Here is a 114,381-nt window from a genome sequence, read left to right as displayed (position 1 = left end):
CCGATCTCCCAGAGCTGGTCCATGATCTGCTGGTGGCCCTTGCGCGGGACCATCGCCCGGACGGCGACCCAGCCCTCGCGGTGCAGCGGGGAGACCGTGGGCCCCTCCATGCCGGGGGTGATCGCGATGGCCTCGTCGATGCGCTCGGCCCGGATGTCGTAGTCGATCATGACGTAGTCGCGGGCGACCAGCACGCCCTGCAGGCGCCGGACGAGCTGCTTGACCGCGGGGGTCTCCTCGGCGCCGACCTGCTTGATCAGGGCCGCCTGCGACTGCGCGATCGGCTCGCCGAAGACCTCGAGGCCGACATTGCGCAATGTGGTGCCGGTCTCGACCACGTCGGCGACGGCGTCGGCGACGCCGAGCCTGATCGCGGTCTCCACCGCGCCGTCCAGCTTGATCACGCGGGCGTCGACGCCCACCTCGGCGAGATACTTGCCGAGCAGCCCCGCGTAAGAGGTGGCGATGCGCATGCCCTGGAGGTCGTGGATCGAGGTGAACGCGCCGGGCTTGGCGGCCAGGCGGAAGGTGGAGACCCCGAAGCCGAGCGGAATGATCTGTTCGGCCGGTGCCCCGGAGTCGGCCAGCATGTCCATGCCGGTGATGCCGACGTCCAAGGTGCCCTCGCCGACGTAGACGGCGATGTCGCGCGGGCGCAGGAAGAACAGCTCGCAGGAGTTCTCGGGGTCGACGACCACGAGCTCCTTGGAGTCTTTGCGCGAGCGGTAGCCCGCTTCTTTCAGGATGGTCTGGGCGGCCTCGTTGAGCACGCCCTTGTTCGGTACGGCGAGACGGAGCATGGCTTGCCGTGGTCCCTTTCGGATCGGAGAGGCATCGGGTCGAGGAACGAGGTCGGTCGGCTGCGGCCGGATGCTCCGGCCTAGAGATGCTTGTAGACCTCGTCGAGCCCGATGCCCCGGGCGATCATGAGGACCTGGACGTGGTAGAGCAGCTGGGAGATCTCTTCGGCCGCCCGGTCGGTGGACTCGTGCTCGGCCGCCATCCAGCTCTCGGCGGCCTCCTCCACGACCTTCTTACCGATGGCATGGACACCGGCGTCCAGGGCCGCGACGGTGCCCGACCCGGCGGGACGGGTGCGCGCCTTGTCCGAAAGCTCGGCGAACAGCTCTTCGAAGGTCTTCATGGTCTCTCTCACGTCGGTGTGCCTGCTCGTCAAGAGTAGTCGGCGGCGGGCGCGAGGCGTGCTAGGCACCCGCCCGAGAGCCGCCCGGCGCGTCAAACGGACCAGGACGGGACCGGGCCGTGCGGCGGGCAGGCCATCGGGTGGCCATCCCCCAGCGGCGCCGATGAAGGTGACGGCCGCCGGTCCCGCGTGTTCCCGCCTTTGATGGGGAGGTAGGTGCTGAACCGGATAAGAGACGTGAGGCCATGGCCCCCGCGTATGCGGTCGCAACGGAAGCGCCACCGTGCCCGCCCCCTGATTCCCCGCGCCGATCGGGTGAGCGCCCCGTACACCGGGCGGCCGCCCGGCCGGTGGAGAGCCCGTTCCACCTGCAAGGAGCGTAGTAAGGTACTGGGCAGACACGGTTGGTCTAGACCGGTTCAGCAAAGGGGCCGCTGTGAAACGTCCGACGATCGCCGACATCGCGCGGCAGGCCGGGGTGTCCAAAGGGGCGGTGTCCTACGCGCTCAACGGGCAGCCGGGGGTGTCGGCGTCCACCCGGGCACGCATCCTGGCGATCGCCGACGAGATCGGCTGGCGGCCCAACAGCGCGGCCCGCGCCCTGAACGGGGCCAGGGCCAACACCGTCGGCCTGGCGCTGTGCCGCCCGGCGCGCTTCCTCGGCGTCGAGCCGTTCTTCATGGAGCTCATCAGCGGCATCGAGGGCGAGCTGTCGGCCCGTTCGTACGCGCTCATGCTCCAGGTGGTCGCCGACCACGACGAGGAGATGGCGGTCTACCGCCGATGGTGGGGCGAGGGCCGCGTCGACGGCGCCATCCTGGTCGACCTGCACTCCGACGACTCCCGCGTGAGCGAGATGGAGTCGATGGGCATGCCGGTCGTGGTGTTCGGGCAACCCTCGGGGTCGGGGTCGCTGCTGCCGGTCTGGTCCGACGAGGGCACGGCCGTCCGCGAGACCGTCGAATACCTCGCCGCGCTCGGCCACCGCCGCATCGCCCGGGTCGCCGGTCTGCCCCGGCTCCTGCACACCGCGCTGCGCGACGAGGCGTTCACCGCCGTCTGCGCGAGCCTCGGCGTGAGCGAGGCCGTCACCGTGCACACCGACTACACCGGCGAGCAGGGCGCCCGCGCCACCCGCAGGCTGCTCAGCTCGCCCGCGCGGCCGACCGCCGTCGTCTACGACAACGACATCATGGCCGTGGCCGGGCTGTCGGTCGCCCAGGAGATGCGCCTGGACGTCCCCGGCGACCTGTCCATCGTCGCCTGGGACGACTCCCCGCTCTCGCAGGTGGTCCGGCCACCGCTCACCGCGCTCACCCGCGACATCCCTGCCTACGGCGCGCACGGCGCCCGCCGCCTGCTCTCGCTCATCGCCGGCGACCACGTCACCGCCTACGAGGACCAGGCCGCCCGCCTCACCCCCCGAGGCAGCACCGCTCCCCCACCGGCCTAGATCATCTCTTGTCCTGACATACGGTCACCCGCGAACACTCCTGGCCATACGCGCCTTCGACCACGACGTCAGGTCCATGCGGCTTCATGCGGCGTGGCCACCATGCTTGCGCATGTACTGAGCGAAAGCCTCCCGGGCCAACTGGGACACCGTCTTCCCCTCCCGCTCGGCCAGCGCCTTGGCGGCCGCCTTCTCTTCAGCGCTCAGGCGGAACGTCACCTGAGGAGAGCGATCGCCGCTCGCGCCGAGTGAAGGACGGCCCACCGTCCTGTGCACGTGTTCCACCGCCGCGTCCACATACGCCTGATCGATGCGATTGCCGCGCCGGTCATAGATCTCCTCAGCCTCCAGATCGACGTCCGAAGCGTCGTCCAAGGCGAGTTCGACGTCATCAGGGGGCCATTGGCCACGGTATTCCGTCACGGCGTGTTCCTCCTGAGCGCGGTCGGCATCACATGGATCACCAGCAGGCATTTCTCCGTCATGACCGCGATGATCTCCAGCTCCAGGCCGCGATCGTCCAGTCCGATCCAGTGCCACTGTTCATCCATGTGAGGGCCAGGTGGTGGCACCACGGTGGGCGGGCCACCTCTGATCACCGCCAGCGCTCGCCCTCTCCCAATACGAATGCCTGCGCGCCGACCGAGTGAACCTGATCCTCCGCACCAGCGGATTGTGCCATGCACAATTAGGGAAGCGCATACTTTCAGCGACACACGAGTAACTGTGCGTGCGCGATGGATCGTTAGCTCGTGGAGCATGGCAAAGGCGCACCTGCGGGGAGCGGGTGCGCCTTTGTGTTCGGGTCGTCGGTGGGTCAGCGGACGGCGCGGCCGGGGGTGTGGTCGCGGCGGTCGGAGGCGGGGCGGCGGGGGCCGCCGCGGGCGTCGCGCGCCGGGCGCTCGCCCTGGTAGCCGCGCGAGGGACGCTCGCCCTGGTAGCCGCGGGCGGGACGGTCGGCCGGGGCCGGGCGCTCGCCGCGGGGGGCGCCGTCGCGGCGGTCGCCGTCCTCGCGGGGACGGTCGTGGAAGCGGCGCGGACGGCGGTCGCCGCCGCCGTGGCCGCCCTCGCGGCGCGGGCGCTTGGCGGCGACCGGGGCCGCCGGCTCCCACACCGGGACCTCCACACCGCTCGGCCGCTGCGCGCCCGCCACCTCGGCCAGGCGGGGGTGCCCCGGCGTGGCCTTCAGGCGGAACGGCTGGACGCCCGCCCGGCGGGTCATCGTCTCGGTGGAGCGGCGCTCGTTGGGCAGCACGAGGGTCAGGACCGTGCCGCGCTCGCCGGCGCGGGCCGTGCGGCCGCCGCGGTGCAGGTAGCTCTTGTGGTCCATCGGCGGGTCCACGTGCAGGACGAGGCTGACGTCGTCCACGTGGATGCCGCGCGCGGCCACGTCGGTGCAGACCAGCACGCCGACGGCGCCCTCGCGGAACTCCGAAAGGATGCGCGTGCGCTGGTTCTGCCGCTTGCCGCCGTGCAGGCCGCCGGAGCGGACGCCGACCCGGGCGAGCTGCTTGACCAGCCGGTCGACGCCGTGCTGGGTGCGCACGAACATGATCGTGCGGCCTTCGCGGGCGGCGATCTCGGCGGTGACGGCGAACTTGTCGTCCCGGGTGACCTGGAGCACGTGGTGCTCCATCGTCTCCACCGGCGAGGTGGCCGGGGCCAGCGAGTGCGTCACCGGGTCGTGGAGGAAGCGGCGGACCAGCTTGTCGACGTCCCCGTCGAGCGTGGCGGAGAACAGCAGGCGCTGGCCGTCGGAGGGGGTGCGCTCGAGCAGCGCGCTGACCACCGGGAAGAAGCCGAGGTCGCACATGTGGTCGGCCTCGTCGATCACCGTCACGCGCACGTCCTGCAGCGAGCACTCGCCCTGCTGGATGAGGTCGGTGAGCCGGCCGGGGGTGGCGACGACGATCTCGACGCCGCGCCGCAGCGCCTCGATCTGCCGGCCCATGGACATGCCGCCGACGACGGTCTTGATGCGCAGGGACAGGCCACGGCCGAGCGGCTCGAGGGCGTCGGTCACCTGCATCGCCAGCTCACGCGTGGGGACCAGGATGACGGCGAGCGGCCGGCGCGGAGCCGCCTTGACGCCGCCGAGCAGCGCCATGGTGGGCAGGCCGAAGGCCAGGGTCTTGCCCGAGCCGGTCTGGCCGCGGCCAAGGACGTGGCGGCCGGACAGGATGTCGGGGATGGTGGCCCGCTGGATGGGGAACGGGCTGGTGATGCCCTGCCGGGCCAGCGCGGTGATGAGCGGCTTGGGCAGGCCGAGCAGGGAGAACTCCGCCGGCGCGTCGGCGGCGGACTCGGGGAGGGTCTCGCCGTCGGCGGGGACGGCCTGCGGCCGGGTCTCGGCGGGGGCCGTGGACGCGGAGCCCTTCGGACTGGACACCGCCCGCGCGGACCGCGCGGTCGGCGCGTCCTGGTCGTGCCCCGCGCCGGTCATGGCGTCGGCGGGCATGGCGGTGTTGATGATGGTCACGATTGGTCGTGCCTTTCGATCGAAGAGAGATGGCGCGTCACTTCTGCGAAAGGACGAGCCGGGGGCGTGCGGCCTGCGCCGCACTCGAACACGGGCACCCGGAAGGATGCGAAGCGGTGCGCTCATGGCACACGCGAGCACCACTCGAAAAAGTGGGCGAACTGAAGTCTAGCCTATCCTCGCCCGGAGGCGATCAAGCGGGTCGCGGCCGAGGCTCCGAGACGGGCCGTACCAGGCGCGAAAGGCGCGGATCGCCGTACCGAGGTCTCGCAGACAGGGACAACGGCGTCCAAGGGGACGCCCCGCACCGATCCCGGCGACGGGATGGCGGCCCGGCAGGGCCGGGCGCCGCGGGCCGGTCTCGTGGGGGCGTCGGGAACCGCGGTGCTCAGACGTTGAATCCGAGCATGCGAAGCTGGTCGCGGCCGTCGTCGGTGATCTTGTCGGGGCCCCACGGGGGAAGCCAGACCCAGTTGATCTTCACGTCGGACACCATGCCGTCGAGGGCCGAGTGCGCCTGCTCCTCGATGACGTCGGTGAGCGGGCAGGCGGCGCTGGTGAGGGTCATGTCGATGGTGGCGACCGGCGGCGCGCCGGGCTCGCCCTCGTCGAGGTTCACGCCGTAGACCAGGCCGAGGTCCACCACGTTGACCCCGAGCTCGGGGTCGACGACGTCCCTCAGGGCTTCGAGCACCTCCTCCAGGTTCGCCTCACCGTCGAACCCGGTGACGGGCCCTGTCGGGGTCTCCACGGGCTTGCTCACGCCGCCTCCTCGCCTTGCCTCGCACATGCCGCCCCGCGCGCGGGGCCGTCCAATCCAACCGGCCGCGGGACGCTCATGCCGAGCTCCTCGCCACGGCGTCCTTGTAGGCCATCCATGCCAGCAGGGCGCACTTCACCCTGGCCGGGAACTTCGCCACACCCGCGAAGGCGACGGCGTCACCCAGCACGTCCTCGTCGGGTTCGATCTGACCCCGGCCCTGCATGAGCCGGGTGAACTCGTCCACCACCGCCAGAGAATGGTCAACGGTGGAACCGGTGGCCAGTTCGTGCAGGACGGAGGCGGCGGCCTGGCTGATCGAGCACCCCTGGCCGTCGTAGGACACGTCCTCGACCTGGCCGCCGTCGCCCAGCTTGACCCGCATCGTCACCTCGTCGCCACACGTGGGGTTCACGTGGTGCACCTCGGCGTCGAACGGATCGCGCAGGCCACGGCCCTGCGGGTGCTTGTAGTGCTCGAGGATCAGCTCCTGGTACAGCGACTCGGCGATCATCTGTTATCCGAACACCTTCTGGACGTAATGGATGCCCCGGACCAGTGCGTCGATCTCGTCCGTGGTGTTGTACAGATAGAAAGACGCCCGCGTCGTCGCCGGTATTCCGAAGCGCAAATGCAGCGGCCGGGCGCAATGGTGCCCGACGCGCACGGCGACGCCGAATTGGTCATCCAATATCTGCCCCACATCGTGGGGATGAATGTCCGGAATGGTGAACGACAGAAGGCCGCCGCGGTCCTCGGCCGTGGTGGGCCCGATGATGCGCAGGCCCGGGACCTCGGACAACGCCTTCAAACCGTACACGGTAAGCTCGTGCTCGTGCCGGCGGATGTCGTCCATGCCCACCGCGGTGAGATAGTCGACGGCCGCGCCGAGCCCGATCGCCTCGACGATAGGTGGGGTGCCGGCCTCGAATTTGTGGGGTACCGGAGCGAAGGTCGAGTGGTCCATCCAGACCGCCTCGATCATCTCGCCGCCGCCCAGGAACGGCGGCATGGCCTCCAGCAGCTCCCGCCGGCCCCACAGCACGCCGATGCCGGACGGGCCGGCCATCTTGTGCCCGGTGAAGGCCACGAAGTCGACGCCGAGCGCCGCCACGTCGACCGCGCGGTGCGGCACCGACTGGGAGGCGTCGAGCATCATCAGCGCGCCGACCTCGCGGACCCTGGCCAGGATGCCGTCCACCGGGTTGACCGTGCCGAGGACGTTCGACTGGTGCACGACCGACACGATCTTGGTGCGCTCGTTGACCAGCTCGTCCAGGCTCGACAGGTCCAGGCGGCCCTCGTCGGTCACCGGGAACCAGCGCAGGGTCGCGCCGGTGCGCTGGGCGAGCAACTGCCAGGGCACGATGTTGGAGTGGTGCTCCATCTCGGAGATGACGATCTCGTCGCCGGGCCCCATGCGGAACCGCTCGTCGGCGCTGGCCGGGTTGCCGAAGGAGTAGGCCACCAGGTTGAGCGCCTCGGAGGCGTTCTTGGTGAAGATCACCCCGTCGCGGTCCGGCGCGCCGATGAAGGCGGCCACCTTGTCGCGCGCGCCCTCGTAGGCCTCGGTCGACTCGCCGCCGAGCGTGTGCAGGGCGCGGCCGACGTTGCTGTAGTGCTGTTCCATGTGCTCGCGCATGGTCGCGATGACCTGCGTGGGCTTCTGGGAGGAGTTGCCCGAGTCGAGGTAGACCAGCGGCCTCCCCCCGGGCAGCTCGCGCGACAGGATCGGGAAGTCCTTCCGGATCCTGTCCACGTCGAACATGCCGTTTGTCATGCGGTCGCCTTCGTGTAGCGCTCGTAACCCTCGGACTCGAGCCGGTCGGCCAGTTCGGGGCCGCCCTCCTCGACGACCCTGCCGCCCGCGAAGACGTGGACGAAGTCCGGCTTCACATAACGCAGGATGCGCGTGTAGTGCGTGATCAGCAGCACGCCGGTCTCGCCGGACGCGCCGAAGCGGTTGATGCCCTCGGAGACGACGCGCAGGGCGTCGACGTCCAGCCCGGAGTCGGTCTCGTCGAGGATGGCGATCTTCGGCTTGAGCAGTTCGAGCTGCAGGATCTCGTGACGCTTCTTCTCGCCGCCGGAGAAGCCCTCGTTGAGGTTGCGCTGGGCGAAGGCGGGGTCGATCGACAGGGCGTCCATGCCCTGCTTGAGCTCCTTGGTGAACACCCGCAGCTTGGGCGCCTCACCGCGCACGGAGGTGACCGCGCTGCGCAGGAAGTTCGACACCGAGACGCCGGGCACCTCGACGGGGTACTGCATGGCGAGGAACAGCCCGGCGCGGGCGCGCTCGTCCACCGTCAGCGATAGCACGTCCTCACCGTCGAGGGTGACCGTGCCGGAGGTGATGGTGTACTTCGGGTGGCCGGCGACGGCGTAGGCGAGCGTCGACTTGCCCGACCCGTTGGGGCCCATGAGGGCGTGGGTCTCCCCCGCGCGGACGGTCAGGTTGACGCCGCGCAGGATCTCCTTGTCCTCCACGGCGACATGCAGGTCACGAATTTCCAGCGTGGACACTTAAGACTCCCCATTTTCAGCATGGTCTGCGCCGTCGAGCGAGACGAGCACGTCGTCGCCTTCGAGCTTCACTCGGTAGACAGGGACCGGCCGCACCGCGGGCGGCCCGGTGGGCTTGCCGCTGCGCACGTCGAAACACGACCCGTGCAGCCAGCACTCCAGGGTGTCGTCGTAGACGTCGCCCTCGCTGAGGCGCACCTCGGCGTGCGAGCACACGTCGTGCAGGGCGAACACCTCGCCGTCCTTGCGGACCAGCGCGACCGGAGTGCCCTCGACCTCGACGCCGACGACCCCGCCGTCGGGGATGTCGGAGATCGTGCAGGCCTTGATGAACGTCATGAGCCGAGCTCCGCCTCCACCGCGGCCAGCACCCGCTCGCGGATCTCCTCGACCTCGATCTTCTGGATGAGCTGGGCGAAGAACCCGCGGATGGCCAGGCGGCGCGCCTCGTCGAAGGGGATGCCCCGCGCCTGCAGGTAGAACAGGTGCTCGTCGTCCAGGCGGCCGGACGCCGAGGCGTGGCCGGCGCCGGCGACCTCGCCGGTGAGGATCTCCAGGTTCGGCACCGAGTCGGCGCGGGCGCCGTCGGTGAGGATGAGGTTGCGGTTGAGCTCGTAGGTGTCGGTACCGGTCGCCTCGACGCGGATGATCACATCGCCGATCCAGACGGCGTGCGCGTCGTCGCCCTGCAGGGCGCCGCGGTAGTCGACGTTGCTGCGGCAGTCGGGGACGCTGTGGTCGACCAGCAGGCGGTGCTCGATGTGCTGGCCGGCGTCCACGAAGTACAGCCCGCTCAAGTCGGCGTCGCCGCCGCGGCCGGTGTAGGTCACCGACGGCGACAGCCGCACCAGGTCTCCGCCGAGGGTGACGACGAAGCTCCGGAAGGTGGCGTCCCTGCCCAGGTGGGCGTGGTGCTGGGAGACGTGCACGGCGTCGTCGGCCCAGTCTTGCAGGCTGACGACCTTGAGCTTGGCGCCGTCGCCGACGACGAACTCGACGTTGTCGGCGTACACCGCGCTGCCCTGGTGGTCGAGCACGACCACGGCCTCGGCGAGCGGCTCGACGGCGACCACGATGTGGCCGTACACCGCGCCGCCGCCCTCGCCGCGCAGGCTGATGACGGTCGGCGTGGAGGTGACGGCCTCCTTCGGCACCGTGATCACGGTGGCCTTCTCGAAGGAGGTGAACGCCTGGGCGCTGACCCGGTCGGTCGGCGCGAACGCCTTGCCGATGCGGGGGTCGTCGCGGCCGACGGTCTCGACCGAGACCTCGGGCGCGGCGTCCACGTTGACGACGACCGTGCCCGAGCCCGCGGCGGTGCCGTCGTGCAGGCCGCGCAGCCGCGACAGCGGCGTGAAGCGCCAGGACTCCTCGCGGCCGGTGGGGACCGGGAAGTCCTCCAGCTTGTAGGAAGCCTTGCCGTGCAGGGTCGACAGTGGCTTGGAATCGAGCCCCATGGTCAGCCCACCGCTCCTTCCATCTGCAGCTCGATGAGCCGGTTCAGCTCGAGCGCGTACTCCATGGGCAGCTCGCGGGCGATCGGCTCGACGAAGCCGCGCACGATCATCGCCATGGCCTCGTCCTCGTTCAGGCCGCGGCTCATGAGGTAGAACAGCTGGTCGTCCGACACCTTGGAGACGGTCGCCTCGTGCCCCATGGAGACGTCGTCCTCGCGGACGTCGACGTAGGGGTAGGTGTCGGAGCGGCTGATCTGGTCGATGAGCAGGGCGTCGCACTTGACCGTGGAGGCCGAGCCCGCCGCGCCCTCCTCGATCTGGACCAGGCCGCGGTAGGAGGTGCGTCCGCCGCCGCGCGCGACCGACTTGGAGACGATCGTCGAGGAGGTCTTGGGCGCCAGGTGCACCATCTTGGCGCCGGCGTCCTGGTGCTGGCCCTCGCCGGCGAAGGCGACGCTCAGCGTCTCGCCCTTGGCGTGCTCTCCCATGAGGTACACGGCGGGGTACTTCATCGTGACCTTGGAGCCGATGTTGCCGTCGATCCACTCCATGGTGGCGCCCTCGTAGGCGACGGCGCGCTTGGTCACCAGGTTGTAGACGTTGTTCGACCAGTTCTGGATGGTCGTGTAACGGCAGCGGGCGTTCTTCTTCACGATGATCTCGACGACCGCGCTGTGCAGCGAGTCGGAGGAGTAGATCGGCGCCGTGCAGCCCTCGACGTAGTGGACGTAGGAGCCCTCGTCGACGATGATCAGCGTGCGCTCGAACTGGCCCATGTTCTCGGTGTTGATCCGGAAGTAGGCCTGCAGCGGGATCTCGACGTTCACGTTCGGCGGCACGTAGATGAACGAGCCGCCCGACCACACCGCGGTGTTCAGCGAGGCGAACTTGTTGTCGCCGACCGGGATGACCGACCCGAAGTACTCCTTGAAGATCTCGGGGTGCTCCTTGAGGCCGGTGTCGGTGTCGAGGAAGATGACGCCCTTCTCCTCGAGGTCCTCACGGATCTTGTGGTAAACGACCTCGGACTCGTACTGCGCGGCGACGCCGGCGACCAGGCGCTGCTTCTCGGCCTCGGGGATGCCGAGCTTGTCGTAGGTGTTCTTGATGTCCGCCGGCAGCTCGTCCCAGGAGGCGGCCTGCTTCTCGGTGGAGCGGACGAAGTACTTGATGTTGTCGAAGTCGATGCCCGACAGGTCGGACCCCCACGTGGGCATGGGCTTCTTGCCGAACAGGCGAAGGCCCTTCAGCCGCAGGTCGAGCATCCACTCGGGCTCGTTCTTCAACGCGGAGATGTTTCGCACGACCTCTTCGGACAGGCCGCGGCGCGCGGTCGCGCCGGCCACGTCGGCGTCGGCCCAGCCGAACTTGTAATTCCCGAGGCCTTCAAGCTCCGGGCGGTCGGTGAGAGTCACCTTCCGGTCTCCTTGCTCTCGATCGCGTTCCGCGATGTGCTTATGGTCACATCGCCGGAGTCGTCTGAGGTGTCCACGGTCGCGGTGCGCCGGGGGGTCACAGGTTGGTTCCGCTGTGCGGCCAGCGCCCTCGGGCTCACGTGGGTGGTGCACACCCCGTCGCCGTGGGCGATGGTCGCCAGGCGCTGGACGGGGGTGCCGAGAAGCTGCCCGAAGGCCTCGGTCTCGGCCTCGCACAACTGCGGGAACTCCGCCGCCACGTGCGCCACGGGGCAGTGGTGCTGGCACAACTGCTCGCCGCCCGACTTCGCCTGGCTGGCCGAGGCGGCATAGCCGTCGGCGGTCAGCGCCTCGGCGAGCACGCGCACCCGCTGGTCGGCGGGCACCTCGCTCATCGCCGGGGCCAGCCGCCGCACCAGGCCGCTCACCTGGGACCGGGCGAACTCCGCGACGGCCTCCTCGCCCGCGCGCTCGGCGAGGAAGCGCAGGGCGCCCCCGGCCAGGCCGTCGTAGGCGTGCACGAAGGCGCTGCGGCCCGCGTCGGTGATCACGAACAGCTTGGCGGGCCGTCCGCGCCCGCGCTGACCGCGGGGACGCACCGTGCGGGGCTCTATCATGCCTTCGGCGAGCAGCGCGTCGAGGTGCCTGCGCACCGCCGCCGGTGTCAGCCCGAGCCGCTCGCCCAGGGCGGCGGCGTTGATCGGGCCGTGCTCCAGGATGAGCCGTGCGACGCGCGCGCGCGTACCGCGCTCGGCGCCCTTCTCGGCGTTCGTCATCCCGGTCACGTTTTTCACAACATCAGTGTGCCGTAATTCCTTCCCGGCACACAACTCGACGTTCATGGGGTACGTCACGCAGGTAAGGCTTACCTAAGCTGGGGAAACGCCGGTCGCGGGCGTGCGGCGGCGCAGCCCGAGGAAGGTCATCAGGGCCGCCATGGTGAGCACCACCATGACCAGCGCCATCGGCAGCGCCGTCCCGGTGCCGCCAAGGCCCGCGAGCGGCGCGGACAGCCCGCCGAAGGCGAACTGCAGCAGGCCGAGCAGCGCGGAGGCGCTGCCGGCCACCTGGGGCGCCTGGCCGGCCAGCGCGAGCGCCCCCGACCCGGGCAGCGAGAGCCCGGCCCCGCACATCAGCGTGAACAGCGAGGCGATCACCACGGGCAGGCCGAGGCCGGCGAGCACGGCTCCGGCCAGACCGGCGGCGCCGACCACGCCCAGCAGCAGGCCGATCAGCACGAGCCGCGCCGGGGGGACCCGGCCCGCGGCCCGGCCGCCCACCTGGGCCATCAGGGTCAGGCCGAGCGCGTTGGTCGCGAAGATCACCGAGAAGCCGGTCGGGGACACCCCGTAGATCTCCTGGAGCACGAACGGCGACCCCGAGATGTAGGCGAACATGCCGGCGAAGCCGAGCCCGCCCGCCATCGCCGCCGCCATGAACGACCGGTCGCGCAGCAGCACTCCGAAGATCGCCAGAGTGTGCCGCAACCCGCCGCCGCCCCGCTCCCCGGCCGGCAGCGTCTCGCGCACCCCGGCCAGCACGGCCAGCAGCAGGACCAGCCCGGCGGCGCCGAGGGCGACGAACACCCCGCGCCAGGAGGTGACCCGCAGCAACTGGGCCCCGGCGATCGGGGCCAGGATGGGCGCCAGCCCGCTCACCAGCATCAGCGTCGCGAAGATGCGCGCGATCGCCGGTCCGTCGTAGAGGTCGCGCACGATCGCCCGGACGATCACCAGCGCCGCGCCGCCGGCCAGGCCCTGCACCAGGCGCAGCCCGACCAGGGCCCAGACCGTGGGGGCGAACGCGCACAGCAGCGAGGCGAGCGCGTAGGCGCCGACCCCGAAGATCAGCGGGCCGCGCCGTCCCCGCACGTCGCTCAGCGGCCCGGCGACGAGCTGGCCCACCGAGACCCCGACCAGGCAGGCGGTCAGCGTGAGCTGGATCTGGGCGGCCCCGGTCATCATCTCCCCGCTGATGGCCGGCAGCGCGGGCAGGTACATGTCGATGGACAGCGGCCCGATCGCCGACAGCGCGCCCAGGATGAGCACGAGCACTCCCCGCCGGCGCCTCTGGCCGGCGGACCGATCCGCCGGGGCGTCTTGCTGCACAGCGGTCGCGCGCATGCGATCCCTTTCGTGAGCTGAGGTACCAAACAGCCCACAGGGGGGCGAGGAACCCCTAACCTCTACAAAGCCCACCTAATTCCCGGTTCGCCATAACTTTCCGGTCCCCGTCTTCGCGGACGCCCTTATAACGGACACCCTCAAAACGGACGCCCTCGAACCGGCCATGGACGGTCCGCGGGAGCGGGCGCGGGATCCGCCGCCGGTGACGCCACGCTCACACGACTTCCGGGAACGCTTCGCGTGCCCCGTCGCTCGGCACGGACGCCGGCAGGGCCTGTTCGCACCAGATCGTCTTGCCAGAGGTGGTCTGCCTGGTCCCCCAGCCCTGGGTCAGCTGTGCCACCAGCAGCAACCCGCGGCCCCCCTCGTCGAAGACGCGGGCTCGGCGCAAGTGGGGCGCGGTGCTGCTGCCGTCCGAGACCTCGCAGATCAGCGTGTTGCCGCGGATCAGCCGCAGCTGGATCGGGGGAGCCGCGTGGCGGATGGCGTTGGTCACCAGTTCGCTGACCACGAGTTCGGTGACGAACTCCATCTCCTCCAGGCCCCAGGCGTGGAGCTGGTCCATGGCCAGCCGGCGGGCGTGCGAGACCCAGGCCGGGTCGGCAGGGACCTCCCACGTGGCGAACCGGTCCGTGGAGAGGGCTCCGGTGCGGGCGAGGAGAAGGGCCGCGTCATCGGCCGCGCGACGCCCGTCGAGCAGCGCGCCGGTCACGAGGTCGCAGGCGTCTTCGAGCGACGCCGCCGGCATCGCCAGGGCACGGCGCAACTCGGCGAGCCCCTGCTCGATGTCGCGGTCGCGGACTTCGACCAGGCCGTCGGTGAACAGGGCGATCACGCTGCCGGGGGCCAGGAACAGCTCGGTGGTCTCGAAGGGCAGGCCGCCGATGCCGAGGGGAGGGCCGACAGGCCCGTTCACGACCTCCGTGGTGCCGTCGGGCATGACCAGGACGGGCAGGAAGTGACCGGCGGTCGCCATGGTGCAACACCGTGAGACCGGATCGTAGACGGCGTACACGCACGTGGCTCCCAGCTCCCCGAAGATCCCCGCCTCGCCTTCGGCCGCGCCGGGTTGCTGCTCGTTGAGCAGGTGGATGACCAGGTCGTCCAGATGGGTGAGAAGCTCGTCGGGCGGCAGGTCGACGTCGGCCAGCGTGCGCACGGCGGTGCGCAGCCGCCCCATGGTGGCGGAGGCGTGGATGCCGTGGCCGACGACGTCCCCGATGACCAGGGCGACCCGGCAGCCGGACAGGGGGATCACGTCGAACCAGTCGCCCCCCACACCCGCCTGCACACCCGCGGGCAGGTAACGGGAGGCGATCTCCACCTCCGGCCGGTCGCACAGCCGCTGGGGCAGCAGGCTGCGCTGCAGGGTCAGCGCCGTGTCGCGCTCCTGGGTGTAGCGGCGGGCGTTGTCGATGGCGACGCCGGCCTTGGCGACCAGCTCCGCCGCGTAGGACAGATCCTCATCGTCGAAAGCCTCATGCGGATGGGAGCGCCAGAAGCTGACCACGCCCATCCGCATTCCATGAGCGGACAGCGGGGTCGTGATCAGCGAATGGCAGCCGCGATCGAGGATCCGCGCGGCCTCCTCGCCGTCCTGGGACCGCCATGCGATGGCCCGCCGCAGATCGGGCTCGACCATGGTGATCCCGTGGCGGAGACTGCTCGCCTGCGGGGTGGACGGCCGCCAGGTGATCAGGCTGCCCGCCGGCTGGAAGGGGACGACCTCTTCGATGCCTCCCCTGGCCACCCGGCACAGTTCCTCCCACTCGGCTGGAGGATGCTCCTCACCTCGCTGGACGGACACCGCCAGGTCGATGGTGACGAAGTCGGCGAACTCGGGGACCACCACCTGCACCAGTTCTTCCGCCGTCCGGCCCACGTCCAGCGTGGTGCCCACCGCCGTGCCGGCCTCGTACAGCAGCTTGAGGCGCATGTGCGCCTCGTCCGCCAGTCTGCGGCTCTCCTCCAGGGAACTCCCCATGCCGTTGAACGCGGCTTCGAGCTCCCCGATCTCGCCGGTGCCGGTCTCGGGCATGCGCGCCGAGAGGTCACCGCCGGCGAGCCTGGTGGCGACGGCGGCCGCCCGGCGCACCGGCCGGACGATCGCCCGTGTCAGATACCCGTTGTAACCGGCGATGAGCAGGACCGATGCCACCAGCCCGCCGGCCGCCGCCGCGGTCGCCCAGCGAACCTTGGCCTCGGCGGCCTGCTCCTGCGCCGCCAATATGGACCGCGCCTCGCGGTCGAACCGGTCGAACTGAGCCCTGAAGTGGTCGACGCGTCGTTTCCCTTCCACCGTCGTCGCCACGCTCCAGGCGGAAGGATCCCCCCGCTTCGCCGCCTCGACCAGCGGGACCGAATAGTCGCGGAGGAAGGAATCCCCGTCACCGGCGATCTCGAGGGCTTGGCGCCGCAGCTCGGTCGTGCGGGCGAGGCCGATCACCTTCCGCGCCTCCCCGGGGAAGGCCTCCCTGGCGGCGTCCCACGGCTGGAGGAAACGCTGCTGCCGGGTGATGAGGTAGCCGCGTGCTCCCGTCTCAAGGTCGAGGACGAGCTTTTGGAGGCCGTTCATCTCGACGAGCGTGACGCGGGTGTGCTCTCGAGCGTCCGTCGCGCGGAGCAGGTCGGTGATCGCCCAGAACGGCGCTCCGAAGACGAGCCCCACTAGCATCGCGAGCACGCTGCTCGCGATGAGCATGAGGGGTGTCAGCCCTCTTCCGACACTCCGTCCCGATCGGGTTGCGCTCATGGTGGACCTTGCCGGTAGCACCGCCGCTACCAGGCGATTCTACCCTCGGGGCGCGACCTGGCCCTTCAGAGGAGGTCCGCTCTCCCCGGACGAGGAGAGCGTCGGCTTGGCCCCGCCGGGAGGGCTCGGAGCCATGACGGCGAAGACGGCGCCGCACGGATCGGCGAGCACCGCGTGCCGTCCGGCGGGCAGATCCCGCGGCGGGCTCACGACCGCGCCGCCGCACCGTTCGGCGAGGACGGCGGTGGCCTCGCAGTCGGCCACGGCGAAGACCGCCAGCCAGTGCGGCGCGTCCGGCGAGGACGGCGCCCCGCGGTCCGGCCCGGACGGCGTACCTGCCTCCGGCACGGATGGCGTACCTGCCTCGAGCACGGACGGCGTACCTCCCGGAGACGGCGCCACCCGCTCCCCCAGGGACGGCGTCCCGCGGCCGGGCGAGGGCACTCCGTTCATGGTCCGCAGGCCGGCCACGGGCCTGCCGTCCAGCAGCCACTCGGCGCGGTCGCCGCCCCCAGGGCCAGTCAGGCTCCGGGAGCTCCAGCCGAAGACCTCGCCGTAGAAGGCCCTCGCCCCCTCCGGATCGCGGCAGGCCAGCTCGCTCCAGCAGAGCGCGACCGGCTCGTCCACGAGCTGTGCGCCCTGGTGCCGCACCGGCTCCCAGACCAGGAACGAGGCGCCCTCCGTGTCCTGGAGGACCGCCATGGTGCCCTCGTCGAAGACCTGGACCGGCCCGACGGCGACCCGTCCCCCCGCCTCCTTGACCCGCTCGGTGGCCGACTCGGCGTCCCCGGTGGCGAAGTAGGTGTTCCAGGCCGAGGGACGGTCCGGGGAGAACGTCGGGCCGATGCCCGCCACCAGCCTGCCGCCCTGGGAGAAACGGCCGTACACCCCCGCTTCCCCGCAGGTGTCGAACGCGGCCCGCCAGCCGAACAGCGCCTCGTAGAAGGCGACCGACGCGGTGAGGTCGGTGCTGGCGAGGTCCACCCAGCAGGGCACGCCGGGCTTGTAACCGGTACGCGTGGGCATGCCGGACCTCCTTGACGGCGGATGTTCACGCCCGAGCCGCCGCCCGCGTCCGCGCGGGCGCGGCAGGGGACGAGCGTCAGCCTCACACGGCGACACGGCCGACATGTCCCGCGACCGCCCGCCTTGATGGGAAGTGCTGCGAAGCTTTACCGTCACGCGGCACGCGAAGCTTTACCGTCGCGCGGCACCGGACGCCCCGGTCGCCGCCGGGACCGCGGCGCGCGGTCCCTAGACTCGTCCTCATGAACGCCCCAGCCGTCGCGCTCACCGACCTGGTCAAGCGATACGGCCGCACGCTCGCGATCAACGGTCTGAGCCTCGTCGCCGAACGCGGCGCGGTCACCGCGATCCTCGGCCCCAACGGCGCGGGCAAGACCTCCACCGTGGAGATCTGCGAGGGGTTCCGGCGCGCCGACGGCGGCACCGTGCGCGTGCTCGGCCTGGATCCCGCGCGCGACGGGGCCGCGCTCAAACCCCGCGTCGGGGTGATGCCGCAGTCCGGCGGCGTGCCCCCGGCCGCCCGCGCCGGGGAGTGGCTGCGGCTGGTGGCCCGCTTCCACGCCGCCCCTCTCGACCCCGGCGCCCTGCTCGACCGGCTCGGCCTGACCGAGCACGCCCGCACCCCCTATCGCCGCCTGTCCGGCGGCCAGCAGCAGCGCCTGTCGCTGGCGGCCGCGATCATCGGCCGGCCCGAGCTGGTCTTCCTCGACGAGCCGACCGCCGGGCTCGACCCGCAGGCGCGGCACGCCTGCTGGGACGTCATCGCCGAGCTGCGCGCCCGCGGGGTCTCCACGGTGCTGACCACCCACCACATGGACGAGGCCGAGAAGCTCGCCGACAAGGTCGTCATCATCGACCGCGGCCGGGTCGTGGCCGAGGGCAGCCCCCGGTCGCTCACCGGGGCCGAGCGCCAGCTGCGCTTCCGGGCGCGCCCCGGGCTCGACCTGGACGAACTGCTGAACGCGCTGCCCACGGGGAGCACGGCCAAGGAGTCCCCGAGCGGCCACTATGTCATCGAGGGCCACGTGGGTCCCGAACTGCTGGGCACGGTGACCGCCTGGTGCGCCTCCGAGGGGGTCACCACCGACGACCTGAGCGTTGAGCGCCGCACCCTGGAGGACGTCTTCCTCGAACTCACCGGACGGGAACTGCGATGACCCCGCCGCGCTCGCGCGCCCTCGCCCGCACCGCCACCGCTCGCGTCCCGGCCCCCGCGGGCACCGCGGCGCCGACCGCCCACCGCCTGACCCCGATGCTCCCGAGGAGATCCCGGTGACCGCGCCCGTGCTCGACTTCACGCCGGCTCCGGGAGCGGCGCCGCTGCGCCGCATGGTGCTCGCGCAGGCCGGCGCGGAGATCCGGGCCGTGCTGCGCAACGGCGAGCAGCTCCTGCTCACGCTGATCATCCCGATCCTGGTGCTGGTGGGCTTCTCCGCGATCCCGTTGCTGGAGGTGCCCGGCAGGCGGGTCGACTTCGTCACCCCCGGCGTGCTCGCGCTCGCGATCATGTCCACGGCCTTCACCGGGCAGGCGATCGGCACCGGCTTCGAACGGCGGTACGGGGTGCTCAAGCGCCTGGGCGCCACTCCCCTGTCCCGGCCCGGCCTGCTGCTGGCCAAGACGCTCGCGGTGATCACCGTGGAGGCGCTGCAGGTCGTGGTCGTGGCGGCCGTCGCCCTGGCCATGGGCTGGCACCCCCGGGGCAACCCGCTGTGGGCCGCGGTGCTGCTCCTGCTCGGCACGGCCGCCTTCAGCGGCCTGGCCCTGCTGATGGCGGGCACTTTGCGCGCCGAGGCCACACTGGCGGCCGCCAACCTCGTCTACCTGGTGCTGCTCGGCCTCGGCGGCGTGGTGGTGCCGGTGTCGGCCTTCCCGCACCCGCTGCGCGCCGTCGTCGAGCTGCTGCCGATCACGGCGCTGACCGAGGGGGTGCGCGCGGTGCTGTCCGGGGCGAGCGGCTTCCCGGCGCGCGACGTGCTCGTCCTGCTGGCGTGGGCCGTCGTCTCCCTGGCCCTGGCGTCCCGCTTCTTCCGCTGGGAGTGAGGCGCCGGACTACGCCGACCGGGTTCTGATGGGCGCCCGGTGCGGTGCCCGGCGGGCAGCGGGAGCCGGAGTGTGGTGAATGGTGAAGGCGTCGGCGAGCCCGGTGACCTCCAGGACGCGCCGCAGGACGCCGTGAACGCCTGTGAGCGCCATGGTGCCCTGGACCTGCGCCAGAGCGCGCTGGGCCCGCAGCAACGCCCACAGTCCCGAGGAGTCGCAGAAGGTCAGTTCGGAGGTGTCCACGGTGAGGTGCCGATGACCGTCGTACAGTGCCGCCTCGACGGCGTCGTCCAGGTGGACGGCGGAGGTCCTGTCGAGGTCACCGATCAGGGCGAGGGTGGTGTGATCTTGGTCGTGCGCCATCTGGATCGACAAGGCTGTCACGATCGGATCCGATCCCACGGTGCGAGAGAAATCGCCTGCGCGCTCGAACCGGGCGCGAGCAAGTCACCGCTTCCCTCAGCCTACGCGCGTCGCCGAGCTTGTCATAGGAGTCAGGGCGCCCGCGCGTGGGCCGCGTCGGCCGGCGCGCGTCGCCGGCGGAACACCGCGGTGGCGGCACGTCGGTCATCCGTGACGCCGGTCCGGCGACCACACCGGCGCCGGCGGCCCGCGCGGCCCCCGTGGCCGATCTGAAGAGTCCGGCGGCCTATGCTCTAACGCGCCGGAGTGCCGCCGGTGAGCGGCCGGCCGCCCCGCCTCCCCGACCGCACGCCCCGTGCCAGGAATCCGAGGACCGACGCCCATGACCGTGCACTCCCTGTCCTCCTCCGCCGGCCCCTTCCCCCGGGGCCGGGCGCGGCCGGGCGCCATGGCGCGCGCCGCGATCGGCGCCGTGCCCCCGTCCGGGCTGGTGATCCTGGCGATCCTGTCGGTGCAGATCGGCGCCGGCCTGGCGAAGAACCTGTTCGCCGCGCTGCCGCCCAGCGCGGTGGTGTTCCTGCGCATCGCGGCGGGCGCGGCAATTCTGACCGTGGTCGCCCGGCCCCGCCTGCGCGGGCTGAGCCGGCGCGACCTGGCCGCGGGGGCGGCCTTCGGCGTGACGCTGGGCGTGATGAACCTCTCGTTCTACGAGGCCCTGGCCCGGTTGCCGATGGGCATCTGCGTGACCATCGAGTTCCTCGGACCGCTCGGAGTCGCGGTCGCCGCCTCACACCGGCGCAAGGACCTGCTGTGGGTGGCGCTGGCCGCCACCGGCATCCTGCTGCTCGCGCCGTGGGGCCAGACGAGCGGGCTGAACTGGGCCGGCATCGCGTTCGCCGCCGTGGCGGGCGGGTGCTGGGCCGCTTACATCCTGCTCTCGGCCGCCGTGGGCGGCCGGTTCCCGGGGACCTCGGGCCTGTCGTTCGCCATGCTGGTCGCGGTGGTCGTGATCGCGCCGATCGGGGTGACCAGCGGCGGCACGGCGCTGCTCTCCCCCGAGCTCCTGCTGCTCGGCGCGGGCGTCGGCCTGCTGTCGTCGGTCATCCCCTACAGCGTGGAGCTGGAGGCGCTGCGGCGGATGCCCAAGCGGGTCTTCGGCATCCTGATGAGCCTGGAACCCGCCATGGCCGCCCTGGTCGGGCTCGTGGTGCTCGGCGAGGTCCTCCACCTGCGCGAATGGGCGGCCATCATCTGCGTCGTCATCGCCTCCGCCGGGGCGACCCGCAGCACGTGACCGCCCGCAGCACGTGACCGCCCGGACCACCTGACCGCCGCCCGCCCGCCGCGCGCCCGCGTCCCCCGACGCCGGCGGCCTCGCCGGCCGCCCGTCAGGCCTTCACCTCGCGGAGCCGGCCGGTCTCCACCTCGTAGACGAAGCCGCGGACCGAGTCCTTGACGGGGATGAACGGGTCGGCGTGGATGCGGGCGATGGACTGGCGGACGTCCTCGTCCAGGTCGGCGAACGCCTCGGCGGCCCAGTCGGGCTTGAGGCCGGTCTCGCCGGCGATGGCGTCCTTGAAGGCGTCGTCGGTGAAGGTCAGCATGCCGCAGTCGGTGTGGTGGATGAGGATGATCTCGCGGGTGCCGAGCAGGCGCTGGCTGATGGCGAGGCTGCGGCGCTCGTCGGCGGTGACCACTCCGCCGGCGTTGCGGATGACGTGCGCGTCGCCCTCGCTGAGCCCGAGCAGCCCGTACACATTGAGGCGGGCGTCCATGCAGGCAAGGACGGCGACCTGCCGGGCGGGCGGCAGCGGCAGGTGACCCTTGCCGAAGTCCGCCGCGTAGCGCTCGGCGTTGACGAGCAGTTCGTCGGTGACGCTCATGGAGCCTCCACGGTCGTTCGGGAGCGGCCGGTCTCCGTCCCAGCTTTCCCTGTATTACCTACTCAGTCAACAGCCTTTGACGTTCGGTCACCGGACCCGGCGGGACTCTTGCGTCCTAGTTTGTGTACGACGTAAGCTTACGTCGTACACAAACTACATGGAGGCATCATGACCACGTTCGCGATCATCGTCCCGCTCGTCTGGCTGGCCTGGCTGGCCGTGACCGAGTGGGTGCCCATGTTCCCGCTCAACGACCTGGCCCCCGGCAACGTCGGCCGGCGGCTGGCCGCGGCGGCGATCAACTACCCCTTCCCCCTGCTGATCGCCGCGGGGGTCGCCCTGCACCAGACCTGGTCGCTCGTCACGGCGACCCTGCTGTGCTACGTGATCATGGTCGGCCACCTGTGGAACTGGTGGGTGCCCTACTTCTGCGCCGCCACCCCCGCCCAGCTGGAGACCTACCAGCGCGACTACACCCGCACGCTGAAGCTCCTGCGCACCGACGGCCACGACGTCGTGATCGACGTCCAGCACATGGTCGTGGGCGCGCTCTCCTTACTGATGCTGGCGACCACCCTCGCCGCTACCCTGACCGCATGAACCCACCAGCGGGGAGCCGGCCCCGCGCGGCCGGGCGCGGCGGGCGGCCCGCCGTGCTCAGCCGCGAGCGCATCGTGGCCGCGGCCGTGGAGATCCTCGACGCCGAAGGGCTGGAGGCGCTGACCATGCGCCGCCTGGGCACCCGGCTCGATGTGGCGGCCATGTCCCTGTACCGGCACCTGCCCAACCGCGACGCCCTGCTCACCGCCCTGGTCGGCCACCTGTTCGCCGAGGCGGTCGCCGAGCCCGTCCCGGCCGTCCCGTGGACCGAGGCCCTGCGTCTGTTCGCCGTCGCCTACCGGCGGACGCTGCTCGCCCACCCCGACGCCGTGCCCCTGCTGGCCACCCATCCCGTCGACGTCGACACCGGCCTCGCCCTGCTGGCCGGCCTGCTGGAGCGCTTCGCCGCCTCGGACGTCGCCCGGCAGGACGCCCTGACCGCCGTGCAGTCGGTGGGCGTCTACGTCCTCGGCCACGCCCTGGCCCAGGTCGGCCGCCCGCCGGGTACGCGGCCGGCCGGCCCGGTCGCCGACCCCGCCGTGGCGGCGTTCTACGACGAGTGGTTCGAGGCCGGCCTGCTCGCCATGGTCACCGGCTTCGAGCGGCGCCTCACCGCGTAGACGGGCGGGACGGCCGCGGTTCCGGCGTATCGGCCTTGGGGCCCTTTCGTCACTCCGGGCGGTCGGCCCAGATGCCGCGCACGTGCTGGATGTGGTGGTCCATGAGGGTGCGGGTGGCCTCGGCGTCGCCGCGGGCGAGGGCGTCCAGGATGTCCAGGTGCTCGCGGGCGGAGTCGGCCAGCGTGCCCCGCTCGGACATGGTCTTCAGGCCGTACAACCGGGCGCGGTAGCGCAGGTCGCGGGCGATCTCCACCAGGTGGGCGTTGCCGGCCAGGGCCAGCAGGTCCATGTGGAAGCGCAGGTCGGCGTTGACGTAGGCCAGCAGGTCGCCGCGCTCGGCCGCCGAGACGATCTCCTCGGCCACCGGCCGCAGCCGCTCGGCGTCCCCGGCGGCGGGGGCGCCGGCCAGCCGGGCGACCGTGGGGACCTCCAGCAGCCTGCGGATCTCGGTGAGCTCGTCCAGGTCGCGCTCGGACAGCTCGGTGACCCGGAACCCCTTGTTGCGCACCGCCTCGACCAGGCCCTCCTTGGCCAGGTCGAGCATCGCCTCGCGCACCGGGGTGGCCGACACGCCGAACTGCGCGGCCAGCACCGGGGCGGAGTACACCACGCCGGGGCGCATCTCGGCGGCCACCAGTGCGTCGCGCAGCGCCTGGGCGACCTGCTCGCGCAGGCTCTGGCGTCCGCCCATGACGGGCAGATCCAGCCTCCCCTCCTCGCTCACGCCCGACCACCCCGCCCGGAGCGCCCCGCCCGGACACTCCCCTCGAAGCCGCTCACGCGGTCACGCCGCCCGGAGCCGCTCACGCGGTCATGCGGCGCGGGCGCGCACGCCCGGCCACCTCGCTCGGCCCTCGCCATGCCGGCACCCCTCCCCAGGCTCATCGGCCCGCCCACGCCTCGTGGACGGCGGCCGCCACGACCAGATCCTCCCAGGCCATGCCCACGCTCTTGAACACGCGAGGGCCGGGGCCCGGCTCGACGCCGCCCCGCACGAGCTCGGCGAGGTCGCCCGCGATGTGACCGGCTCCGATCAGGCCCGTCCTGACGGGGATGACCAGGTCGCCGGCCTCCGCGAGCGCGGCGGCCCGGGACTCGACGACCACGGTCGCCCGCGCGACCAGCTCACCGTCGATCTCGCGGGCGTCCGGCTCGTGCGAGCCGACCGCGACGACGGTGGCGCCGTCGGCGACGAGCGCGCCCGGGAACAGCGGCTCTCTGGCGCTCGTGCAGCAGGCGATCAGGTCGGCGGACGCCACGGCCGCCGCCACCTCGCCGGACACCGTCACCCCGACGGTCCCGCCGGCCGCCTCCGCCGACGCCGCCGGCCTCTCCACGGGCGCGACCGCCCCGGCGGGCCGGGCGGGTCCGGCGGGTCCGGCGGTGGTGAGCGCGGTCGCGCGGAGGCCGAGGCCGTCGCACCGCTCGGCGAGCGCGCGGGCGCGGGCGGCGTCGCGGCCGACGACGGTGACCCGCTCGACGGGGCGGACGGCGCACAGCGCCTCGACGTGCCCCCACGCCTGGGGCCCGGTGCCGAAGACCACCAGCGAGCGCGCGTCCGGGCGCGCCAGGTGGGCCGCGGCCAGAGCCGAGACGGCGGGGGTGCGCAGCGCGGTGAGCGCGGCGCCGTCCATCACCGCCAGGGGCGTCAGCGTGTCCCCGTCCAGCAGCAGGTAGGTGCCCTGGATGCGCGGCAGCCCTCTGGCCGGGTTGCCGGGGACCACGGTCGCGACCTTGATCCCCGCGTGGCGTCCGTGCGCGGCGGGCATCAGCAGGAACTGGCCGGCCGGGACCTCGACGACCGGGCGGGGCGGGCCGGCGCCGGGATCGAGCCCGGCCGACAGGGCGTCGCCCAGCACACGCACGGCCCGCCCCATGGGCAGCAGCGCCCGCAGGGTGTCCCCGTCGATGGAGGGCAGCGCGCTCATCGCAGCGTGAACCCCAGGCCGATGGGATCGCGCGGGTCGAGGGTGAACCGGTGGACACCCGTGCGGTAGGCCATGCCGGTGATCTCGGGGATGACGGCGTCCCCGCGCTCCTCGGCCACCCTCCCGGTGAACACGCTCCCGACGATGCTCTCGTGGACGAGCTCCCCGGTGAACCCGTCGGCGTGCAGCAGGGCGAGCCGGGCGGCGGTACCGGACCCGCAGGGCGAGCGGTCCACCTCGCCGTCGGCGAAGACGGTGACGTTGCGCTGGCGGCCCGGCGCGAGCTCGTCGTAGAAGATCACCCCGTAGATGCCCGACAGCCGGTCGTCGGCGGGATGCCGCGCGGCGGGGTGGTCGGTGAGGAACGCCTTGATCGAGCGGCCGAGGACGATCAGCTCGGTGAGGTGGCGCGGCTCCACGGCCAGCCCGAACGCGCCGGCGGGCACCGAGACGTACAGGGCTCCGCCGTAGGCGATGTCGACCTCGGCCTGCGCCGCGACGCCGCCGGCGGTGACGGCGATCACCGGCACCTTCCGGGCGGCGACGTGGGAGGCCACGTTGCGGAAGGTCACCGACTCGATCAGCCCGCCGGAGCGGCGGACGCGCGCGGTGACCCGTCCTGAGGGCACGTCGACGACCACGTCGGTGTCGCCGTCGGGGCCGGCCTCGACCAGCCCGGACTCCACGGCGTGGACGCCCAGGGCGATCGTGCCGTGGCCGCAGGCGGTGGAGTAGCCGTCCTTGTGCCAGAACAGCGCGCCCAGGTGGGCGCCGGGGTCATCGGGCGGGACCAGGAAGCAGCCGTACATGTCGGCGTGGCCGCGCGGCTCGTGGCACAGCAGCCGCCGCACCCGGTCGATCTCGCCGAACCCGGGCGCCGAGGCGTTGTCCCTGCGATCCAGGACCGTGGCGCCGGGGATGTCCGGGACTCCGGCCGTGACGACGCGGAACGGCTCTCCGCCCGTGTGGTAGTCGACCGCGCTGATCTCCGCGAGGGCGGACGCCGCGCCTGTGGTGCGGGTCTCTCCGTGGCCGGGCATCAGGCCGGTGCCTCCGGTGGCCGCGCCGGGCGGTCTGCGGGCTTCCACGGTCAGGCACCTCCCAGGTAGGCCTCGACGACGCGGGAGTCGCCGGCCAGCTCCGCCGCCGACCCGGCCAGCACGCACCGGCCGTTCTCGATCACGTAGCCGCGGTGGGCGATCTTGAGCGCGGCCTTGGCGTTCTGCTCGACCAGCAGCACCGAGACCCCTTCGGCGTTGACCTCGCGCACCAGTTCCATGACCGAGGCGACGACGAGCGGGGCCAGGCCCATCGACGGCTCGTCCAGCAGCAGCATGCGCGGCCCGGTGACCATCGCGCGTCCGATGGCGAGCATCTGCTGCTCACCGCCGGACAGCGTGCCGCCCTGCTGGGCGCGGCGCTCGGCCAGGCGCGGCAGCAGCGCGTACACCCGCTCGATGCGCCGGCGGATCTCCGCCTGGTCGCGCACCAGGTAGCCGCCGACCTGGAGGTTCTCGTGCACGGTGAGGGTGCTGAAGACCCTGCGCCCCTCGGGCACGTGCACCAGGCCGGCGCCGACGATGGCCTCGGGCCTGGCGCGGGTCACGTTCTGGCCCCGGAAGGTGATCGTGCCGGCGGTCGGGCGCACCAGGCCGGAGGCGGCCGACAGGGTGGTGGTCTTGCCGGCCCCGTTGTTGCCGAGCAGGGCGACGACCTCGCCCTCCCCGACGGTGAGCGACATCCCGCGCAGGGCGTGGACGCCGCCGTAGTGGACGTCCAGCCCTTCGATCTCCAGCGCCGTCATCGCGGCCTCCCTTCGCCGGTCCCGCCGCCCGCGTCGTCGGCGTCGGCGTCGGCGTCGGCGTCGGCGTCGTCGGTGCCGAGGTAGGCCTCGATGACGGCCGGGTCGCGGCGCACGTCCTCGGGACGGCCGTCGGCGATCTCGCGGCCGAAGTTCAGCACGACCACCCGCTCGGACACCTCCATGACCAGGCCCATGTCGTGCTCGATCAGCACGATGGCGATGCCGAGGCCGCGGATCCTGCGGATCAGGTCCAGCATCTCGGCCTTCTCGCCGTGGTTGAGCCCGGCCGCCGGCTCGTCCAGCAGCAGCAGGCCGGGCCTGCGCGCCAGGGCGCGGGCGATCTCGACCCTGCGCTGCTCGCCGTAGGGCAGGTGGCGGGCCTCGCCGTACCGGTCGCCGCGCAGGCCCACGAAGTCGAGCCAGTGGTGGGCCTGCTCGGTGGCCTCCCGCTCGCCCCGACGGTAGCGCGGGGTGTGCAGCAGCGCGTCCAGGAAGTTCTGCCGCAGCCACAGGTGGGCCCCGGCGCGGACGTTGTCCAGCACCGACATCTCGCCGAACAGCCGCAGGTTCTGGAAGGTCCGCGCCACCCCGAGTCCGGCGATGCGGGAGGGCCGCAGGCCGGTGATCTCCCGGCCTGACAGCACGACGCGCCCGGCCGTGGGCTTGTAGAACCCGGTCACGCAGTTGAAAGCGGAGGTCTTCCCCGCGCCGTTGGGGCCGATCACCGAGACGATCTCGGCCTCGCCGACCGTGAACGACAGCCCGTCGATGGCGAGCAGGCCGCCGAAGGACAGCCGCAGATCCTCCACCGCCAGCAGGGTCATGAGCTCGCCTCCCTGGACCGGTGCGGCCACAGCCCCTGCGGGCGGAGCAGCATGACGACGATGAGCAGCACGCCGAAGGCGAAGAACCGGTAGTCGGCGAAGTCGCGCAGCACCTCGGGCAGCAGGCTGATGACGATGGCGCCGATGACGACGCCGGGCGTCGAGCCCATGCCGCCCAGCACCACGGCCATGAGCACCAGGGCCGACTGCAGGAAGGTGAAGCTGCCCGGCGAGATGGCCGACAGCTGCGCGGCGAACAGCACGCCGGCCAGCCCGCCCCAGATGGCGCCCGCGATGTAGGCGGCCAGCTTGACCCGGTAGGTGTGCACGCCCATGGCCTCGGCGGCGTCCTCGTCCTCGCGGACGAACCGCCACGCCCGCCCGAGGCGCGAGCGGCCGAGCCGGGAGGCGCCGATGACCGCGAGCGCCACGATCGCCACGGTGAGGTAGTAGAAGACGACCGGGCCGCCGCCGAGGCCGGGGATGCCGTAGATCCCCGAGGGGCCGCCGGTGACCTCCAGGTTGTTGGCGGTGATGCGGATGATCTCGCCGAAGCCGAGGGTGACGATGGCCAGGTAGTCGCTGCGCAGCCGCAGGGTAGGGGCGCCGATCACGACGCCGGCGACCACGGTCACCGCGATGACGGCGGGGACGGTGACCAGCAGGGGAAGGTCGAACCGCGTGCTCAGCACGCCGCTGGTGTAGGCGCCGACGGCGAAGAAGGCGACGTATCCGAGGTCGAGCAGGCCGCAGAAGCCGACGACGATGTTCAGGCCGGAGGCCAGCATGACGAAGATGGCCGCGCTGGTCATCACCGACAGCGCGTACGGGGTGGCGATCACGAACGGGGCCAGGGCGGCGACGGCCAGGCCGGCCAGGCCCGCCCACTTGCTGTCCAGCAGCCGCGACACGGCCCGGCCGACGGGCGTCCCCCGCCCGCGCGCCTTGGCGCCGGTCGTCATACCCGCTCCGTCACGCGCTCGCCGAGCAGGCCGGTCGGCCGCACGGACAGGAACAGGATGAGCACCCCGAAGGCGAACACGTCGCGCCACTCGCCGCCGAGCCAGTAGGTGCCGAAGGACTCCAGCAGGCCGAGCAGCAGGCCGCCGAGCATGGTGCCGGGGATGTTGCCGATGCCGCCGATCACCGCCGAGGTGAACGCCTTGAGCCCGATGAGGAACCCCATCAGGAAGTCGATCTTGCCGTAGTAGGCCCCGGCCATCACCCCGGCCGCGCCGGCCAGCGCCGAGCCGAGGAAGAAGGTGCGGGAGATGACGGCGTTGACGTTGATGCCCATCAGCGCGCTCGTGCGCGGGTCCAGGGCGATGGCGCGCATGGCGCGTCCCTCGCGGGTGCGGGTGACCAGCAGGTTCAGCCCGGCCATCAGGGCGACGGCGACGATGATGAGCGCGATCTGCTGCAGGGTGACACGGGCGCCCAGCACCTGGACCGCCGTGCCGCCGAGCCGCAGCGGGTAGACCTGCGGGTCGGCGCCCGCGGCGGCCCGCATGCCGTACTCCAGGGCGAAGGAGGCGCCGACGGCGGTGATGAGCAGCGAGAGCCTGGGCGCGTTCCGCAGGGGGCGGTAGGCGACGCGTTCGAGGACCACGCCGGACAGGCCCGTCACGGCCATCGTGACGACGAGCACGCCGAGCAGCACGGGAAGCGCCATGCCGGGCGAGACGCCGCCGACCGCGCCGAGGAAGGCGAAGCCGGTGAAGGCGCCGAGCATGTAGATGTCGCCGTGCGCGAAGTTGAGCAGCTTCATGATCCCGTAGACCATGCTGTAGCCCAGCGCCACCAGCGCGTAGAACGAGCCGACGAACAGGCCGTTCCAGATCAGCTGTGACATGTGAGGTTTCCTCCGGGGCCGGCGACGGCCGGCGCGGTGCCGCCGGCCGTCCCTGGTCGTTGCTCGCGCACGGTCACTTGAGCGCGTCCTGGAGGGCGAACTTGCCGGACTTCACGACCAGGATCTGGAAGCCGCCGGTGGACAGGGTGTGGTCGGGGGTGAACTTCAGCGGGCCGGAGAACATCGCGAACCCGTTGACGGCCTCCAGCGCGGAGATGACCTTGGCGCCGTCGGTGGACCCGGCGTTCTTGACGGCCTCGGCGGCCAGGCGCACGGCGTCGTAGGCCTGGTTGGAGTACGGGCCGGGGGGCGAGCCGAACTTCTTGGTGTAGTCGGCGATCCAGGTCTCGGCGCCCTGGAGGGTCTCGGGGGTCTGGGTCATCGTGGCGTAGACGCCCTCGGCCGCCTCGGCCCCGGCGATCTGGGCGATCTTCTCCGACACCGAGCCGTCGCCGACCATGATGGCGCCCTTGTACCCGGCCTGCCGGAGCTGGCGGATGATCAGGCCGCCCTCCTGGAAGTAGCCGGTCCAGTACACGAAGTCGGGGTCCTTGGCCATGATGTTGTGGATGTTGGCGCTGTAGTCGCTCTCCTTGGGCGTGACCGCCTCGAGGATCGCCGTCTCGGGGCCGCCCTGCTCGTCCAGGAGCTTCTGGGTGCGGACGGCGATGTCCTTGGAGTAGCTGGTGTTGTCGTGCACCAGCGCGACGTTCTTGGCGCCCTGCTTGGTGATCCACGCCATGGCGGCCGTCGCCTGCTGGGTGCCGGTGCCGTTGATCAGGAAGACGTGCTTGAGGTGCTGGTCGACCAGCTCCTGCGAGTTGGCCGCGGGGATGATCATCGGGATGTTCGCCTTGCCGAAGACCGGCAGCGTGGGCAGCGTGGCCCCCGAGCAGTAACCGCCGACCGAGACCTTGACGCCCTCGGTGACGAGCTTGTTGGCGCCGGCCACGGCGGTCTGGGCGTCGCAGGCGTCGTCGGCGACCTTGAGCTCCAGCTTGCGGCCGAGGACGCCGCCCTTGCCGTTGATCTCGTCCACGGCGAGCTGGGCGGCGTTCTTCATGTACGGGCCGATGGCCGCCTCGCTGCCCGACTGCGGGATGAGCATGCCGAGGGCGATGGGACCCTTGTCCCCGCCCTCCTCCGAGCCGCCGCCGAGCAGGCCCTGGCCGCATCCGGCCGTCAGCATGCCCACGGCCGCCGCCAGCGACCAGACCAGCGCTATGCGCGATTTGCCCATCGTGTATCTCCTCGCGGGTGCTGCACGGCTCAGATGATGTGTGACATTGCACACGTGCCGATAGCGCCCGTCAAGGCCCCGAGACCAGACCGTTGCAACCCTGCTGAACGCCGGTGTCCCCCCGAGAGAACGGGTATCTCCGCGAGGGGCCTCCTCGGCCCGGAGCCCCCGCCGCCCCGAGGCGGGGCGGGGGAACTCGGAGAGCCGGAGCGGGTACGCCAGGAGGCGGGGGCCTCCCGGCCGGAGCTCGGGGAGGGCGGTCAGGCGCCGGCGGGGCCCAGGGCGATGGTGTGGGTGGAGGTGTAGAACTCCTGCGCCGCCTTGCCCTGCTCGCGCGGGCCGTAGCTGGAGTCCTTCTCGCCGCCGAAGGGCAGGTAGAAGTCCACGCCGCTGGTCGGGTTGTTCACCTTGACCAGGCCGCTCTCCAGCCGGGAGGAGACCTCCAGCGCCCGGTCCAGGTCGCGGGTGTAGACCGCGGAGGCCAGCCCGTAGGGCACCCCGTTGGCCAGCGCCACCGCCTCCTCCACCGACCCGGCGTCCTGCACCAGGCAGATCGGCCCGAACACCTCGTCACGGGCGAGCACGTGGTCGGCGGCCACCCCGTCGACCAGGGTCGGGGCGGCGAACCACCCGTCGCGGTCGAGGGCCTGCCCGCCGGTGAGCACCCGGCCGCCCTGCGCGGAGGCCACCACCCGGTCGCGGGCGGACTCCTCGATCACCGGCCCGACGGCGGTGCCGGGGTCGGCGGGGTCGCCCACGCCGAGCTTGGCGACGGCGGCGACCAGCGCCTCGCGCACCTGCTCGGCGTTGCCCACCGTGATCACCCGCTTGGTGGCGGTGCACTTCTGCCCGGCGTACCCGAACGCCGCCGCGGCGATCTGCGCGGCGGCGGCCTCCAGGTTGGCGTCGTCCAGCACGATGCTGGGGTTCTGCCCGCCCATCTCGGCCTGCACGGGGACGCCCCGGGTCGCCGCGGCGACGCTCACCTTGCGGCCCACGGCGGCCGACCCGGTGAAGGACACGACGTCCGCCGCCTCGATGAGCGCCACGCCCTCCTCGGCGTCCCCGGGGACCACCTGGAACAGCTCCTCGGGCAGGCCGAGGATCTCGGCCAGGCGCAACGCGGTGCCGAGCGCCTGCGGGGCGGGCTTGAGCACCACGGCGTTGCCGAAGGCAAGAGCGGGCGCGGCCTTCCACAGGGGGATGGCCAGCGGGAAGTTCCACGGCGTGATCAGCCCGGCGACGCCGCGCGGGCGCCTGCGGGTGTAGGACAGCCCCGCGCCGGACGGCTCGTACAGGGCGCCCACCGGGTCGAAGACCTGCTGGGAGTAGTAGCGCAGGATGGCCACCGCGCGCGCCACCTCGCCCTTGGCCTCGGTGACCGGCTTGCCGACCTCCCGGACGGCGAGCGCGGCCAGTTCGTCGGCGGCGGCGGCGACGTTCGCGGCGGCGGCGGCCAGGACGCCGGCCCGCTCGGCGGCGCCCGCCCCCGCCCACCGCCGCTGCGCGGCGCGCGCGCGGCGCACCGCCTCGGCGACGCCCTCGCTCCCGGCGGACGCGGCGCTCGCGACCACGTCGGCCGGGTTCTGGGGGGACCGGCTCTCGACAACACCCATCGTGAATCCCTCTCCAACCTCAGGGGTGAAATCCCGCTTCATGGAAACCTAGTCCACGTCATCGACCGGCTCAGAGCAGGAAGCCCTCGGGGAAGGGGTCGGACGGGTCCAGGAAGTGCTGGGCGGTGCCGGTCACCCACGCCCGGCCGGTGATGGCGGGGACGACCGCCGGCAGGCCGGCCACCTCGGTCTCCTCGACCAGGCGCCCGGTGAAGCGGGTGCCGATGAACGACTCGTTGAGGAAGTCCTCCCCGACCGCCAGCTCGCCGCGCGCGTGGAGCTGCGCCATGCGGGCGCTGGTGCCCGTCCCGCACGGCGAGCGGTCGAACCAGCCCGGGTAGATGGCCATCGCGTGCCGCGACAGCCGGGCGTCGGAGCCGGGAGCCACGAACTGCACGTGGTGGCAGCCCCGGATGCCCGGGTCGAGGGGGTGGACCGGCTCGGCCGCCTCGTTGATCGCCGCGGAGACCGCGAGGCCAGCGTCCAGGATGCGCTGCCCGTAGGCGCGCTCGAACGGCAGGCCCACCGACTCGATGGGCAGGATGGCGTAGAAGTTGCCGCCGTAGGCCAGGTCATAGGTGATCTCACCGATGCCGGGGACCTTCACCACGGCGTCCAGGGCGACGTTGAAGGAGGGCACGTTCTGGATGGTGACCGCCGTGGCGGCTCCGTCCTCCACGCGCACCGAGGCGACGACCAGCCCGGCCGGGGTGTCCAGCCGCACGGTCGTCACCGGCTCGGCCACCTCCACCATGCCGGTCTCCACCAGCACCGTCGCGACGCCGATGGTGCCGTGCCCGCACATCGGCAGGCAGCCGGAGACCTCGATGAACAGCACGCCGTAGTCGGCGTCCGGCCGGGTGGGCGGCTGCAGGATCGCGCCGCTCATCGCCGCGTGCCCGTGCGGCTCGTACATCAGCAGCTTGCGGACGTGGTCCAGGTTCGCCATGAAGTACTCGCGCCGCTCGGCCATGCTCGCGCCGGGGATGACGCCCACTCCCCCGGTGACAACGCGGGTCGGCATGCCCTCGGTGTGCGAGTCGACCACGTGGAAGATCTTCTTGGAGCGCACGACGTCACCGCAGCCCTTCGGCCAGCGCCTTCTCGGTGGCCGCGCGGACCACGGCGTCCTGCTCGGCCGTCAGCGGCACGCGCGGCTGCCGGCACGGGCCTCCGTGCAGGCCGGCCAGGTCCATCGACAGCTTGATCGCCTGGACGAACTCGGTCCTGGCGTCCCAGCGCAGCAGCGGGTGCAGCGTGCGGTACAGCGGCAGCGCGGTGGCCAGATCGCCCGCGACGGCGGCCCGGTACAGCGCCGCGCACGAGGCCGGGAGCGCGTTCGGATACCCGGCCACCCAGCCGGTAGCCCCGGCGAGCGCCAGTTCCAGCACCACGTCGTCGGAGCCGATCAGCACCTCCAGGCCCGGGGCCAGCTCGGCGATCTCGTAGGCCCGCCGCACGTCGCCGGTGAACTCCTTGACCCCGACGATGAGCCCCTCGGCGTGCAGTTCCGCCAGCAGCGAGGGGATCAGGTCCACCTTGGTGTCGTAGGGGTTGTTGTAGGCCACGATCGGCAGGCCGGCCTTGGCGACCTCGCGGTAGTGCGCGAGGACGGCCCGCTCGTCGGCCCGGTAGGCGTTCGGGGGCAGGAGCATCACGACCTGGCAGCCGGCGTCCCTGGCCTGCTCGGCCCAGCGGCGCGCCTCGGCCGCGCCGTAGGCGGCCACGCCCGGCATCACGCGGTCGCCGCCGATCGCCGCGACCGCCGTCTCGACGACGCGGGCGCGCTCCTCGGGGGTGAGCGTCTGGTACTCCCCGAGGGAGCCGTTGGGCACCACGCCGTCGCATCCCTGCTCGACCAGCCGGCGGCAGTGCACGGCGTAGCCGTCGAAGTCGACGCTCAGGTCCTCGCGCAGCGGCAGCGCGGTCGCCACCATCACGCCGTGCCAGGGCTTCTCACGGGTCGTCATCGAGGGTCCTCTCCTCCGGGGTCTCCTGCTGGTTCTTCTCCGAGGTCTTCCGCCGGGTCTCCCGCGAGGTAGCCGAGCCTGACCGGCTGGGCGACCGGCCGCCGCGGCGGCCCGGGGTCCTCGCCGGCCAGGCGGGCCACGGCATAGCCGCAGACGCGCCCTTGGCACCAGCCCATCCCGGGGCGGGCCAGCAGTTTCATCGAGCGGGCGTCGGTGGCTCCGAGCCGCGCCGCCTGCTTGATCCGCGCGTAGGGGACCTCCTCGCAGCGGCAGATCAGCGTGTCGTCCGTCAGCCAGCCCTTCCACCCGTCGCGGACGGGGTAGGCGGCCTGCAGGGCCCTGGCGAAGGTCGCCAGCCGGTCCCTGCGCGCGGGCAGGCCCGGGTCGGGCGGCACCCGGCGGCCGAGGTCGGCGGCGGCGGCGCGCCCGGCGATCCGGCCCTCCACCTCGGCCAGTTCGGCCCCGCCGACGCCGGTGGGCTCCCCCGCCGCGTACACGCCCGGCACGCTGGTGCGCATCCCGGCGTCCACGGCGACGACCGGGGTGCCGTCGGTCCCGGCGCGGGTGGCGCAGCCGAGCTGGACGGCCAGTTCGATCTGCGGGACGAAGCCGTAGCCGACGGCGAGCGCGTCGCAGGCGATCGTGCGGCGGCGGCGCGGCGCCCAGTCGCGGTCGAGGTCGGCGACGGTGACGTGGGTCAGTTCACGGTCCCCGTGGGCGGCGATGACGGCGTGCCGGCCGAGATAGGGGATGCGGTGCCTGGCCAGGCCGTAGCCGTAGCCGGCGGCCTCGGCGAGCCTGCCCGGGTGGCCCGCCATGGCGGAGGCCGGCCCGAAGCGGCCGTTGGCCTCCAGGACCGCGGCGACGCGGGCGCCGGCGGCGGCCAGCGCGGTCGCCACCGGCAGCAGGAACGGGCCGGTGCCGGCCACGACGACCCTGCGCCCGGCGGTCACCAGGTCACCCTTGAGCAGGGCCTGCGCGCCTCCGGCCGTGAACACTCCGGGCAGGTCCCAGCCGGGGAAGGGCAACGGCCGGTCGTGGGCCCCGGTGGCGATCAGCAGCCGGCGGGCCGCGACGCTCTCCCGCCGCTCCTCCCGGTCACCCGCCAGGCAGTGCAGCACCACGCCGCCGTCGCCGGCGGCATCCGTCGCGGGTGGTGTGACCGGCGGGCCCGAGCCCGTCGCGGGTGGTGTGACCGGCCGGCCCGAGTCCGTCGTCCGCTCGACGGCCCAGACGCGGCGGCGCAGGCGGACCTCGACGCCGTGCCGCCCCAGCTCGGCGGCCAGTGCGGCGAAGCGCCCGAACCCGTGGTGCAGCGCCCCGGGCCGCCGCGCGCGAAACCCCGCGGGCGCGTGGCGGAAGTACTGCCCGCCCAGGCGCGCCCCGGAGTCGACGAGCACGACGCTCAGCCCGGCCTGCGCCGCCGCGACGGCCGCGGCCATCCCGGCCGGGCCGGCTCCCACGATCGCCAGGTCCCTCATCCGGTCCGCACCTCGTCGCCGGGACGCGCCTCGGTCTGGCAGGCCCGCAGGGACGGCTCGCCGTTGACGGTGACCAGGCAGTCGAAGCACACGCCGATGCCGCAGAACAGGCCGCGGGAACGCCCGCCCAGGCGGGTGGTGCGCCACGACCGGACGCCGTTGGCGTACAGCACCGCCCCGACCGTCTGGCCCGGCACGGCCATCACCGGCCGCCCATCTACGGTGATCGCGAACCCCGGCTCCGGCCGGGCCCTCACCAGGCGACCGGCATGCGGCGGCTCCGGGACGGACGGGACGGGCCCGTGGGGATCGTGTGATGAGGTCACGCCGCGAACCTTTCCGGTCGGAAGGGCGCCGGGTCGAGGCCGGGGGCGGCGCCGGTGAGCTGCCCCGCGATCAGGTGGCCGGTGGCGGGGGCCAGGCCGATGCCCGCGCCCTCGTGTCCGCAGGCGTGGTACAGCCCGGGCGCGCGCGGGTCGGCGCCGATCACCGGCAGATGGTCGGGGCAGTAGGGGCGAAAGCCGCAGTAGGCCCTGATGACCCGGCGCGCGGCCAGAGCCGGGAACAGGGCGATGGCCTGGCGGGCAAGCGTCTCCAGCACCGGGATGGAGACGGTGCGGTCGAAGCCGACCCGCTCGCGGCTGGCGCCGATGAGCACCGTGCCGGCGGGCGTGCCCTCGATGACGGCGCTGGTCTCGAGGGCGGCCGAGTCGCTGGCCACGCCGGTGACGTACGCGGCGGTGTAGACCTTGTGCCGGATCAGCGGGGCGGCGAGCGGCTCGGTGACCAGGATGAAGCCCCGGCGCGGCAGCACCGGCAGGTCGAGGCCGGCCAGCGCGGCCACCTCGCCGCTCCAGGTGCCGGCCGCGTTGACCACCGCGCCCGCCGGGATGTCCCCTTTGTCGGTGCGGACGCCGGTGACCCGGTCGCCGTCGCGCAGCAGGCCGGTGACGGTCGTCCCGGTCCGCAGGCGCGCGCCGGGAGCGTGCCGCAACAGCACCGCGGCGGCGAGCATGGGCTGGACCTGCGCGTCCTGCGGGTAGAAGACGCCGCCTGCGAAGCCGGGGGAAAGGTGGGGCTCATAGTCGCGCAGTTCGCCGGCGCCGACCGGCCGGCGCTGGACGCCGCACCCGTCCTGGGCCACGGCGAGCGCGGTGAGCGCGTCGAGCACCTCGCCGGTCTCGGCGACGACCAGGCCGCCCTTGGGCTCGAACTCGAACCCGCCGAGGGCCGCCAGCTCGCGCCAGAGGCGGTTGGACAGCAGGGCGAGGTCGAGCTCGGGGCCGGGTTCCTTGTCGGATACCAGGATGTTGCCCTCGCCGGCCCCGGTGGTGCCCGAGGCGACCGCGCCGCGCTCGACGACGGTGACGCTCAGCCCGGCCCGCGCGGCGTAATAAGCGCAGGCCGCCCCGACGACCCCCGCCCCGATCACCACGACGTCGGCCATCCCACCCCCAGCCCTTTCACAAACAAGTCAGTAATATGTCACATATCCACCACGGTAATCAATGCTCGCCCCACCAAAGGAGCGCAACGACGCCAACCAGCCACCCTCGGACCACCACCTCAAGGCCCCCCGAACCCGCCAAGCGATTCCAGCGGATCGGCCACAAGACCCCGCTCGGGGCGCGGCGGTGTCCTGAGGAGGAGAGCGAGTGCGAGGGACGAGCGCTCGTGAACGACGACGAAGGACGCCGCCTCAAGGGCGCCCCGAGCCGCCGAGCGGAGCGAGGCAAAGCGACACAGCCATGAGCGCAATTCGGGACCGGCTGGGTGGACGCCTACGATGTGTGCCGTGACCGCAGCAGACCAGCCCCGCGACGGTGCGGGGGGCGCCGGGACCGGCGCCCTCCTCGACCGGGCGCGTGGCCGGGCCCTCGACCTGTTCCACTCCGCGTGGTCGGCCACGCCCGCCACCGTCAGGCGGTGGGCGCTGGCCGCCGTGATCGTCAACGCGGGCATCGCGGTGACCGGCGCGGCCGTCCGGCTCACCGGCTCCGGCCTCGGGTGCCCCACCTGGCCGCGCTGCACGCCCGACAGCTTCGTCCCCGCCGCGCACGACGCGCACTCGCCGTTGAACATGGCCATCGAGTTCGGCAACCGCCTGCTGACCTTCCTGGTGCTGGCCGTGGCCGTCGGCTGCGTGGTCGCCGTCATGCGGGTGGCGCCCCGCCGCTCCAGCCTGGTGTACCTGGCGTGGATCCAGCCGCTGGGCGTCGCCGTGCAGGCGCTGTGGGGCGGCGTGGTCGTGCGCACGCTGCTCAACCCGGTCACGGTCAGCGTGCACTTCCTGCTGTCCATCGGCATGATCGCGGCGGCGTTCGCGCTGTACGCGCGGTCGGGTGAGGGCGACCAGCCGCCGCGGCGGCTGGTCCACCGCGACATCCGCACGCTCGGCTTCGTCCTGGTCGCCGCCGTGCTGACGCTGCTCATCGCCGGCGTCGTGGTCACCGGCACCGGGCCGCACTCGGGGGACGAGGCCGCCTCGCGGTTCGGCTTCGACATCCAGTCGGTGGCCCGGCTGCACGCCGACGCCGTGTGGGTCGTGCTCGGCCTGACCTTCGCCCTGCTGTTCGCGCTGCACGTGACCGACTCTCCCGGCCGGGCACGCCGGGGCGCGCTCATCCTGCTCGGCGTCGAGCTGGCCCAGGGCGTGATCGGCTACGTGCAGTACTTCCTGGCCGTGCCGGCGCTGCTGGTGGGCCTGCACGTGCTCGGCTCGACCCTGGTCTGGATCGCCACGTTGCGCGTGGTGTACCTCATGCGCTCGCGCGGCCCGGCCGGCGCGCCCGCCGCCGGGGAGAACCTACTGGACGCCGCCGGCGTCTGAACGATCGTGATCCCTCCTGCCGTCGCGCGGTGGACCCGCGCCGCCCGGGTGTCGCTGCGCTCGCGCGCCGTCCGGCGCCGCGCGTTCCACGGCGCCGTGGCGCTCAGCCTGCTCGGCCTGGCGCCCATGACCTGGGCCTGGCTGTCCACCACGCGCTACCGGCTCACGGCCGGAGCCGCATCGGGGTGGACGCGGCAGGTCCCGGCCGCCCCGGTGGGGCTGGTGCTCGGCGCCGGACTGTACGGCCACTCCCCCACGCCGATGCTGGCGACCCGGCTGGACATCGCCGCCCGGTTGCTGCGAGCGGGCAAGGTTCGGGCCCTTCTGCTGTCGGGCGACAACAGCCGGCCCGGCTACGACGAGCCCTCCGTCATGCGCGACTACCTGGTCGCGCGCGGGGTGCCGGCCGGGGTGCTGGTGCTGGACTACGCCGGGTTCGACACCTGGGACTCCTGCGTGCGGGCCCGCCGGGTGTTCGGGGTCCGTGCCCTCACCGTCGTCACGCAGGATTTCCACCTGCCGCGCGCCGTCGCCCTGTGCCGGGCCGCGGGCCTTGACGCCTTCGGCGTCGGCGACGACTCCGCCGCCCGGTTCCCCGCCCAGACCTACGTCTACGCCGTGCGCGAGTTCGGCGCGACCGCGAAGGGGTTCCTGGACGCGGTGGTGCTGAGGTCCCCGCCGGTCTTCCCCGGGCCGCGCGAGACCTCGCTCGACCGCGTCCTCGGCGCCCGCCGCTGAACGCCCCCGCGACCAGGGTTTCGGTTCCGGCGCGAAAGTTTCATCGGTCTCGCCGGTGCCGGAGGTCGTAAGCTGCGGCTTCTCGGCCGCCCGCCCTTGCCGTGAAGTGAGGGCTTCGTCACCGGCGGGCCTGCGGGGTATGGTCCCTTCGCGCGCATGGGAGCGCTCCCATAATCATCTGTCCCTCGCCCGCCCGGCAAGGAAGGGGTGACGCCCCTCGGCAGTGCCACGACAACCGCGTATCCCGTCCTGAACTCGGACGCTGCAACCGTGAGGCGGACGTGCCTCTCCGCCTCACGGTCCGGCGCCCGGGTTTATGCGTGCCCGGACGCGCCTCCCCTCACCGCCGCCCCCGGCCTCTTGTCCAGCCGCCTCGTGCCCAGCCGGCCTCTTGCCCACCTCTTGCCCAACCGGCCGCTCCCAGCCGCCTCGCCAGCGGGCCTCCCCAGCCGCCTCTGCCAGTCGGCCTCTTCCGATGGTCGTACACGCCCAAGGCCCCTCTTCCGAGGAGCGGGCGCGGGCACGCCGGCCGGCGCCGAAGGCCGGCGTGCCCGCGCCCGCGGACTATCCGCAGTTCACATCGGTGAACGTCGGAGTCCCCGCCCCTGTCATGGTGGCCAGGAACCCGGCGGTCGCCGAGGCCCCGGGGTCGAGCTTGAGAGCCCATGCCGGCGCGTGGATCATGCCGCTCGGGCCGCTCTGCATCATCGTCCCGTTCCACGCCTGCGTCATGGTGATGCCCAGCGGCATCATCCATGAGACGTACCACTCGTTGATCGGCGTGGACCCGGTGTTCTTGATCGTCACCGTGGCCTGGAACCCGCCCTGCCAGCTGCTGGCGAGCGTCACCGTCGCCTGGCAGGCGATCGCGCCGGGCGAGGACGGCGTCGGGGTGGGCGTGACCGGCGGTGGCGAGCTCGGCGGCGGGGAACTGGGCGGCGGGGAGCTCGGCGGGGGCGTCGAGGTGCCTCCGAAGATCACGTCCGAGCAGCCGTAGAAGGTCTCCTTGCTGTCGGAGCGGTACCACACCGAGTAGATGACGTGCCGGCCGCTCTTGTTGGGCAGCCGCCCGGAGAACCGGTAGGCGCCGTTGCTCACCCCCGGCTCGGGATCGGCCGTCAAGAACGGCTGCTCCTCCATGTCGGCCCAGGTCAGCGGCGCGGTGGGGTTGTAGCCGTCCTTGGTGACGTACAGCTTGAACCCGCCGGGGTGGGGCACCCAGGCGCCGTAGACGAAGTTGAACATCGCGCCGGGCTGCACCACCGTGGCCGGCCAGTCGGCCCTGGGCGCGTCGTAGGCGGCGTACTTGTCGAACCCGCCGCTGCAGAGCTTGCCGTCGGGGATGAAGCCCTTCGTGCGACCGGCGCCGTCCGAGCGCAGCACCCCGTACCAGTCGTACAGCGGCTGGGTGCCGCCCGCGGCGACGGCCTGGGCGCAGGCGGGGTTCTTCGGCTTGATCTCGTTGCTGGAGGTCAGCCCGTCGGTGTAGCAGGCGTAGGTCCTGCTGGCGGGCGCCTGGAGCGCGCCGTGCGCCAGGGCCGAGCGCTGGAGGCCCAGCGTCGTCAACCCGGCGGCCACGACCGCCACAGCGGTCAGAATCGCCACCTTTACCTTGGTTTTCACGCTTCCTCTTCACATCGCGGATGCCACCGCGCGGGGGCGGCGGTCGGACGAGCGGGCGCGGGACGCGCGCCGCTCCGGTCTGTCTCAGGGCGCGCGCGGCGGCGGCGCCGGCCGCGCGCCCACTCTGGCCCGGCCACCCGGAAAAGAGCATCGGAAGTGGCCACAGACATCCGCGTAACGCGATTGAAACACGGGGCCACGCGCGCGGCAAGAGCGCGCGGGCGACCTGGGACGATCAGCAGGACGGCGGGAGGACTGCGCGCGGGCTAGTGCGCTGTCCACGAACGTTCACCGGCTCGGGCGCCGTGGCAGGCGCCGGCATCGCCGTACCACGACCCGCCGCCCCGGCGCCGATCACTGCAGCACCTGGCCGTGGCTATGAGCGGGGGGCGTGGGCTGGCCGAGGGCCGCTTGCGACTCGTCGACGAGTCCGGTCAGGCGCGCGACCTCGGTGTCGGTCAACTGTTCGGCAACCTCGGAAGCTGCGATGTTGGACCGCAGGTGGTCGGTACTGCTCGTGCCGGGGATGACGACCATGGAGGGCGAACGGCGCAGCAGCCAGGCCAGTGCGATCTGGGCCGGTGTGGCACCCAGGCGCTCTGCCGGGCCGGTCAGCTCCTGGTGGCCGCTGAGCCGTCCGGCGGCCAGCGGGAAGTAGGGGATGAAGAGGATGCCCTGGGTCTCACAGTCGGCGAGAACCTGGACGCCGCTGCGGTCAAGCAGGTTGAAGCGGTTCTGCACCGCCGCGATGGGGGTCATCTGCTGGGCACGGGCCAGCATCTGCGGGGACGCGCCGGACAGGCCGATGCGGCGGATCAGTCCCTGGTCTCGCAGCTCGACGAGTGCGCCGAGCGACTCCTCCAGCGGTACGTCCTGGTGCGCGCCGGGGGTGTCGCCGACGAGTCGGAGGTAGGTCAGCTCGCTCGCGTCCGTTCCCATGTCGGTAAGGGCCTCGTGCACCTGCCGCCGGACCGTCTCCGGGCGACCGTCGACGACCCAGGACTTGTCCGGGCCGCGCTCTGCGCCGACCTTGTTGCCCACGATCACGCCCTCGGGGATCGGTCCCAGCGCCTGACCGATCAGCTGGTTCACCGTTCGCGGCCCGTAGGCGTTCGCGGTGTCGAAGAAGGTCACGCCCAGCTCGACGGCCAGGCGCAACACCCGCCGCGCCGCCTCCGGGTCGTCCGGGAATCCCCAGACCTTAGGGCCCGCAAGCTGCATGGCGCCGTATCCCACACGATTCATCGACCTCTCCCGCCGTATCACTGCAACGCAAATTTCCGTATCACTGAACGCATCAGTGATACGCCCTATGTCGTAGCATTGCAACTGTGGATGACGCGAAGACCCGCAGTCGCCGGCAGATCTTGGAAGTGGCAGCCGAGCTCTTGGAGCGGGAGGGCGCCCAGGCGCTCTCCACCCGCGCCGTCGCAGCGGCGGCAGGCATCCGGGCCGCCTCCTTGTACCAGTTCTTCGGTGACAAGGACGGGCTCCTTTCGGCGCTGGCCATCCACGCCTTCGACCTTTACTTGGCGCAGAAGCACACTTTGTCGTCGAGCGGCGACCCGGTCGACGACATGCGCCGCGGATGGGACATGCATGTCGATTTCGGCCTGAATCACCCCGCCTTCTACCTGCTGATGTACGGCACCGACCGCCCCGGCCGCCGCCCACCTGCCGCGCGGGAGGCTCAGGAACTCCTTATGACGTTCCTCGGCCGCGCCGCCTCCGACGGCCGCCTACGGGTACCGCCCGTCCTTGCCGCCCACCTCACGCTGGCGGCGGTGACCGGCGTCACACTCTCCCTGATCGGCATCCCCGAGAGCGAACGTGACCCGGAGGTCTCACCGCGCATGCGGGAAGCACTCATCGACGCCCTGACCACCGACACGAGCCCAGCCCCAGACTCCACTCTCGCCGCTCGCGCCCTCGCGCTCGATGCCACCCTCAGCGGGGCGGATCCAGCTACCGTCCCGCTCCGCCCCGTCGAGACCGCACTCCTGCAGGACTGGCTCCAGCATCTCGCCCACTAGGACGAGCCGGGCCCTCGAAGGCCATTTGTCAGACACGGCCTAGCGCGCTCCGCCCGAACCGGGGCCGGGCATCCCGGGCGGCCCGGGCCGGTACTCGGAGCCGGGCGTGCCGGGCCGGTACTCGGGGCCGGACGGCCCCGGGCGGTGCTCCGGGCCGGGAGCGCCCGGCGGGGCGGGCCGGTATCCGGAAGGCGGCCGGCCCGGGCGGTGCTCGGGGCCGGGCGCGCCGTCGGCCGGGTACGGGTCGCCGGGCAGGCCGTCGCGCGGCGGATAGGGGGAGACCGAGTGCCAGGTGTCGTGCCCGGGGGCGTAGCCGGGCGGGGCCATGCCCTTGGCGATCGTGGCCTGGTGCCGCTCGGGGACGGGGAAGGCCGCCTTGGCGACGCTCATGCAGGCCAGCAGCGCCTCCCGCCGGGTCTCGAACGTCTCACGGTCGATCACCCCGCGCACGCCGCGCTCGTGGAGCAGGCCCAGCTCGGTGGCGGCCACCTGGTAGTCGCGCATGGCGTGCAGCCCCGCCTGACCGCCGTAGGCCTTGGCCCACTGGCGGGCCTGCCGCCGCCCCTGCAGCGACGACAGCATGAACACGTCGAAGTCGGTGACCAGCCCGAGCCCCCCGTACGGCGGCAGGTAGAGCTGGATGAGGCCGACGATGCGCTTGCGGTCCTTGACGACCACGCTCAGCTCGACGAAGAACAGGATCATCAGCAGCAGGTAGGCCAGCGACAGCCCCTGGAACCCGCCGTAGGAGGTGAAGCCGTTCCAGATGCCGTGCAGCATGATGGCGCCGGCCCAGCCGAGCAGGACCACTCCACCGCGCACGGGCCCCTGGCGCTGCGCCGCGTAGGCGACCGCGATGCCGATCATCGAGGTGAACAGCGGATGGGCGAACGGCGACAGGATGCCGCGCAGCACCACGGTCACCGCCAGCCCCTGGAAGCCGTGCTGGTCCTGCGCCATGATGTAGTAGCTGACGTTCTCGCTCATCGCGAAGCCGAGGCCCACCATGCCGGCGTAGATGATGCCGTCGGTGGGGCCGTCGAGCTCCTGGCGGCGCCAGCGCAGCAGGCCCAGCAGCACCAGGCCCTTCATCGTCTCCTCGACCACCGGGGCCACGAAGGTCGCCACCAGGTTGCGCGCGTCGGTCGGGTCGTGCAGGGCGTTGGTGACGTACCTGAGGTTGAGGCTGTTGAGGATGCCGGCCACCAGCACCGCGATGCCCGCGCCCCACATGAACGCGAAGGCCAGGTCCTTGCCCGGCTCGGGCTCCATCCGGTCCAGGCCGAGCAGTGCGGCCAGCAGCAGCGGCACCGGCGCCAGCGCCAGGACGAGCGCGATGAAGAACTGCACCGGCTCGCCGTTGAAGATGTCGAAGGAGAACGACACCAGCGCGCAGATGCCGGCCACGACGAGGCCGATGATGAGCCCGAGAGAGGGACGCTCCCTCAGCACCCAGCGGGGATCACGGTTCGTCATGGGCGCGAGCGTAATCGACCGGCCACGACCTGTCCGCTCGGCGTCCCCGGCCCGCGCCCGGCCCGCGCCCGCACGGCGCGCGACCTCCGCGTCCGTACGGCTCGCCCCTCGTGATCACCGCACCACCCCGTACACGACCCGGCTCCGAACCCTCTGGTCTTCCCCCGTCGACCGGCCCCCACACCTGCGCCAAATGGTACATCTTCCGACTTGCCCGCCCGGTGAGCCCGGTCAGGCGGCACCGGGGTGGTGGCAGGCGACGACGTGCCCGGCGCCATGGGCCACCGGTTCTGGGTCGGCCGTCTCGCAGGGGACCCGCCGCTCCGCCGGGAGGCTCGCGTAGACCGGGCACCGGCCGCGGAAGCGGCACCCGGCCGGCCGCGCGGTGGCGCCCGGAGGGTCGCCGGCCAGCAGGATACGACGCCGGCGGCGCTCCAGGGACGGGTCGGGGATCGGGACCGCCGAGATCAGCGCCCGCGTGTAGGGATGCAGGGGCGCCTCGAAGACCGTGGCGGTGTCGCCGCTCTCGACGGTCCTGCCGAGGTACATCACGCTGACCCGGTCGGCGATGTGCCGGGTCACGGCCAGGTCGTGCGAGACGAACAGGTAGGCGAGGCCCAGCTCGTCGCGCAGACGGGCGAGCAGCGCGAGGATCCCGGCCTGCACGGTGACGTCCAGTGCCGACACCGGCTCGTCCAGGACGACGAGCTTGGGTTCCACCGACAGCGCCCGCGCGATGGCGACGCGCTGGCGCTGCCCGCCGGAGAACTGGTGGGGGTACCGCTCGGCGTGGGCCGCGGGCAGGCCCACCTGCTCCAGCAGCGCGGGCACCCGCGCCAGGGCCTCCCTGCGGGGGACGCCGAGCGTGAGCAGCGGCTCGGCGATGATGTGGCCGGTCGTCATCCGCGGGTCGAGGCTGGCCATGGGGTCCTGGAAGACGATCTGGACCTCGCCGCGCAGCCGCGCCGCCTGTCCGCGGGTGAGCGCGGCCGTGTCGGATCCGAGCACCTCGATCGTGCCCTCGGCGGGGCGGGCGAGCGACATGATCTCGAACAGGGTCGTGCTCTTGCCCGAGCCCGACTCGCCGACCAGGCCGAGCGTCTCGCCGCGGCGTACGAGCAGGTCCGCGCCGTCGACCGCGCGGACCGATCCGACCTCGCGCCGGAACACCGTGCCCTTGAACAGCGGAAAGGTCCTGGTCAGGCCGGAGACCCGCAGTACCGGCGGCCGGCCGGACAGGTCGCGCGGGGGCGGCGCCTGGTCCAGCCGGGGCACGGCGGCCAGCAGCTCACGCGTGTAGTCCTCCTTGGGCCGGGCGAAGACGTCTTCGACCGTCCCGTGCTCGACCACCAGCCCGTCGCGCATGACCACGACGCGGTCGGCCAGCCCGGCGATGACGCCGAGGTCGTGGCTGACGAACACCAGGGCCGCCCCGGTCCGGCGGCGGGCCTCGCGCAGCAGGTCCAGAATCTGCGCCTGGACGGTCACGTCGAGGGCCGTGGTGGGCTCGTCGGCCACGATGACCTCGGGGTCGTTGGCCATCGCCATCGCGATCATGGCCCGCTGCCGCATGCCGCCGGAGAACTCGTGCGGGTAGGAGCCCGCGCGCAGGGCCGGGTCGGGGATGCCGACCATGCGCAGCAGCTCGACCGCGCGCCGCCCGGCCTCGCCCCTGGACACCCGCTGGTGGACGCGGACCGCTTCGGCGAGCTGGTCGCCGACGCGCATCACGGGGGTGAAGGCCGACAGCGGGTCCTGGAACACCATGGCGACCCGCCTGCCGCGCAGTGCCATGAGCGTGCGCACCGGCGCGCCGATGATCTCCGTTCCGGCCAGCCGGACCGAGCCGCTCACCGAGGCGGAAGGGGGAAGCAGGCCCATCGCGGCCAGCGCCGTGACCGACTTGCCCGATCCGGACTCGCCGACGATGCCGAGCACCTCTCCGCGTCGCAGGTCCCAGCTCACTCCCTTGACCGCCTCCTGTCCGCCGAAGGCGACGCGCAGGTCCCGGACCGACACAACGACGTCGTCCGGCACCGGCTCGGCGGGGGTGCGCGCCGCCGGCGGCGCGGCGGGACGCGGACGGCGGGCACGGCGGGCGGGCCGGGGGGTGGGGTCCACCGCGTCGCGCAGCCCGTCGCCGACCATGCTGACGGCAAGGACGAACACGATGAGCAGGCCCGCCGGGAAGAAGAACATCCACGGGTAGGTGGTGGCGCCGCCGGTCGCGTCGGCGATGAGCGTGCCGAGGGAGACGTCGGGCGGCTGCACCCCGAACCCGAAGTACGACAGCGTCGTCTCGCTCATGACCGCGCCGCCCACCGCGATCGTGGTGTCGACGATCAGGAACGAGGCCACGTTGGGCAGGACGTGCCGCGCGATCACCCGCGCCCCGCCGACGCCCATGAACTCCGCGGCCCGGACGAACTCGCGTTCCTTGAGCGACAGCGTCATCGAGCGGACGATCCTGGCGCTGACCATCCAGCCGAGGACGCCGAGCAGCAGCGCGAACACCGGCCACCCCGACCCGCGCAGGACCGGCGAGATCATCGAGATCACCAGGAAGCCGGGGAAGACGAGGAACAGGTCGATCAGGAAGCGGACGGCCCGATCGGCCCAGCCGCCGAAGTAGCCCGCCGCGGCCCCGGCGAGGGTCGCCAGGACGGTGGAGAAGACCGCGACCACCAGGCCGATGACGAGCGACTTCTGCAGCCCGTGGGTCACCTGGGCGAAGACGTCCTGCCCGATGCCGTTGGTGCCCCACCAGTGCTCGGCCGACGGAGGCTCCCGGATGGCGGTGAAGTCGATGTCCCCGAAGTGCCACGTGGTCAGCAGCGGGCCGGCGAAGGCGAGGGCGAACAGCAGGAGGATGACGGTGAAGCCGGCCGCGGCGCCCTTGGCCGCGGCGAGCCTTCGCAAGGTGATACGGATCACGGAGGTGTTTCCCGGCCTAGGCGTCGCGGACGCGGGGGTCCAGTACGGCGTGCAGCAGGTCGGCGACCAGGCCCGAGGCCAGGACCACGACCGCGGCGAAGAGGTTGACGGCGACGACCGCATTGACGTCGTTCTTGTTGACCGCGTCGACGAACCACTCCCCCATGCCGTGCCAGCCGAAGATCGTTTCGGTGAGGGTGGCGCCGGTGAAGATGGCGAGGAAGCCGTAGGCGAAGAAGGTCGACAGGGGGATCAGCGCGACGCGCAGCCCGTGCTTGAGCAGGGCCGTCCGCGGCGCGAGCCCCTTGGCGACCGCGGTGCGCAGGTAGTCGGAGCCGAGGACGTCGAGGGTGCTCGCGCGCTGGTAGCGGCTGTAGGTGGCGATGGCGCCGAGGGCGATGGACAGGGTCGGCAGCAGCAGGTGCACGGCGCGGTCGCCCGCCTGGGCGAGCAGGCCGCCGGTGAGGCCGGGCGTCTTCTCCCCGGTGTAGCTGATGATCTGGCCGAAGGTCTCGTTGATCCACCGCGCGCCGGTCTTGAGCAGCACGGCGAGCAGGAAGACCGGGGTGGACAGCAGGACGAAGGAGGTGAGCGTGACCAGGCGGTCCGAGAGCCGGTACTGCCGTACCGCGCTCCACACGCCGGCCAGGATGCCGATCACGGTGCCGAGCAGGGTGCCGACGAGCAGCAGCCGCAGGCTCACCCCGACGCGCCGGCCGAACTCCTCGTCCACCGAGGTGTCGAAGATCGTCCGTCCGAGGTCGCCGGTGAGCGCGTGCCCGGCCCAGGTGCCGAACCGCACGAGGATCGGGTCGTGGTCGTTGACGCCGAGGTGGGTGAGCTGCGCCTCCACGGCGACGGCCGGGGGTCTCGGCTGGCGGCCCTCGAAGTAGGCGCGGGGTTTCAGGGCGGTGGCGGCCACGGCGTAGGAGAGGAAGACCGCGACGGTGAGCAGCACCAGGTAGTACCCGGCCCGTCTGACGAGGAAGCCTGTCACGCCGCGCCCCTCCCTTCTTCCCGCCTGACCCGGTGGCTAATGTTGGGTAATCCTACCGTTAAAGTCTGTTTTGTTCGCAAACAGGACCTTAGGGGAGAGCACGTGACGACAGGTACCCGGCTATGGGCGGTGGCCGCCGCGGCGACGCTGGCACTCGCGGGATGCGGAGGGAACACCCCCTCCCCCGGTTCCGGCGCGCCGGCGGCGGCGGGTTCGCCGGGCGCCGCGAACGGCGGCCCGGCCGTCGACGCGGCCGATATCAACCCCCAGCCCCTGGACCGGCTCAAGGACGGCGGCACGCTGCGGATGAGCATCCAGCAGTGGATCACGCAGTACAACAGCCAGCAGGTGGACGGCACGCAGGGCGACGGCTCCGCGATCGTGGCCCTCGTCGAGCCCGACCTGTTCTCCTACGACGCCAAGGGCGTCCCCCACCCGGTGCCGGACTACCTGGAGTCGGCCGAGGTGACCTCCACCTCGCCCCAGGTGGTCACCTACAAGCTCAACCCCAAGGCCAGGTGGTCGGACGGCGCCCCGCTGAGCTACAAGGACTTCCAGGCGCAGTGGAAGGCCCTGAACGGCAGGGACAAGTCCTACCTGTCCGCCGGGTGGCCCGGGTACGACCTGATCGGCAAGGTCGAGCAGGGCGCCGGCCCGCAGGAGGTCAAGGTGACCTACGACAAGCCGTTCGCCGACTGGCAGCAGACGTTCGACCCGTTGTTCCCCGCCGCCGCCTACGACACCCCGGAGAAGTTCAACAAGGGCTGGCTGGAGAAGGTGCCGATCACCGCCTCGGCGTGGAAGATCGGCTCCTACGACAAGACGGCGCAGACCATCACCGCCGTCCGCGACCCGAACTGGTGGGGCGCCAAGCCCAAGCTCGACTCCGTCGTCTTCCGCGCGCTGGACCCGGCCGCGGCCCTCGACGCCTACCTGAACAAGGAGATCGACTACGTCGCGGCCATCCGCCCGGAGGCCTACGGCCGCGTCAAGGACGACCCGGACACCGCCATCCGCGTCGGCGCGCGCTGGGACGAGGTGCACATCACCCTCAACGGCGGACGGGGCCCGCTGCAGGACCTCAAGGTGCGCAACGCCGTGGAGAAGGCGGTCGACCGCGGCGCCCTCACCGAGGTGGCCTTCAAGGACCTGCCGTTCAAGGGACGGCCGCTCGGCAACCACTTCTTCATGCCGAACCAGGAGGGCTACCAGGACAACTCCGGCGAGTACGGCAAGTACGACCTGGAGGGCGCGAAGAGGCTGCTGGACGAGGCGGGCTGGGAGGACAACGGCGCCGGGCAGCCCCGCACCAAGGACGGCGCGCCGCTGAAGCTGTCGTTCGTGATCAGCGCCGACTCCACCTCCCAGCAGGCCGACCAGGCCACGCTGCTGCAGAACATGCTCGCCCAGGCGGGCATCCAGATCACGATCGACAAGGTCCCCGGCAACGACTACTTCGAGAAGTACGTCTACCGCGGCGACTTCGACCTGGTCTCCTTCCGCAACGTCGACCAGCTCTTCCTGTCGCAGGCGTTCCCCCAGTACCAGAAGCCCGAAGGCGAGAACGTCTACCAGAACTACGGCCGGATCAGCTCGCCGGAACTGGTCGACCTGCTGACCAAGGCGCAGACCACCACCGACCGGACCGAGGCCGTCAAGCTGTACAACCAGGCGGACGCGCTGGTCTGGCAGCTCGGCCACACCATCGAGCTCTACCAGCGGCCCCAGGTGCTGGCCGTGCGCAAGGGGCTGGCCAACTTCGGCGCGGGCGGCCTGTCCTCCGACGACTTCACCAAGGCGGGGTGGGAGAAGTGAGCCTCTGAGGTACTCCCGCGCCACGGATGACACGATCGGACCGCCTGGGCCCTAATATCCGTCTTTGGGCTGTATGTCCGCGCATACAAGGCGGTAAGGAACGAGTATGACCCGCTTGAACGGCACGCCGTTGACCGACGACTTCGCCAACGGCGGGGTCTCGTTCTGGTACCGGCAGATCGGCGTCCCGCAACGCCGGCCCGCGCTGCCGGGGCCGCGCGACTACGACGTCGCGATCGTCGGCGGCGGCTACACCGGCATGTGGACGGCCTACTACCTGAAGAAGGCGCAGCCGGACCTGCGCGTGGCGATCCTGGAGCGGGAGTTCGCCGGGTTCGGTGCCTCCGGCCGCAACGGCGGCTGGCTGTCGGCGGAGTTCGCCGGCTCCCGCGAACGGCACGCCGCCGCCCGCGGCAGGCAGGCGATGATCGACCTGCAGCACGCGATGTTCGCCGCCGTGGAGGAGGTCATCGAGGTCACCCGCGCCGAGGGCATCGACGCCGACGTCCACAAGGGCGGCCTGGTCCACGTGGCCACCAACCCGGCCCAGGACCGCCGCCTGCGCGCCGAGGTCGCCGACCTGCGCCGGTGGGGGTTCGACGAGCAGGACATGCGGCCGCTCACCGCCCAGGAGCGCGAGGAGCGCATCCACGTGGCGGGGGCGCTGTCGGCCGCCTACAGCCCGCACTGCGCCCGCATCCAGCCCGCCAAGCTCGCCGTGGGGCTGGCCCGCACGGTGGCCGCCCTCGGCGTCGACGTCTTCGAGGGCACCACGGTCACCGAGATCCGGCCGCGGAGCGGGGACGGCCCGGGCAAGGCGGGCAGGGCGGCCGCGGTGACCGACCGCGGCACGGTCACCGCCGAGTACGTCATCCGCGCCACCGAGGGCTTCACCGCGACCATTCGCGGGCAGCGCCGCCAGTGGCTGCCGATGAACAGCTCGATGATCGTCACCGAGCCGCTCGGCGAGCGGGTGTGGGAGCGCATCGGCTGGCAGGGCCGGGAACTGCTCGGCGACCAGGCGCACGCCTACATCTACGCCCAGCGGACCGCCGACGGCCGCATCGCCATCGGCGGGCGGGGCGTGCCCTACCGCTTCGGCTCGCGCACCGACGTGCGCGGCGCCACCCAGCCGCAGACGGTGGCGGCGCTGTACCGGATCCTCACCACGCTGTTCCCGGCGACCGCCGGCGCGCGGATCCAGCACTCCTGGTGCGGGGTGCTGGGCGTGCCCCGCGACTGGTGCTCGACCGTCCACCTCGACCACGCCACCGGCCTCGGCTGGGCGGGCGGCTACGTCGGCAGCGGGGTCACCACGACCAACCTGGCCGGGCGCACCCTGCGCGACCTGGTGCTGCGCCGGCGGACCGAGCTCACCGGGCTTCCGTGGGTGGGCCGTCAGGTGCGCCAGTGGGAGCCCGAGCCGCTGCGCTGGCTCGGCGTACAGGCCATCTACGCGCTCTTCCGCACCGCCGACCGCCACGAGAACGCCCAGATGTCGCGTACATCCGCCTATGCCCGCCTGGCGGGCCTGATCTCCGGCCGCTGAGGTCCGCTGAGGGTCGCTGACGACCGCTGACGACCGAGGGCGGCCGCGCTTGGCGCGCGGCCGCCGTGGCGGCGCTCAGCCGCAGTTACCCCAGGAGTTGCGTCCGCCGGTGGCGATCGCCGCGTCCCGCCGGGTGTCCCAGATCGTGCCGGAGTACTTGACGCAGAAGCCCTTTGCGTACAGCTTCACCGGGCCCGCGTAGTACTTGTACTTGCGCCCGTCGGTCTTGCTGTTGGTCCTGACGGGCTCGTCCTTGATGCGCTTGGTCTGCGTGGTCAGCGTCGCCGAGGTGTAGGTCGGCGTGCCGACGTACACCGTCTTGATGGTGGTGACGCAGTTGTAGCCGGTCTTGCCGTTGTAGAGCAGGTAGACGTAGCCGAACACGTCCCCCTCGCGGGTCTTCACCACCCGCTTGCTGTCGGCGACGCGGTGGAACCCCGCGCCGCAGACCCCCTCGGGGGTTCGGGCCGAGGCCACCGCGTACGCGGGGTTGGCGACGACGCCTCCGATCGACAGAGCCGCGGCCAGGAGAACCGTCTTGGTGGTCCTTCGCATCCAATGATCCCTTCCGGGCCCCCACCCGCCTGCCGGGCGGCGGCCGGCAGATCATTCTGCCGGACGATCACACATCGGATGACCGTAATAGTCAGATTCGGAAGGTACGACAGACGGGGAACGGCAGCTCGGCGGCCACAGAAGACCGCCAAAGAGGACCGCCTCGGAGAGGAAGCCGCCTCAGAGGAGGGAGTCGACGGCCACGGCGAGGAACAGCAGGGCCAGGTAGGCGTTGGACCAGTGGAAGAAGCGCATCGGGCGCAGCGCCACGCCGGTCTTGCCGGCGTTCAGGCGGCCCAGCAGGCGGTAGACCTCCCACAGGCACACCGCGCCGAGGACGGCGGCCGCCACCGCGTAGAACGGCGTGGTGTGGGCGACCGGCCACAGCAGCAGGGAGCACAGCACGGTGGCCCAGGTGTAGGCCACGCTCTCGAGCACGACCCGGCGCTCGCCGGCGACCACCGGCAGCATGGGCACCTTGGCGGCGGCGTAGTCCTCGCGGTAGCGCATGGCCAGAGTCCAGGTGTGCGGCGGCGTCCAGAAGAACACCACGCCGAACAGCACCACCGGCGCCCAGTCGACGCGGCCGGTGATGCCGGCCCAGCCGATGAGCACGGGCATGCACCCGGCGATGCCGCCCCACACGACGTTCTGCGAGGTGCGCCGCTTGAGCAGCATCGAGTAGACGAAGACGTAGAACAGGATCGCCCCGAGCGACCCGCCGGCCGCCACCCAGTTGACGCTCAGGCCGAGCCCGAGGGTGGACAGGACACCGAGCACGACGCCGAAGATCAGCGCGTTGCGGGGCGTGACCTCCGCCATCGCCAGCGGGCGGCGGCGGGTGCGGCGCATGGTGGCGTCGATGTCGCGGTCGATGTAGCAGTTCAGCACGTTGGCGCTGCCCGCCGACAGGGTGCCGAAGACCAGGACGGCCACGGCGGTCCACAGCGGCGGGAAGCCGCGCGCCGCCAGGAACATCACCGGAAGCGTCGTGATCAGCAGCAGCTCGATGATCCGCGGCTTGGTCAGCGCCACGTAGGCCCGCACGGTGGCGAGCGTCGATCGGCGCGCGGCCGAGAGCGCGGCCGTGGGCGGCTTTGTGGTCAGCACCGTCATGGCGCTTCCAGCGGGTGCGGGGTCAACGCGTAACCTCTGATTAGAGCGGATCCGTGATTGCGGGCATGAGCCAGCGCTGTGAGGACTCACTGTAGTGCGGGGTGGCGTCGGTCCCGGCATCGGGGGCGAATGCCCCTCGCGGGGGCACCCTGGGGAGGGGGTCGTCCGCGCTGGTGAACGCCCCGCCTTCCCGGCGCCGTCGCGGTTCCCGGCCGGTGGGGCCTTTCGCGTTCCAGACCGAGTCTCAGGGGCAAGGTTGTAAGGACGCGAGCACCATGTTCCCCGGCCGCATGTCACAAGAACAATGCATCTACGGTGGGGGAATCGACCCATTAAGGTCCGGTGTTGGGAGCGAAGGTGCCCAAAGACCGGACGGGCGCGCGAGCCGAACCGGCGCCATTGACCTATAGGAGATCGAGCAGTTGAGCAGCGAACTCGTGCCAAACCTTGAGTGGAGCGACCTCGATCGGCGCGCGGTCGACGTCGTACGCGCGCTCGCCATGGACGCGGTGGAGAAGGCCGGGTCCGGACACCCGGGCACCGCGATGAGCCTGGCCCCCGCCGCCTATCTGTTGTTCCAGCGCGTTCTGCGCCATGACCCCACCGACCCGGCGTGGACCGGCCGCGACCGTTTCGTCCTGTCGGCCGGCCACTCCAGCCTGACCCTCTACATCCAGTTGTACCTGTCGGGCTACGGGCTGACCCTGGACGACCTGAAGGGTCTTCGCCAGTGGGGCAGCCTGACCCCGGGGCACCCGGAGCACGGCCACACGATCGGGGTGGAGACCACCACCGGCCCGCTCGGCCAGGGCCTCGGCAACGCGGTCGGCATGGCCATGGCCGCCCGCCGCGAGCGGGGCCTGTTCGACCCCGACACCGCGGCCGGCGACAGCCCCTTCGACCACCGCATCTGGGCCATCGCCTCCGACGGCGACATCGAGGAGGGCATCAGCCACGAGGTGAGCTCCATCGCGGGCCACCAGAAGCTGGGCAACCTCAACGTCATCTACGACGCCAACCACATCTCCATCGAGGACGACACCAACATCGCCCTGTCGGAGGACGTCGCCGCCCGCTACGAGGCGTACGGCTGGCACGTGATCAAGGTCGACTGGACCGCCACGGGCGAGTACGTCGAGAACGTCGAGGAGCTGTACGCGGCCTACCGGGCGGCCATCGAGGAGACCGAGCGTCCGACGCTGATCCGGCTGCGCACGATCATCGGCTGGCCCGCGCCGAACAAGCAGAACACCGGCAAGATCCACGGCTCGGCGCTGGGCGCCGACGAGGTCGCCGCCACCAAGGAGGTCCTCGGCCTGGACCCGTCCAAGGACTTCGACGTGCCCGAGGAGGTCCTGGCGCACACCCGCCAGGTGGTGGAGCGCGGCCGGGCCCTGCACGCCGAGTGGAGCAAGGGGTTCGAGAGCTGGCAGGCCGCCAACGCCGAGCGCGTCGCCCTGTTCGAGCGCATGAGCGCCCGCAAGCTCCCGGCCGGCTGGGACGAGGCCCTGCCGACCTTCGAGGCCGGCAAGTCGGTCGCCACCCGCAAGGCCTCCGGCCAGGTGCTGAACGCGCTGGCGCCGGTGCTGCCGGAGCTGTGGGGCGGCTCGGCCGACCTGGCCGAGTCCAACAACACCACGATGGAGGGCGAGCCGTCCTTCATCCCCGAGGAGCACCAGACCAAGGCGTTCCCCGGCAACCGCTACGGCCGCACGCTGCACTTCGGCATCCGCGAGCACGGCATGGGCTCGATCCTCAACGGCATCGCCCTGCACGACGGCACCCGCCCCTACGGCGGCACCTTCCTGGTCTTCAGCGACTACATGCGCCCGGCGGTGCGCCTGGCCGCCCTCATGGGCCTGCCGGTCACCTATGTGTGGACGCACGACTCCATCGGCCTGGGCGAGGACGGCCCGACCCACCAGCCCGTCGAGCACCTGTGGGCGCTGCGGGCCATCCCGGGCCTGGACGTGGTCCGCCCGGCCGACGCCAACGAGACCTCGGCCGCGTGGAGGACCGTCCTCGAGCACACCGACCGTCCGGCGGCGCTGGCGCTGACCCGGCAGAACCTGCCGGTGTACGAGGGCACGGCCGACTTCGACAAGGTCGCCAAGGGCGGCTACGTCCTGCAGGACGCCTCCAACGGACAGCCCGAGGTGATCCTCATCGGCACCGGCAGCGAGGTCGAGCTGGCCGTCGGCGCGCGCAAGCTGCTGGAGGAGGAGGGCATCCCGGCCCGCGTGGTCTCCATGCCGTGCGTCGAGTGGTTCCAGGCCCAGGACGACGCCTACAAGCAGTCGGTCCTGCCTCCCGCGGTCCGCGCGCGCGTCGCCGTCGAGGCGGGAATCGCCCTGGGCTGGCGGCAGTTCGTAGGTGAGGAGGGCGAGGTCGTGAGCCTTGAACACTTCGGCGCCTCCGCGCCGTACAAGACGCTGTACGAGCAGTTCGGCCTGACCGCCGAACGTGTGGCCGCCGCGGCGAAGGGCAGCCTCGCCAAGACCGGGGCCGACAAGGGCCAGACGACCGGAAACTGAGGAACGAGCCATGAGTGAGAACCTGAAGCGCCTGACCGGCCAGGGCGTGTCGATCTGGCTGGACGACATCAGCCGCGAGCGGCTGCGCAGCGGCAACCTCGCGGCGCTGGTGCGTGACAAGCAGGTCACCGGCGTCACGTCCAATCCCACCATCTTCGCCTCTGCGCTCAGCAAGGGCGACGCCTACGACGACCAGTTGCGCGACCTTACCGTGCGCGGCGTGGACGTGGGCGAGGCGGTCAGGGCCATCACGACCTATGACATCCGCTGGGCCGCCGACGTGCTGCGGCCGGTGTTCGACGCCACCGACGGCGTGGACGGCCGGGTGTCCATCGAGGTCGACCCGCGTCTGGCGACCGACACCGCCGAGAAGACCGTCGCCGAGGCGCGCGCGCTGTGGTGGCTGGTGGACCGGCCGAACGTCCACATCAAGATCCCGGCGACCGTCGAGGGACTGCCGGCGATCACCCAGGCGCTCGCCGAGGGCATCAGCGTCAACGTCACGCTGATCTTCTCCCTCGAGCGCTACCGCGCGGTGATGGACGCCTGGCTTTCGGGCCTTGAGAAGGCCAAGGCCGCCGGCCTGGACCTGTCGAAGATCGAGTCGGTGGCGTCCTTCTTCGTCAGCCGCTTCGACACCGAGATCGACAAGCGCCTGGAGAAGATCGGCACCCCCGAGGCGCTCGCGCTGCGCGGCAAGGCCGCCATCGCCAACGCCCGCCTGGCCTTCGCCGCCTACGAGGAGGTCATGGCGAGCGATCGCTGGCAGGCGCTGAAGGCCGCCGGGGCGCACACCCAGCGTCCGCTGTGGGCCTCCACCGGGGTGAAGAACCCCGACTACCCGGTCGCCATGTACGTCGACCAGCTCGTGACCTCCGGCACGGTGAACACCATGCCGGAGAAGACGCTGGACGCCACGGCCGAGCACGGCTCCATCGACGGCGACACCGTGCGGTCGGGCTACACCGAGGCGTGGGACACCATGGCGGCGCTCAAGCAGGTCGGCATCGACTACGACGACGTGGTGCGGGCGCTGGAGGACGAGGGCGTCGAGAAGTTCGTCGCCTCGTGGACCGAGTTGCTCGGCACGCTCGAGTCGGAGCTGGAAAAGGCCCGCTAGGGCCCGCCCCCTGCAGCCTGGGCGGGCCGGCGGCGCGACCGCGCCGGCCCGGCCCGTCCCACGGCCGGCACCGGCTCCGGGCGCACGCCCGCAGCCGCGGCCACCGGCCCCGGCCGGCCACGCGAGGAGAAGACTTCAGAATGGATATTTCCGTAACATTCGGTGACGAGGAGGTCGCCGCGCAGGCCGAGGAGGCCGTGCGGAAGCTCGTCGAAGACGGGGTGCCGCGGGCGCTGACCGCGGGCGACCCCGCCTTGTGGGGGCCGGAGGCCGAGGAGGAGGCGAAGATCCGCCTCGGCTGGCTGAACCTGCCCGCGTCCTCCCGCGAGCTGCTCCCCCAGATCACCGCGCTGGCCGAGCGCGTCCGGGGCGACGGCCTGGAGCACGTCGTGCTCGCCGGCATGGGCGGCTCCTCGCTGGCTCCCGAGGTCATCTGCGCCACCTTCGACGTGCCGCTGACCGTCCTTGACACCACCGACCCCGGCCAGGTGCGCCGGGCGCTCGCCGACCGGCTGGACCGCACGGTCCTGGTGGTGGCCAGCAAGAGCGGCGCCACGATCGAGACCGACGCCCACCTGCGCGTCTACGAACGGGCCTTCCGCGAGGCCGGCATCGACCCGGCCGGCCGCGTCGTGGTCGTCACCGACCCCGGCTCGCCGCTGGAGCGCACCGCGGCCGAGGCCGGGTACACCGTCGTCCTGGCCGACCCCGCGGTCGGCGGCCGCTACAGCGCCCTGTCGGCGTTCGGCCTGGTGCCGAGCGCGCTGGCCGGAGCCGAGGTGTCGCGGCTGCTCGACGAGGCCGAGCAGGCCCGCGCCACCCTGTCCGCCGATGACGGCCCGGGCCTCGCGCTCGGCGCGGCCATCGGCGCCGCGGCCCTGTCCGGCCGCGACAAGCTGCTGCTGGACGACAGCCTCTCGCCGATCAACGGCCTGCCCGACTGGGCCGAGCAGCTCGTCGCCGAGTCGACGGGCAAGCACGGCAAGGGCATCCTGCCGGTCGTCGGCATCGACCCGACCGGCGCCGCCGACGAGTTCGTCGCCGGCATCGACACCGACGGCGACGTCGAGGTGCGCGGGCCGCTGGGCGCCCAGTTCCTGATCTGGGAGTACGCCACCGCGGTCGCCGGGCGGCTGCTCGGGATCAACCCCTTCGACCAGCCGAACGTGGCCGAGTCCAAGGAGAACACCGCGCGCATCCTCGCCGGGGCGGGCCAGGGCCCGCTGCCGACCGGCGTGCCCGCGCTGGTCGACGGCCCGGTCGAGGTGTACGGCGAGATCCCCGAGCACGTCAAGGACCTTCCAGGAGTGCTGACCGCGCTGCTGGAGGGCATTCCGGCCCACGGTTACCTCTCCATCGGCGCCTTCCTGGACCGCGAGGCCGCCTTCGACGTCCCGGTGCCGGAGGACGCCTCCTTCGAGGTGATCACCGACATCTGGGCGGCGCACGACCCGGCCAGCCTGCAAGGGCTGCTGTCGATCAGGACCGACCGGCCGGTGACCTTCGGCTGGGGCCCGCGCTACCTGCACTCCACCGGGCAGTACCACAAGGGAGGCCCGCGGAACGGCGTCTTCCTGCAGATCACCGGTGCCGTGGACGACGACCTCGAGGTGCCGGGCAGACCGTACACCCTGGGCAGGCTGGAGCTCGCCCAGGCTCTCGGCGACCTGGACGCGTTGCGCGAGCGCGGGCGTCCGGTCCTCCGCCTGCACCTGACCGACCGCGAGGCCGGCGTCAGGCACCTGCTCACCGCCGCACGGGAGGTTTGATGAACGACAGCGAGCAGCCGGGCTCGGCCAACGCCGATGACACGGGCCCGGCGAACGTGCCCGCGCCATCGATCCACGAGACCGAACTGGCCAACCATGCCGGAGAGGAACAGCCGAAGGTCACCCCCGACGAGTCGCTGAAGGCGGCCCAGGCCGTCGCCAGCACCGCGACGACGATCGACGTGATCGAGGCCAACCCGCTCCGCGACCCCCGCGACCGGCGTCTGCCCAAGGTGGCCGGTCCCTGTGTGCTGGTGCTGTTCGGCGTGACGGGCGACCTGGCCCGGCGCAAACTGCTGCCGGCGATCTACGACCTGGGCAACCGCGGGCTGCTGCCTCCGGGGTTCTCCCTGGTGGGCTTCGCCCGCCGCGACTGGGCGCACCAGGACTTCGCCCAGATCACCCACGACGCCGTCAAGGAGAACGCGCGCACTCCCTTCCGGGAGGAGGTCTGGAAGCAGATCTGCGAGGGCCTGCACTTCGTGCCGGGCTCCTTCGACGACGACGGCGCGTTCGACGCGCTGGCCATGGCGCTGAAGGAGATCGACGAGACCCGGGGCACCGGCGGCAACTACGCCTTCTACCTGTCGGTTCCGCCCAAGGCCTTCCCCGTGGTCGTCGAGCAGCTCAAGCGCACCGGCCTGGCCAAACCGCCCGAGGGCTCCTGGCGGCGCATCGTCATCGAGAAGCCGTTCGGTCACGACCTGCAGAGCGCCCGTGAGCTGAACGCCATCGTCGACTCGGCCTTCAAGCCCGACTCGGTGTTCCGCATCGACCACTACCTGGGCAAGGAGACCGTCCAGAACATCCTGGCGCTGCGCTTCGCCAACACGTTGTTCGAGCCGATCTGGAACCGCGGCTACGTCGACCACGTGCAGATCACGATGGCCGAGGACATCGGCGTCGGCGGCCGGGCCGGATACTACGACGGCATCGGCGCGGCCAGGGACGTCATCCAGAACCACCTGCTCCAGCTGCTGGCGCTGGTGTCCATGGAGGACCCGACGGCGTTCGGCGCCTCCTCGCTGCGCAGGGAGAAGGAGAAGGTCCTGGAGGCCGTCACCCTGCCCGAGGACCTCGGCCTGGCCACCGCGCGCGGCGCGTACACCTCGGGGTGGCAGGGCGGTGTGCCGGTCAAGGGCTTCCTGGAGGAGGACGGCATCCCGCAGGACTCCAAGACCGAGACCTACGCCGCGATCAAGGTGGAGATCGCCAACCGGCGCTGGGCGGGCGTGCCGTTCTACCTGCGCACCGGCAAGCGGCTCGGTCGGCGGATGACCGAGGTGGCCGTGGTGTTCCAGCGGGCGCCGCACCTGCCGTTCAGCAAGACCGACACCGAGATACTGGGGCACAATGCCCTGGTGATCCGCATCCAGCCGGACGAGGGCATCACCGTGCGGTTCGGCTCCAAGGTGCCGGGCACCGCGATGGAGGTCAGGGACGTCAACATGGACTTCGCCTACGGCGAGGCGTTCCTGGAGTCCTCGCCGGAGGCCTACGAGAGGCTGCTGCTGGACGTGCTCATCGGCGACCCGCCGCTGTTCCCGCACCAGCGGGAGGTCGAGCTGTCCTGGAAGATCATGGACCCGATCGAGCACTACTGGGCGTCGCTTCCGGACCAGCCGGAGGGCTACCCGGCCGGCACCGGCGGCCCGGCCTCGGCCGACGAGATGATGTCCAGAGACGGCCGGGCCTGGAGGCGGTTGTGATCGGCAACGGAACGCGGGAGTCGCTGTGACCACTTTCCTGATGGGGTCGACCACGGCCTCCGACATCTCCTCGCAGCTCACGCGCCTGCGCCACCAGGTCGGCGCGCCGGCCGTCGGCATGGTGCTGACGCTGGTGGTGGTGTGCGACGAGAGCCACCAGTACGACGCGGTGCGCGCGGCCTCCGAGGCCGCGCGCGAGCATCCCTCGCGCATCCTCGCGGTGATCCCGAGGGAGCGCGGCGAGGCCACCCGGCTGGACGCCGAGATCCGGGTGGGCGAGCTGACGACCGGCGAGGTGGTGCTGCTGCGCCTGTACGGGGAGCTCACCGAGCACGCCGACTCGGTGCTGTCGCCGCTGCTGCTGCCCGACATCCCCGTGGTGGTGTGGTGGCCCGGCGACGCCCCCGCCTCGCCGGCGAAGGACCCTGTGGGCTCGTTCGGGCAGCGCCGGGTGACCGACGCCCGCTCGGCGCCGGACCCGGTGGCGGCGATCCGGAGCCGGGCCGACGGCTACTCGCCGGGCGACACCGACCTGGCGTGGACGCGCATCACGCCCTGGCGCAGCTTGCTGGCGGCGGCGTTCGACCAGCCGGTGGACCGGGTCCTGTCCGGCTACGTCGAGGCCGAGCCCGGTCACCCGAGCGCCTCGCTGCTGGCGGTGTGGCTGTCGGAGAAGCTCGACGCGCCGATCAAGGTGACCGAGTCCCGGGGGCCCGGCCTGACCAGCGTGCACCTGCGGTTGCAGGGCGAGGGCGAGATCGTCGTCGAGCGGCACGACTCGCGCACCGCCACGCTGATCCGGCCGGGGCAGCCCGACCGGCACGTGGCCCTGGCCCGCAGGCCGACCTCCGACCTGCTCGCCGAGGAGCTGCGCCGGCTGGACCCCGACGAGCTGTACGCCTCGGCGATCAAGCGCGTCGCGGACTTCGACGGTTCCTGATCCGTCCGGCGGCGCCGGCCCCTGATTCCGGGCCGGCGCCCCCGGCTTTCCGACCTGGCGGCCCGGCATCGCCCCCTGCCCCGATCTTCGGTGCATAGGGTGGTGCCGGGCGCCGTCGTTTCATGTAGCTGGAGGGGTGTTGTCGTGAGTGTTCCCTCGGTCCTGATCCACCGGGACGCCGATGTGCTGGCCAAGGCCGTCGCCGCCCGCCTGATCACCGGGCTGGCCGACGCGCAGGCGGCCAAGGGGTCGGCCCACCTGGTGCTCACCGGCGGTGGCATGGGCGTCGCCACGCTGAGGGAGGTCGCCGCCACCCCGGCGCGCGACGCCGTCGAGTGGCGCCGCCTGGACGTCTGGTGGGGTGATGAGCGCTTCCTGCCCACCGGCGACGCCGAGCGCAACGAGACCGGCGCGCGGGAGGCGCTGCTGGACCGGGTGGAGGTCGACCCCGCGCGGGTGCACCCGATGCTCGGCCCGGACTCCGGGCTGAGCGCCGAGGAGTCCGCCGAGCGGTACGCCGACGAGCTGCGCAAGGCCGCGAGGCCCGAGGACCACGGGCCGGTGCCCTCGTTCGACATCCTCATGCTGGGCTTGGGCCCGGACGGCCACGTGGCCTCGCTGTTCCCCGAGATGCCGGCCGTCCACGACGAGCGTGCGGTGGTGGCGGTGCACGGCGCGCCCAAGCCGCCGCCGACGCGCATCTCGATGACCCATCCCACCATCAGGGCGGCCCGCGAGGTGTGGGTCATCGTGGCCGGTGAGGACAAGGCCGGGGCCGTCCGGCTGGCGCTGCAGGAGTCGGGCCCGTACCAGGTGCCGGGGGCGGGGGCCAGGGGGCGGCTGCGCACCCTGTTCCTGCTGGACCGGGCCGCCGCCTCCAAGATCCCGCCGGGGCTCACCCGGCGCGCGTCTCCCTGACAGGGCGCGCGGCGGGCCGTCCCGCCGCGCGACTCCGGCACCGTCCGCCGAGGCCCGCCGCCGGGTCATCGGAGCCGGCCGGCCGACGGCGGGTCAGGCGCCGGCGGGCCGGCAGCAGCGGGCCCGCGGCGGCGGGTCAGGCGCTCGCCGGCCCGGCCGCGCACACCTGGTCGATCTCGTCGATGATCTCGCGCTTGGCCCCCTCGCCGAGGAAGGACGCCCGCACGGCGTTGCGGGCCAGCGCGGCCAGCTCTGCCTCCCCCAGGCCGAAGACGCGGGCGGCGACGCCGTACTCGCCGTTCAGGGTGGTGGCGAACATGGGCGGGTCGTCACTGTTGAGCGTGACGAACAGGCCCTCCTCCAGCAGCCGGGGCAGCGGGTGGGAGGCCAGGTCGCGCACCTGGCCGGTGCACACGTTGGAGGTCGGGCACACCTCCAGCGGGATCTGGGTCTCCTTGAGGTGGGCGATGAGGCGGGGGTCGCGCACGCAGCTGATGCCGTGGCCGATGCGCTCGGCGCCGAGCCCCTCGATGACCTCCCAGATCGTCTCGGGCCCGGTCATCTCGCCCGCGTGCGGCACGCTGTGCAGACCGGCGGCGGTGGCCGCGCGGAAGGCGTCCCGGAAGGCGTCGCGGTACTTGGGCCGCTCCTGCTCGATGCCGGCCAGGCCGAGCCCGACCAGCGCCTCCGGCGGCGCGGACAGCGCGTGGTCGAGCGTCGCCCGCGCGGCCTCGGGCCCGGCCTCTCCGGGGATGTCGAACACGTAGCCGACGCGCACGCCGTGGTCGGCCATCGCGGCCCGGGCGGCCAGGTCCAGCGCCTCGGTGATCGCGGCGTTGGACATGCCCATCCGCTGGTGGGAGTAGACCGTGACCGTCAGCTCGGCGTAGCGGACGTTCTGCGCGGCCAGGTCGCGTGCGGCTCCGGTGACCAGCGTGGCGACGTCCTCGGGCTCGCGCACCAGGCGGTTGACGTCGGCGTAGATCTCCGCGAAGTGGGGGAAGTCCCGGAAGACGTAGAAGGCGCGCAACTCCTCCTCGCTGGAGGGCACCGGGCCGCCGGGGTGCCGCCGGCTGAGCTCCAGGACCGTGGGCACCGAGGCGGCTCCCACCAGGTGCAGGTGCAGTTCGACCTTGGGCAGGGCGGCGATGAAGGCGTGTGTCGAGGCGGTGCTCTGCGTCATAGCGCCCGACCCTAAGCAGCCCGCCGGGACCGGTGGTAGTGTCCCGGCGAAAATCTCACACGAAGATGTCAGTTTCCGGCCCTCAGCTGCGGATGGCGCACAGCAAGCGGTCGTTCCCGTTCTGCCACAGGGTGCCCACCTCGGCGAAGCCGGCGTCGCGCAGGGCGGTGACGTGCGCGGACAGCTCCAGCGACTCCGATCCACGGTGGGCCGCGCCGGCGACCTTGCGGGCGCGCTCGTCCGCCAGTGCCGCCAGGGCGGGGTCGGCGGCCACGGCGTCCCACCACTGGCGCCAGTCCTCGGGCCGTCCGGCGCCGAACCTGCGGCGCATGGCGCGCTCGTGCACCGCCCGCTCCAGCTTGGCCAGGGCCGGCGCGATGTCGATCACTTCCATGTGGTCGCCGTTGAGGAACACGCCGCCGGGCTTCATCACGCTCGCCAACTCGGGGTACATCACGCGCAGTTCCGGCTCGGCCAGCCAGTGCAGCGCGGTGGTGCTCACCGCCGCGTCCACCGGGCGGTCCAGGCCGAGGGACGAGGCCCACCCGGGGGTCCGCAGGTCCACGTCGGCGAAGCGCAGCCCCGGCCTGCCCTCGTGCGCGGCACGGGCGAGCGCGAGCAGCAGCGGGTCGGCGTCCAGGGCCACGACGGTGGCCTCGGGCAGGCGGTCGAGCAAGCGGGCGGCGAGCGAGCCCGGCCCGCAGCCGAGGTCGAGCACCAGCGGGTCGGGCCGCCCGGCCCCGGCCTCCACGGCGTCGATGAGGGCGGCGAAACGGGCCTCGCGGTCGGGCATGTAGCCCTCCTGCTGGCGATCCCACCGGAGGATCCAGTCGCGGGCCCGCTCGCGGGGAACAATGGACATGAGGACTCCCTGTAACTGCCGTAAACTATTTGGACAGTCACACGGTAAGACGCGAGGATGTAACCGGTCAAGTGAATTTCAACAGTCACGCCGATGCCGTGGTGGCCGTCGCCGCCGCCCTGGTCAACCGGCTCACGCCCGGCGCGGCGCACGGGCGGCCGTACACGCCTCCGCCGCCCGGCCCCGACCGGCGCGCCACCGTCACCGAGGCCCTGCGCGCCGGCCACCGGGGCTCGCGGGAGGTCACCGACGCCGAGGCGGCCGAGCTGTCCCGGGTGGCCGCCGAGCTGCGGGTGGTCTTCGACGCGGTCGAGACCGGCGACCTGGACACCGCCGCCCGGCAGGTCAACCGCGTCCTTGACCGCACCCAGGCCCGGCCGCACCTGGAGCGGCACGACGGCGAGCCCTGGCACCTGCACTTCCACGGCGGCGGGGGCACCCTGGGCGACGACTGGGCGGCGGGCTGCGCCAGCGGCCTGGCCATCGTCCTGGGCGGTGACCTGTACGACCGGCTCGGGGTGTGCACGGCGTCCCACTGCGACCGCGTCTACGTCGACGTCTCGCGCAACGGCACCCGCCGCTTCTGCTCGACCACCTGCCAGAACCGGGTCAAGACCGCCGCCTTCCGGGCGCGCGCGAGCCGTCCGTAGCTCCCGCGGGCGGCCTCGACGCCGGCGAGCCGCCTCAGCCTCACTGGAGGCCTGAGCACCCGCTGGAGGCCTGAGCACTCCCGGGAGGCCTGAGCGCCCGCGGGAGGCCTGAGCACCCGCTGGAAGCCTCAGCGCCACACCATGCCGGTGAGCCCCCAGACCTCCGTGACGCGCCCGTCGGCGACGCGGATCATCTCCATGAGCGCCGGATCCGGCCGCCCGTCCGCCCCCACGGCGCCGTGCACGGTGGAGCGCAGGGCGATCTTGTCCCCGTCGATGAGCATGTCCTCGATGGTGACCCGCAGGTCCGGGTAGCGCTCGCGGATGTCCCGCCAGGCGTTCTTGACGGCCTCGGTGCCCGTCGTCCCCATCGGGTGGCTGTAGAAGCCCGGGGCGAAGATCTCCTCCACGGCGTCGAGGTCTCCCGCGTTGGCGGCCGCGTACATGCGTTCCACGATCGCCTTCATGTCATCCCTGGTCATTTCGCTGCTCCGTTCACTTGACGATCGTTCGGTAAGCAAGCGTGCAGCACTTACCGAACGGTCGTCAAGTACACTGCTCCGTGGAGGCGCGGACAGCGGGTCCGTCCTCCGCGGCCGGAGGGCGGGCGATGTCGGGCACCAGGGAACGTCAGGGCGGCCGGGCCGGGCAGAACGCCCAGGAGACCCGGCGGCGCATCCTGTCCATCGCCCAGGAACTGTTCGCCGAGCAGGGGTACGCCGGGACGTCCATCGCCGACATCGCCGGCCGGCTGGGCACGAGCAAGGCGGCACTGTACTACCACTTCGCCTCCAAGGCCGAGATCATCGAGGCGCTGATGGCCGAGCCGCTGCTGGCCTACCAGCGACTGGCCGACGCCGCCGCCTCCGGCCGCGCGGACGCCGGAGAACTGCTGGGCGCCGTCATCGACACCACGGCGGAACTGCACACGCTGATCGACCTCATCGGCGGCGACCCCTCCGCGCGCGCCGCGCTCCAGCGCGTGGTCCCGAGGTCCCAGGAGATCAACGCCGCCCTCACCACCGCGCTCACCCCGCCCGGGCCTGACACGGCCGGCGTCGTGCGGGCGCACGCCGCGTACGCGGTGGCGAAGAACGGCACGCTGGCGCTGCTGTCGGCCGGCGACGGCGCCCTCACCCCCGCCGAGCGGTCCGGCCTGCTCGCCGCCGCCCTCCGCGCCTTGCACGGCTGACACCTTCAGCCCGCTGACCTGCTCTTTTCCGCGACGAGCCGGTCGCGTATCCTGTGAGCGCGGAGGGGAGTACCCCTAGACGCCAGGGTCGTCAGTACGGCGGGCCCGATGCCCGCCCGGTCCTGGCGCCGTCCTCGGAACACCATGTGGCCTGGGCGGCGGAGAGACCTCCGGTCGTCTCGACCGGAAAGGTGTCCCCTTGTGAACGTCGCCCTGTGGGCCTGGCCGGCGGTGCTCGGTGTCATCGCCGCGATGCTCGCCATCGACCTGTTCACCCATCGCCATGCCCATGTGATCGGCATGCGCGAGGCGGCCCTGTGGTCGGCGATCTGGGTGTGCCTCGGACTGGCCTTCGGCGCCGCCGTCTGGTGGTGGTGGGGCGCGGAGTACGCCGGCCAGTACTACGCCGGTTATGTGATCGAGAAGTCGCTGGCCGTCGACAACATCTTCGTGTTCGCGATCATCTTCGGCCACTTCGCCGTGCCGGCGCGCTACCAGCACCACGTGCTGTTCTACGGCGTGCTGGGCGCGCTGCTCTTCCGCGGCGTCTTCATCGCCGCGGGCTCGGCGCTGATCGCGAGCTTCGCCTGGGTCCTGTACGTGTTCGGCGCCTTCCTTGTGCTCACCGGCGTCCGCCTGGCCCTGCACCGCGGCCAGACCGTCGACCCGGCGCGCAGCAGGACGCTGCGGCTGCTCCGCCGCCTGGTGCCGGTCACCGACGACTACCACGGGCAGCGGTTCTGGGTCCGGCAGGCGGGCAGGCGGGCCGCCACCCCGCTGCTGTCGGTACTGGTGCTGGTCGAGGTGACCGACATCGTCTTCGCGGTGGACTCCATTCCCGCGATCTTCGCCGTCACCACCGAGCCGTTCCTGGTCTTCACCTCCAACGCCTTCGCCATCCTCGGCCTGCGCGCGATGTACTTCCTGCTGGCCGGGCTGATGCACCGGTTCGTCCACCTGAAGCTCGGCCTGGCGCTGGTGCTGGTGTGGGTCGGGGTGAAGATGCTGCTGCTGGACGTCTACAAGATCTCGACCTGGGTCTCGCTGGCGGTGGTCGCCGCGATCCTCACGACCGCCGTCATCGCGAGCTGGCTCACCACCCGCCAGGGCGCCGGCCCGGCGCCGACGAGCCGGCCCGCCGTGCCGGCGACCGGCGACCGGCCGGCATCGGAAGGCGATGGGGAGAGCCCGTCGACCAGGGCCCAAGCCGTTCACAAGAGGCGCTCCCGATCCTGAGCCGTATGAGCACCCCATCACGGCCAGGTGCCGGGGACGGCGTACGGCAGGTCGGGCAGGCCGGCCTGGAACAGCGCGTCGACCTGCGGTGATACCGTCCCGGGACGCGCGAGGGGGATGTCACTCGATCGAGTGGCAGGAAGTGGTCAGCGGCGTGCAGTTTGCTGCCGCCGCATTGTCTGTTCCGAGGGCCCGCAATGGCGGAGAGTTGTTCTCACAAGGACGAACGACAAGCCCTCCAGAAAAGAGACGCAAAATGACCGCCAGCGCCTTCTCCGCCGCCACCGCCACTCGTTCCGCCGGCACCACCTGGGACTCCTTCTCGCGCACCGCGGGCACCACGTGGGACGGTTACTCCCGCGCCGCCGGCACCACCTGGGACTGATATAAAACCTCAATCGAGAACCGGATCCCAGCACCACCGTCCCGATAACGAACCTCAAGCGAAAACGCCGGACGCACGATTCTCCGGCGAGGACGACTCAACGCACCAGCCCGCCCGGGTGAACCGCATACGGTTCGCGAAGACGGCGGAAGACAATGAACTCCTCGGCCCGGCGCCCGTATATTCGAAGAAATCGACGCCCGGCCGGCCGATCGCGACCGGCTCCCGGCCACGCGAGCGCACCACCGCTCCGGCCCCGCCCCCTCGGCCCCGCTCTGTCGGCCCGCTCTGTCGGCCCTGCCCCGTCGCCCCTGCTCCGTCGGCCCTGCCCTCTTGAGCCCCGCCGCGCACGGCACGTCGTTCCGGCAGGTCACCTCTCCGTGCTCAGGCCGCCCTTACACCATGTCGGGGCCATCGCACCAGACCGGCGACGCCGGTGGCCCGCGTGAACGCGACAACGCCGCCGAGACCGCCATCTCGCGCGCACCGGTCCCGCGTCCGGCGGAACGATCGCATCGCGGCGATCCTTCCCGGGCGGCCGATCAAGGCCGGGCAAGGAGGGAACCGGCATGCGACGCCCGCGGCAGCCGTGTCCGCATCGCGTCACAACCCCGTCCAGCCCATCCGCGGCGCGCCGGCGCGGCCCGGCGACAGCGCCTGTGACCTGCACCGATGCGGGCGGCGCTTCTCTCGGCGACATGGCCGCCTTCCTGGTGGCAGCAAGTGGTCAGGGGCGTGCAGCTTGCTGCCGCCGAATTGTCTGTTCCGAGGGCCCGGAATGCCGGAGAGTTGTTCTCACAAGGACGAACGACAAGCCCTCCAGAAAAGAGACGCAAAATGACCGCCAGCGCCTTCTCCGCCGCCACCGCCACTCGTTCCGCCGGCACCACCTGGGACTCCTTCTCGCGCACCGCCGGCACCACCTGGGACGGTTACTCTCGCGCCGCCGGCACCACCTGGGACTAAGGCGGTAACCGGCAGAACGATCCGGAAGACGAGAAACTCCAGAGAAAAGAGCAGACTTCCCCGAACGAATTCCCGGACCACCCGGCACCCCACTGGAACCCCCCAATCAATCACCGACAGCGGCACCTCGCCGAAAAGCCCACCGCCATCCGGAACGAAACAGCGATTCCGGCCGACGGCAGCGGCAGCGTCCAAGCCACGAACAACGGGAACGCCGTGATCTGAGACGGCGACCATCGTGAGCCCGATCGACGCACCCGACCACCCTCCCGGCCCGCCGCCCCGCTCCCCATCCGCGGCCCGGCCAGGACCCCTCCCCCGAACGCCCCCCGGCAGCGGTCTCCCATGCCCTGACGCCCTCTCAGAGGGCCGCGCCGACGCTCGGCTGAGCGTGGCGGGCGGGGCGTTAGGCCGGCAGGGCTTCGACGCGGGCGGGGACGTGTTTGTGCCAGGGCGTGCCGGCGTGGGGGTCGCGGTCTTCCGAGGCGGTCAGCTCGTTCGGCGGGGCCCCGATGGTGATCTCGCCCGTCTCGCCCGGGTAGGACAGGCCGAGGCCGTTGGGCAGGGATATGTGCCCCGCCTGGAGGGTGTCGGTGATCTCGACGATCGCCTCGACCGAGCCGCGTCTGGTCGTCACCCGAGCCCGGGATCCGTCGGACAGGCCGAGGCCGGCGGCGTCCTTGGGGCTGACCCGCAGCACGCCGTCGGTGTCGCGCCTGCGCCAGGAGGGGTCGCGGAAGATCGTGTTGGCCGTGAAGGCCCGCCGCTCCCCCGCCGACAGGATGAAGGGATACTCAGGGTGCGCGTCCGGACCCGGCCCGAGTCGAGCCAGTTCGTCCAGCAGGTCGGGCAGCGCCAGGTGGATCTTCTTGTCCGGCGTGCCGAGCCGGTCCCAGCCGTCCCAGGGCTCGTCGACGGTGAACACCAGACCGGAAGGGCTGTCCAGAATGGCGTCGAACAGCCGGTCGCCCAGCGCGAGGCCCTCGCCCTCGATGCCCGCCCGCCGCACCGCGTCCGGATGGGCCATGGCGACCCGCACGGCGTGCGCCCACAGGGACGCGGCCGCCGCCGCGCCGCCGGGCAGGGTCGGCCCGAGGGTGCGATAGAGCAAGGCGGGGGCCACCTTGGCCAGACCGGGGTCGGCCATGGCGGCCATGAATGCCTCGGCGAAGGCCGCGCGGCCCCGCTCGGCCGCCTCGCGCAGGGTCTGGACGCGGTCGGCCGGCAGCGCGCCCACGGCCTCGCACAGCCGGGCGTGGATCTCCGGCTCGGGCAGCAGGTCGGCGCCCGGCGGCGGGTCCAGCACCGGGCGGCGCAGGTGGAAGTAGTTGGCCGGCGCCTCCAGGTTGAAGAAGGTCGCCTCCCACTTCTCGAACTGCGAGGGCGCCGGCAGCACGTAGTCGGCCAGCCGGGCCGTCTCGGTCATCGCGACGTCGATCACCACGAGCAGGTCCAGCGCCTCCAGCGCCTCGCGCGTCCGCTTGGAGTCGGCGACCGAGTGCGCCGGGTTGGCCGTCTCGACGAGCATGGCGCGGTAGCGGCGCGGGTGGTCGGTGAGGATCTCCTCGGCGACCACGTTGGCCGGGACCAGGCCGGAGATGATGCGCGCCCCGGCCACCGGACTGACCCGGTCGCGCTTGGGCCCGTGGTGGCCGAAGGTGATGAACGGCGCGAACAGGATCGGCGGGTTGTTGGTCCCGGGCCGCCCGAAGTTGCCGGTCAGCAGCCACAGCAGGTTGTCCAGATAGCTGTTGAGCGTGGAGTGCAGCGTCATCTGCACGCCGAGGTCCTCGAACACCGCCACGCCGGAGGCGGCGGCGATGCGGCGCGCCGCCGTGCGCACCAGTTCCTCGGGCACGCCCGCGATCGCGCAGTGTCCGGCGACCGGTACCGCTCGAAGGACGGCGCGCACCTCTTCGAGGCCGACCGCGTGGGCGGCCAGCCACTCGTGGGCGATGAGGTCCTCCTGGACGAGCACCGCGGCCATCGCGGCGAGCAGCCAGGCGTCCGCGCCGGGGCGCACCTGCAGGTGGATGTCGGCCAGCTCCGCCGTCTCGGTGCGCCGGGGGTCGATGACGATCAGGCAGCGGGCCGGGTCGCGGGCGATCTCGCGCAGGGTGGGCCGGGCGCGCGGCAGCCCGTGGGACTGCCAGGGGTTCTTGCCGACGAACAACGCGACCTCGCAGTGGTCGAAGTCGCCGGTGGCGGTGTTGCCCAGCATGCGGTCCGACACCCAGAACAGGCCGGTCTTCTCCTGGGCGAGGGCGTTGGAGCGGTACTTGGCGCCGAGCGCGCGCATGAAGGCGCCCGAGTAGGAGCCGCCGAGGTGGTTGCCCTGTCCTCCGCCGCCGTAGTAGAAGATCGACTCCCCGCCATGGGCGTCGCGGACCGCGGAGAAGCGCGCGGCGATCTCGGTGATGGCGATGTCCCAGCCGACGCGCTCGAACGTGCCGTCGGGCCGCCGCCGCAGCGGGTGGGTGAGCCGGTCCCCGGCGTTCTGGTAGTGGTCCAGCCGCAGCGGCTTCTCACACGTGTAGCCCTGGGAGGAGGGGTGGGCCTTGTCGCCCCGGACCCGCGCGAACCGCCGACCGTCCAGCTGGATCTGGATGCCGCAGTTGCAGGCGCACAGCACGCACGCCGAAGGCCGCCACTCGGTCTCCACGTCGCCTCCCCCAGCACGGGTTGAGTTCGATATTAAGACCCAGCCTAGAGCAGAATGTCCTTCTTGTCGCTACCTGGCGAACCGCCGCAAGACCGGCGATCCGCTCCCCACCGAGGGGGTATTTGCCGCATAGTGGAAGAAGCCGCCCGGAGTCGGTTCCGCGTGTACGTGACGGCCGGCTTCACCGACACCCGCGGAGGGGTCCCGTGTTCGAGCGCTTCACCGATTCCGCCCGCCGCGCCGTGGTCTCCGCCCAGGAGGAGGCCAGGAGGCTCGACCACGGCCACATCGGCACCGAGCACCTCCTGCTCGGCCTGCTCGGCGAGGGCAAAGGGCTCGCGGGGACCATGCTCGCCGGGTCGGGTCTCACCCTGGAGGGCGTCAGGGCCGACATCGAGGAGATGGTCGGACGCGGCGAGAACTCCCCCGGCGCCCACATCCACATCCCCTTCACCGGCCGGGCCAAGAAGGTGCTCGAACTGTCCCTGCGTGAGGCGCTGCAGCTCCACCACAACTACATCAGCACCGAGCACATCCTGCTCGGCCTCATCCAGGAGGGCCACGGCGTCGGGGCGAAAGTGCTGGAACTGCACGAGATCGACCTGGAGCTGATGCGCGGCAGGCTCATCGAGGGCGCCGCGGCCCGCCGCGAGCGCCGGCCGGTCGGCCCGCCCACCGTGGATCCCATCCCGCTGCCGTCCCAGATGTCGTTCATGGGACGTCTGGAGCGGATACAGGAGAGCCTGAACCGCATCGAGCGACGGCTGGACACCATGGGCGTTCCCCCCGCGGACGAGGGCGACGACGCGCCGGAGAACAGGGGCACGCAGGAGGGCGGCACGAGCCGGCCGTCGTGATCCGCCATCCCCGACTCCCGCCCGGAGTACGGCGGCCGTCCTGATCCACAGGTCCGCCGGGAGTACGGCGACCGGCCGTCGTGATCCGTGATCCCCGAGCGTTCCCGGAGCACGGCGGCCGGCCGGCGCTCAGTCGCGCGGAGCGGGCACCATCGCGCCGGTGGCGATCCGCGCCTCCAGCACCCCGGGGTCGTCGGTGTAGGCGAGCGTCGCGCCGAGGGAGATCAGCAGGCGGCGCATGCGCGTGTTGTCCGACAACAGACTGGCCTTGACCTCGGCGAATCCCAGGTCGCGCGCCTGTTGCACCAGAATCCGCGCCAGCGCGCCGCCGAGCCCGCGCCCCTGCCAGCGGTCCTCGACCAGGAAGGCCATCTCAGCGATCCCCGGGTCGGGTGTGAAGATCAGGTTGGCCAGCGCCACGACCTGGCCGTCGTACCCGGCGACGATCGAGTATCCGCGGTCGCGGTCGCAGAGCCGGTCGAACATGCGCGGCGGCAGGGCGGGCATCGAGGTGTGGTACCGGAACCGGCGCGAATCCGGCGAGCAGCGGTCGTGCAGGTCGCGGACGGCCTCGCGGTAGAGCAGGGTCAGCGGGCGCACCTGCACCTCGACGCCGTCGTCCAGCGCCACGGGGCGCTCCGGGGAGGGCGTCTCGGCCGGCGGCTGCGCGAGCCGCACGAGAGCCGCCGCCCGGGCTGCCTCGGTCAGCGTGAACGGCAGCCCGGCCCGGCGCAGCCGCACGGCGCGGCGCGGCGCCACCGGGACGGTCAGCAGGGTGGGGTCGGGCAGGTCGGAGGACAGCTCCACGCCGTACACCCAGCGCGCGTCATCGGCGCGCAGCAGGTCGCACAGCGCCTCCGGCAGCCGCCACGGCATCGCCCGCAGGCGCGCGCCCAGCAGCAGGACGCGGGTGGGCTCGTCGGTCAGCTCGTGGGCCGTGGCGGGCACCACCTGGACGCGGCGGCCGCCGGCCGCCTCCAGCGCCTCGCGCACCGCGTCCGCCGAGGCGGGGATGTCGGCGACGAACTCGTCCACGGTGCCGTCGGTGTCGGGCTGGACGCTCAGCCCAAGGATGTTGCCGCCCTTGGCCGCCAGCGCGGCGGCGAGCGAGGCCAGTCGGCCCGGTCGCTCGTCCACGGTGGTACGGATCCGCAAAAATCCCATCGAAACCCCCTGTCGTCCGAACAGCAGGATGCCTCCGAGCTGTTACCAGGTTGCTACATGGACATGAGCCCAGGGTTTCCGATTCATCGGATTTGACGTACTAAGTCAGATTTTGCATGACATGTGGTGGTATGACGGTCGATTTCCTGGTCGTACGCCGGGCGGCCGCGACGGCTATAGCATCGTCTCCGATGACCGAACTGCTCTTCCGCGGCGGCCGCGTGTACACCGGCCCCGCGCGCCCGTCCGGCTCCCGCGCCTCCGCCGCGGCCGCCACCGTCCCCGCCGACCCCACCGGGGGTCCGGCGCCCGGCTCCCCGGCCACCGGGCTCATGGAAGCCGTCTTCGCCGAGGCGGTGCTCGTCCGCGACGGGCGCGTCGCCGCGGTCGGCGACGAGGCCGAGGTCGCCGCGCAGGCGGGCCCCCGCCACCAGACGGTGGACCTGGCCGGGCGGCTGCTGACGCCCGCGTTCACCGACGCCCACATCCACCCGATCCAGGCCGGCCTCGAGCGCGCCAAGTGCGACCTGTCGGAGGTGTTCGGCCTGGCGGCGTACGTGCAGCAAATCGCCGTGTACGCCCGCGACCATCCCGACAAGGAGTGGATCGACGGCGGCGGCTGGGACATGGCCGCCTTCCCCGGCGGGCTGCCGCACCGCACGCAGCTCGACTTCGTCGACCGGCCCGTCTACCTCATCCAGCGCGACCACCACGCGGCCTGGGTCAACACCCGCGCCCTGCAGATCGCCGGGGTGAGCGCGGACACCCCCGACCCCGCCGACGGCCGCATCGAGCGCGACCCGGACGGCACGCCGAGCGGCGTCCTGCACGAGGGGGCCATGGACCTGGTCGGCCTGCTGACGCCCCGGGCGAGCGCCGCCGACGTCGACGACGCGCTGATGGACGCCCAGGCCCACCTGTTCTCGCTGGGCATCACCGGCTGGCAGGACGCCATCGTCGGCTCCTACGCCGGCTCCGACGACCACTTCCCGGCCTACCTGTCGGCGGCGGCCTCCGGCCGGCTGCGCGCGCGGGTGGTCGGGGCGCTGTGGTGGGACCGCGCGCGCGGCGCCGAGCAGATCGACGAGCTGGCCGAACGCCGCACCCAGGCCGGCGGGCTGTTCTCCGCCGGCTCGGTCAAGATCATGCAGGACGGCATCGCCGAGAACTTCACCGCCGCCGTCATCGAGCCCTACTGCAACTGCGGCCCCGACCAGCGCGGTCTTTCCTACGTGGACCCCGAGCTGCTGAAGGGCTACGTCGCCGAACTGGACCGGCGCGGCTTCCAGGTGCACTTCCACGCCATCGGCGAGCGGGCCGTGCGCGAGTCCCTGGACGCGCTGGAGGGCACCTCGCCACGCAACCGGCACCACATCGCCCACCTGCAGATCGTCGAGCCGTCGGACGTGCCGCGCTTCGCCCGGCTCGGCGTCACCGCCAACCTGCAGCCGCTGTGGGCCACCCACCACCTGCAGATGGACGAGCTGTGCATCCCCTACCTGGGCGAGCGGCGCTCCTCCTGGCAGTACCCGTTCGCCGACCTGGTGCGCACCGGCGCCCGGCTGTGCGCGGGCAGCGACTGGCCGGTCTCCTCGGCCGACCCGCTGCAGGGCATGCACGTCGCGGTCAACCGCACCGAGCCCGGCGGCTCGGTGCACGCGGGCTACCCGACCGCGCAGACGCCGTTCCTGCCGCACCAGAGCCTGGACCTGGCCACGGTCATGGCCGCCTACACCGCCGGGTCCGCGTGGATCAACCACGACGACGAGGCCGGCGTCATCGCCGCCGGCAACCGCGCCGACCTGGTCGTGCTCGACCGCGACCCGTACGCGCTGCCCGCCAAGGAGATCTGGACCACCCAGGTGGCCATGACCTTCGCCGCGGGAGAACTCGTGTACGAGCGGCGGGGCTGACAGGCCCACGACGAACAACGACAGAACAACGACAGAACACCGGCAGAGCGTGAGAAGGCCCCCGCGGAGCACCGCGGGGGCCTTCTCACTCGTCGGAGCGGTGGCCGCGGACCTACCAGGGTGAGCGGTTGTTGCGCAGCCGCTCGAGGGCCTCGGCGAGGATCGCCGCGCCGTCGGTGTCGCTGCGCCGCTCCTTCACGTACGCCAGGTGGGTCTTGTACGGCTCGTTGCGCGGCGGCGCGGGCGGGGCCGACTCGTCCTGACCGGCGGGAAGACCGCACCGGGGGCAGTCCCAGTACTCCGGGACGGCCGCGTCACTGGCGAAGCTCGGGCGCGTCTCGTGCATGTTGGCGCACCAGAACGAGACCCGGACCCGAGGGGCCGCCTCGCCTCGCTCGGCCTCCCCCATCGGACCGGCGCCGACACGGCTACCACGGATGGCGTTGCCACTGCCCACGGATGAACTCCTCGCTTGATCGCCCCACCGCGCGGCGGGGAAAAGAATCTCTGTCAGGCTTCGGGAAAGGCGTCTACGCCGGCCGGAGCAGCAGCCCGAGCGCGATGATGCAGACGAACCAGATCGAACCAGTGATGATCGTGAGTCGGTCGAGGTTCCGCTCCACCACCGAGGATCCGCCGAAGGACGATGTGAAGCCGCCGCCGAAGAGATCCGAAAGGCCGCCACCCTTGCCCTTGTGGAGCAGTACGAGCAGCACCATGAGGGCGCTCGACAGGATGAGGGCGATGGAGATGCCGATAATCACCGTTGACCTGTTTCCCTGTTATGCGCGCCGAAGCGCGACCTGACCTGCCCGGCGACCGCCGGGGTGACGATTCAAAGTGTCTCTTCGAGGGTACGTCGTAATGTCAACTCGTACCTCCCGAACAGCTCAGCTAGCCCGACATTTCGCCAAAACGACTGATCTTAACGAAGTCGGCCGGGTCGAGGGACGCGCCCCCGACCAGAGCCCCGTCGATATCCGGCTGAGCCATGATGCCGGCGATGTTGGCGCCCTTGACCGACCCACCGTAAAGGATACGGACGCCCCCGGCCACCTCCTCGTCGTACAGCTCGGCGAGTCGCGCGCGAACGGCGCCGCAGACCTCCTGGGCGTCGTCGGGCGTGGCGACCTCGCCGGTGCCGATCGCCCAGACGGGCTCGTAGGCGATGACGATCGACTTGGCCTGGTCGTGCTTGACGCCGTTCAGCGCCGCGTCGAGCTGCGACACGGTGTAGGCGACGTGGCCGCCCGCCTGGCGGACCGGCAGCCCCTCGCCCACGCACAGGATCGGCGTGAGCGAGTGGCGGTAGGCCGCCTGCACCTTGGCGTTGACGAGCTGATCGTCCTCGCCGTGGTACTGTCGCCGCTCGGAGTGCCCGGCCAGCACGTACGTGCAGCCGAGCTTGGCCAGCATCGAGCCGGAGACCTCACCGGTGTAGGCGCCGGCGTCGTGCACCGACAGGTCCTGCGCGCCGTACACGATGCGGAGCTTGTCGCCGTCCACCAGGGTCTGCACGCTGCGCAGGTCGGTGAACGGAGGCAGCACCGCGACCTCGGCACGGTCGAAGTCCTTGTCGGTCAGGGTGAAGGCCAGCTTCTGGACAAGAGCGATGGCCTCGAGGTGGTTGAGGTTCATCTTCCAGTTGCCGGCGAAGAGCGGCTTGCGGGCTGTGCTCATGGGGCGCTCAGTCCTCCAGCGCGGCGAGTCCGGGCAGGGTCTTGCCCTCGAGGTATTCGAGGCTGGCCCCGCCGCCGGTCGAGATGTGGGAGAAGCCGTCCTCGGGCAGGCCGAGCTTGCGCACGGCGGCCGCCGAGTCGCCGCCGCCGACGACGGTGAAGGCGCCGGAGGCGATCAGCGCCTCGGCCACGGCACGGGTGCCGCCCGAGAACGCCTCGAACTCGAACACGCCCATCGGCCCGTTCCAGAAGACGGTCGCGGCGTCGGCCAGCTTGCCGGCGAACAGCTCGCGCGTCTTCGGGCCGATGTCCAGGCCCTCGCGGTCGGCCGGGATCGCGGTGGCCTCGACCACCTCGAACGGCGCGTCCTCGGCGAAGGTCGTCGCGGCCAGGATGTCGACCGGCAGCACCAGCTCGACGCCGCGCTTGCCGGCCTCGGCGATGAAGCCGCTCACCTGCTCGAGCTGGTCTTCCTGCAGCAGCGAGTTGCCCACCTCGTGGCCCTGGGCCTTGAGGAAGGTGTAGGCCATGCCGCCGCCGATGACCAGGCGGTCGACCTTGTCCAGCAGGTTGGCGATCACGCCGAGCTTGTCGGAGACCTTGGCGCCGCCGAGCACGACGACGTAGGGCCGGGCGGGGTCCTCGGTGAGCTTCTTGAGCACCTCGACCTCGGCCACGACCAGGCCGCCGGCGGCGTGCGGCAGGCGCTGGGGCACGTCGTACACGCTGGCGTGCTTGCGGTGCACCGCGCCGAACCCGTCGCCGACGTACAGCTCGGCCAGGGCGGCGAGCCTGCCGGCGAACTCGCCGCGCTGCTCGTCGTCCTTGGACTCCTCGCCGGGCTCGAAGCGGAGGTTCTCCAGCAGGGCGACCTCGCCGTCGGCCAGGCCCTCGGCGGTCTCGCGCGCGGAGTCGCCGACGACGTCGGAGGCGAAGGCCACCGGGCGGCCGAGCAGCTCGCCGAGGCGCGCCGCGACCGGCGCCAGCGAGAACTGCGGCGCCACCTTGCCCTTGGGGCGGCCGAGGTGGGCGCAGACGATCACCCGCGCGCCGCGCTCGGCGAGCGCGGTGATCGTGGGCACCGAGGCGCGGATGCGCCCGTCATCGGTGATCACGTCCCCGTCGAGGGGGACGTTCAGGTCGGCGCGCACGAGCACGCGCCGGCCCTTCACGTCGAGGGAGTCGATGGTCTGCATCAGAGCTGCGAGCCAACCAGCTCGATGAGGTCGCCGAGGCGGTTGGAGTAGCCCCACTCGTTGTCGTACCAGCCGACGACCTTGACCTGGTTGCCGATGACCTTGGTCAGGCCGGAGTCGAAGATGCAGGAGGCCGGGTCGGTGACGATGTCGGAGGAGACGATCTCGTCCTCGGTGTAGCTGAGGATGCCGCGCAGCGGGCCCTCGGCGGCGGCCTTGAGGGCGGCGTTGACCTCTTCGACCGAGGCGTCGCGCTTGAGCTCGACGGTCAGGTCGGTGGCCGAGCCGGTGGGGATCGGCACGCGCAGCGCGAAACCGTCCAGCTTGCCCTTGAGCTCGGGGAGCACCAGGCCGATCGCCTTGGCCGCGCCGGTGGAGGTGGGCACGATGTTCAGGGCGGCGGCGCGGGCGCGGCGCAGGTCCTTGTGCGGGCCGTCCTGGAGGTTCTGGTCCTGGGTGTAGGCGTGGATCGTGGTCATCAGGCCCTTCTCGATGCCGAAGGTGTCGTTGATGACCTTCGCCATGGGGGCCAGGCAGTTGGTCGTGCAGGAGGCGTTGGAGATGATGGTGTGCGCCGCCGGGTCGTACTTGTCGTGGTTGACGCCCATCACGATCGTGATGTCCTCGCCCTTGGCGGGCGCGGAGATGATGACCTTCTTGGCGCCGTTCTCGGCGTGCACCCTGGCCTTGGCGGCGTCGGTGAACAGGCCGGTCGACTCGACGACGACGTCCACGCCCAGGTCGCCCCACGGCAGCTTGGCGGGGTCGCGCTCGGCGAACACCTTGATCGCCTTGCCGTCGACCGTGATCTCGTCGGCCGAGCTCTTGACCTCGTACGGCAGACGGCCCAGGATGCTGTCGTACTTGAGCAGGTGGGCAAGGGTGGCATTGTCGGTCAGGTCGTTGACGGCGACGACCTCGATGTCCTTACCGCCGGCCGCCACGGCTCGCCAGAAGTTGCGGCCGATACGACCGAAGCCGTTGATGCCTACGCGGATGCTCACGGAACCTGATCTCCTCGAACGTCGTTGCGCCGGCTCGTGCCGGCGTCGTGGCGGGCTGAAACCTCAGATAACCCTACCGGGTGCCAATTGGTGTAGACCACGTGGCCATCCCCTTTCCCGCCGCCCCTGCGGACCTGGTGGATCTCCCCAGCTCACGGCCGCTCCACGGCGCCGTCGCGCCCCTCGCCCTTCCCCGCCCGGCACCGCCGCCCGCCCGTCCCGCGGCCGCCGCGGCGAGGCGCGTCAGGGGGCGAGCATGTCGGCGGTGAGGTTGGCGTCGGTGCTGGCGATGCCGAGGTCGGAGGCGCGTTTGTCGGCCATGGCGAGCAGCCGCCGGATGCGGCCGGCGATGGCGTCCTTGGTCAGCGGCGGGTCGGCGATCTGGCCGAGCTCCTCCAGCGACGCCTGCTTGTGCTCCACCCGCAGACGCCCGGCGACGACCAGGTGCTCGGGGGCCTCGTCGCCGAGGATCTCCAGCGCCCGCTGCACCCTGGCGCCGGCGGCCACCGCCGCTCGCGCCGAGCGGCGCAGGTTGGCGTCGTCGAAGTTGGCCAGGCGGTGGGCCGTGGCGCGCACCTCGCGGCGCATGCGGCGTTCCTCCCATGCCAGGACGCTGTCGTGCGCGCCGAGCCGGGTCAGCAGGGCGCTGATCGCGTCGCCGTCCCTGACCACCACGCGGTCGACCCCGCGGACCTCCCGCGCCTTGGCGTGGATCTTGAGCCGCCGGGCGGAGCCCACCAGGGCGAGCGCGGCCTCCGGGCCGGGGCAGGTGACCTCCAGCGACATCGAGCGGCCCGGCTCGGTCAGCGAGCCGTGGGCGAGGAACGCGCCCCGCCAGGCGGCCTCGGCGTCGCAGGTGGCCCCGGAGACGACCTGGCGCGGCAGCCCGCGCACCGGCCTGCCGTGGTTGTCGATCAACCCGGTCTGGCGGGCGAGCGCCTCGCCGTCGCGGTACACCCGCACCACATACCTCGACCCCTTGCGCAACCCCGCGGGCGCCAGCACCAGCACCTCGGCCTTGTGCCCGAACACCTCGCCGATGTCCTTGATCAGCCGCCGGGCGGTGACGTTGGTGTCCAGCTCCGCCTCGATCACGATGCGGCCGCCCACAAGGTGCAGCCCGCTCGCGAACCGAAGCAACGTCGACACCTCGGCCTTGCGGCAGCAAGGCTTCAGCACCGACAGCCGGCTCAGCTCGTCCTTCACCACACCCGTCATGGCCATGTGCCTGTGTCCTCCCCCATACAGACGCCTTTCACGGTCGAAGCAGCCTCGTCGCGCCAGGCGGACCTCCGCCGGCGCCCGGCGCGGCTCCATCGGCCCCCGGCAAGTCTCTCGCACCCCGTGGGCGCGCTGACCAGGATCAACGCTTCCCACGGAAAATCTCGTCCAGGACCGAGGCAAGTCGTCGTGCATCATGCCTGGGTGAGCCGTCGGAGGCGGCGACGTCGGCGAGCACCAGACGCCCGCCCAGCGCGTCGGCGGCCTTCTCCAGTTCGTCGCGCTCGCCCACCACCCGGTGGTCGGCGAGCACCACGTCGACGGTGAGCCCGGGAGCGTGATCGCGCAGCACCTGCAGGTGCTTCTCGGCGGAGAACCCGTCGGTCTCCCCCGGCTGCGGGGCCAGGTTGAGGGTGACCAGCCGCTTGGCGGCGGTGCCGTGCAGAGCGGCGGCGAGCTGGGGCACCTTCAGGTGCGGCAGCACACTGGTGAACCACGACCCCGGCCCGAACACCACCCAGTCGGCCTCGCGCACCGCCTCGACCGCCTCGGGACAGGCGGGGGGGTCGGCCGGCACCAGGGAGATCGCCTGGACGTTGCCCGGCGTGAGCGCGCACGCGACCTGCCCGCGGACCACGCTGACGAGCCCGTCCAGCTCGACCTCGGCCTCGATGTCCAGCGGCACCGAGGCCATCGGCAGGACGCGGCCGTGCGCGCCGAGCAGGCGGCCCACCCAGTCGAGCCCCGCCACCGGGTCGTCGAGCAGCTCCCACAGCGCCACGATGAGCAGGTTGCCGACGGCGTGGCCGTGCAGCTCGCCCTCGCTGCGGAAGCGGTGCTGGACCACCTTGCTCCAGGTCTGGCCCCAGTCGTCGTCGCCGCACAGGGCCGCGAGGGCCATGCGCAGGTCGCCGGGCGGCAGGACGCCCAGCTCGCGCCTGAGACGCCCGCTGGAGCCGCCGTCGTCGGCCACGGTCACCACGGCGGTCAGCTCTCCGGTGACCCGGCGCAGCGCCGACAGCGAGGCGTACAGCCCGTGCCCCCCGCCAAAAGCCACCACCCGCGCCGCGCCGCCCCGCCCGAACCGCTCATGCGCGTCGAACGGGGAGGCCGACCCGTCCAGCCCGTCGGAGGTGGAGCGTGCCGGCGGCGCCGTGGATTCGGACGAGACTGGGGCGTCTTCGGTCTCCTCCGCGCCGCGGGCCGCGTGCCGGCGGCCCGCCGGGGTCTCGGTGCGGGCCCTGCCCGCGCAAGCCCCGTCATCGACGTTCACTCGCGGCCCACATCCCGGTGGCTGACCTGAACCTCCATGCCCCGATCGCGCAGGCGGGCGCCGATCTGCTCGGACATGGCCACGCTGCGGTGCTTGCCGCCGGTGCAGCCGACGGCCAGGGTGGCATACCCCTTGCCCTCGCGGACATAGCCGGCGGCCACGACGCCGAAGGCCTCCTCATAGGCGTCCAGGAACTCCTTGGCTCCCGGCTGGCTGAGGACGTACTCGCGTACCGGGGCATCCAACCCGCTCATCGGCCGCAGCTCGGGCACCCAGTGCGGATTGGGCAGGAACCTGCAGTCGACCACCAGGTCGGCGTCCACCGGCAGGCCGTACTTGAACCCGAAGGACACCACGTTGACCCGCAGGCCGGGGCGGTCCTCCCCGCCGAAGAAAGAGACGATCTTGCCGCGCAGCTCGTGCACGTTGTGCGAGGAGGTATCGATCACCAGGTCGGCGTTGGCCCGCACCTCGCGCAGGATGCCCCGCTCGCGGGCGATGCCGTCCACCAGGCGCCCCTCGCCCTGGAGCGGGTGCGGCCTGCGGACGTTCTCGAAGCGGCGGACGAGCTCCTCGTCGCTGGCCTCCAGGAAGACCACGCGCACTCCGACGCCCCGCGCCTCGAGCTCTTCGATCGCGGTGTTGAGGTCGGTGGTGAAGGCCAGGCTCCGGACGTCGACCACGGCGGCGACCTTGTCGGTGTCGAGCTTGACCCGGCCGGCCTCCTCCGCCATGGCGAACAGCATGCCCGGCGGCAGGTTGTCGATCACGAACCAGCCGAGGTCTTCCAGGGCCTTGGCGGCCGTGCTGCGGCCGGCTCCGGACATGCCGGTGACGATGACGAACGCGGTGTCGCGCACCGCCCCCTTGCGGCCCCGCGCCTCTGCCGGCCGCGGCCGCGACACCTCGCGCCCGTTGCCGTCTGTCTGCTCGGTCATGTGCTCTCCCCCTTCAACGCGGCAACGATCGCCTCGGCGGTCGAAAGCCCGATGCCGGGAACCTCGCGGATCTCCTCGACGGTCGCCCCCTGCAACCGCTTGACGGACCCGAAGCGCTTCAGCAAAGCCTGTTTGCGCGCTGACCCGAGCCCCCGGATCTCGTCCAGAACGCTCACCTTGACAGACTTCGAACGTTTCGAACGATGGTAGGTGATGGCGAAGCGGTGTGCCTCGTCACGCACCCTTTGCAGCAGATAAAGGCCTTCGCTGGTTCTGGGCAGGATCACCGGCTGGTCGTCGCCGGGGACCCAGACCTCCTCCAGCCGCTTGGCCAGCCCGCTCACCGAGACGTCGTCCACGCCGAGCTCGTCCAGCGCCCGCTGGGCCGCCGCCACCTGGGCGGGGCCGCCGTCGACCACGACCAGGTTGGGCGGATAGGCGAACCTGCGCGGTTTGCCGGTCTCGGGGTCGATCGGCTCGGGGTCGAGCTCGCCGCTCTCGGCGCGCTCTTCGACCAGGCGCTTGAACCGGCGGTGGATCACCTCGTAGATGGAGGCGACATCGCCCTGCCCGGCCGTGCCGCGGATGGCGAACCGGCGGTACTCGCTCTTGCGGGCCAGGCCGTCCTCGAAGACGACCATGGAGGCCACGACGTCGTCGCCCTGCAGGTGGGAGACGTCGTAGCACTCGATGCGCAACGGAGCCTGGTCGAGGTCGAGCGCGTCGGCGATCTCTTGCAGCGCACGGCTGCGCGTCGTCAGGTCGCTGGCCCTGCGCAGCTTGTGCTGGGCGAGGGACTCTTTGGCGTTGCGCTCGACGGTCTCCATGAGGGCCTTCTTGTCGCCGCGCTGCGGCACGCGCACCTCGACCCTCGCACCGCGCTGCTCGGTGAGCAGCTCGGCGACCGCGCCGGCCTCCGGCGGCAGGGCCGGGACCAGCACTTCACGCGGCACCGCCTCGGGCGTCGCCTCGCCGTACATCTGGAGCAGGAAGTGCTCGACCAGCTCGCCGGTGGTGGCCTCCTCGACCTTGTCGACGACCCACCCGCGCTGGCCGCGGATGCGGCCCCCGCGCACGTAGAACACCTGGACCGCGGCCTCCAGCGGATCTTCGGTGAGGGCGACCACATCGCAGTCGGTGCCCTCGCCGAGCACCACGGCCTGCTTCTCCAGCGCCCGCTGCAGGGCCTGGATGTCGTCGCGGAGGCGGGCGGCCCTCTCGTACTCCTCGGCGGCGGCGGCCTCGCGCATGGCGCGTTCGAGCCGCTTGATGAACCGGCCGGTGTTCCCGGCCATGAAGTCGCAGAAATCCTCGGCCAGCTCGCGGTGCTGCTCGGGGGTGACGTTGCCGACGCAGGGCGCCGAGCACTTGTCGATGTAGCCCAGCAGGCAGGGCCGGCCGATCTGCCCGGCGCGCTTGAACACCCCCGCCGAGCAGGTGCGTACAGGAAAGACGCGCAGCAGCAGGTCGACGGTCTCCCTGATGGCCCAGGCATGGGAGTAGGGCCCGAAGTAACGGGTGCCCTTGCGCTTGGCGCCGCGCAGCACCTGCACCCGGGGGAAGTCATCGCCCATGGTGACCGCGAGGAAGGGATAGGACTTGTCGTCGCGGTACTTGACGTTGAACCGGGGGTCGAACTCCTTGATCCAGGAGTATTCGAGCTGCAGGGCCTCGACCTCGGTGCCCACGACGGTCCAGTCGACCCCCGCGGCCGTGGTGAGCATGGTCTGGGTGCGCGGGTGGAGGCCGGCGAAGTCGGCGAAGTAGGAGTTCAGGCGCTGCCGGAGGCTCTTGGCCTTGCCGACATAGATGACCCGGCCATGGGCATCCCTGAAGCGGTACACACCTGGTGACTCAGGGATCGACCCCGGCTCGGGGCGGAAGCTCAGGGGGCTGTTCGCGGGTCTCGCCACAACAGAAAGCCTATCCGGACCCGCCGACAGAATAGGGCTATCCGCCTCCCCCCGCAGATCACCTCGAGGCACCCGCACGCCTCCGCCGCACCACTCCCGCGGCACCCGCCCGGCGCTGTTCGAGGAGCCGCCCGGATCGACCTCGCACGACGGGCCGTCGCGGCGGCGCCGCGCACTCGCGAGCCGTGTGGTCAGGCCGCCCAGACCGGCTCGGGGGACTCGCGCACGCGGCCGTCAGCGCCGAAGATCAGGAAACGGTCGAAGTCGGCGGCGAACCACCGGTCGTGGGTGACCGCGACGAGGTGTCCCAGACGACCTCCGCCTCATAGCCGCCGGCATCGGCGTAGCCGGCCAGAGCCTGGGCGTACGCGAGCTGCGCCGGCTCGTCGTCGACGCGCGGCGGGCGGGGAACGGAGGTGGTCCTCCGGCCCCGCCCGCGTGCGGTCGCCTGGTGGTGGCGGTGTCAGGCCAGGGTGATGGAGCCGCCCTCGACCTTGATCTTCTTCTCCTCCAGCGGCGAGCTCGCGGGGCCGTCGGCCACGGAGCCATCGGCGATCTTGAACTTGCTGCCGTGGCACGGGCAGTTGATCGTTCCACCGGACACCGAGCCCACCGGGCAGCCCTGATGGGTGCAGATCGCGCTGAACGCCTTGAACTCACCGTCCGCCGGCTGGGTGATGACGATCTTCTCGTCCTTGAAGATCTTGCCGCCGCCCTTGGGGATGTCGCTGGTCTTGGCCAGAGCGTTCCCGCCGCCGCCGGAGCCGGAGTCGCTCGCGGCGCCGTCGGACGAGGACGCGGGCGCCGGATCGGAGGAAGAGTCGCCGCTGTCCGTCGAGGCCGACGTCCCATATCCGCCGCACGCGGTCAGCACGACGGCCAGCCCCGCGCCACTCGCGCCGAGCATCACCGCACGCCGTGTCGTATCCGTCTCGGTCATATTCGCCTTCCTCGGTTTTCCTTATCTCCTGCTACGGCTCTCGCCGCCACGTGGTTCAGCATGGAGCACACGTGACTCAGGCAGTATGAACAATTACGCATAAGACATGGGTCAGGCCCGCCGCTCCACCTGACGTGCGAAGGAGCGGCGGGCCGTCGTGACGCGGGCGAAGCGCCTCAGTCGCGAGGAGACGGGCTCAGCCGCCCAGGACCTTGCTGAGGAAGCGGCCGGTGTGGCTGTCCTCGATGCGGGCGACCTGCTCGGGAGTGCCGGTGGCCAGCACCAGGCCGCCCCTGGAGCCGCCCTCGGGGCCCATGTCGATGACCCAGTCGGCGGTCTTGATCACGTCCAGGTTGTGCTCGATCACGATGACGGTGTTGCCGCCGTCCACCAGGCGGCCGAGGACGCCGAGCAGCTTGCGGATGTCCTCGAAGTGCAGGCCGGTGGTGGGCTCGTCCAGCACGTAGATGGTGCGGCCGGTGGAGCGGCGCTGCAGCTCAGAGGCGAGCTTGACGCGCTGGGCCTCGCCGCCGGACAGCGTGGTGGCGGGCTGGCCGAGCCGGACGTACCCGAGGCCCACGTCGTTGAGCGTCTTGAGGTGACGCTTGATCGGCGGGATGGCGTCGAAGAACTCAAGGGCCTCCTCGATCGGCATGTCGAGGACCTCGGAGATCGTCTTGCCCTTGTAGTGCACCTCGAGCGTCTCGCGGTTGTAGCGGGCGCCGTGGCAGACCTCGCAGGGGACGTAGACGTCCGGCAGGAAGTTCATCTCGATCTTGATGGTGCCGTCGCCCGAGCACGCCTCGCAACGGCCGCCCTTGACGTTGAAGCTGAACCGGCCGGGCTGGTACCCGCGGATCTTGGCCTCGGTGGTCTGGGCGAACAGCTTGCGCACGTGGTCGAACACCCCGGTGTAGGTGGCCGGGTTGGAGCGCGGGGTGCGGCCGATGGGGCTCTGGTCGACGTGCACGACCTTGTCCACCAGATCGGTGCCGGTGACCCGGGAGTGCCGGCCGGGGACGGTCTTGGCGCCGTTGAGCTCCTTGGCCAGCGCGTTGTAGAGGATGTCGTTGACCAGGGTGGACTTGCCGGACCCCGACACGCCGGTGACCGCGGTGAACACGCCCAGCGGGAACTCGACGTCGACGCCCTTGAGGTTGTGCTCGCGGGCCCCCTTGACGACCAGCTTGCGCTTGGCGTCGCGCTTGCGCCGGGCGGCCGGCACGTCGATGCTCCTGCGCCCGGACAGGTAGGCGCCGGTGAGGGAGTGCTCGCTGGAGAGCAGGTCTTGCACCGTGCCCGACACCACGACCTGGCCGCCGTGCTCCCCCGCGCCCGGGCCGATGTCGACGACCCAATCGGCGGCGGCGATGGTGTCCTCGTCGTGCTCAACGACGATGAGGGTGTTGCCCATGTCGCGCAGGCGGATCAGCGTGTCGAGCAGGCGCTGGTTGTCGCGCTGGTGCAGGCCGATGGACGGCTCGTCCAGGACGTACAGCACGCCGACCAGGCCGGAGCCGATCTGGGTGGCCAGGCGGATGCGCTGCGCCTCGCCGCCGGCCAGGGTGCCGGCCGCGCGGTCGAGGGTGAGGTAGTCGAGGCCGACGTCCAGCAGGAAGCCCAGCCGCGCGTTGATCTCTTTGACGACCCGCTCGGCGATGTGCATGTCGCGCTCGGACAGGGTGAGCCCGCCGAGGAACTTGGCGCACTCGCCGATGGACATGGACGAGACGTGGGCGATGGAGCGGTCGCTGACCGTCACCGCCAGCGACACCGGCTTGAGACGGGCGCCCTTGCAGGTGGGGCAGGGGATCTCGCGCATGAAGCCTTCGAAGCGCTCGCGCGAGGAGTCGCTCTCGGCCTCGGCGTGCCGCCGCTGCACCCAGGGGATCACGCCCTCGAAGGTGGTGTAGTACGAGCGCTGCCGGCCGTAGCGGTTGCTGTAGCGGACGTGGACCTGCTCGTCGTAGCCGCGCAGCAGGGCCTTCTGCGCCTGCTTGGGCAGCCGCTCCCACGCGGTGTCCAGGTCGAAGCCCATGGCGAGCCCGAGCGCCTCCACCAGCCGGATGAAGTAGTCGCTGGTGTGGCCGCCCGCCCACGGGGACAGCGCGCCGTCGCCCAGGGTCTTCTCGGGATCGGGCACCACCAGGTCGGGGTCGACCTCCATGCGCGTGCCGAGACCGGTGCAGTCGGGGCAGGCGCCGAACGGCGAGTTGAAGGAGAACGACCGGGGCTCGAGCTCCTCGAACGACAGGTCGTCGTAGGGACAGTAGAGGTGCTCGGAGTAGAACCGCTCGCGCCCGGGGTCGCCCTCGGGCAGGTCGACGAAGTCGAGCGTGATCGTGCCGCCGGAAAGCTGGAGGGCGGTCTCGACCGAGTCGGTGAGGCGGCGGCGCGCACCGTCCTTCACCGAGAGACGGTCGACGATGACCTCGATGTCGTGCTTTTCGTACTTCTTCAGGGTCGGCGGCTCTTCGAGCCGGATCACGGTGCCGTCGACCCGCGCCCGCGCGAAGCCCTTCGACTGCAGCTCCCGGAACAGCTCGGCGTACTCGCCCTTGCGCCCGCGGATGACCGGGGCCATGACCTGGAAGCGCGTGCCCTCCTCCAGCTCGAGCACGCGGTCGACGATCTGCTGCGGGGTCTGCCGGGCGATGGGACGGCCGCAGGTGGGGCAGTGGGGCTTGCCGATGCGGGCCCACAGCAGACGCAGGTAGTCGTAGACCTCGGTGATGGTGCCGACCGTGGAGCGGGGGTTGCGGGAAGTGGACTTCTGGTCGATCGAGACGGCCGGGGACAGGCCCTCGATGAAGTCGACGTCGGGCTTGTCCATCTGCCCGAGGAACTGCCGTGCGTACGCCGAGAGCGACTCGACATAGCGCCGCTGGCCCTCGGCGAAGATGGTGTCGAAGGCCAGGCTGGACTTGCCCGAGCCGGACAGCCCGGTGAAGACGATGAGAGCGTCTCGCGGCAGGTCGAGCGAGACGTCTTTAAGATTGTGTTCGCGCGCGCCACGAACGATCAAGCGGTCGGCCACAGCAGATCTCTCATGTTGGGGTTGCGATCCACGGCGGCCGGAGAAGGCCACCTCTGACTAGTCGCCGCCACTGTAACGACGGGGTCCGACAGTTTTTCCGCGCTCCTGCGAGGGACATGCCGGGCACCGGCCGCCCGGCACCCGCGGAAGATCGCGCGGGCGGAGGATTTCGGATGAAGGATGTGTCGCATGACCGTTTTGAACGCCCTCCGGGCCGAGCTCACCGCGGCCACGAACCGTTTGCTCGCCACCACGGCCGCGTTGTCCGGCTCGGACGTCACGGCTCCCTCCCTGCTTCCGGGGTGGACGCGCGGCCACGTGCTGGCCCACATCGCGCGGAACGCCGACAGCCACGTCAACCTCGTGACGTGGGCCAAGACGGGTGTGTACACACCACAGTACCCAACGCACGAGGCCAGAGAGACGGAGATAGCGGAAGGAGCCGGCAGGCCCGCCGCGGAGCAGCACGCGGACATCGCCGCGAGCGCGGCGCGCCTGGAGGACGCCATCGCCTCGATGCCGGCGCCCGCCTGGGCCGCCACCGTGGGCGGCCTGAACGGCGGCGGGCACCCCGCCTGGTACATCCTGGTCCGCAGGATCAGGGAGGTGGAGATCCACCACGTCGACCTGGACGCCGGCTACACCTGGGCGGCCTGGCCCGAGCCCTTCGTGTGGCGCGAACTGCACGACTCCATGGCCGCCTGGCCGCGCGAGCAGAGCCCGGTCGGCGCCCTCCACGCCGGCGGGCGGCGCTGGACCGGCCTCGGTGACGGCCCGGCGGTGGAGGGGCCGCCCGGGGCCGTCCTCGCCTGGGTGGCCGGCCGCCTGCCTTCCCGTGATCTGGGCGAGGTGGTGCGCCTGAGAGACGAGCCCGCCGGCCGGGCGGAGGGCGACGATCAACCTGGGCCCGGGAGGCTTAGGCTGGCGGGAAAGCCTCCGGCTGCGCCGCGGTGGCCGGCGACGGCACCTCCCGGCCTGCCGGCGACGCCACCTGAGGAGTATCCATGAGCTACACCGGTGATGTGACGGCCGGCGGCCCCGCGGACGTCCGCGAGCTGCCCGACCTGACGATCAGCAAGGTGGAGGTGGGCGGTTTCGGGAACAACGCCTACCTGCTGCGCTGCCGCGAGACCGGCGACGGGGTGCTGATCGACGCCGCCGCCGATCCCGCCAGGCTGCTGGAGCTGATCGGCGACCGGCCCATCAGCAAGATCGTCACCACGCATCGCCACCAGGACCACTGGTCGGCGCTGGCGGAGGTCGTCAAGGCGACCGGGGCCGAGACCGTCGCCCACCCGCTGGACGCCCCGCACCTGCCCGTCCCGGTGACCCAGCCCGTGGAGCACGGCGACAGGGTCACCGTCGGCGTGGTCACCCTCGACGTCGTCCACCTGCGCGGCCACACCCCCGGCTCCATCGCGCTGCTGTTCCAGAACGCCCACCTGTTCACCGGCGACTCCCTGTTCCCCGGCGGCGTGGGCAACACCGAGCGCGACCCGGCCCGGTTCGAGCGGCTCTACACCGACGTGGTGGAGCGCGTCTTCGACCGGCTGCCCGACGAGACCTGGGTGTACCCCGGCCACGGCAAGGACACCACCCTCGGCGCCGAGCGCCCTTCCCTGCCCGAGTGGCGCGCCCGCGGCTGGTAGGCCGGCGACGCGGCGGCCGGAACGGCCGTCCATCGGAGCGTGGAACGGCCGTCGCCGGAACGGCCGTCCATCGGAAACGGCCGCCGCCGGACGCGAGACGGCCCGATCTCCTCGATGTCGAGGGGACCGGGCCGTGTGCGCGTCGCAGGGCCGCCGCCGGGCTAACGGACGGCGGACTCGGTGTCCTTGCGCTCCTTGCGCTGCTCGCGCTTGAACATGAGCACGCGCAGCGGGATGGCCGACACCAGGGCGATCTGCATGCAGGCGCCGACCTGGATGAGCAGGTCACCGCCGGACAGGTCGGCCGCCCAGACGATGAGGCAGACCACGTTGATCATGACCCAGCCGAGCACGACCGCCGCGAGGTTGCCCTTGGGCTTGGGGTACTCGATGCGGCTCACCATGAGCCAGGCCACGGCGAAGATGCCGAGCAGGGTGAAGTACGACGGCTGGAACAACAGCACGATGGAGACCACCGTCATGGCGCCCATCGGGATGGGCAGGCCCATGAAGTCGCCGCTCTTGGTCTTGACGCAGGCGAAGCGCGCGAGCCGGACGACGCCGGCCACCAGCACCGAGACGGCCGCGCAGAGGACCACCCACAGCGGCAGCTTGTGGGAGAAGCCGGCCCAGGCGACCACCATGAACGCCGGGGCGAAGCCGAAACTGATCACGTCGGCGAGGTTGTCCAGCTCGGCCCCCATGGCCGAGGCGCGGAACTTGCGGGCGACCAGCCCGTCGAACAGGTCGCACGTGGCGCCGATCAGCAGCAGCACCACGGCGGTGGCGAAGTAGCGGGGGTCGGACTGGAACTCACTCTGGGCCTGCAACTGACTGATCGCCGACCACGCCAGCACGCACACCGCGAGGAACCCGCAGACCGCGTTGCCGATGGACAGCGAGTCGGCCGCCGACAGCCGGAAGGCCTTGCCGACCGGTCCCCGGGGTTCTTCGTCCTCGTCCACGCCCTCTATGGACCAGCCTGCGTCAGCCGCGGTCAATGCGAGTCACTCCTGCCGTCGTCCGCTGCCCCACGCTCACCGCAGGGGCGATCCCTTCTGGAAGGTAGATGTCCACGCGGGAGCCGAACCGGATGAGCCCGATGCGCTCCCCTCGCGTGAGCTTCGCCCCCATGCCGACGTACGGCACGATGCGGCGCGCCACGGCTCCGGCGATCTGCACGAGCTCCAGGTCGCCGATCTCGGTCTCGAAGTGCCACACGACCCGCTCGTTCTGGTCGCTGTCCTTGTTGAACGCCGGGCGGAAGCCGCCCGCCACGTGCCGGATGGAGGTCACCGTGCCGTCGAGCGGCGCGCGGTTCACGTGGACGTCCAGCGGGCTCATGAAGATCGCCACGCGGGTGCGCCCGTCCGGCTGCGGGTCGATGCTCTGGACCACGCCGTCGGCGGGGCTCAGCACCAGCCCTGCGCCAGGCTCGCGGTCGGGGTCGCGGAAGAACCACAGCATGGCGCCGGTGAGAGCGGTCAGCGGAGCCGCCGCGAGCACCCACGGGCGGGACCGCCGGGCCAGGCCCGCCGAGACGGCGGCCGCGGCGGCGGTGGGGGCCAGCCAGGGGGAGACACCACGTGCCAGCCGCACGCGGCGGCGACTGTGGCTTGGCGAATCGTTGGACACGGGGAACCTTTTGTGATGTTTGCGGCCAGAGACCGGTTCGTGACTTGTCGCCGAATGTTACCCATCCCGTCGCCATTGCATAGCGATACGAGACAAGCAAATCGCCTCATGCACCAATTCGCTACCCCTGGGACACCTTCGCCGGGGCGGCGGCGCCACCGGACCGCTTGTCGCGCCTGGCCTTGATGAGGCTGGCCACTGTGGTGACCACCATCGTCACGCCGATGACCGAGAGGGAGACCCAGATCGGCACTTCGGGCGCCCAGGAGACGCCACTGGTGTGCAAGGCCTCCATGATGAGCTTAACCCCGATGAAGCCCAGAATGAACGACAGACCGTAGCTGATGTACACCAACCGCTGCAGGAGCCCACCGAGCAGGAAATAGAGCTGACGCAGGCCCATCAGGGCGAACGCGTTGGCGGTGAAGACGATGAAGGCGTCCTGCGTGAGCCCGAAGATCGCGGGGATGGAGTCCAGCGCGAACAGCAGGTCGGTGGTGCCGATGGCCACCATGACGATGAGCATCGGGGTCACCATGCGGCGGCCGTCCACCCGGGCGGTGACCTTGGAGCCGACGAAGCCGTCGGTGGTCGGGAAGATGCGGCGCACCCACCGCAGCAGGAGGTTCTCCTTGAACTCCTCCTCGTCGTGGCCGCGCAGCAGGTTCACGGCGGTGTAGAGCAGGAAGGCCCCGAACACGTAGAACAGCCAGCCGAAGCGCTGCAGGGCCGCCGCGCCGACCAGGATGAAGATCCCGCGCATCACCAGGGCCATCAGCACGCCCACCAGGAGCACCTTGTGCTGGTACACCCTCGGCACGGCGAAGCGGCCCATGATGATGTAGAAGATGAACAGGTTGTCCACGCTCAGGCTGTACTCGGTCAGATAGCCGGCGAAGTACTCGCCCGCATGGTCCGGCCCGGCGATCATCCACAGGCCGATGCCGAACAGGACGGCCAGCGTGACGTAGAAGCCGACCCAGAAGCTCGCCTGCCTCAGCGAGAACTCGCGGGGCTCACCCCTGTCGACGATCCACAGGTCGAACGCCAAGACCACCAGCAGCCCACCGATGAGCGCTGCCCAAACCCACACGGAAACGTCCAAGACAAACCTCCGGCCCGCGTCAAAGTGCCGGAGGTCTCTCCCGCCCGCACCAGTGGCGCGGACCGGCAGCCCCGGGCGCGCCGTAAGGGACGTTCCGTGATGACGAGGCTGTCGCGAAGGGATACTCCCCCCCTCGCCGAGGAGTATAGGCGAGCGCATAAGCCGTACCTAATCAGCGGTTTCACCAGGCGCGGCCTTCCGGCCGCCCGCGCCCCCGAATCCGCTGATCAACGCCGGTTCCCGCACGGTCCACCCCCATCCGAGACACCCCCACGACGACGGCCGGCCAGAGAAGGACCACCGGAAACCGCGACCAGAACGCCCGAACGCCGAAAGGCCGGCCAGAACGCACAAGGACCGCCGCGAGGAAGCACCCAGACGCGCCTGAACCGTCGCGAGGCGGCAGTCGCGAGGCGGCACAGGAACGCACAAGGTCCATACCGAGAAAGCGCCCGGACGCGCGAGAACCGTCCCCGGGAGGCGCAGGGACGGACAAGGACCATCCCGAGGAAGCGTCCGGACGCGCGAGGAAACCTGGCGAGGGGGCGCCCAGGAGGCGCTGAGGCCGCCGGAAGGGCGGCCGGGACGCGAGAGGCCGCCGCGAGAACGGTCAGGCGTGGCCCGTGGCGGTCGCTCGCGCGGCCTCGTAGGCGGTGGCGGCGGCGCGCAGGGCGGCCTGCTCGTCCGGCAGCGGGCGGGCCGCCGCGGCGGCCGACAGGCGGGCGGCCAGCGCCGGATCGGCGATCAACCGCGCGATCGCCTCGCGCAAGGCGGCCGCGTCCCCGGGCGGGACGAGCAGCGCGGCCTCGCCGACCATAGCCGGGACGCCGCCGACCGCCGTCGCGACGATCGGCTTGGCGGCCCTGAGCGCCTCCTGCACGTTCAGCGGCTGTCCCTCCCAGCGGCTCGGCGACACCAGCGCGTCGGCCGCCTGGAGCAGGTCGGCCACATCGGCGCGGTCGCCCAGGAGCAGGACCGGGAGCCCTTCGGCCTCGACGCGGGACCGCAACACGCCGCTCAGCGGCCCGTCCCCCGCGACGACGAACAGCGGGACGGCGCCCTCCGTGTACGGCCCGCGCGCGGCGTCCAGGAGCGTCTCCAGGCCCTTCTGCTGGGCCAGCCGGGCGATCGTCAGCAAGATCGGCCCGTCGCCCTCCCGGGCCCCTGCGGCCCCATCGCCGGGCGTCGTATGCGGCACAACGTCACCTGACACCCCACCCGGCTCGCCGCCGGACTCAACCGCGTCCGACACCCCACTCGGCTCGGCGCCGGACTCGGCGGGGCTCGACCGACTAAGTTCTGCTCTCAGTTCGGCGCGGACTTCGGCCGGCGTCCTGGTCGCGGGCGACAGCGGCGGCGCCGGGACGACCGCCGTAGCGACGTGACGGGCCCCGAGGGCGGTCATCCGCTCCCCCAGGTCGGGAGCCACCACGAGCACTCGATCAGCCTTTTTCGCAACAATGCGCTCCAAAAGCCCATATATCGCGCCAACCGCTCCCCCGGCGGTCAGCGCGTTGTGCAAGGTGACCACCAGTGCGGTACGGCGGCCGGCCAGCGCCAGGGCCGCCAGCGCGCCGGCGCGCAGCCCGTGCGCGTGCACCACGTCGGCCCCCGCCAGCAGGGTCCGCAGCCGCGCCACGGCCCGCAGGTCGGCCGCCGGACGGGGCCGGTCGGAGATGGGCACCCCCGCGAAGTTCGCGACGCCAGAGAAGCCGAACGCCTCGTCGGTGCTCGCCGGGCCGATCACCACGACCTGGCGGCCCTCCCGGGCGAGCCCTCCGGCGAGCATGCGCACGTGCCGCCCCACCCCGCCGGTGCTCGTCCCGAGCACCAAAGCCACGCGCCGCGCCGTCTCAGCCATCTCCGCCGTTCCCTCCTCGGCCGCCCCCGCGCACGCGCGACAGCGCCGCCATCACATCAGGCCTGTCCACGGCCAGCGCCACGGCCAAAGACGCCACCAGGGCCGCCGCACCGGCCGGCACCGTCACCGCCGCCCCGGCCACCGGCCCGCTGGCGGGCAGCAGCGCGGCGACCCACAGACCGGCCACGAAGCCGGCTCCGCCGCCCAGCACCGCGGCCAGCGTCGCGCGCCCCACCCCGGCCAGCGCCGCCGCGCCCTCGCTCCGCAGGACGGCGGCCATCAGCAACGCCCCGCCCGCCGTCATGCCCACGGCGCTGCCGAGCGCTAGGCCGCCGAGCCGCCAACCGGCGGGGAAGGCCACGGCGAAGGCCGTCTGCGCGGCCATGACCACCAGCCACCCGGCCACCGTGCCCGCGGCGGCCGCCCTTCCCCTTCCCCGCGCGTACAGCACGCGGCCCAGGTGGGCGATCAGGCCGTACCCGAGCAGGCCGGGCGCGAACAGCGCGATGGCCCGCGCCAGCTCGGCCGGGGGCACCTCGCCGGCCTTGCCGCCGACGAAGACCTCCGCCACCGGAGCCGCCACCCCCGCCAGCGCCCCGGCGGCGATGCCGGACACCAGGATGACCGCCCGCGTGGTCTGCGCCGACAGAACGGCGAACCCGTGGCCGTCCCCCTCCTCGGCCCGCGCGGAGAGGGCGGGGAACGCGCTGGTGGCGATGGGCACCGCCAGGACGGCGTAGGGCACCTGGTAGATCGCCCAGGCGAAGTTGTACCCGGGCAGCCCGCCGACGCCGAGGTACCGGTTGGCGAGCCACACCACCAGCGCCGTGGCCACCTGCTGGGCGATCAGGGCGCTGAGCCCGGCCACCGCCAGCCGGCGCACCCGCGCGGCCACGCCCTCGGGGAAGCGCAGGGTCGGCCGCAGCCGCAGGCCGAGCCGCGAAGACGGGCCGATGACCGTCACGACCAGCGCGAGCACGCCGAGGGTGGTGCCGACGGACAGGGCCAGCTCGGCCGGGCGCGGCACCGCCGTCACAGGGGCGGTGACGCCATGCGCGAGCGGCACGAACAGCAGGTAGGCCACGATGACCACCAGGCTGGACACCAGCGGGGCCAGCGCCGGGCCGGTGAAGCGCCGGTGGGCCTGGAGCACCCCGTACAGCACCACGGCCAGGCCGTACAGGGGGATCTGCGGGGCGAAGACGACGAGCATCCGGGTCGCGGTGTCCAGCAGGTCGCCCGGGTCGCAGCCTCGCACCTGCCCGGCGAACAGCTCCATCACCGGACGGGCCGCCAGGGCGGTGAGCGCTCCGAGCGGCACCAGCAGCACCAGCACCCAGCTCAGCAGCGCCGAGGTGATCCGCCCGACCCGGTCCCGGGCCTCCTCGGCGCTCGACTCGGCGCTCGACTCGGCGCTCGACTCGGCGCTCGACTCGGCGCTCGACTCGGCGCTGGACTCGGCGCCCTCACCGGCCGCACCGCCACCTGTCGGCGCCGAGCGCGAGCCGGCGGGGACCGGCGCCGAGCGCGAGCCGGCGGGGACCGGCGCCGAGGAGCGGGAGGCCGCCCCGGCGAGCACCGGGACGATCATCCCGGCGAGCGCGCCGCCGACGACGACCTCGAACACGATGTTGGGCACCTGGTTGGCGGTGAAGTACGCCGTGGCCAGGCAGCCGGTGTCCACCGTGCGGGCCAGGACGAGCTGCTTGGCGAAGCCCACCACGCGGGCCAGGATCGTGACGGCCGCGATGAGGGCCGCCGCGGCGGCCAGGCCCCGGCCCACCCGTGCGGTCATGCGGGACGGCGGCCCAGCATGTCGAGGCGGTTGAGCACCGGGTTGCCGGCGATGACCTTGGTGAAGCTGACCTTCTCGGAGGCGGCGGTGAGGGCCGCGACCGCGCCGAGCAGCACCAGCCGGGCCGGGCGGCGCAGCCCGGCGACGGCCGCGACGCCGAGCAGCGCCCCGAGGGCGTTGGCGCCCGCGTCGCCGAGCATGGCCCGTTCGCCGAGGTCCTCCGGCAGCAGGGCGAGGCCCGCCCCGATCGGCACCGCGGCCAGCGCCGCCCCCGTGGCGGCGCTCGACCCGGCACGCCCGGCCACGCCCGCACGGCCGGGGACGACGCCCGCGCCCGCGGCCATGCCCGCGCGACCCGCGAGGAGCCCCGTGCCGTCGATCGCGCTCGTACGACCGGCGGTCGCGCCCTTGACGAGCGAGGCCGCGAGCAGCGGCCCACCGGCGAGCAGCCCCACCTTGATGGCCCGCCCGGGACGCAGGTCGAACAGGTTGGCCAGGTTGGCGCTGCCCGCGATGAGCGCGCCGTCGAGCAGGGTGTCCACGGCGGCGGACACCGCGCCGCGTCCCGCCTCGCCGGGGTGGCGGGGCAGCAGGGCGGCGGCGGCCAGGCCCGCCGCGCCGATGCCGAGGATCTTCACCGCGCCGCTGGTCACCTCACCGCGCGCCAGGGCCGTCAGGTGTCCCTTGAAGCCCTTGGAGGACGTCGCCCCCCGAAGGTCGTCGTAGGCGCCGAGGGCGCCGCCGCCCACGGTGGCGAGCACCGCCGCCGCGCGGGCCCGCGGAGGCAGGCCCGGCGCCAGCGCCACCGCCGCGCCGGCGCCGGCCACGAACGCGGGCCCCTCCAGCAGAGTGAGCGGCTCGCCGCGGTGGTTGGTGCGCGTCCAGGTCTTCTCGTCGCCGATCGGAGGGCGGTGGGTGAACGCCGAGTAGGCGGCGCGGGCGGCGACGGCGCCGAGGGCCGCGCCCGCCAGGGCGCCGAGCCAGGTGCGATGGGCCACAGCAGATCCCTCTTCGTCAGGAGCACCCGGCGCGACCGCCGGGACTGGGCGTGCGGCGCGTCAGCCGCCCGCGCCCGCGGTGGGAGTGGGCGTGGACGAGGACACGGGGGTCGGTTCGACGGCCGTGGCGTCCGAGCCGAGACCGTACTGCCCGGCCTTGCCGGCCGCCTGCTCCCGCAGAGCGTAGACCACCACGGCCTGCCCAGAAGCCATATCGGGGTTGTCGACGGTGGAGACCTTCGCCGCCGCGTCGCTCTCGGCGCGCAGCGCCGCGATGACGCCCGCCGCGGTCGAGGTGGGCACCGCGCCGGTGACGACCGCGCCCTCGCCACCCTCGTCCAGCCCGGTGGCCAGCGCGACGACGGCGGAGTTCTGCGCGTCCGCGGTGTCACCCTCGTAGGGGGTGGCCGGGGCCACGACCAGCGCCAGCGTCGCCCGCTTGCCCGGGTCGCCTTCGACCGACAGCAGCCCGTCGCTCTCGAAGGAGCCGAGCACGCCGGCGGCGGCCGGCTCGTCCTTGCCGGCCTGGGCCTTGTCGGAGGTCATCAAGGCGCCGGCCAGCACCGCGGCCGCCTTGTCGTACGGCGTGGCGTTGAGGGGGAACTCCATGGCGGCGGGCTTGGCGGTGGTCGCCAGCTCGTCCAGGACCGCGGCCTGCTCGGCGTTGAGGTACTTCTCGGTGAGCGTGACCCGGCCGGTGACCACGGCCCCGGCCGCGGTGACCACGTGATCGATGGGGTCGCGCAGCTTGGAGTCCGCGCCGGGCGCCTCGACGATCACGACGCGCTCGCCGGTCAGGGCGCCCTGGACCAGCAGCGGGAGGCGGTCGGCGATGAAGGAGTCGTCGGCGCCTTCGCGGCTCTGCACCCCGCTCACCTGCGCCTGCAACTCGATGTTGCGGGCGCGCAGCTGCGCGGTCACCGCCTCGGTGGATGCGACCAGCGGGGCGTTCAGCACCGTGCTGCCCAGGACGATGCCGATGGCGAGCGCGAGGAAGATCGCGACGATGGAGACGAGGTGATAGCGGAAATCGATCACGAGAAGAGTCCGACCAACCAGAAGATGAAACCGTTCCAGGCGTCCCGAAGTCCGTTCAGCCAGACCTTCCCCATCGGGGAGAACCACAGCACGACGCCTACCGTGACCATCGCCGTCGCCACCAGCAGCAGCAACGAGCCGATCGAGATGCGGCTGCGGTACAGCCGGCTCACGCCCTTGGCGTCCACGAGCTTGCCGCCGACCCGGAGGCGGGTGAGGAAGGTGCTCGCCATGCCCGAGCGCCCCTTGTCCAGGAACTCCACCAGCGTGCCGTGGGTGCCGACCGCCACGATCAGGCTCGCGCCCTTGTCGTCGGCCAGCAACATCGCGATGTCCTCGCTGGTACCGGTGGCGGGGAACACCACGGCCTGCTGGCCGAGCTGCTGGACCCGTTCGAGGCCGGGCGCCCGGCCGTCGCGGTAGGCGTGCACGACGAGCTCGGCGCCGCAGCACAGGCTGCGTTCGGACACCGAGTCGAAGTCGCCGACGATCAGGTCGGGCATGTAGCCGGCCTCCAGCAGGGCGTCGGCGCCGCCGTCCACCCCGATGAGCACCGGGCGGTACTCGCGGATGTAGTGGCGGAGGGTGGCGATGTCCTCCTTGTAGTGGTAGCCGCGCACCACGACCAGAACGTGCCTGCCCTCCATGGAGGTGCGGATGTCGGGGACGCCGACGCCGTCGATCAGCAGGTCGCGCTCGCGGCGGATGTACTCCATCGTGTTGATGGCGAAGTCCTCGATCAGGACCGACAGGCCCGCCCGCGCCTCGGCCATCGCGGCGGCGACGCTGTCGGGGGTGGCGATCTCGCCCTTCCCGACGATCTCGTCCTCCAGGTACACCACGCCCTCGTGGACGCGCACCAGGTCGCCGTCGCGGACGCGGTCGAACACCTCTGGGGTGACGTTGTCCACGAGCGTCACCCCGGCGTTGAGCAGGATCTGCGGGCCGAGGTTCGGATAGCGGCCGCTGATGCCGGCGGCGATGTCGAGCACGACGGAGACGCCGCACGCGACAAGAGCCTCCGCGCTCACCCGGTCGACGTCGACATGATCGATGATCGCGATTTCCCCGGGCCTGAGGCGCTTTGTCAGCCTCTTGGTCCGCCGATCGATCCTCGCCACTGCCGTCACCCCGGGAAGGTCTGGGACCTTCCTGCGGCGGAGGCCCTGAACCTTCAAGGTCGGCACCTTCATCACGAACCATCCTGCCAGAGCGTGCGACCAAGATGGGCCCGCATCACGGCGTGTCAGACCTGTCACTGTGGGTACACCGGACGCCCACCGCCGGACAACCACTGCCCTCCACTCATCCTCACGAACGCCCAGCCCCCATCCTCACGAACGCTCGGCTCGCATCCGCACGAATCGCCTGCACGCGAGCGCAGAACGCCCCGCACGCATGGGCACGAACGCTCAGCACGCTTCCTCACAGACGCTCAGCACGCATCCTCACCGCACCGGCGACATCCTCACGAACGCTCGCACCGCCCTCGGACCATGCCGCGCGCGCCCCTGGCCTCCCGCGAGGCGCCCGCGGAGGCACGCACTTCCGAGCCCGCGTGTCTCTCATGTGCGTCCCGACGCCTTCGCGCACGCGAACCCCCGCCGGCTCCCGCGCGAGCACAAGCCGGCACAAGACCGTCCCCCAGGGTACGCACATCCGGCCGCCCAGGACGGACGGTCGCCGTGATCCACCCCTGATGGGCGGCCGGATTCATCGGCCGTCCCCGCCGCGGACCGCTGTCGCGGGGACCGCCGGTGCGTGCGCCCGATGACCGACGGCCCGCGTGTGCTCGCCGCCGCACGGCTGGAGCGTGGCGCCAATGGCCGGGGGCCGTCATGGCTCACGGGTTCGGTCGACGATCGACGGCCGGCGTGGACGACCGGCGGCCCGTGAGGGTCATGAACGGCCGGTGGACTTGCCCGTGGCGGCGGGCTTGCCGGACGCGCCGGCGCTCCTGCCGCCGCGGGCGGGCCTGCCGGACGGGGTCGCCGCCGTGGCCTTGTCGGCCGCGGCGATGGACAGCAGTTCCTCGGCGTGCGCGCGGCCCAGCGCGGAGTCCTCCAGACCGGCGAGCATGCGCGACAGTTCCCTGGCGCGGCCCTCCGGGTCCAGAGCCGTGACACCGCTGCGCACGACGCTGCCGTCACTGGCCTTCTCCACGACCAGGTGCTGGTCGGCGAACGCGGCGACCTGGGGCAGGTGGGTCACCACGATGACCTGCGAGGTGCGGGCCAGCCGGGCGAGCCGCCTGCCGATCTCCACCGCGGCCTTGCCGCCGACTCCGGCGTCGACCTCGTCGAACACGAACGTCGGCACCGGGTCGGCGCCGGCGAACACCACCTCGATCGCCAGCATGACCCGGCTCAGCTCACCGCCGGAGGCGCCCTTGTTCAACGGCAGCGCCGGAGCCCCGGGATGGGACATCATGCGCAGTTCGACGTCGTCGACGCCGTCGGGACCGAACGAGCCCGTCGGGGTGATCACCACGACGACCCGGGCGTGCGGCATGGCGAGCGCGGTCAGCTCGGCGGTGACCGCCGCGCCGAAACGCTCGGCGGCGGCGGTGCGGATGTTGGTGAGCTCGGCCGCCAGCTCGGTCAGCCGTGCCGTCAGCTCCTCGTGCTCGCGGCTCAGCTCAGCGATGCGGTCGTCGTCCCCCGCCAGCTCGCCGACGCGGACCGCGGCCGACTTCGCCCAGGCCAGGACGGCCTCGCTGTCCTGGCCGTACTTCCTGATCAGGCCGTTCAGCAGCGCGCGGCGTTCCTGCACGGCGGCCAGCCTGGCGGGGTCGGCGTCGACGGACTCGGAGTAGGCGGCCAGCTCGGTGGCCACGTCCGACACCAGGTACCCGGCCTCGGCGAGGCGGTCGCCGATGCCCGACAGCGCCGTGTCGTACTCGCGGACGGCCTCGACCGCCGCCCGGGCCTGCCCGAGCAGGGAGACGGCGTCCTGGAGCCCCTGGACGGCGGCCATGGGGTCGCCGAGCAGGGCGGAGTGGGCGGTCACGGCGGCGTTCTTCAACGCGTCGGCGTGCGCGAGGCGCTCCTCCTCCTGCTTGAGCTCGGCCTCTTCGCCGGCCCTGGGGCCGGCCTTTTCGATCTCCTCCAGGCCGAAGCGCAGGTGGTCGGCCTCCTGGGCCCGCTCGCGCGCCTTGGTCGTGAGCTCCTGGAGCGTCTCGCCGACCTCCCTGTGGCGCTTGTAGGCCTGAGTGTAGGCCCGGAGCGGCTTGACGAGCTCTTCACCGGCGTAGCGGTCGAGCGCGGCGCGCTGGCGTCCGGGCTGCAGCAGCCGCTGCTGGTCCATCTGGCCGTGGACGGCCACGAGGTCCTCGGCGAGGTAGGTGAGCGTGCCCACCGGCACGGACCTGCCGCCGAGCCACGCGCGGGAGCGGCCCTCGGTGGAGACCGTTCTCGCGATGATCAACTCGCCGTCCTCGATCTCGCCGCCGGTGTCCTCGACCTGCTGGGCGACGCGGCCGCCCTGCTCGACGAACAGCGTGCCCTCGACCGTGGCCCGCTCGGCGCCGGGGCGGACGCGCGCGGGGTCGGCCCGGCCGCCGAACAGCAGCCCGAGCCCTGTCACGACCATCGTCTTGCCCGCGCCGGTCTCGCCGGTGACGACGGTGAAGCCCGAGGAGAGCTTCAGGACAGCCTCGTCGATCACCCCGAGCCCTTTGATCCGGACCTCATCGACCCGTGGCCGCACTGGGTCCCTCCCGCCGTTTCGCCGCGCCGCCTCCGCTCGGGCACCTCGCCGGAGCGTGTGGAGCTTGGCTCGGTCACCTCTTTTGTGCGGGTCGATCCTACGCGGAAATCGCCAAGGTTTTCGATGACCGGTGCCTTCTGCGCCTCAAAGGAGCGCACCCAACCGGTCGATACGACCAGAAACCGCACATTTCACGTCTTGTGGCGGCGGGACCCGGATGCCCGTCGCCCGCCCTCGGACGGGGCGGGCGAGGAGCGGCCGGGCGGACATCCCGGCCGCGCGGCCTCCGGCCGCACATCCCACCGGTCCGTGCCTCTTGGAACCGGGCTCAGTGGCGTACGCGGCCGCGCCAGCCCTGGACGGGCAGGTCGAACTTGGCGACGAGACGGTCGGTGAACGGGGCTCCGGTGGTGTCCGGGCCGTGCAGGCGCGCCAGCCGCACCGGCAGGTCGGCGCGCCGGACCTCCACCCGCACGCCCGGCGGCAGGTCGAAGCGGCGCCGCCCGTCGCACCACAGGACTCCTCCCGACGTGCCGGGAAGGATCTCGATGGCAATGTTGGAGCGCGGAGAGACCACCAAGGGGCGGGCGAACAGCGCGTGGGCGCTGTTGGGCACCAGCAGCAGCGCCTCGACCTCCGGCCACACGACCGGCCCGCCCGCCGAGAACGCGTACGCCGTCGAACCGGTCGGAGTGGCACAGATCACGCCGTCGCATCCCCACCGGGACAACGGCCTGCCGTCGATCTCCGCCACGACCTCCAGCATGCGGTCGCGCTTCTCGACGCTCGCCTCGTTGAGCGCCCAGGTCGAGGCCAGCAGCTCGCCGTTGGCGCGGACCTTCACATCGAGCGTCAGCCGCTCTTCGACGCCGTACCGGCCGGTCACGACGTGGTCCACGGCCTCGGCGAGGCCGGCCATCTCGGCCTCGGCCAGGAAACCGACGTGACCGAGGTTGATGCCCAGCAGCGGGGTGCGGGCCGGACGGGCGAGCTCCGCCGCGCGCAGCAGCGTGCCGTCGCCGCCGAGCACCATGAACACCTCGGCGTCCTCGGCGGCGGCGGGGCTCGCCGGCACCACGTCCACGCCGGGAGCGCCGATCTCCTCGGCCTCCGGCTCCATGACGCGGACCGTGAACCCCTCGGCGAGGAACCGATGAATCACCAGCCGCGCGCTCTCGACCGCCGGCTCGCGCCCCGTGTGAGCCGTGATCAGCACCGTACGCTTCGCGCTGTCCATCGTTGGCGCCGCTCCTCCCGCGGGTAGGTCGCGCACTATTGGGGACCTTCCGTGACCGCGCGATCGATCTCGGCGTCCAGGTCTGTGACAGGGTCGGGCCCCGGCCCCTTGCCGAGCCAGAGCAGATATTCGACGTTGCCCGACGGGCCCGGCAGGGGGCTCGCCGTCACACCGCGCACCGTGAGCGACAGCGTGGCCGCCGCGGCGGCGACGTCCCGGACGGCGCCGGCGCGCAGGCCGGGGTCGCGGACGACGCCCCCCGCCCCTACGCGGTCCTTGCCCACCTCGAACTGCGGCTTCACCAGCATGACGAAGTCGGCCTCCGGGGCCGCGCAGGCGGCGAGAGCCGGAAGGACCAGGCGCAGCGAGATGAACGACAGGTCGCCGACGACGAGCGTTGGAGGCTCGCCCACCGCGTCGCGGGTCAGGTCGCGCACGTTGACCCGCTCCATGACCGTGACCCGATCGTCGGTGCGCAGCGACCAGGCGAGCTGGCCGTACCCGACGTCGACCGCGAGGACGTGCGCGGCTCCGCGCCGCAGCAGCACGTCGGTGAAACCGCCGGTCGAGGCTCCGGCGTCCAGGCAGCGGCGCCCTTCGACGGCCAGGCCGCGCGGCTCGAACGCCTCCAGCGCGCCGATCAGCTTGTGGGCTCCCCGCGACACGTAGTCGGGGCCCTCCGGGGCTTCGACGACCACGATCGCCGAGGCCGTGTCCACCTGGGTCGCGGGCTTGGCCGCCGTACGGCCGCCGACGCTGACCCGGCCGCCGGAGATCAGCTCTGCGGCCTGCTCCCTGGAGCGGGCCAGGCCGCGGCGCACCAGCTCGCTGTCCAGCCGTATCCGACGGCTCACCGAACCCACCCCCCGGCCGTCGTAGCCTGTCCTGCCGTCGCGCGAGTGATGCGGCCCGACAAGGCCCGCCCGGCCGGCGCGGGGGCCGATCGTCCCGGCGCGGGGGCTGAGGCGGCCGAAGACGCCCACCTGGGCATGAGAATCCGCCCGGCCATCAGGAGACGCCGTCCCCCTGGATCGGGGTGGCGTCGTCCACGGAGGCGAGGGTGGCCTCCAGGCCCCCCAGAACCTCCTCGAACACCGGGACGTGCTCCCGGACGGGAACCTCGCCCAGGCCGCCCAGCCTGGCCAGGGCGGCGGCCACGCGGGCCTCGCCGCTCTCCGTCATGCGTCGTCTCCACGTCTCGTGCTTGCTCGCCGTGCGGCGTGTCCGTTTCGCCCCTGTGCCGCCGACTCGCGGTGTGTTCGTTGGTCGCGGGGCCGATCAGGGACATGATGGAATGATCGCTCGCCGGGTCACCGCCGCCTACGCGACGGCCGTAGACCCTGACCGTATCGGAAGCGGCCATCCATGTGATGCTCTTCTCTGCCCGGGCCGCTCTCGCGCGCCGGATTTGGCGTAGTACTCAAGTGAAACGCTACCTTCCGTAAGTCAGAGGGGCTTCGGGGATGAGAAGGGGTACCACGCATGGCGACCGTCGACGAGTGCAGGGCGGCGCTGGACAAACTCGCCGAGCAGTTCGCCGAGCTTGATCCAGAGACCCGTACCAAGCATGTGGTGGACAGAAGCCTGAGCTGCCGGATCACCGATCTGGACGTGACCTTCTACGGGCGGATCCACCATGACGGCCTCGAGCCGTTCACCGACGCCCCTCCCTCGGGAGGGCGGCCCGCCGATGTGCGCATCCGCATCTCCAGCGACGATCTGCTCTCCATGGTGAACGGCGAACTCGACATGGCACGGGCACTTCTGAGCGGCCGCGTCAAGATCGACGCCAGCCTAGGAGACCTCCTGCGGCTCCGCAAACTCCTCTGAAGCCCCCCGGCCGGCGACCTCCGCGACCATCCGCCCTCCCTCACGGCTCCAGCACCACCCCTCCCCACGCACAGACGATCAGGGCGCCGAAACGCACCACGTCACCGGCGGCCCAGGACGCCAGAGAACCACAGCCGCCTGACACCAGCGGACAGAACCGTCGGAGGTACACAACCGCCATGACCACCACGGACAGGACCATCTGAGCGCCATCACCACCGAGGCGCCCGAGGGACGGACCGTCAGGGGGACAGAGCCGCCATGACATGGGTGAGGGCGGCCTTGTCGGCCCGGCCGTCGCCCGCGTGCGCCCAGGAGGCGGCACAGGCGGCGCGGAGCCCGTCCAAGGGGTCGCCCTCGCCCTTCAGGCGCAGCTCGCCGGACTCCCATCGCGCCACCCAGCCCTCCCGGACCCACTCGTCGCCCTCGCCGGTGACCGGCGCCGGCGGCAGGTGGACGGCGGAGACGTCCGTGCCGATGTGCGTCGGACGGTGCTCGGGCGGCGCGACGAGCAGGTCCAGCGGGCCGGTGACCCCGCTCAGCACGAGCAGGCTGTCGACGCCCGCCCGGGTGGCCGCCTCGATGTCGGTGTCCAGCCGGTCTCCCACGATGAGCGGCTTCTCGGCGCCCGTGCGCAGCATGGACTCCCGGTGCAGTGGCGGCTCCGGTTTGCCCGCCGACACGGGCTCGACTCCGGTCGCGGTCGCGATGACGCGGGTCATCGCACCGTTGCCGGGCAGGACCCCCCGGTTCGTCGGCATGGTCGTGTCACCGTTGGCCGCGACGAACCACGCTCCCTGACGCACGGCGAGCGCTCCCTCGCTCAGCAGGGCGTAGGACAAATCAGGCGAAATGCCTTGGACCACGGCCACGGGCGCGTCCGCCGCGGTCGTCACCGGGCGCAACCCCTGCCCACGCACGGCGGAACGCAGGCCCATGCCGCCGACCACGAGCACGGCCGATCCCCTCGGCACCCGTTCGGCGATCATGCGAGCGGCCGCCTGGGCGGAGGTCACGACGTCGTCCGGCGTGGCCGGAACCCCGATGGACACCAGGTGCTCGGCGATCGCCGCCGGTGTGCGCGAAGCGTTGTTGGTCACGTAGGCGAGCCGCACCCCGGTGTCACCGGCGCGGGTCAGCGCCTCGGGCGCGCCTTTCACCGGCTGGCGGCCAAGGTAGACGACTCCGTCGAGATCGAGCAGCAAGGTGTCGTAGAGGTCGATCAGCGTGGTTGCCATGGCCCCACTATTTCCGATGCCCGGACACTCCCATGACCCGGCCACCATCCTCGCCCCGCACTCCCCTAAAGCCCCAGATCAGACCAGCCCTCCTCAGGCCAGACCAACCCACCTCCAGTCAGGCTTGGCGGGCTCGCAAGGTGGCGCGGACCTGCTTCAGGGCGGAGACGTAGTCGCGAAGGTCCGGGCGCATCGCCACGGCCATGGCCAGGTGCTCCTGGGCGGCCTTCATGTCGCCGGTGCGCCACAGGGCCATGCCCAGGCCGAAGTAGGCGTAGTCCTCGGTGGGGTTGGCGGAGACGATCCAGCGGAAGCTGTCGGCGGCGTCCTGGTACCGGCGCGAGTTGAACTGCGCCCTTGCCAGAGCCTCCCGGATGCTGCGCGAATCGGGTTCGGCATCGGCGGCCCGCGCCAGGATCGCCGCCGCGGCGGCCGGGCTGCCGTCCTTCAGCAGCTTGACCCCGCGCTGAAACCATTCATAGACGTCACCGGCTGGAGAGTTCGGGTCGTAGACATGATCCACAGGAGCGTTCGGCTGGTAGTCGGAGGGCTCCGGCCCGCTTCGTCCCTGCACCATCTTCAGAGGCCTCCTTCAGAGGACATGTCATCCCGGCTTCCTGACGAGCCGGGCAGCGCTACGACGTCGGGGCTGTCTCTGAGCGACGCGGGCCTTTATGGCACCATGCCCGGTATGGCCATCTCTGAACTGCCGTCGCCTGACGGACTGGTATTGCGCCCGTTCCGGGGTGTGCGTTTCGCAGTGGACGATCTGGCTGCCGTCACCTCTCCACCGTACGACCTCGTCTCGCGCGAAGACGTCCGCCATCTCCTCGACGCTCACCCCAACAACGTGGTACGGCTGATCCTTCCCGGGGCTGACCAGCACCGTTACGCCGAGGCTCGGGAGACCCTCACCGCGTGGCTCGACTCGGGCGTACTCGTCGTCGACGATCTCCCTTCCCTTTACGTCTACGAGCAGAGCGGGCCTGACGTGCTGCTCCGCGGCCTGATCGGTGACCTCGCCCTCTCTGAACCGGAGAAGGGCATCGTGCTGCCGCACGAGAACGTCATGCCGACAACGGTGGCCGATCGCCTGGCGCTCATGAAGACCACCGAGAGCAACCTGGAGCCCATCTTCCTGCTGTACGACGGCGACGGCGCCGCCGCCTCGCAGCTGGTCGACGAGGTGGCCTCGGCGCGGACTCCGCTCCTGGACATCCGCACCGACGACGGCATCTCGCACCGGTTGTGGGCCCTCACCGATCCGGCGGAACTGCGGACCGTGGCGGACGCTCTCTACGGATGCCGGGCCCTCATCGCCGACGGCCACCACCGATACGCCACCTACCTCGCCCTGCAACGGGACTACCACTCACAGGGACGCGGCGCGGGCGCCTGGGACTTCGGCCTGGCCATGCTGGTGGACTCCCGGGCCTACCCGCCCGACCTCAAGGCCATCCACCGCGTCATCCCCGGGCTGCCCCTGGAGGAGGCCGCGGCACGGTCCAAGGGAGCCTGGCGGGTGCACGAGTTCGTCCGGCTGGAGGAGGCGCTGGAGGCCCTGGCCACGGTGACGGGCCCCGCCTTCGTTCTGGGCGGCGAGGGGCACAGCCACCTGCTGACCGACCCCGACGCCGTGCAGTTGGAGCACGCGATGCCGGCGGCCCGGTCGGACGCCTGGAAGTCTCTGGTCACGTCGATCCTCTCGGAGTTCCTCTTGCCCAAGGTCTGGGGGTTGCAGGACGACGAGCAGACCGTGCGCATCGTCCACCATGACCCCTACCTGGCCGTCCGGATGGCCGGCCGCGAGTCGGGTACGGCGGTGATCGTCCCGCCCCTGACGGTCGAGAACGTGCTGGCCATCGCCGCCGGAGGCGAGCGCGTGCCCCGCAAGTCCACCTCATTCGGCCCAAAGCCCCGCACCGGCCTCGTCCTGCGCACCTTCTCCACCAACTGACTCCACTCCACGGCCGTTCGCTTTCCCTCCAACGGATGGGGCTCCGCTCGGTTGGTCCTGTCGACGGCTCACCCCGTCGCCGGTCGAATGCCGGACCGGTGGTCGGTGCTCGGCGGCGGTGGTGGGACCGTCCGCGTGGTCTTGGGCTGCGGCCGTGGGGGACGGGACGGCCGTATCCCTCCGTCCGGGATCTCGGGCCTGTAGGCGGCGCGCCTCGCGCACCTCGACCTCGTAGGTGCTGACTCCGCCGCCGGCGCCGCCCCGGTAGCGCTGGTGCAGCGCTCCCTCGACCGTGACGACGTCGTCGACCCGCCACCCGGCCACCCTGGCGCCCACCTCGGGATCAAAGGTGACGCACGCGATGCCGTCGGCCTTCTTGCCGCTCGGATGCTCGGCGGGCCGGCGCACCGCGAGCCCCCACATGGTCATCACATCTCCGCTGGGCAGCTCTCTGCGCCTCGCCGGCTTGGACAGCCGGCCGACCAGCGTCACCTCGTTGCGGTGCATGGGAACCCCTTTCCTGCCGCGTCCTGTCCATGGCAGGGCCATCCTTCGCCACCAGGCCGGACCACACGGGGTTCGAACGTCGTTCTGTGGAAAACATCGCGGGAGCCTGAAGCGAGCGGAGAAACGTGACCGCGGGTCACCCGTGGGATCGCCCAGGTGGTACGAACATAGGGGTCGCGGGCACGGCGCGCGCCCCGGGAACGAAGGAGCAGCTGTGGACAACGTCACGCCACTGGGCGGAGAAGTCTACGAGATCGACACGCGCATGGCGGGATTCTCGGGGATCACCGCGGGCTATCTGATCCTCGGCGACCGGCCCTGCCTGGTCGAGACCGGCACTTCGACCTCCGCTCCCGTGGTCCGCGACGCGCTCACCTCACTGGGGGTCGGACCGGACGATCTCGCCACGGTGGTCGTCACGCACATCCACCTCGACCACGCCGGAGGCGTCGGCGACATCGCCGGGTTCTACCCGTCGGCCGAGGTCGTCGTGCACCAGAAGGGCGCACGTCACCTCGCCGATCCGACCGTTTTGATGGCCAGCGCGAGAAAGGTCTGGGGTGACCAGCTCGACACGCTCTTCGGTACCCTGTCGCCCACCGAGGCATCTCGCATCCGGGCCCTGGACGACAGCGACTCCATCGACCTCGGCGGCGGCCGTACGTTGTCCAGCCACTACTCCCCTGGGCACGCCAAGCACCACGTCGGACTGCTGGACTCGGCGACCGGCGACCTCTACGTCGGCGACGCCGCGGGGGTGTACCTGCCGCAGACCGGCGACCTGCGGCCGGCCACGCCTCCCCCGGACTTCGATCTGCGGACGGCACTGAACTCGGTCTCGCTGTTCAAGGACCTGGGCCCCCAGCGGCTGCTGTTCAGCCACTACGGACCCGTCTCCGACGTCTCCGAAATCTTGGACCGATCGGCCGAGGAGCTGCGCGTCTGGGTCGATCTGACCCGCCAGGCCCACGCCCAGGGCATGGACCTCGACCACGCCGTGGCGATGGTGGGCGAGAAGACCCGTCAGCGCTACGCCGCCCCCGCGCCGGAGGACGCCGAGACGGTGCGGCAGATGGAGATGATCAGCGGAGTCCCGTTCAACGTGGCCGGCATCCTGCACTGGCTCGACCGCGCCGAGCCCTCCTCGGGCTGAAGGCTGCTCTGGTGTCGCGCGCCGGGCGAGCCGGGGCACGGTGCCGATGTCTCGCGCCGAGCAGGCTTAGATCGATCTGACGAGGGAACGATGAGTGGCGGGCGCCGCATGCCTCGAGTCTGTCGGCGCCCACCACCCTTCGTCAGCCTCCGCGCCTGTCAGGCATCACGCCGGTCCGGCCTGCGCGGCTGGACATCGGCGTCGTCGTCATCGTCGTCCTCCAGAACATCCCCCGGAACCGGTCTCGCCGAAACACCGAAGTCGGGTTCGATGAAGGCCGGCCCCATGCCGATCTCCATGCGCGGAGTCTCCGGCGCAGGACCGTCCGGAACCTGGGCCTCAGCGGCCTGCACGTCCTCGGCCGCCGTCCCCGACGCCTCGGTTGCCGTCCCCGACGCCTTGGCCGGCGTCTCGGCCGCCTCCGTCCCCGCCGATTCGTCGGACTTACCCGGCTTGTCGGTCACTTCGGACGGTGAGGCCACCGAGGAGGACGCGGACGGTCCGGCGACGGACGTGACGCCAGTGGACTCCGGCGACGGCGCCGGCTCCTCGGCCGAGCCGTCGGGGGACGCCACAGCCGCAGGGACTTCCTCACCGGCGTCGGGATTCTCGGCAGCACTCACCTCGGATCCGACCTGGACACCAGCACCGGCCCGTTCCCCCGACTCGCCGTCCGAGTCACCCAAGTCATCCGGGTCATCCCGGTCATCCGACTCGGTGGCGGTCTCGTCATCGCGCTCGGCGCCCGGCTCGGCCGGGTCGCCGTCCTCGCGATCCTCGACGAGCGCATCGCCGTCCACGTCGAACTCGCCGTCCTCGTCGTCCTCCTCGATGTCCTCGATGACGGCTCCGGTGAGGACCGCGTACCGCTCGGCCGCGTCGGTCTCTCCGTCCTCGTCGAACATCATGGCCCGCTCGAACCAGTCGGTCGCCGCACTCTCGTGCCCGGCTTCCGCCAGGGCGTCGGCGTAGGCGAAGGCCAGGCGGGCGGACCAGGGATGCGGCTCCTGGTTGCGCAGTTCCGGCACCCGCTGCAGAGTGATGACGGCCGCGTCGTGCTGACCGAGGTCGCGACGGGCGCCCGACTCCACGATCGCCAGCTCGATGCGCCCCGCACGGTCGAGGCGCTCGGCCTCAGGCGAACGGACCAAGTCCAGCGCCCGTTCCGGACGCCCCAGCCCGCGCTCACAGTCAGCCATGATCGGCAGGAACTCGTCCGAGCCGGTCATCCTGCGCGCGGCGCGCAGATCACTGAGCGCCTCGGCGTAGTGCCCGGCACGGTAGGCGGCCAGGCCCACCGCCTCCCGCACCACTCCGATGCGCGCGGCGAACCGGCGGGCGACCTTCGCGTGCTCGTACGCGAGCTCGGCGTCGTCGTCCCCCAGCGCGCGCTCCGCAGCCACCAGATGAGAAGCGATCATGGCGGCGAGGTCGTTGGGGAGGGAGCGGAGCTCGTCGCGGACGTCCTTCTCCAGTTCCTCGGGAGTGATGTCCGGCGCCAGCTCCGGAATGGCGACATGCTCCTCCCGGCGCCCCTGCCCGTCGCGGGGGCCGTGTTCGGTGTCGCGCGCGAACGGGCGGCCGCCGTCCCGGCCGTAGCGGCCACGGGAGCCACCGCGCTCACCCTGACCGGCGTCGCCCCGGTCATCCCTGGAGCCGTACCGACCGCGGTCGCCGTACTCCCGGCCCCGGTCGTCAGCGGACGTGCGCCCCTCGCGGGGACCGCGGTCGTCCCGCCCTTCACGGCTGAACGGGCGCGGCCCTGAGCCGGCTCGGTCGTCGCGGCGGAAGGGACGATCGCCGCCCTCGCCTCGTGTGTCGCGCCCGTACGGCCGGTCGCCGCCGCCGAACCGGCGCTCGCCACCGCCCTGCGGACGGTCGCCGCGGTCACCGCGGTCGTCACGGCCCGGACGGCCTTCCCCGCCGAACGGACGTGCTCCCGGACCACGGCGGTCGTCCCGCTGGAACGGCGGCCTTCCGCCCCGGTCGCCGGCGCCCGGAGGTCGCCCGCCACGGTCATCCCGCTCGAACGGACGGCCACCGCGGTCGCCACGGTCGAACGAGCGACCGCCACGGTCGTCGCGGTCGAAGGAGCGCGGACCACGGTCGCCGCGGTCATCCCGCTGGAAGGAACGCGGACCACGGTCACCACGGTCGAACGAGCGGCCGCCACGGTCGTCGCGGTCGGACGGACGGCCCCCAGGGCCACCACGATCGTCCCTGAAGGAGGGCCGGCCCTGCCGGTCACCGCGGTCATCCCGGTTGTACGGACGGGAACCCGCGCCACCGCGGTCGTCCCGTCCTTGATGACCTTCGCGTCCCTCACGGTTGAAGGGACGAGAGCCCGAACCTGTGCGATCGTCCCGCTGGAACGGGCGGTTCTCGCGGTCGCCCCGCCCGGGGCCGGAAGGACGGCCTCCACGGTCATCACGGTCGCGCCAGCCGGAGGAGCCGCCGGCGCCGCCGGCGCCTTGCTCGCGCCGATCTCCGTAGCGCGACTCGGACCGGCCGCCGTACGGGCGGTCACCGCGCGGCCCCTGGAATCCCTGGCCGCTACGGGGGGCGCCGTCCCGATCGCCACGACTGTAGGAACGCTCACCGGCGCCGGATCCGCCACTGCGGTCGTCACGACGATCCCCGCGCTCGAAGGAACGGGCGGGACGCTCCGGCCGGTCCCCTCGGTCGGAGGGACGGCTCTGGTAGCCGCCGCGCTCACCACGCTCATAGGGGCGTCCAGGACGGTCGCCGCGGTCGCCACGGCCGAACGTGGCGCGATCTTGGTAGCCCCCCCGCTCAGAACGCTCGTAGGGCCGCCCCGGCCGATCTCCACGATCGGTGGAGCCACCCGGACGGTCACCGCGATCGAACGAGCCCCCGGGCCGGTCACCGCGATCCGACGGACCACTCGGACGGTCGCCACGGTCGTAGGAGCGGCCTGGACGGTCCTGGCGGTCGCCACGGTCGAGGCTACGGCCCGGACGGTCGGGGCGATCAGGGCGGTCACCGCGCTCGTAGGAGCGACCAGAGCCCCCTGCCCTGTCGTCACGGCCGAAGGACCGGCCTTCGCCGGCCCCGCCCCGGCCCTCTCGGTTGAACGGCCGACCGCCGCGGTCGTCGCGCTGGAAGGGGCGTCCTCCACGAGAATCACGGTCGCGAGACCCGTACGAGCCGCCGGGGCCGCCGGGGCCGCCTTCGCGGCGCTCGCCGTAGCGCGGACCATCGCCGGAGCGCCTCTCTCCGCGCGCTCCCGCGCGGTAGCCGTCGGCCGGTCGCCCCTCCCTCGCGCTGTCGGAGCGGTCACCGCGGAATGTTCCGGACCCCTCGCCCGAGCGGTTCCCGCCATCTTCGGGACGGCCCGAGTCCTCACGTCCGTTATCTCTGTTCACTTCTGTCCTTCGTTGCTCGCTCACCGCGTCCGCCGTGATCGGCGTTCACCCGTAGCGCCGACCATGGCGCGGAGGGGACGGGTCATCCGGCCGCGGGACTCAAGGCCCGTTCATTCTGTCGCTGCCCGCCCTTGGCGCCTTACGCGACGAAGGCCACCCGTGGGGGTGGCCCGGCCCTGTCCAGCCTAGCAAGCCCCCACCCCCCAACCGTCCATTCGCCCGAACACCGCGGGCTCTCCACCACTGAAACGACCTTTCCGGCGGCTCTGACGTCAGCAGGCCGATCCACACCCACCATGGCCTTGTGCGATCATCACTGGGCCCGATCCGCGTCAACGGCGAACAGGTTCTGCCGCAGACGGGCTGGCTCATGACCAGGAGCTTTCCCGCTCGAACACGATTCGCCCGCTGTAGAGGAGTCCGGAATGAAAGGGGTCCCCGCGCCATGGCATCCATCCGCCAGGAGTTCGTGATCGACGCGTCCCCCGAGTACATCTGGGACGTGCTGCGCGATGTGGGCGCCGTCCATCAACGCCTGCTGCCCGGCCGCGTCGCCGACACCCGCATCGAGGGCGACCACAGGTTCCTGACCTTCCCCGACGGGCATGTGATCCACGAGTTGATCATCGCGATCGACGACGACGCCCGCCGCCTGGCCTACTCCGTCGTCGAGGGCGCTCGGCCACCGACCGAGCACCACCACGCCTGTTTTGAAGTTCACTCCGAGGGTGACCGGGCGGGACGGGTCGTCTGGACCACAGACGTATTGCCGCACGCACTCGCCACCGAGATCAGGATCCGCGTCCAACGCGGCGCGGAGGAGATGAAACAGGTGATCGAGCGACAGTACGAAGTAGCACTCTCCGACCGCCTCCAGTCGGGCAACATCCAAGGGCCGTAAACGCAGGTAGGCCATCCACACCGTGGATGGCCTACCTTGCACTACACACATAACTATCTATCAAATTTTGTCCGGCGGTGTCCTACTCTCCCACACC

The 114,381-nt window shown here is 72.0% G+C and carries 102 protein-coding genes and 1 pseudogene (1 of these 103 only partly in view); 31 read left to right on the top strand and 72 right to left on the bottom strand.

Features of this window, described 5'->3' with window-relative positions; translation table 11 throughout:
* Positions 1 to 800, bottom strand: the 5' portion of a protein-coding gene (gene hisG / locus ACWEN6_RS26235; RefSeq protein ID WP_452573663.1) for an ATP phosphoribosyltransferase. The gene continues 46 nt to the left of window position 1, outside the view; the window shows 800 of its 846 coding nt (coding positions 1-800); its start codon is at positions 798 to 800; the stop codon falls past the left edge of the window.
* 80 nt (positions 801 to 880) lie between these two features.
* A complete protein-coding gene (locus ACWEN6_RS26230) occupies positions 881 to 1,144 on the bottom strand; it encodes a phosphoribosyl-ATP diphosphatase (RefSeq protein ID WP_248961442.1) in 264 nt (87 codons plus the stop codon).
* Between the two features lie 436 nt (positions 1,145 to 1,580).
* Here ACWEN6_RS26230 and ACWEN6_RS26225 point away from each other — a divergent pair, with 436 nt between their 5' ends.
* On the top strand, positions 1,581 to 2,597 hold the full coding sequence (locus ACWEN6_RS26225) for a LacI family DNA-binding transcriptional regulator (protein ID WP_452573661.1): 1,017 nt from the start codon (positions 1,581 to 1,583) through the stop codon (positions 2,595 to 2,597).
* An 84-nt stretch (positions 2,598 to 2,681) separates the two neighbouring features.
* On the opposite strand, the gene ACWEN6_RS26220 is transcribed toward ACWEN6_RS26225, so the two are convergent.
* From ACWEN6_RS26220 to ACWEN6_RS26155, 14 genes are all read right to left on the bottom strand, one after another.
* A complete protein-coding gene (locus tag ACWEN6_RS26220) occupies positions 2,682 to 3,020 on the bottom strand; it encodes a ribbon-helix-helix protein, CopG family (protein WP_452573659.1) in 339 nt (112 codons plus the stop codon).
* On the bottom strand, positions 3,017 to 3,148 hold the full coding sequence (locus ACWEN6_RS26215; protein ID WP_452573657.1) for a hypothetical protein: 132 nt from the start codon (positions 3,146 to 3,148) through the stop codon (positions 3,017 to 3,019). The genes ACWEN6_RS26220 and ACWEN6_RS26215 overlap by 4 nt, the downstream gene beginning before the upstream one ends.
* Before the next feature lie 266 nt (positions 3,149 to 3,414).
* Positions 3,415 to 5,076 carry a DEAD/DEAH box helicase gene (locus tag ACWEN6_RS26210; RefSeq protein ID WP_452573655.1) on the bottom strand — a complete coding sequence of 554 codons (1,662 nt, stop codon included), beginning with the start codon at positions 5,074 to 5,076 and terminating at the stop codon, positions 3,415 to 3,417.
* A 388-nt stretch (positions 5,077 to 5,464) separates the two neighbouring features.
* Positions 5,465 to 5,866 carry a metal-sulfur cluster assembly factor gene (locus tag ACWEN6_RS26205; protein WP_452573653.1) on the bottom strand — a complete coding sequence of 134 codons (402 nt, stop codon included), beginning with the start codon at positions 5,864 to 5,866 and terminating at the stop codon, positions 5,465 to 5,467.
* A 46-nt stretch (positions 5,867 to 5,912) separates the two neighbouring features.
* Positions 5,913 to 6,350 carry a Fe-S cluster assembly sulfur transfer protein SufU gene (sufU, locus tag ACWEN6_RS26200; RefSeq protein WP_452573651.1) on the bottom strand — a complete coding sequence of 146 codons (438 nt, stop codon included), beginning with the start codon at positions 6,348 to 6,350 and terminating at the stop codon, positions 5,913 to 5,915.
* Positions 6,351 to 6,353: 3 nt separating this feature from the next.
* Positions 6,354 to 7,616, bottom strand: a complete 1,263-nt coding sequence (locus ACWEN6_RS26195; protein WP_452573649.1) for a cysteine desulfurase — start codon at positions 7,614 to 7,616, stop codon at positions 6,354 to 6,356.
* A complete protein-coding gene (gene sufC, locus ACWEN6_RS26190) occupies positions 7,613 to 8,359 on the bottom strand; it encodes a Fe-S cluster assembly ATPase SufC (RefSeq protein WP_354844935.1) in 747 nt (248 codons plus the stop codon). Before sufC ends, ACWEN6_RS26195 begins: the two co-directional genes overlap by 4 nt.
* On the bottom strand, positions 8,360 to 8,698 hold the full coding sequence (locus ACWEN6_RS26185; RefSeq protein WP_452573647.1) for a non-heme iron oxygenase ferredoxin subunit: 339 nt from the start codon (positions 8,696 to 8,698) through the stop codon (positions 8,360 to 8,362).
* Positions 8,695 to 9,816, bottom strand: coding sequence for a Fe-S cluster assembly protein SufD (sufD, locus tag ACWEN6_RS26180; RefSeq protein ID WP_452573645.1), 1,122 nt, complete (start codon positions 9,814 to 9,816; stop codon positions 8,695 to 8,697). The genes ACWEN6_RS26185 and sufD overlap by 4 nt, the downstream gene beginning before the upstream one ends.
* 2 nt (positions 9,817 to 9,818) lie before the next feature.
* Positions 9,819 to 11,231: a Fe-S cluster assembly protein SufB gene (gene sufB / locus ACWEN6_RS26175; RefSeq protein ID WP_354844928.1), complete on the bottom strand. Its 1,413-nt coding sequence runs from the start codon at positions 11,229 to 11,231 to the stop codon at positions 9,819 to 9,821.
* On the bottom strand, positions 11,228 to 12,007 hold the full coding sequence (locus tag ACWEN6_RS26170) for a helix-turn-helix transcriptional regulator (RefSeq protein ID WP_354926746.1): 780 nt from the start codon (positions 12,005 to 12,007) through the stop codon (positions 11,228 to 11,230). The genes sufB and ACWEN6_RS26170 overlap by 4 nt, the downstream gene beginning before the upstream one ends.
* Before the next feature lie 93 nt (positions 12,008 to 12,100).
* Entirely contained in the window at positions 12,101 to 13,279 is a 1,179-nt protein-coding gene (locus ACWEN6_RS26165; protein WP_452573643.1) for a multidrug effflux MFS transporter, read from the bottom strand.
* A 292-nt stretch (positions 13,280 to 13,571) separates the two neighbouring features.
* Positions 13,572 to 16,058 carry a SpoIIE family protein phosphatase gene (locus tag ACWEN6_RS26160; protein WP_452573641.1) on the bottom strand — a complete coding sequence of 829 codons (2,487 nt, stop codon included), beginning with the start codon at positions 16,056 to 16,058 and terminating at the stop codon, positions 13,572 to 13,574.
* 90 nt (positions 16,059 to 16,148) lie between these two features.
* On the bottom strand, positions 16,149 to 17,135 hold the full coding sequence (locus ACWEN6_RS26155; protein WP_452573639.1) for a VOC family protein: 987 nt from the start codon (positions 17,133 to 17,135) through the stop codon (positions 16,149 to 16,151).
* A 242-nt stretch (positions 17,136 to 17,377) separates the two neighbouring features.
* Here ACWEN6_RS26155 and ACWEN6_RS26150 point away from each other — a divergent pair, with 242 nt between their 5' ends.
* Positions 17,378 to 18,292: an ABC transporter ATP-binding protein gene (locus tag ACWEN6_RS26150; RefSeq protein WP_354844915.1), complete on the top strand. Its 915-nt coding sequence runs from the start codon at positions 17,378 to 17,380 to the stop codon at positions 18,290 to 18,292.
* 172 nt (positions 18,293 to 18,464) lie between these two features.
* The gene (locus ACWEN6_RS26145) at positions 18,465 to 19,178 is read left to right on the top strand and encodes an ABC transporter permease (protein ID WP_452573803.1); all 714 of its coding nucleotides are present in this window, start codon (positions 18,465 to 18,467) and stop codon (positions 19,176 to 19,178) included.
* Positions 19,179 to 19,187: 9 nt separating this feature from the next.
* Here ACWEN6_RS26145 and ACWEN6_RS26140 read toward each other — a convergent pair whose 3' ends face one another.
* Positions 19,188 to 19,562 carry an STAS domain-containing protein gene (locus ACWEN6_RS26140; RefSeq protein ID WP_452573637.1) on the bottom strand — a complete coding sequence of 125 codons (375 nt, stop codon included), beginning with the start codon at positions 19,560 to 19,562 and terminating at the stop codon, positions 19,188 to 19,190.
* A 361-nt stretch (positions 19,563 to 19,923) separates the two neighbouring features.
* Between ACWEN6_RS26140 and ACWEN6_RS26135 the strand changes: the two genes are divergently transcribed.
* On the top strand, positions 19,924 to 20,835 hold the full coding sequence (locus ACWEN6_RS26135; RefSeq protein ID WP_452573635.1) for an EamA family transporter: 912 nt from the start codon (positions 19,924 to 19,926) through the stop codon (positions 20,833 to 20,835).
* Positions 20,836 to 20,929: 94 nt separating this feature from the next.
* Here the strand turns inward: ACWEN6_RS26135 and ACWEN6_RS26130 are convergent, their stop codons facing one another.
* On the bottom strand, positions 20,930 to 21,424 hold the full coding sequence (locus ACWEN6_RS26130; protein ID WP_452573633.1) for a beta-class carbonic anhydrase: 495 nt from the start codon (positions 21,422 to 21,424) through the stop codon (positions 20,930 to 20,932).
* A 168-nt stretch (positions 21,425 to 21,592) separates the two neighbouring features.
* Here ACWEN6_RS26130 and ACWEN6_RS26125 point away from each other — a divergent pair, with 168 nt between their 5' ends.
* Positions 21,593 to 22,024 (top strand): hypothetical protein, encoded by a 432-nt coding sequence (locus tag ACWEN6_RS26125; RefSeq protein ID WP_452573631.1) that lies wholly within the window; start codon positions 21,593 to 21,595, stop codon positions 22,022 to 22,024.
* Complete coding sequence (locus ACWEN6_RS26120) at positions 22,021 to 22,644, top strand: TetR family transcriptional regulator (protein ID WP_452573629.1); 624 nt, start codon at positions 22,021 to 22,023, stop codon at positions 22,642 to 22,644. Before ACWEN6_RS26125 ends, ACWEN6_RS26120 begins: the two co-directional genes overlap by 4 nt.
* Positions 22,645 to 22,693: 49 nt before the next feature.
* Here ACWEN6_RS26120 and ACWEN6_RS26115 read toward each other — a convergent pair whose 3' ends face one another.
* From ACWEN6_RS26115 to ACWEN6_RS26050, 14 genes are all read right to left on the bottom strand, one after another.
* Entirely contained in the window at positions 22,694 to 23,368 is a 675-nt protein-coding gene (locus ACWEN6_RS26115; protein ID WP_354844898.1) for a GntR family transcriptional regulator, read from the bottom strand.
* Positions 23,369 to 23,525: 157 nt separating this feature from the next.
* Positions 23,526 to 24,572: an ornithine cyclodeaminase family protein gene (locus ACWEN6_RS26110; RefSeq protein ID WP_452573627.1), complete on the bottom strand. Its 1,047-nt coding sequence runs from the start codon at positions 24,570 to 24,572 to the stop codon at positions 23,526 to 23,528.
* Entirely contained in the window at positions 24,569 to 25,660 is a 1,092-nt protein-coding gene (locus ACWEN6_RS26105) for a proline racemase family protein (protein ID WP_452573625.1), read from the bottom strand. Before ACWEN6_RS26105 ends, ACWEN6_RS26110 begins: the two co-directional genes overlap by 4 nt.
* A 2-nt stretch (positions 25,661 to 25,662) precedes the next feature.
* A complete protein-coding gene (locus ACWEN6_RS26100; protein ID WP_452573623.1) occupies positions 25,663 to 26,376 on the bottom strand; it encodes an ABC transporter ATP-binding protein in 714 nt (237 codons plus the stop codon).
* Positions 26,373 to 27,200 carry an ABC transporter ATP-binding protein gene (locus ACWEN6_RS26095; RefSeq protein WP_452573621.1) on the bottom strand — a complete coding sequence of 276 codons (828 nt, stop codon included), beginning with the start codon at positions 27,198 to 27,200 and terminating at the stop codon, positions 26,373 to 26,375. Before ACWEN6_RS26095 ends, ACWEN6_RS26100 begins: the two co-directional genes overlap by 4 nt.
* On the bottom strand, positions 27,197 to 28,162 hold the full coding sequence (locus ACWEN6_RS26090; protein WP_452573619.1) for a branched-chain amino acid ABC transporter permease: 966 nt from the start codon (positions 28,160 to 28,162) through the stop codon (positions 27,197 to 27,199). Before ACWEN6_RS26090 ends, ACWEN6_RS26095 begins: the two co-directional genes overlap by 4 nt.
* Positions 28,159 to 29,052, bottom strand: coding sequence for a branched-chain amino acid ABC transporter permease (locus ACWEN6_RS26085; protein ID WP_452573617.1), 894 nt, complete (start codon positions 29,050 to 29,052; stop codon positions 28,159 to 28,161). The genes ACWEN6_RS26090 and ACWEN6_RS26085 overlap by 4 nt, the downstream gene beginning before the upstream one ends.
* Before the next feature lie 73 nt (positions 29,053 to 29,125).
* The gene (locus ACWEN6_RS26080) at positions 29,126 to 30,292 is read right to left on the bottom strand and encodes a branched-chain amino acid ABC transporter substrate-binding protein (protein WP_452573615.1); all 1,167 of its coding nucleotides are present in this window, start codon (positions 30,290 to 30,292) and stop codon (positions 29,126 to 29,128) included.
* Positions 30,293 to 30,552: 260 nt separating this feature from the next.
* A complete protein-coding gene (locus tag ACWEN6_RS26075; protein ID WP_452573613.1) occupies positions 30,553 to 31,908 on the bottom strand; it encodes an aldehyde dehydrogenase family protein in 1,356 nt (451 codons plus the stop codon).
* 70 nt (positions 31,909 to 31,978) lie between these two features.
* Positions 31,979 to 32,980, bottom strand: a complete 1,002-nt coding sequence (locus ACWEN6_RS26070) for a proline racemase family protein (protein WP_452573611.1) — start codon at positions 32,978 to 32,980, stop codon at positions 31,979 to 31,981.
* Between the two features lie 4 nt (positions 32,981 to 32,984).
* Positions 32,985 to 33,878 (bottom strand): dihydrodipicolinate synthase family protein, encoded by an 894-nt coding sequence (locus tag ACWEN6_RS26065; protein ID WP_452573609.1) that lies wholly within the window; start codon positions 33,876 to 33,878, stop codon positions 32,985 to 32,987.
* A complete protein-coding gene (locus ACWEN6_RS26060) occupies positions 33,875 to 35,359 on the bottom strand; it encodes an FAD/NAD(P)-dependent oxidoreductase (RefSeq protein WP_452573608.1) in 1,485 nt (494 codons plus the stop codon). Before ACWEN6_RS26060 ends, ACWEN6_RS26065 begins: the two co-directional genes overlap by 4 nt.
* Positions 35,356 to 35,685: a (2Fe-2S)-binding protein gene (locus ACWEN6_RS26055; protein ID WP_452573606.1), complete on the bottom strand. Its 330-nt coding sequence runs from the start codon at positions 35,683 to 35,685 to the stop codon at positions 35,356 to 35,358. The genes ACWEN6_RS26060 and ACWEN6_RS26055 overlap by 4 nt, the downstream gene beginning before the upstream one ends.
* Positions 35,682 to 36,806, bottom strand: a complete 1,125-nt coding sequence (locus ACWEN6_RS26050; protein ID WP_452573604.1) for an NAD(P)/FAD-dependent oxidoreductase — start codon at positions 36,804 to 36,806, stop codon at positions 35,682 to 35,684. The genes ACWEN6_RS26055 and ACWEN6_RS26050 overlap by 4 nt, the downstream gene beginning before the upstream one ends.
* A 348-nt stretch (positions 36,807 to 37,154) precedes the next feature.
* On the opposite strand from ACWEN6_RS26050, the gene ACWEN6_RS26045 reads away from it, so the two are divergent.
* A complete protein-coding gene (locus tag ACWEN6_RS26045) occupies positions 37,155 to 38,189 on the top strand; it encodes a COX15/CtaA family protein (protein ID WP_452573602.1) in 1,035 nt (344 codons plus the stop codon).
* A 6-nt stretch (positions 38,190 to 38,195) separates the two neighbouring features.
* Positions 38,196 to 38,927: a SanA/YdcF family protein gene (locus ACWEN6_RS26040; protein ID WP_452573600.1), complete on the top strand. Its 732-nt coding sequence runs from the start codon at positions 38,196 to 38,198 to the stop codon at positions 38,925 to 38,927.
* A gap of 564 nt (positions 38,928 to 39,491) precedes the next feature.
* Here the strand turns inward: ACWEN6_RS26040 and ACWEN6_RS26035 are convergent.
* Together ACWEN6_RS26035 and ACWEN6_RS26030 are read right to left on the bottom strand one after the other, a co-directional pair.
* Entirely contained in the window at positions 39,492 to 40,550 is a 1,059-nt protein-coding gene (locus ACWEN6_RS26035) for a lytic polysaccharide monooxygenase (protein ID WP_452573597.1), read from the bottom strand.
* Positions 40,551 to 40,904: 354 nt separating this feature from the next.
* Positions 40,905 to 41,795: an aldo/keto reductase gene (locus tag ACWEN6_RS26030; RefSeq protein ID WP_452573595.1), complete on the bottom strand. Its 891-nt coding sequence runs from the start codon at positions 41,793 to 41,795 to the stop codon at positions 40,905 to 40,907.
* 86 nt (positions 41,796 to 41,881) lie between these two features.
* On the opposite strand from ACWEN6_RS26030, the gene ACWEN6_RS26025 reads away from it, so the two are divergent.
* Positions 41,882 to 42,583, top strand: coding sequence for a TetR/AcrR family transcriptional regulator (locus ACWEN6_RS26025; RefSeq protein ID WP_452573593.1), 702 nt, complete (start codon positions 41,882 to 41,884; stop codon positions 42,581 to 42,583).
* 39 nt (positions 42,584 to 42,622) lie between these two features.
* Here ACWEN6_RS26025 and ACWEN6_RS26020 read toward each other — a convergent pair whose 3' ends face one another.
* The 4 genes and pseudogenes from ACWEN6_RS26020 to ACWEN6_RS26005 all read right to left on the bottom strand — a co-directional run bounded on the left by ACWEN6_RS26020 (position 42,623) and on the right by ACWEN6_RS26005 (position 47,990).
* Positions 42,623 to 44,059, bottom strand: a complete 1,437-nt coding sequence (locus ACWEN6_RS26020) for a PrsW family glutamic-type intramembrane protease (protein WP_452573591.1) — start codon at positions 44,057 to 44,059, stop codon at positions 42,623 to 42,625.
* A 231-nt stretch (positions 44,060 to 44,290) separates the two neighbouring features.
* A complete protein-coding gene (locus tag ACWEN6_RS26015) occupies positions 44,291 to 46,096 on the bottom strand; it encodes a dipeptide ABC transporter ATP-binding protein (protein ID WP_452573801.1) in 1,806 nt (601 codons plus the stop codon).
* Positions 46,097 to 46,180: 84 nt separating this feature from the next.
* Positions 46,181 to 47,116, bottom strand: a pseudogene (locus ACWEN6_RS26010) (ABC transporter permease); the annotation flags it as partial.
* Entirely contained in the window at positions 47,010 to 47,990 is a 981-nt protein-coding gene (locus ACWEN6_RS26005; RefSeq protein ID WP_452573589.1) for an ABC transporter permease, read from the bottom strand. The pseudogene ACWEN6_RS26010 and the gene ACWEN6_RS26005, both read right to left, overlap by 107 nt.
* 102 nt (positions 47,991 to 48,092) lie before the next feature.
* Between ACWEN6_RS26005 and ACWEN6_RS26000 the strand changes: the two genes are divergently transcribed.
* Together ACWEN6_RS26000 and ACWEN6_RS25995 are read left to right on the top strand one after the other, a co-directional pair.
* Positions 48,093 to 49,805 carry an ABC transporter family substrate-binding protein gene (locus tag ACWEN6_RS26000; protein WP_452573587.1) on the top strand — a complete coding sequence of 571 codons (1,713 nt, stop codon included), beginning with the start codon at positions 48,093 to 48,095 and terminating at the stop codon, positions 49,803 to 49,805.
* A 106-nt stretch (positions 49,806 to 49,911) separates the two neighbouring features.
* Positions 49,912 to 51,354, top strand: a complete 1,443-nt coding sequence (locus tag ACWEN6_RS25995) for an NAD(P)/FAD-dependent oxidoreductase (RefSeq protein WP_452573585.1) — start codon at positions 49,912 to 49,914, stop codon at positions 51,352 to 51,354.
* 75 nt (positions 51,355 to 51,429) lie between these two features.
* On the opposite strand, the gene ACWEN6_RS25990 is transcribed toward ACWEN6_RS25995, so the two are convergent.
* Positions 51,430 to 51,909, bottom strand: a complete 480-nt coding sequence (locus ACWEN6_RS25990; RefSeq protein WP_452573583.1) for a hypothetical protein — start codon at positions 51,907 to 51,909, stop codon at positions 51,430 to 51,432.
* Between the two features lie 180 nt (positions 51,910 to 52,089).
* Positions 52,090 to 53,025: a heme o synthase gene (locus tag ACWEN6_RS25985; RefSeq protein ID WP_354844798.1), complete on the bottom strand. Its 936-nt coding sequence runs from the start codon at positions 53,023 to 53,025 to the stop codon at positions 52,090 to 52,092.
* Positions 53,026 to 53,447: 422 nt separating this feature from the next.
* Here ACWEN6_RS25985 and tkt point away from each other — a divergent pair, with 422 nt between their 5' ends.
* From tkt to pgl, 6 genes are all read left to right on the top strand, one after another.
* Positions 53,448 to 55,559: a transketolase gene (gene tkt / locus ACWEN6_RS25980; protein WP_452573581.1), complete on the top strand. Its 2,112-nt coding sequence runs from the start codon at positions 53,448 to 53,450 to the stop codon at positions 55,557 to 55,559.
* 10 nt (positions 55,560 to 55,569) lie between these two features.
* Positions 55,570 to 56,679, top strand: coding sequence for a transaldolase (gene tal, locus ACWEN6_RS25975; RefSeq protein ID WP_452573579.1), 1,110 nt, complete (start codon positions 55,570 to 55,572; stop codon positions 56,677 to 56,679).
* A 140-nt stretch (positions 56,680 to 56,819) separates the two neighbouring features.
* Positions 56,820 to 58,448, top strand: coding sequence for a glucose-6-phosphate isomerase (locus ACWEN6_RS25970; protein WP_452573577.1), 1,629 nt, complete (start codon positions 56,820 to 56,822; stop codon positions 58,446 to 58,448).
* Positions 58,448 to 60,157 (top strand): glucose-6-phosphate dehydrogenase, encoded by a 1,710-nt coding sequence (gene zwf, locus ACWEN6_RS25965; protein WP_452573575.1) that lies wholly within the window; start codon positions 58,448 to 58,450, stop codon positions 60,155 to 60,157. The genes ACWEN6_RS25970 and zwf overlap by 1 nt, the downstream gene beginning before the upstream one ends.
* Before the next feature lie 40 nt (positions 60,158 to 60,197).
* Entirely contained in the window at positions 60,198 to 61,097 is a 900-nt protein-coding gene (locus ACWEN6_RS25960) for a glucose-6-phosphate dehydrogenase assembly protein OpcA (protein WP_452573799.1), read from the top strand.
* A 144-nt stretch (positions 61,098 to 61,241) separates the two neighbouring features.
* The gene (pgl, locus tag ACWEN6_RS25955) at positions 61,242 to 62,015 is read left to right on the top strand and encodes a 6-phosphogluconolactonase (RefSeq protein ID WP_354844780.1); all 774 of its coding nucleotides are present in this window, start codon (positions 61,242 to 61,244) and stop codon (positions 62,013 to 62,015) included.
* Between the two features lie 136 nt (positions 62,016 to 62,151).
* On the opposite strand, the gene add is transcribed toward pgl, so the two are convergent.
* On the bottom strand, positions 62,152 to 63,198 hold the full coding sequence (add, locus tag ACWEN6_RS25950; protein WP_452573573.1) for an adenosine deaminase: 1,047 nt from the start codon (positions 63,196 to 63,198) through the stop codon (positions 62,152 to 62,154).
* An 82-nt stretch (positions 63,199 to 63,280) separates the two neighbouring features.
* Positions 63,281 to 64,060, bottom strand: a complete 780-nt coding sequence (locus ACWEN6_RS25945; RefSeq protein WP_452573571.1) for a class I SAM-dependent methyltransferase — start codon at positions 64,058 to 64,060, stop codon at positions 63,281 to 63,283.
* Between the two features lie 71 nt (positions 64,061 to 64,131).
* Here ACWEN6_RS25945 and ACWEN6_RS25940 point away from each other — a divergent pair, with 71 nt between their 5' ends.
* Positions 64,132 to 64,710 (top strand): CGNR zinc finger domain-containing protein, encoded by a 579-nt coding sequence (locus ACWEN6_RS25940; protein WP_452573569.1) that lies wholly within the window; start codon positions 64,132 to 64,134, stop codon positions 64,708 to 64,710.
* Between the two features lie 128 nt (positions 64,711 to 64,838).
* On the opposite strand, the gene ACWEN6_RS25935 is transcribed toward ACWEN6_RS25940, so the two are convergent.
* Entirely contained in the window at positions 64,839 to 65,192 is a 354-nt protein-coding gene (locus ACWEN6_RS25935) for an ester cyclase (protein WP_452573567.1), read from the bottom strand.
* Between the two features lie 128 nt (positions 65,193 to 65,320).
* Here ACWEN6_RS25935 and ACWEN6_RS25930 point away from each other — a divergent pair, with 128 nt between their 5' ends.
* The 4 genes from ACWEN6_RS25930 to ACWEN6_RS25915 all read left to right on the top strand — a co-directional run bounded on the left by ACWEN6_RS25930 (position 65,321) and on the right by ACWEN6_RS25915 (position 68,489).
* Positions 65,321 to 65,902 (top strand): TetR family transcriptional regulator, encoded by a 582-nt coding sequence (locus tag ACWEN6_RS25930; RefSeq protein WP_452573565.1) that lies wholly within the window; start codon positions 65,321 to 65,323, stop codon positions 65,900 to 65,902.
* A gap of 201 nt (positions 65,903 to 66,103) precedes the next feature.
* On the top strand, positions 66,104 to 67,138 hold the full coding sequence (locus tag ACWEN6_RS25925; protein WP_452573563.1) for a TerC family protein: 1,035 nt from the start codon (positions 66,104 to 66,106) through the stop codon (positions 67,136 to 67,138).
* Positions 67,139 to 67,394: 256 nt separating this feature from the next.
* Complete coding sequence (locus ACWEN6_RS25920) at positions 67,395 to 67,523, top strand: hypothetical protein (RefSeq protein WP_452573561.1); 129 nt, start codon at positions 67,395 to 67,397, stop codon at positions 67,521 to 67,523.
* Between the two features lie 837 nt (positions 67,524 to 68,360).
* Complete coding sequence (locus tag ACWEN6_RS25915; protein ID WP_452573561.1) at positions 68,361 to 68,489, top strand: hypothetical protein; 129 nt, start codon at positions 68,361 to 68,363, stop codon at positions 68,487 to 68,489.
* Between the two features lie 406 nt (positions 68,490 to 68,895).
* On the opposite strand, the gene ACWEN6_RS25910 is transcribed toward ACWEN6_RS25915, so the two are convergent.
* Positions 68,896 to 71,151, bottom strand: coding sequence for a molybdopterin-dependent oxidoreductase (locus ACWEN6_RS25910; RefSeq protein WP_452573559.1), 2,256 nt, complete (start codon positions 71,149 to 71,151; stop codon positions 68,896 to 68,898).
* 206 nt (positions 71,152 to 71,357) lie between these two features.
* On the opposite strand from ACWEN6_RS25910, the gene ACWEN6_RS25905 reads away from it, so the two are divergent.
* The gene (locus tag ACWEN6_RS25905; RefSeq protein ID WP_452573557.1) at positions 71,358 to 72,008 is read left to right on the top strand and encodes a Clp protease N-terminal domain-containing protein; all 651 of its coding nucleotides are present in this window, start codon (positions 71,358 to 71,360) and stop codon (positions 72,006 to 72,008) included.
* Positions 72,009 to 72,137: 129 nt separating this feature from the next.
* On the opposite strand, the gene ACWEN6_RS25900 is transcribed toward ACWEN6_RS25905, so the two are convergent.
* On the bottom strand, positions 72,138 to 73,172 hold the full coding sequence (locus ACWEN6_RS25900) for an N-acetyltransferase family protein (RefSeq protein WP_452573555.1): 1,035 nt from the start codon (positions 73,170 to 73,172) through the stop codon (positions 72,138 to 72,140).
* A 191-nt stretch (positions 73,173 to 73,363) separates the two neighbouring features.
* Between ACWEN6_RS25900 and ACWEN6_RS25895 the strand changes: the two genes are divergently transcribed.
* Positions 73,364 to 75,085, top strand: a complete 1,722-nt coding sequence (locus ACWEN6_RS25895; protein ID WP_452573553.1) for an amidohydrolase — start codon at positions 73,364 to 73,366, stop codon at positions 75,083 to 75,085.
* 112 nt (positions 75,086 to 75,197) lie between these two features.
* Here the strand turns inward: ACWEN6_RS25895 and ACWEN6_RS25890 are convergent, their stop codons facing one another.
* From ACWEN6_RS25890 to uvrA, 11 genes are all read right to left on the bottom strand, one after another.
* Entirely contained in the window at positions 75,198 to 75,542 is a 345-nt protein-coding gene (locus ACWEN6_RS25890) for an RNA polymerase-binding protein RbpA (RefSeq protein WP_189163482.1), read from the bottom strand.
* A gap of 73 nt (positions 75,543 to 75,615) precedes the next feature.
* Positions 75,616 to 75,849, bottom strand: coding sequence for a preprotein translocase subunit SecG (gene secG / locus ACWEN6_RS25885; RefSeq protein ID WP_354844747.1), 234 nt, complete (start codon positions 75,847 to 75,849; stop codon positions 75,616 to 75,618).
* Positions 75,850 to 75,979: 130 nt separating this feature from the next.
* A complete protein-coding gene (gene tpiA / locus ACWEN6_RS25880) occupies positions 75,980 to 76,765 on the bottom strand; it encodes a triose-phosphate isomerase (protein WP_354844745.1) in 786 nt (261 codons plus the stop codon).
* A 7-nt stretch (positions 76,766 to 76,772) separates the two neighbouring features.
* The gene (locus tag ACWEN6_RS25875; protein ID WP_452573551.1) at positions 76,773 to 77,960 is read right to left on the bottom strand and encodes a phosphoglycerate kinase; all 1,188 of its coding nucleotides are present in this window, start codon (positions 77,958 to 77,960) and stop codon (positions 76,773 to 76,775) included.
* Complete coding sequence (gene gap, locus ACWEN6_RS25870; RefSeq protein ID WP_452573549.1) at positions 77,960 to 78,964, bottom strand: type I glyceraldehyde-3-phosphate dehydrogenase; 1,005 nt, start codon at positions 78,962 to 78,964, stop codon at positions 77,960 to 77,962. Before gap ends, ACWEN6_RS25875 begins: the two co-directional genes overlap by 1 nt.
* Before the next feature lie 243 nt (positions 78,965 to 79,207).
* A complete protein-coding gene (gene whiA / locus ACWEN6_RS25865) occupies positions 79,208 to 80,188 on the bottom strand; it encodes a DNA-binding protein WhiA (protein WP_452573547.1) in 981 nt (326 codons plus the stop codon).
* A gap of 139 nt (positions 80,189 to 80,327) precedes the next feature.
* Positions 80,328 to 81,245, bottom strand: a complete 918-nt coding sequence (locus ACWEN6_RS25860; protein ID WP_452573797.1) for a gluconeogenesis factor YvcK family protein — start codon at positions 81,243 to 81,245, stop codon at positions 80,328 to 80,330.
* A gap of 209 nt (positions 81,246 to 81,454) precedes the next feature.
* Positions 81,455 to 82,396: an RNase adapter RapZ gene (gene rapZ / locus ACWEN6_RS25855; RefSeq protein WP_452573545.1), complete on the bottom strand. Its 942-nt coding sequence runs from the start codon at positions 82,394 to 82,396 to the stop codon at positions 81,455 to 81,457.
* Entirely contained in the window at positions 82,393 to 84,285 is a 1,893-nt protein-coding gene (gene uvrC / locus ACWEN6_RS25850) for an excinuclease ABC subunit UvrC (RefSeq protein WP_452573795.1), read from the bottom strand. The genes rapZ and uvrC overlap by 4 nt, the downstream gene beginning before the upstream one ends.
* A 487-nt stretch (positions 84,286 to 84,772) precedes the next feature.
* Complete coding sequence (locus tag ACWEN6_RS25845; protein WP_380831129.1) at positions 84,773 to 85,249, bottom strand: Rieske (2Fe-2S) protein; 477 nt, start codon at positions 85,247 to 85,249, stop codon at positions 84,773 to 84,775.
* A 196-nt stretch (positions 85,250 to 85,445) separates the two neighbouring features.
* Entirely contained in the window at positions 85,446 to 88,286 is a 2,841-nt protein-coding gene (uvrA, locus tag ACWEN6_RS25840) for an excinuclease ABC subunit UvrA (protein WP_354844724.1), read from the bottom strand.
* Positions 88,287 to 88,475: 189 nt separating this feature from the next.
* On the opposite strand from uvrA, the gene ACWEN6_RS25835 reads away from it, so the two are divergent.
* Both ACWEN6_RS25835 and ACWEN6_RS25830 read left to right on the top strand, forming a co-directional pair.
* Positions 88,476 to 89,294 carry a maleylpyruvate isomerase N-terminal domain-containing protein gene (locus ACWEN6_RS25835; RefSeq protein WP_452573543.1) on the top strand — a complete coding sequence of 273 codons (819 nt, stop codon included), beginning with the start codon at positions 88,476 to 88,478 and terminating at the stop codon, positions 89,292 to 89,294.
* A complete protein-coding gene (locus ACWEN6_RS25830) occupies positions 89,291 to 89,935 on the top strand; it encodes an MBL fold metallo-hydrolase (RefSeq protein WP_452573541.1) in 645 nt (214 codons plus the stop codon). The genes ACWEN6_RS25835 and ACWEN6_RS25830 overlap by 4 nt, the downstream gene beginning before the upstream one ends.
* Before the next feature lie 161 nt (positions 89,936 to 90,096).
* Here the strand turns inward: ACWEN6_RS25830 and pssA are convergent, their stop codons facing one another.
* From pssA to ACWEN6_RS25770, 12 genes are all read right to left on the bottom strand, one after another.
* Positions 90,097 to 90,936, bottom strand: coding sequence for a CDP-diacylglycerol--serine O-phosphatidyltransferase (gene pssA / locus ACWEN6_RS25825; protein WP_452573539.1), 840 nt, complete (start codon positions 90,934 to 90,936; stop codon positions 90,097 to 90,099).
* Positions 90,923 to 91,570, bottom strand: coding sequence for a phosphatidylserine decarboxylase (locus ACWEN6_RS25820; protein ID WP_452573537.1), 648 nt, complete (start codon positions 91,568 to 91,570; stop codon positions 90,923 to 90,925). Before ACWEN6_RS25820 ends, pssA begins: the two co-directional genes overlap by 14 nt.
* A 121-nt stretch (positions 91,571 to 91,691) precedes the next feature.
* Positions 91,692 to 92,675: a TerC family protein gene (locus ACWEN6_RS25815; protein ID WP_452573535.1), complete on the bottom strand. Its 984-nt coding sequence runs from the start codon at positions 92,673 to 92,675 to the stop codon at positions 91,692 to 91,694.
* Positions 92,676 to 93,285: 610 nt separating this feature from the next.
* Positions 93,286 to 94,536: a glycosyltransferase family 4 protein gene (locus ACWEN6_RS25810; protein WP_452573533.1), complete on the bottom strand. Its 1,251-nt coding sequence runs from the start codon at positions 94,534 to 94,536 to the stop codon at positions 93,286 to 93,288.
* A complete protein-coding gene (gene murJ / locus ACWEN6_RS25805) occupies positions 94,529 to 96,331 on the bottom strand; it encodes a murein biosynthesis integral membrane protein MurJ (RefSeq protein WP_452573531.1) in 1,803 nt (600 codons plus the stop codon). The genes ACWEN6_RS25810 and murJ overlap by 8 nt, the downstream gene beginning before the upstream one ends.
* The gene (locus ACWEN6_RS25800; RefSeq protein WP_452573529.1) at positions 96,328 to 97,329 is read right to left on the bottom strand and encodes a hypothetical protein; all 1,002 of its coding nucleotides are present in this window, start codon (positions 97,327 to 97,329) and stop codon (positions 96,328 to 96,330) included. Before ACWEN6_RS25800 ends, murJ begins: the two co-directional genes overlap by 4 nt.
* Before the next feature lie 60 nt (positions 97,330 to 97,389).
* Positions 97,390 to 98,367 (bottom strand): copper transporter, encoded by a 978-nt coding sequence (locus ACWEN6_RS25795; protein ID WP_452573527.1) that lies wholly within the window; start codon positions 98,365 to 98,367, stop codon positions 97,390 to 97,392.
* Positions 98,364 to 99,560, bottom strand: coding sequence for a putative cytokinetic ring protein SteA (gene steA / locus ACWEN6_RS25790; RefSeq protein WP_452573525.1), 1,197 nt, complete (start codon positions 99,558 to 99,560; stop codon positions 98,364 to 98,366). Before steA ends, ACWEN6_RS25795 begins: the two co-directional genes overlap by 4 nt.
* Positions 99,561 to 100,266: 706 nt before the next feature.
* Positions 100,267 to 102,075, bottom strand: coding sequence for a DNA repair protein RecN (gene recN / locus ACWEN6_RS25785; RefSeq protein ID WP_452573523.1), 1,809 nt, complete (start codon positions 102,073 to 102,075; stop codon positions 100,267 to 100,269).
* Between the two features lie 328 nt (positions 102,076 to 102,403).
* Positions 102,404 to 103,312 carry an NAD kinase gene (locus tag ACWEN6_RS25780; RefSeq protein ID WP_452573521.1) on the bottom strand — a complete coding sequence of 303 codons (909 nt, stop codon included), beginning with the start codon at positions 103,310 to 103,312 and terminating at the stop codon, positions 102,404 to 102,406.
* A gap of 35 nt (positions 103,313 to 103,347) precedes the next feature.
* Positions 103,348 to 104,166, bottom strand: a complete 819-nt coding sequence (locus tag ACWEN6_RS25775) for a TlyA family RNA methyltransferase (RefSeq protein ID WP_354926620.1) — start codon at positions 104,164 to 104,166, stop codon at positions 103,348 to 103,350.
* A 154-nt stretch (positions 104,167 to 104,320) separates the two neighbouring features.
* Positions 104,321 to 104,494 carry a hypothetical protein gene (locus ACWEN6_RS25770; RefSeq protein ID WP_354844681.1) on the bottom strand — a complete coding sequence of 58 codons (174 nt, stop codon included), beginning with the start codon at positions 104,492 to 104,494 and terminating at the stop codon, positions 104,321 to 104,323.
* 300 nt (positions 104,495 to 104,794) lie between these two features.
* Here ACWEN6_RS25770 and ACWEN6_RS25765 point away from each other — a divergent pair, with 300 nt between their 5' ends.
* A complete protein-coding gene (locus ACWEN6_RS25765; RefSeq protein WP_452573519.1) occupies positions 104,795 to 105,142 on the top strand; it encodes an SCP2 sterol-binding domain-containing protein in 348 nt (115 codons plus the stop codon).
* Positions 105,143 to 105,384: 242 nt separating this feature from the next.
* Here the strand turns inward: ACWEN6_RS25765 and ACWEN6_RS25760 are convergent, their stop codons facing one another.
* Both ACWEN6_RS25760 and ACWEN6_RS25755 read right to left on the bottom strand, forming a co-directional pair.
* On the bottom strand, positions 105,385 to 106,380 hold the full coding sequence (locus ACWEN6_RS25760) for an HAD-IIA family hydrolase (protein ID WP_452573517.1): 996 nt from the start codon (positions 106,378 to 106,380) through the stop codon (positions 105,385 to 105,387).
* 118 nt (positions 106,381 to 106,498) lie between these two features.
* Positions 106,499 to 106,957, bottom strand: coding sequence for a tetratricopeptide repeat protein (locus tag ACWEN6_RS25755; RefSeq protein WP_452573515.1), 459 nt, complete (start codon positions 106,955 to 106,957; stop codon positions 106,499 to 106,501).
* 183 nt (positions 106,958 to 107,140) lie between these two features.
* Between ACWEN6_RS25755 and ACWEN6_RS25750 the strand changes: the two genes are divergently transcribed.
* Positions 107,141 to 108,337: a DUF1015 family protein gene (locus tag ACWEN6_RS25750; RefSeq protein ID WP_452573513.1), complete on the top strand. Its 1,197-nt coding sequence runs from the start codon at positions 107,141 to 107,143 to the stop codon at positions 108,335 to 108,337.
* Here ACWEN6_RS25750 and ACWEN6_RS25745 read toward each other — a convergent pair.
* Complete coding sequence (locus tag ACWEN6_RS25745; protein WP_452573511.1) at positions 108,281 to 108,844, bottom strand: single-stranded DNA-binding protein; 564 nt, start codon at positions 108,842 to 108,844, stop codon at positions 108,281 to 108,283. The genes ACWEN6_RS25750 and ACWEN6_RS25745 overlap by 57 nt on opposite strands.
* A 214-nt stretch (positions 108,845 to 109,058) precedes the next feature.
* Here ACWEN6_RS25745 and ACWEN6_RS25740 point away from each other — a divergent pair, with 214 nt between their 5' ends.
* Positions 109,059 to 109,997 carry an MBL fold metallo-hydrolase gene (locus tag ACWEN6_RS25740; RefSeq protein ID WP_452573509.1) on the top strand — a complete coding sequence of 313 codons (939 nt, stop codon included), beginning with the start codon at positions 109,059 to 109,061 and terminating at the stop codon, positions 109,995 to 109,997.
* Positions 109,998 to 110,155: 158 nt separating this feature from the next.
* Here the strand turns inward: ACWEN6_RS25740 and ACWEN6_RS25735 are convergent, their stop codons facing one another.
* Positions 110,156 to 111,418 (bottom strand): hypothetical protein, encoded by a 1,263-nt coding sequence (locus ACWEN6_RS25735; RefSeq protein WP_452573507.1) that lies wholly within the window; start codon positions 111,416 to 111,418, stop codon positions 110,156 to 110,158.
* A 96-nt stretch (positions 111,419 to 111,514) separates the two neighbouring features.
* Here ACWEN6_RS25735 and ACWEN6_RS25730 point away from each other — a divergent pair, with 96 nt between their 5' ends.
* Together ACWEN6_RS25730 and ACWEN6_RS25725 are read left to right on the top strand one after the other, a co-directional pair.
* Positions 111,515 to 111,763 (top strand): hypothetical protein, encoded by a 249-nt coding sequence (locus ACWEN6_RS25730; protein WP_452573505.1) that lies wholly within the window; start codon positions 111,515 to 111,517, stop codon positions 111,761 to 111,763.
* Between the two features lie 2,065 nt (positions 111,764 to 113,828).
* Positions 113,829 to 114,284: an SRPBCC family protein gene (locus ACWEN6_RS25725; RefSeq protein ID WP_452573503.1), complete on the top strand. Its 456-nt coding sequence runs from the start codon at positions 113,829 to 113,831 to the stop codon at positions 114,282 to 114,284.
* Positions 114,285 to 114,381: the final 97 nt, after the last annotated feature.

The organism is Sphaerisporangium sp. NPDC004334 (genome assembly GCF_053602655.1).
The sequence above is the reverse complement of the archived record's forward strand: the minus strand, read 5'-3'. Positions and strand labels throughout refer to the sequence as shown.

Bases quoted from the DNA above. Each gene is read 5' to 3' on its own strand.
- ACWEN6_RS26230 (WP_248961442.1), bottom strand. From the start codon at position 1,144: ATGAAGACCTTCGAAGAGCTGTTCGCCGAGCTTTCGGACAAGGCGCGC.
- ACWEN6_RS26215 (WP_452573657.1), bottom strand. From the start codon at position 3,148: ATGGATGAACAGTGGCACTGGATCGGACTGGACGATCGCGGCCTGGAG.
- ACWEN6_RS26205 (WP_452573653.1), bottom strand. From the start codon at position 5,866: ATGTGCGAGGCAAGGCGAGGAGGCGGCGTGAGCAAGCCCGTGGAGACC.
- sufU (WP_452573651.1), bottom strand. From the start codon at position 6,350: ATGATCGCCGAGTCGCTGTACCAGGAGCTGATCCTCGAGCACTACAAG.
- ACWEN6_RS26195 (WP_452573649.1), bottom strand. From the start codon at position 7,616: ATGACAAACGGCATGTTCGACGTGGACAGGATCCGGAAGGACTTCCCG.
- ACWEN6_RS26185 (WP_452573647.1), bottom strand. From the start codon at position 8,698: ATGACGTTCATCAAGGCCTGCACGATCTCCGACATCCCCGACGGCGGG.
- sufD (WP_452573645.1), bottom strand. From the start codon at position 9,816: ATGGGGCTCGATTCCAAGCCACTGTCGACCCTGCACGGCAAGGCTTCC.
- ACWEN6_RS26170 (WP_354926746.1), bottom strand. From the start codon at position 12,007: ATGACGAACGCCGAGAAGGGCGCCGAGCGCGGTACGCGCGCGCGCGTC.
- ACWEN6_RS26160 (WP_452573641.1), bottom strand. From the start codon at position 16,058: ATGCTCATCGCGAGCAGCGTGCTCGCGATGCTAGTGGGGCTCGTCTTC.
- ACWEN6_RS26155 (WP_452573639.1), bottom strand. From the start codon at position 17,135: ATGCCCACGCGTACCGGTTACAAGCCCGGCGTGCCCTGCTGGGTGGAC.
- ACWEN6_RS26150 (WP_354844915.1), top strand. From the start codon at position 17,378: ATGAACGCCCCAGCCGTCGCGCTCACCGACCTGGTCAAGCGATACGGC.
- ACWEN6_RS26145 (WP_452573803.1), top strand. From the start codon at position 18,465: ATGGTGCTCGCGCAGGCCGGCGCGGAGATCCGGGCCGTGCTGCGCAAC.
- ACWEN6_RS26135 (WP_452573635.1), top strand. From the start codon at position 19,924: ATGACCGTGCACTCCCTGTCCTCCTCCGCCGGCCCCTTCCCCCGGGGC.
- ACWEN6_RS26130 (WP_452573633.1), bottom strand. From the start codon at position 21,424: ATGAGCGTCACCGACGAACTGCTCGTCAACGCCGAGCGCTACGCGGCG.
- ACWEN6_RS26125 (WP_452573631.1), top strand. From the start codon at position 21,593: ATGACCACGTTCGCGATCATCGTCCCGCTCGTCTGGCTGGCCTGGCTG.
- ACWEN6_RS26120 (WP_452573629.1), top strand. From the start codon at position 22,021: ATGAACCCACCAGCGGGGAGCCGGCCCCGCGCGGCCGGGCGCGGCGGG.
- ACWEN6_RS26110 (WP_452573627.1), bottom strand. From the start codon at position 24,572: ATGAGCGCGCTGCCCTCCATCGACGGGGACACCCTGCGGGCGCTGCTG.
- ACWEN6_RS26100 (WP_452573623.1), bottom strand. From the start codon at position 26,376: ATGACGGCGCTGGAGATCGAAGGGCTGGACGTCCACTACGGCGGCGTC.
- ACWEN6_RS26095 (WP_452573621.1), bottom strand. From the start codon at position 27,200: ATGACCCTGCTGGCGGTGGAGGATCTGCGGCTGTCCTTCGGCGGCCTG.
- ACWEN6_RS26090 (WP_452573619.1), bottom strand. From the start codon at position 28,162: ATGACGACCGGCGCCAAGGCGCGCGGGCGGGGGACGCCCGTCGGCCGG.
- ACWEN6_RS26085 (WP_452573617.1), bottom strand. From the start codon at position 29,052: ATGTCACAGCTGATCTGGAACGGCCTGTTCGTCGGCTCGTTCTACGCG.
- ACWEN6_RS26080 (WP_452573615.1), bottom strand. From the start codon at position 30,292: ATGGGCAAATCGCGCATAGCGCTGGTCTGGTCGCTGGCGGCGGCCGTG.
- ACWEN6_RS26075 (WP_452573613.1), bottom strand. From the start codon at position 31,908: ATGGGTGTTGTCGAGAGCCGGTCCCCCCAGAACCCGGCCGACGTGGTC.
- ACWEN6_RS26065 (WP_452573609.1), bottom strand. From the start codon at position 33,878: ATGACGACCCGTGAGAAGCCCTGGCACGGCGTGATGGTGGCGACCGCG.
- ACWEN6_RS26060 (WP_452573608.1), bottom strand. From the start codon at position 35,359: ATGAGGGACCTGGCGATCGTGGGAGCCGGCCCGGCCGGGATGGCCGCG.
- ACWEN6_RS26050 (WP_452573604.1), bottom strand. From the start codon at position 36,806: ATGGCCGACGTCGTGGTGATCGGGGCGGGGGTCGTCGGGGCGGCCTGC.
- ACWEN6_RS26030 (WP_452573595.1), bottom strand. From the start codon at position 41,795: ATGAATCGTGTGGGATACGGCGCCATGCAGCTTGCGGGCCCTAAGGTC.
- ACWEN6_RS26020 (WP_452573591.1), bottom strand. From the start codon at position 44,059: ATGACGAACCGTGATCCCCGCTGGGTGCTGAGGGAGCGTCCCTCTCTC.
- ACWEN6_RS25995 (WP_452573585.1), top strand. From the start codon at position 49,912: ATGACCCGCTTGAACGGCACGCCGTTGACCGACGACTTCGCCAACGGC.
- ACWEN6_RS25990 (WP_452573583.1), bottom strand. From the start codon at position 51,909: ATGCGAAGGACCACCAAGACGGTTCTCCTGGCCGCGGCTCTGTCGATC.
- ACWEN6_RS25985 (WP_354844798.1), bottom strand. From the start codon at position 53,025: ATGACGGTGCTGACCACAAAGCCGCCCACGGCCGCGCTCTCGGCCGCG.
- tal (WP_452573579.1), top strand. From the start codon at position 55,570: ATGAGTGAGAACCTGAAGCGCCTGACCGGCCAGGGCGTGTCGATCTGG.
- ACWEN6_RS25970 (WP_452573577.1), top strand. From the start codon at position 56,820: ATGGATATTTCCGTAACATTCGGTGACGAGGAGGTCGCCGCGCAGGCC.
- zwf (WP_452573575.1), top strand. From the start codon at position 58,448: ATGAACGACAGCGAGCAGCCGGGCTCGGCCAACGCCGATGACACGGGC.
- ACWEN6_RS25960 (WP_452573799.1), top strand. From the start codon at position 60,198: ATGGGGTCGACCACGGCCTCCGACATCTCCTCGCAGCTCACGCGCCTG.
- add (WP_452573573.1), bottom strand. From the start codon at position 63,198: ATGACGCAGAGCACCGCCTCGACACACGCCTTCATCGCCGCCCTGCCC.
- ACWEN6_RS25945 (WP_452573571.1), bottom strand. From the start codon at position 64,060: ATGTCCATTGTTCCCCGCGAGCGGGCCCGCGACTGGATCCTCCGGTGG.
- ACWEN6_RS25935 (WP_452573567.1), bottom strand. From the start codon at position 65,192: ATGACCAGGGATGACATGAAGGCGATCGTGGAACGCATGTACGCGGCC.
- ACWEN6_RS25930 (WP_452573565.1), top strand. From the start codon at position 65,321: ATGTCGGGCACCAGGGAACGTCAGGGCGGCCGGGCCGGGCAGAACGCC.
- ACWEN6_RS25920 (WP_452573561.1), top strand. From the start codon at position 67,395: ATGACCGCCAGCGCCTTCTCCGCCGCCACCGCCACTCGTTCCGCCGGC.
- ACWEN6_RS25915 (WP_452573561.1), top strand. From the start codon at position 68,361: ATGACCGCCAGCGCCTTCTCCGCCGCCACCGCCACTCGTTCCGCCGGC.
- ACWEN6_RS25900 (WP_452573555.1), bottom strand. From the start codon at position 73,172: ATGGGATTTTTGCGGATCCGTACCACCGTGGACGAGCGACCGGGCCGA.
- ACWEN6_RS25895 (WP_452573553.1), top strand. From the start codon at position 73,364: ATGACCGAACTGCTCTTCCGCGGCGGCCGCGTGTACACCGGCCCCGCG.
- tpiA (WP_354844745.1), bottom strand. From the start codon at position 76,765: ATGAGCACAGCCCGCAAGCCGCTCTTCGCCGGCAACTGGAAGATGAAC.
- ACWEN6_RS25875 (WP_452573551.1), bottom strand. From the start codon at position 77,960: ATGCAGACCATCGACTCCCTCGACGTGAAGGGCCGGCGCGTGCTCGTG.
- whiA (WP_452573547.1), bottom strand. From the start codon at position 80,188: ATGGCCATGACGGGTGTGGTGAAGGACGAGCTGAGCCGGCTGTCGGTG.
- rapZ (WP_452573545.1), bottom strand. From the start codon at position 82,396: ATGACCGAGCAGACAGACGGCAACGGGCGCGAGGTGTCGCGGCCGCGG.
- ACWEN6_RS25845 (WP_380831129.1), bottom strand. From the start codon at position 85,249: ATGACCGAGACGGATACGACACGGCGTGCGGTGATGCTCGGCGCGAGT.
- ACWEN6_RS25835 (WP_452573543.1), top strand. From the start codon at position 88,476: ATGACCGTTTTGAACGCCCTCCGGGCCGAGCTCACCGCGGCCACGAAC.
- ACWEN6_RS25830 (WP_452573541.1), top strand. From the start codon at position 89,291: ATGAGCTACACCGGTGATGTGACGGCCGGCGGCCCCGCGGACGTCCGC.
- ACWEN6_RS25810 (WP_452573533.1), bottom strand. From the start codon at position 94,536: ATGGCTGAGACGGCGCGGCGCGTGGCTTTGGTGCTCGGGACGAGCACC.
- murJ (WP_452573531.1), bottom strand. From the start codon at position 96,331: ATGACCGCACGGGTGGGCCGGGGCCTGGCCGCCGCGGCGGCCCTCATC.
- steA (WP_452573525.1), bottom strand. From the start codon at position 99,560: ATGAAGGTGCCGACCTTGAAGGTTCAGGGCCTCCGCCGCAGGAAGGTC.
- ACWEN6_RS25780 (WP_452573521.1), bottom strand. From the start codon at position 103,312: ATGGACAGCGCGAAGCGTACGGTGCTGATCACGGCTCACACGGGGCGC.
- ACWEN6_RS25770 (WP_354844681.1), bottom strand. From the start codon at position 104,494: ATGACGGAGAGCGGCGAGGCCCGCGTGGCCGCCGCCCTGGCCAGGCTG.
- ACWEN6_RS25765 (WP_452573519.1), top strand. From the start codon at position 104,795: ATGGCGACCGTCGACGAGTGCAGGGCGGCGCTGGACAAACTCGCCGAG.
- ACWEN6_RS25760 (WP_452573517.1), bottom strand. From the start codon at position 106,380: ATGGCAACCACGCTGATCGACCTCTACGACACCTTGCTGCTCGATCTC.
- ACWEN6_RS25755 (WP_452573515.1), bottom strand. From the start codon at position 106,957: ATGGTGCAGGGACGAAGCGGGCCGGAGCCCTCCGACTACCAGCCGAAC.
- ACWEN6_RS25745 (WP_452573511.1), bottom strand. From the start codon at position 108,844: ATGCACCGCAACGAGGTGACGCTGGTCGGCCGGCTGTCCAAGCCGGCG.
- ACWEN6_RS25735 (WP_452573507.1), bottom strand. From the start codon at position 111,418: ATGATCGCTTCTCATCTGGTGGCTGCGGAGCGCGCGCTGGGGGACGAC.
- ACWEN6_RS25730 (WP_452573505.1), top strand. From the start codon at position 111,515: ATGCTCCTCCCGGCGCCCCTGCCCGTCGCGGGGGCCGTGTTCGGTGTC.
- ACWEN6_RS25725 (WP_452573503.1), top strand. From the start codon at position 113,829: ATGGCATCCATCCGCCAGGAGTTCGTGATCGACGCGTCCCCCGAGTAC.